Annotated in this window: 99 protein-coding genes, 4 tRNA genes, 12 pseudogenes and 1 riboswitch (1 of these 116 only partly in view); of the genes and pseudogenes, 43 read left to right on the forward strand and 72 right to left on the reverse strand. The window is 71.2% G+C overall.

The features are described 5' to 3' along the window. A protein-coding gene (locus tag KYY02_RS06015; RefSeq protein ID WP_371236544.1) for a M6 family metalloprotease domain-containing protein crosses the window boundary here: on the reverse strand, positions 1–325 show its 5' end (the start). Its footprint begins 1,028 nt before the window's first position; the window shows 325 of its 1,353 coding nt (coding positions 1–325); it begins with the start codon at positions 323–325; its stop codon lies off the left edge, out of view. Between the two features lie 341 nt (positions 326–666). Here KYY02_RS06015 and KYY02_RS06020 point away from each other — a divergent pair, with 341 nt between their 5' ends. Further along, positions 667–2,523 (forward strand): putative bifunctional diguanylate cyclase/phosphodiesterase, encoded by a 1,857-nt coding sequence (locus tag KYY02_RS06020; RefSeq protein WP_371236392.1) that lies wholly within the window; start codon positions 667–669, stop codon positions 2,521–2,523. Here the strand turns inward: KYY02_RS06020 and KYY02_RS06025 are convergent. The 5 genes and pseudogenes from KYY02_RS06025 to KYY02_RS06045 all read right to left on the reverse strand — a co-directional run. Further along, a complete protein-coding gene (locus tag KYY02_RS06025) occupies positions 2,499–3,599 on the reverse strand; it encodes an LLM class flavin-dependent oxidoreductase (protein ID WP_371236394.1) in 1,101 nt (366 codons plus the stop codon). The genes KYY02_RS06020 and KYY02_RS06025 overlap by 25 nt on opposite strands. A 370-nt stretch (positions 3,600–3,969) precedes the next feature. Then, entirely contained in the window at positions 3,970–4,761 is a 792-nt protein-coding gene (locus KYY02_RS06030) for a hypothetical protein (RefSeq protein WP_371236396.1), read from the reverse strand. 101 nt (positions 4,762–4,862) lie between these two features. Then, a complete protein-coding gene (locus tag KYY02_RS06035; RefSeq protein WP_371236546.1) occupies positions 4,863–5,594 on the reverse strand; it encodes a maleate cis-trans isomerase family protein in 732 nt (243 codons plus the stop codon). Next, positions 5,591–6,168: pseudogene (locus KYY02_RS06040) on the reverse strand (aspartate racemase/maleate isomerase family protein); the annotation flags it as partial. The gene KYY02_RS06035 and the pseudogene KYY02_RS06040, both read right to left, overlap by 4 nt. Positions 6,169–6,172: 4 nt before the next feature. Continuing rightward, positions 6,173–6,436, reverse strand: a pseudogene (locus KYY02_RS06045) (DUF3830 family protein); the annotation flags it as partial. An 87-nt stretch (positions 6,437–6,523) separates the two neighbouring features. Between KYY02_RS06045 and ehuB the strand changes: the two are divergent. The 6 genes and pseudogenes from ehuB (at position 6,524) to KYY02_RS06075 (ending at position 10,081) form a co-directional block, all read left to right on the forward strand. Further along, positions 6,524–7,438, forward strand: a complete 915-nt coding sequence (ehuB, locus tag KYY02_RS06050) for an ectoine/hydroxyectoine ABC transporter substrate-binding protein EhuB (RefSeq protein ID WP_371236399.1) — start codon at positions 6,524–6,526, stop codon at positions 7,436–7,438. Continuing rightward, positions 7,435–8,148: an ectoine/hydroxyectoine ABC transporter permease subunit EhuC gene (ehuC, locus tag KYY02_RS06055; protein WP_371236400.1), complete on the forward strand. Its 714-nt coding sequence runs from the start codon at positions 7,435–7,437 to the stop codon at positions 8,146–8,148. Before ehuB ends, ehuC begins: the two co-directional genes overlap by 4 nt. Further along, entirely contained in the window at positions 8,148–8,798 is a 651-nt protein-coding gene (gene ehuD / locus KYY02_RS06060; RefSeq protein WP_371236402.1) for an ectoine/hydroxyectoine ABC transporter permease subunit EhuD, read from the forward strand. The genes ehuC and ehuD overlap by 1 nt, the downstream gene beginning before the upstream one ends. After that, positions 8,788–9,588, forward strand: a complete 801-nt coding sequence (gene ehuA / locus KYY02_RS06065) for an ectoine/hydroxyectoine ABC transporter ATP-binding protein EhuA (RefSeq protein ID WP_371236404.1) — start codon at positions 8,788–8,790, stop codon at positions 9,586–9,588. The genes ehuD and ehuA overlap by 11 nt, the downstream gene beginning before the upstream one ends. A gap of 210 nt (positions 9,589–9,798) precedes the next feature. Then, positions 9,799–9,918 (forward strand): annotated as a pseudogene (locus tag KYY02_RS06070) (IclR family transcriptional regulator); the annotation flags it as partial. An 89-nt stretch (positions 9,919–10,007) separates the two neighbouring features. Continuing rightward, positions 10,008–10,081, forward strand: a tRNA-Lys gene (locus KYY02_RS06075). 73 nt (positions 10,082–10,154) lie between these two features. Here KYY02_RS06075 and KYY02_RS06080 read toward each other — a convergent pair. The 3 genes from KYY02_RS06080 to KYY02_RS06090 form a co-directional block, all read right to left on the reverse strand. After that, positions 10,155–10,760 carry a lytic polysaccharide monooxygenase auxiliary activity family 9 protein gene (locus KYY02_RS06080; RefSeq protein ID WP_371236405.1) on the reverse strand — a complete coding sequence of 202 codons (606 nt, stop codon included), beginning with the start codon at positions 10,758–10,760 and terminating at the stop codon, positions 10,155–10,157. A gap of 126 nt (positions 10,761–10,886) precedes the next feature. Next, positions 10,887–12,062, reverse strand: a complete 1,176-nt coding sequence (locus tag KYY02_RS06085) for an SPFH domain-containing protein (RefSeq protein ID WP_371236406.1) — start codon at positions 12,060–12,062, stop codon at positions 10,887–10,889. A gap of 88 nt (positions 12,063–12,150) precedes the next feature. After that, positions 12,151–13,479 (reverse strand): peptidoglycan-binding protein, encoded by a 1,329-nt coding sequence (locus tag KYY02_RS06090; RefSeq protein ID WP_371236407.1) that lies wholly within the window; start codon positions 13,477–13,479, stop codon positions 12,151–12,153. Between the two features lie 207 nt (positions 13,480–13,686). Between KYY02_RS06090 and KYY02_RS06095 the strand changes: the two genes are divergently transcribed. The 3 genes from KYY02_RS06095 (at position 13,687) to glxA (ending at position 18,159) form a co-directional block, all read left to right on the forward strand. Further along, positions 13,687–13,760 (forward strand) — tRNA-Lys (locus KYY02_RS06095). Between the two features lie 467 nt (positions 13,761–14,227). After that, on the forward strand, positions 14,228–16,222 hold the full coding sequence (locus KYY02_RS06100) for a glycosyltransferase family 2 protein (RefSeq protein ID WP_371236408.1): 1,995 nt from the start codon (positions 14,228–14,230) through the stop codon (positions 16,220–16,222). After that, positions 16,219–18,159, forward strand: a complete 1,941-nt coding sequence (gene glxA / locus KYY02_RS06105) for a radical copper oxidase GlxA (protein WP_371236409.1) — start codon at positions 16,219–16,221, stop codon at positions 18,157–18,159. Before KYY02_RS06100 ends, glxA begins: the two co-directional genes overlap by 4 nt. 114 nt (positions 18,160–18,273) lie before the next feature. On the opposite strand, the gene KYY02_RS06110 is transcribed toward glxA, so the two are convergent. The 4 genes from KYY02_RS06110 to KYY02_RS06125 all read right to left on the reverse strand — a co-directional run bounded on the left by KYY02_RS06110 (position 18,274) and on the right by KYY02_RS06125 (position 22,469). Then, the gene (locus tag KYY02_RS06110; protein WP_371236548.1) at positions 18,274–19,302 is read right to left on the reverse strand and encodes a glycoside hydrolase family 6 protein; all 1,029 of its coding nucleotides are present in this window, start codon (positions 19,300–19,302) and stop codon (positions 18,274–18,276) included. A 228-nt stretch (positions 19,303–19,530) separates the two neighbouring features. Further along, the gene (locus tag KYY02_RS06115; protein WP_371236410.1) at positions 19,531–20,178 is read right to left on the reverse strand and encodes a sortase domain-containing protein; all 648 of its coding nucleotides are present in this window, start codon (positions 20,176–20,178) and stop codon (positions 19,531–19,533) included. A gap of 90 nt (positions 20,179–20,268) precedes the next feature. Then, on the reverse strand, positions 20,269–21,048 hold the full coding sequence (locus KYY02_RS06120) for an HAD-IIA family hydrolase (RefSeq protein WP_371236412.1): 780 nt from the start codon (positions 21,046–21,048) through the stop codon (positions 20,269–20,271). 293 nt (positions 21,049–21,341) lie between these two features. Next, positions 21,342–22,469, reverse strand: a complete 1,128-nt coding sequence (locus KYY02_RS06125; RefSeq protein ID WP_371236414.1) for an ROK family transcriptional regulator — start codon at positions 22,467–22,469, stop codon at positions 21,342–21,344. 56 nt (positions 22,470–22,525) lie between these two features. Between KYY02_RS06125 and KYY02_RS06130 the strand changes: the two genes are divergently transcribed. Continuing rightward, positions 22,526–23,593, forward strand: a complete 1,068-nt coding sequence (locus KYY02_RS06130; protein ID WP_371236415.1) for a Gfo/Idh/MocA family oxidoreductase — start codon at positions 22,526–22,528, stop codon at positions 23,591–23,593. Then, positions 23,590–24,081 carry a heme-degrading domain-containing protein gene (locus tag KYY02_RS06135; RefSeq protein ID WP_371236417.1) on the forward strand — a complete coding sequence of 164 codons (492 nt, stop codon included), beginning with the start codon at positions 23,590–23,592 and terminating at the stop codon, positions 24,079–24,081. Before KYY02_RS06130 ends, KYY02_RS06135 begins: the two co-directional genes overlap by 4 nt. Before the next feature lie 74 nt (positions 24,082–24,155). Here KYY02_RS06135 and KYY02_RS06140 read toward each other — a convergent pair whose 3' ends face one another. From KYY02_RS06140 to KYY02_RS06150, 3 genes are all read right to left on the reverse strand, one after another. Beyond that, positions 24,156–25,013: a fumarylacetoacetate hydrolase family protein gene (locus KYY02_RS06140; protein WP_371236418.1), complete on the reverse strand. Its 858-nt coding sequence runs from the start codon at positions 25,011–25,013 to the stop codon at positions 24,156–24,158. A gap of 265 nt (positions 25,014–25,278) precedes the next feature. Further along, positions 25,279–25,995, reverse strand: a complete 717-nt coding sequence (locus KYY02_RS06145; protein WP_371236420.1) for a YidC/Oxa1 family membrane protein insertase — start codon at positions 25,993–25,995, stop codon at positions 25,279–25,281. 93 nt (positions 25,996–26,088) lie between these two features. After that, entirely contained in the window at positions 26,089–26,412 is a 324-nt protein-coding gene (locus tag KYY02_RS06150; RefSeq protein WP_371236422.1) for a DUF6412 domain-containing protein, read from the reverse strand. Positions 26,413–26,647: 235 nt separating this feature from the next. Between KYY02_RS06150 and KYY02_RS06155 the strand changes: the two genes are divergently transcribed. After that, the gene (locus tag KYY02_RS06155) at positions 26,648–27,661 is read left to right on the forward strand and encodes an SEC-C metal-binding domain-containing protein (RefSeq protein WP_371236423.1); all 1,014 of its coding nucleotides are present in this window, start codon (positions 26,648–26,650) and stop codon (positions 27,659–27,661) included. Between the two features lie 79 nt (positions 27,662–27,740). On the opposite strand, the gene KYY02_RS06160 is transcribed toward KYY02_RS06155, so the two are convergent. Both KYY02_RS06160 and KYY02_RS06165 read right to left on the reverse strand, forming a co-directional pair. Beyond that, positions 27,741–28,574, reverse strand: a complete 834-nt coding sequence (locus KYY02_RS06160) for an alpha/beta fold hydrolase (RefSeq protein ID WP_371236550.1) — start codon at positions 28,572–28,574, stop codon at positions 27,741–27,743. A 383-nt stretch (positions 28,575–28,957) separates the two neighbouring features. Further along, positions 28,958–29,380, reverse strand: a pseudogene (locus KYY02_RS06165) (MBL fold metallo-hydrolase); the annotation flags it as partial. Between the two features lie 291 nt (positions 29,381–29,671). On the opposite strand from KYY02_RS06165, the pseudogene KYY02_RS06170 reads away from it, so the two are divergent. Together KYY02_RS06170 and KYY02_RS06175 are read left to right on the forward strand one after the other, a co-directional pair. Beyond that, positions 29,672–29,803 (forward strand): annotated as a pseudogene (locus tag KYY02_RS06170) (hydrophobic protein); the annotation flags it as partial. 935 nt (positions 29,804–30,738) lie between these two features. After that, complete coding sequence (locus KYY02_RS06175; RefSeq protein ID WP_371236424.1) at positions 30,739–32,553, forward strand: hypothetical protein; 1,815 nt, start codon at positions 30,739–30,741, stop codon at positions 32,551–32,553. 345 nt (positions 32,554–32,898) lie between these two features. Here the strand turns inward: KYY02_RS06175 and KYY02_RS06180 are convergent, their stop codons facing one another. The 4 genes from KYY02_RS06180 to KYY02_RS06195 all read right to left on the reverse strand — a co-directional run bounded on the left by KYY02_RS06180 (position 32,899) and on the right by KYY02_RS06195 (position 35,939). Next, entirely contained in the window at positions 32,899–34,110 is a 1,212-nt protein-coding gene (locus KYY02_RS06180; protein ID WP_371236425.1) for an NAD(P)/FAD-dependent oxidoreductase, read from the reverse strand. Next, on the reverse strand, positions 34,107–34,301 hold the full coding sequence (locus tag KYY02_RS06185) for a ferredoxin (RefSeq protein WP_371236427.1): 195 nt from the start codon (positions 34,299–34,301) through the stop codon (positions 34,107–34,109). The genes KYY02_RS06180 and KYY02_RS06185 overlap by 4 nt, the downstream gene beginning before the upstream one ends. A gap of 10 nt (positions 34,302–34,311) precedes the next feature. After that, positions 34,312–35,295: a pyridoxamine 5'-phosphate oxidase family protein gene (locus KYY02_RS06190; RefSeq protein ID WP_371236428.1), complete on the reverse strand. Its 984-nt coding sequence runs from the start codon at positions 35,293–35,295 to the stop codon at positions 34,312–34,314. 188 nt (positions 35,296–35,483) lie between these two features. Next, positions 35,484–35,939: a VOC family protein gene (locus tag KYY02_RS06195; RefSeq protein ID WP_371236429.1), complete on the reverse strand. Its 456-nt coding sequence runs from the start codon at positions 35,937–35,939 to the stop codon at positions 35,484–35,486. Positions 35,940–36,098: 159 nt separating this feature from the next. Here KYY02_RS06195 and KYY02_RS06200 point away from each other — a divergent pair, with 159 nt between their 5' ends. Beyond that, on the forward strand, positions 36,099–36,671 hold the full coding sequence (locus KYY02_RS06200; RefSeq protein WP_371236430.1) for a CGNR zinc finger domain-containing protein: 573 nt from the start codon (positions 36,099–36,101) through the stop codon (positions 36,669–36,671). Between the two features lie 556 nt (positions 36,672–37,227). Here the strand turns inward: KYY02_RS06200 and KYY02_RS06205 are convergent. Both KYY02_RS06205 and KYY02_RS06210 read right to left on the reverse strand, forming a co-directional pair. Continuing rightward, complete coding sequence (locus KYY02_RS06205; RefSeq protein WP_371236431.1) at positions 37,228–38,064, reverse strand: MBL fold metallo-hydrolase; 837 nt, start codon at positions 38,062–38,064, stop codon at positions 37,228–37,230. Between the two features lie 679 nt (positions 38,065–38,743). After that, positions 38,744–39,025: a hypothetical protein gene (locus KYY02_RS06210; protein WP_371236432.1), complete on the reverse strand. Its 282-nt coding sequence runs from the start codon at positions 39,023–39,025 to the stop codon at positions 38,744–38,746. A 638-nt stretch (positions 39,026–39,663) separates the two neighbouring features. On the opposite strand from KYY02_RS06210, the gene KYY02_RS06215 reads away from it, so the two are divergent. The 4 genes from KYY02_RS06215 to KYY02_RS06230 are packed head-to-tail and all read left to right on the forward strand — an operon-like array spanning position 39,664 to position 45,849. Further along, positions 39,664–41,217, forward strand: coding sequence for an ATP-binding protein (locus KYY02_RS06215; RefSeq protein ID WP_371236433.1), 1,554 nt, complete (start codon positions 39,664–39,666; stop codon positions 41,215–41,217). A gap of 42 nt (positions 41,218–41,259) precedes the next feature. Continuing rightward, positions 41,260–44,238 (forward strand): Z1 domain-containing protein, encoded by a 2,979-nt coding sequence (locus KYY02_RS06220; RefSeq protein ID WP_371236434.1) that lies wholly within the window; start codon positions 41,260–41,262, stop codon positions 44,236–44,238. 14 nt (positions 44,239–44,252) lie between these two features. Continuing rightward, entirely contained in the window at positions 44,253–45,338 is a 1,086-nt protein-coding gene (locus tag KYY02_RS06225) for a NaeI family type II restriction endonuclease (RefSeq protein WP_371236436.1), read from the forward strand. Continuing rightward, positions 45,322–45,849: a very short patch repair endonuclease gene (locus tag KYY02_RS06230; RefSeq protein ID WP_371236437.1), complete on the forward strand. Its 528-nt coding sequence runs from the start codon at positions 45,322–45,324 to the stop codon at positions 45,847–45,849. Before KYY02_RS06225 ends, KYY02_RS06230 begins: the two co-directional genes overlap by 17 nt. Before the next feature lies 1 nt (position 45,850). On the opposite strand, the gene KYY02_RS06235 is transcribed toward KYY02_RS06230, so the two are convergent. Beyond that, on the reverse strand, positions 45,851–47,071 hold the full coding sequence (locus tag KYY02_RS06235) for a DNA cytosine methyltransferase (protein ID WP_371236438.1): 1,221 nt from the start codon (positions 47,069–47,071) through the stop codon (positions 45,851–45,853). 461 nt (positions 47,072–47,532) lie between these two features. Between KYY02_RS06235 and KYY02_RS06240 the strand changes: the two genes are divergently transcribed. Then, positions 47,533–47,982, forward strand: coding sequence for an HNH endonuclease (locus KYY02_RS06240; protein WP_371236552.1), 450 nt, complete (start codon positions 47,533–47,535; stop codon positions 47,980–47,982). Here KYY02_RS06240 and KYY02_RS06245 read toward each other — a convergent pair. Continuing rightward, positions 47,979–48,605: an ATP-binding protein gene (locus KYY02_RS06245; protein ID WP_371236440.1), complete on the reverse strand. Its 627-nt coding sequence runs from the start codon at positions 48,603–48,605 to the stop codon at positions 47,979–47,981. The genes KYY02_RS06240 and KYY02_RS06245 overlap by 4 nt on opposite strands. Before the next feature lie 215 nt (positions 48,606–48,820). Between KYY02_RS06245 and KYY02_RS06250 the strand changes: the two genes are divergently transcribed. Together KYY02_RS06250 and KYY02_RS06255 are read left to right on the forward strand one after the other, a co-directional pair. Next, positions 48,821–49,666, forward strand: a complete 846-nt coding sequence (locus KYY02_RS06250; protein WP_371236442.1) for a helix-turn-helix domain-containing protein — start codon at positions 48,821–48,823, stop codon at positions 49,664–49,666. Then, on the forward strand, positions 49,666–49,884 hold the full coding sequence (locus KYY02_RS06255) for a DUF397 domain-containing protein (RefSeq protein WP_371236443.1): 219 nt from the start codon (positions 49,666–49,668) through the stop codon (positions 49,882–49,884). The genes KYY02_RS06250 and KYY02_RS06255 overlap by 1 nt, the downstream gene beginning before the upstream one ends. Before the next feature lie 116 nt (positions 49,885–50,000). On the opposite strand, the pseudogene KYY02_RS33895 reads toward KYY02_RS06255, so the two are convergent. Beyond that, positions 50,001–50,537, reverse strand: a pseudogene (locus KYY02_RS33895) (DUF7919 family protein); the annotation flags it as partial. Next, positions 50,453–50,806: a hypothetical protein gene (locus tag KYY02_RS06260; protein ID WP_371236444.1), complete on the reverse strand. Its 354-nt coding sequence runs from the start codon at positions 50,804–50,806 to the stop codon at positions 50,453–50,455. The gene KYY02_RS06260 and the pseudogene KYY02_RS33895, both read right to left, overlap by 85 nt. Before the next feature lie 100 nt (positions 50,807–50,906). Between KYY02_RS06260 and KYY02_RS06265 the strand changes: the two genes are divergently transcribed. Then, a complete protein-coding gene (locus KYY02_RS06265) occupies positions 50,907–51,284 on the forward strand; it encodes a nuclear transport factor 2 family protein (protein ID WP_371236446.1) in 378 nt (125 codons plus the stop codon). Positions 51,285–51,490: 206 nt separating this feature from the next. Here KYY02_RS06265 and KYY02_RS06270 read toward each other — a convergent pair whose 3' ends face one another. From KYY02_RS06270 to KYY02_RS06295, 6 genes and pseudogenes are all read right to left on the reverse strand, one after another. Next, the gene (locus tag KYY02_RS06270) at positions 51,491–52,078 is read right to left on the reverse strand and encodes a DinB family protein (RefSeq protein ID WP_371236447.1); all 588 of its coding nucleotides are present in this window, start codon (positions 52,076–52,078) and stop codon (positions 51,491–51,493) included. Positions 52,079–52,385: 307 nt separating this feature from the next. Then, positions 52,386–52,763 carry a hypothetical protein gene (locus KYY02_RS06275; protein WP_371236448.1) on the reverse strand — a complete coding sequence of 126 codons (378 nt, stop codon included), beginning with the start codon at positions 52,761–52,763 and terminating at the stop codon, positions 52,386–52,388. 272 nt (positions 52,764–53,035) lie between these two features. After that, positions 53,036–53,827 (reverse strand): annotated as a pseudogene (locus KYY02_RS06280) (RHS repeat-associated core domain-containing protein); the annotation flags it as partial. 86 nt (positions 53,828–53,913) lie between these two features. Continuing rightward, complete coding sequence (locus KYY02_RS06285; protein WP_371236449.1) at positions 53,914–54,459, reverse strand: TetR/AcrR family transcriptional regulator; 546 nt, start codon at positions 54,457–54,459, stop codon at positions 53,914–53,916. A gap of 177 nt (positions 54,460–54,636) precedes the next feature. Continuing rightward, complete coding sequence (locus KYY02_RS06290; RefSeq protein ID WP_371236450.1) at positions 54,637–55,119, reverse strand: DUF2267 domain-containing protein; 483 nt, start codon at positions 55,117–55,119, stop codon at positions 54,637–54,639. 171 nt (positions 55,120–55,290) lie between these two features. Beyond that, the gene (locus KYY02_RS06295) at positions 55,291–55,719 is read right to left on the reverse strand and encodes an Hsp20/alpha crystallin family protein (RefSeq protein ID WP_371236554.1); all 429 of its coding nucleotides are present in this window, start codon (positions 55,717–55,719) and stop codon (positions 55,291–55,293) included. Between the two features lie 320 nt (positions 55,720–56,039). On the opposite strand from KYY02_RS06295, the gene KYY02_RS06300 reads away from it, so the two are divergent. Further along, entirely contained in the window at positions 56,040–56,342 is a 303-nt protein-coding gene (locus tag KYY02_RS06300; RefSeq protein WP_149548306.1) for a hypothetical protein, read from the forward strand. Positions 56,343–56,369: 27 nt separating this feature from the next. Here the strand turns inward: KYY02_RS06300 and KYY02_RS06305 are convergent. After that, positions 56,370–57,565: pseudogene (locus KYY02_RS06305) on the reverse strand (MFS transporter); the annotation flags it as partial. Between the two features lie 139 nt (positions 57,566–57,704). Continuing rightward, complete coding sequence (locus tag KYY02_RS06310) at positions 57,705–59,069, reverse strand: DUF445 domain-containing protein (RefSeq protein ID WP_371236451.1); 1,365 nt, start codon at positions 59,067–59,069, stop codon at positions 57,705–57,707. 215 nt (positions 59,070–59,284) lie between these two features. Here KYY02_RS06310 and KYY02_RS06315 point away from each other — a divergent pair, with 215 nt between their 5' ends. After that, the gene (locus KYY02_RS06315; protein WP_371236453.1) at positions 59,285–60,652 is read left to right on the forward strand and encodes an SGNH/GDSL hydrolase family protein; all 1,368 of its coding nucleotides are present in this window, start codon (positions 59,285–59,287) and stop codon (positions 60,650–60,652) included. Positions 60,653–60,762: 110 nt separating this feature from the next. Here the strand turns inward: KYY02_RS06315 and KYY02_RS06320 are convergent, their stop codons facing one another. From KYY02_RS06320 to KYY02_RS06335, 4 genes are all read right to left on the reverse strand, one after another. Continuing rightward, entirely contained in the window at positions 60,763–61,482 is a 720-nt protein-coding gene (locus tag KYY02_RS06320; protein ID WP_371236454.1) for a DUF1707 SHOCT-like domain-containing protein, read from the reverse strand. Positions 61,483–61,606: 124 nt separating this feature from the next. Continuing rightward, complete coding sequence (locus tag KYY02_RS06325) at positions 61,607–62,614, reverse strand: ABC transporter ATP-binding protein (RefSeq protein WP_371236456.1); 1,008 nt, start codon at positions 62,612–62,614, stop codon at positions 61,607–61,609. Positions 62,615–62,617: 3 nt separating this feature from the next. After that, a complete protein-coding gene (locus tag KYY02_RS06330) occupies positions 62,618–63,439 on the reverse strand; it encodes an ABC transporter permease (RefSeq protein ID WP_371236457.1) in 822 nt (273 codons plus the stop codon). Next, positions 63,432–64,232 (reverse strand): ABC transporter permease, encoded by an 801-nt coding sequence (locus KYY02_RS06335; RefSeq protein WP_371236458.1) that lies wholly within the window; start codon positions 64,230–64,232, stop codon positions 63,432–63,434. Before KYY02_RS06335 ends, KYY02_RS06330 begins: the two co-directional genes overlap by 8 nt. A gap of 223 nt (positions 64,233–64,455) precedes the next feature. Here KYY02_RS06335 and KYY02_RS06340 point away from each other — a divergent pair, with 223 nt between their 5' ends. Further along, positions 64,456–66,774, forward strand: coding sequence for a transglycosylase domain-containing protein (locus KYY02_RS06340; RefSeq protein ID WP_371236459.1), 2,319 nt, complete (start codon positions 64,456–64,458; stop codon positions 66,772–66,774). 15 nt (positions 66,775–66,789) lie between these two features. Here KYY02_RS06340 and KYY02_RS06345 read toward each other — a convergent pair whose 3' ends face one another. The 3 genes from KYY02_RS06345 to KYY02_RS06355 all read right to left on the reverse strand — a co-directional run bounded on the left by KYY02_RS06345 (position 66,790) and on the right by KYY02_RS06355 (position 68,009). Next, complete coding sequence (locus KYY02_RS06345) at positions 66,790–67,110, reverse strand: DMT family transporter (protein WP_030825380.1); 321 nt, start codon at positions 67,108–67,110, stop codon at positions 66,790–66,792. A 33-nt stretch (positions 67,111–67,143) separates the two neighbouring features. Continuing rightward, a riboswitch (guanidine-III (ykkC-III) riboswitch) is annotated at positions 67,144–67,205 on the reverse strand. A gap of 66 nt (positions 67,206–67,271) precedes the next feature. After that, positions 67,272–67,628, reverse strand: coding sequence for a GroES family chaperonin (locus KYY02_RS06350; RefSeq protein ID WP_371236461.1), 357 nt, complete (start codon positions 67,626–67,628; stop codon positions 67,272–67,274). Between the two features lie 51 nt (positions 67,629–67,679). After that, positions 67,680–68,009 carry a DUF3618 domain-containing protein gene (locus KYY02_RS06355; RefSeq protein WP_371236462.1) on the reverse strand — a complete coding sequence of 110 codons (330 nt, stop codon included), beginning with the start codon at positions 68,007–68,009 and terminating at the stop codon, positions 67,680–67,682. 148 nt (positions 68,010–68,157) lie between these two features. Here KYY02_RS06355 and bcp point away from each other — a divergent pair, with 148 nt between their 5' ends. The 3 genes and pseudogenes from bcp to KYY02_RS06370 all read left to right on the forward strand — a co-directional run bounded on the left by bcp (position 68,158) and on the right by KYY02_RS06370 (position 69,485). Further along, positions 68,158–68,625: a thioredoxin-dependent thiol peroxidase gene (bcp, locus tag KYY02_RS06360; RefSeq protein ID WP_371236463.1), complete on the forward strand. Its 468-nt coding sequence runs from the start codon at positions 68,158–68,160 to the stop codon at positions 68,623–68,625. 137 nt (positions 68,626–68,762) lie between these two features. Next, positions 68,763–69,397 (forward strand): annotated as a pseudogene (locus KYY02_RS06365) (HNH endonuclease signature motif containing protein). Positions 69,398–69,412: 15 nt separating this feature from the next. Further along, positions 69,413–69,485 (forward strand) — tRNA-Leu (locus KYY02_RS06370). A gap of 46 nt (positions 69,486–69,531) precedes the next feature. On the opposite strand, the gene rdgB is transcribed toward KYY02_RS06370, so the two are convergent. The 4 genes from rdgB to KYY02_RS06390 all read right to left on the reverse strand — a co-directional run bounded on the left by rdgB (position 69,532) and on the right by KYY02_RS06390 (position 71,802). Then, positions 69,532–70,134 carry an RdgB/HAM1 family non-canonical purine NTP pyrophosphatase gene (gene rdgB / locus KYY02_RS06375; RefSeq protein ID WP_371236465.1) on the reverse strand — a complete coding sequence of 201 codons (603 nt, stop codon included), beginning with the start codon at positions 70,132–70,134 and terminating at the stop codon, positions 69,532–69,534. A gap of 35 nt (positions 70,135–70,169) precedes the next feature. After that, entirely contained in the window at positions 70,170–70,568 is a 399-nt protein-coding gene (locus KYY02_RS06380) for a hypothetical protein (protein WP_371236467.1), read from the reverse strand. 145 nt (positions 70,569–70,713) lie between these two features. Continuing rightward, a complete protein-coding gene (gene rph / locus KYY02_RS06385) occupies positions 70,714–71,451 on the reverse strand; it encodes a ribonuclease PH (protein ID WP_371236469.1) in 738 nt (245 codons plus the stop codon). A gap of 117 nt (positions 71,452–71,568) precedes the next feature. Next, positions 71,569–71,802, reverse strand: coding sequence for a PTS sugar transporter subunit IIB (locus KYY02_RS06390; RefSeq protein WP_010039992.1), 234 nt, complete (start codon positions 71,800–71,802; stop codon positions 71,569–71,571). Between the two features lie 199 nt (positions 71,803–72,001). Here KYY02_RS06390 and KYY02_RS06395 point away from each other — a divergent pair, with 199 nt between their 5' ends. Together KYY02_RS06395 and KYY02_RS06400 are read left to right on the forward strand one after the other, a co-directional pair. Beyond that, positions 72,002–72,751: a PTS transporter subunit EIIC gene (locus KYY02_RS06395; RefSeq protein WP_371236471.1), complete on the forward strand. Its 750-nt coding sequence runs from the start codon at positions 72,002–72,004 to the stop codon at positions 72,749–72,751. A 279-nt stretch (positions 72,752–73,030) separates the two neighbouring features. Then, entirely contained in the window at positions 73,031–74,293 is a 1,263-nt protein-coding gene (locus tag KYY02_RS06400) for a PTS transporter subunit EIIC (protein ID WP_371236472.1), read from the forward strand. A 117-nt stretch (positions 74,294–74,410) separates the two neighbouring features. Here KYY02_RS06400 and KYY02_RS06405 read toward each other — a convergent pair whose 3' ends face one another. After that, the gene (locus tag KYY02_RS06405) at positions 74,411–75,163 is read right to left on the reverse strand and encodes an MBL fold metallo-hydrolase (protein WP_371236474.1); all 753 of its coding nucleotides are present in this window, start codon (positions 75,161–75,163) and stop codon (positions 74,411–74,413) included. A gap of 202 nt (positions 75,164–75,365) precedes the next feature. Here KYY02_RS06405 and KYY02_RS06410 point away from each other — a divergent pair, with 202 nt between their 5' ends. Then, positions 75,366–75,503 (forward strand): hypothetical protein, encoded by a 138-nt coding sequence (locus KYY02_RS06410; RefSeq protein WP_371236476.1) that lies wholly within the window; start codon positions 75,366–75,368, stop codon positions 75,501–75,503. 45 nt (positions 75,504–75,548) lie between these two features. On the opposite strand, the gene KYY02_RS06415 is transcribed toward KYY02_RS06410, so the two are convergent. The 7 genes and pseudogenes from KYY02_RS06415 to clpS form a co-directional block, all read right to left on the reverse strand. Next, positions 75,549–76,499, reverse strand: coding sequence for a PLP-dependent cysteine synthase family protein (locus KYY02_RS06415; protein ID WP_371236478.1), 951 nt, complete (start codon positions 76,497–76,499; stop codon positions 75,549–75,551). 6 nt (positions 76,500–76,505) lie between these two features. Next, positions 76,506–76,784, reverse strand: coding sequence for a MoaD/ThiS family protein (locus KYY02_RS06420; protein ID WP_371236480.1), 279 nt, complete (start codon positions 76,782–76,784; stop codon positions 76,506–76,508). 102 nt (positions 76,785–76,886) lie between these two features. Next, a complete protein-coding gene (locus tag KYY02_RS06425; protein WP_371236481.1) occupies positions 76,887–76,982 on the reverse strand; it encodes a putative leader peptide in 96 nt (31 codons plus the stop codon). 98 nt (positions 76,983–77,080) lie between these two features. Continuing rightward, the gene (locus KYY02_RS06430) at positions 77,081–77,503 is read right to left on the reverse strand and encodes a M67 family metallopeptidase (protein ID WP_371236482.1); all 423 of its coding nucleotides are present in this window, start codon (positions 77,501–77,503) and stop codon (positions 77,081–77,083) included. Positions 77,504–77,644: 141 nt separating this feature from the next. After that, positions 77,645–77,923 (reverse strand): annotated as a pseudogene (proY, locus tag KYY02_RS06435) (proline-specific permease ProY); the annotation flags it as partial. A 362-nt stretch (positions 77,924–78,285) separates the two neighbouring features. Continuing rightward, positions 78,286–78,888 (reverse strand): DUF2017 domain-containing protein, encoded by a 603-nt coding sequence (locus KYY02_RS06440; RefSeq protein WP_371236484.1) that lies wholly within the window; start codon positions 78,886–78,888, stop codon positions 78,286–78,288. A gap of 56 nt (positions 78,889–78,944) precedes the next feature. After that, positions 78,945–79,262, reverse strand: coding sequence for an ATP-dependent Clp protease adapter ClpS (gene clpS, locus KYY02_RS06445; protein ID WP_371236485.1), 318 nt, complete (start codon positions 79,260–79,262; stop codon positions 78,945–78,947). 97 nt (positions 79,263–79,359) lie between these two features. Here clpS and KYY02_RS06450 point away from each other — a divergent pair, with 97 nt between their 5' ends. Together KYY02_RS06450 and KYY02_RS06455 are read left to right on the forward strand one after the other, a co-directional pair. Next, positions 79,360–80,706: a nicotinate phosphoribosyltransferase gene (locus tag KYY02_RS06450; RefSeq protein ID WP_371236486.1), complete on the forward strand. Its 1,347-nt coding sequence runs from the start codon at positions 79,360–79,362 to the stop codon at positions 80,704–80,706. A gap of 162 nt (positions 80,707–80,868) precedes the next feature. After that, positions 80,869–81,462, forward strand: a complete 594-nt coding sequence (locus tag KYY02_RS06455) for an isochorismatase family protein (protein WP_371236487.1) — start codon at positions 80,869–80,871, stop codon at positions 81,460–81,462. Positions 81,463–81,654: 192 nt separating this feature from the next. Here the strand turns inward: KYY02_RS06455 and KYY02_RS06460 are convergent, their stop codons facing one another. Continuing rightward, complete coding sequence (locus tag KYY02_RS06460) at positions 81,655–81,981, reverse strand: hypothetical protein (RefSeq protein ID WP_371236489.1); 327 nt, start codon at positions 81,979–81,981, stop codon at positions 81,655–81,657. Between the two features lie 121 nt (positions 81,982–82,102). Next, complete coding sequence (locus tag KYY02_RS06465; RefSeq protein WP_371236491.1) at positions 82,103–84,460, reverse strand: immune inhibitor A domain-containing protein; 2,358 nt, start codon at positions 84,458–84,460, stop codon at positions 82,103–82,105. Between the two features lie 390 nt (positions 84,461–84,850). Here KYY02_RS06465 and KYY02_RS06470 point away from each other — a divergent pair, with 390 nt between their 5' ends. Then, positions 84,851–85,150 carry a hypothetical protein gene (locus KYY02_RS06470; protein ID WP_371236492.1) on the forward strand — a complete coding sequence of 100 codons (300 nt, stop codon included), beginning with the start codon at positions 84,851–84,853 and terminating at the stop codon, positions 85,148–85,150. A gap of 13 nt (positions 85,151–85,163) precedes the next feature. On the opposite strand, the gene KYY02_RS06475 is transcribed toward KYY02_RS06470, so the two are convergent. The 3 genes from KYY02_RS06475 to KYY02_RS06485 all read right to left on the reverse strand — a co-directional run bounded on the left by KYY02_RS06475 (position 85,164) and on the right by KYY02_RS06485 (position 89,049). Next, positions 85,164–85,859: an RDD family protein gene (locus KYY02_RS06475; RefSeq protein ID WP_371236493.1), complete on the reverse strand. Its 696-nt coding sequence runs from the start codon at positions 85,857–85,859 to the stop codon at positions 85,164–85,166. Positions 85,860–85,940: 81 nt separating this feature from the next. Beyond that, positions 85,941–87,521, reverse strand: a complete 1,581-nt coding sequence (locus KYY02_RS06480) for an RDD family protein (protein ID WP_371236494.1) — start codon at positions 87,519–87,521, stop codon at positions 85,941–85,943. Between the two features lie 112 nt (positions 87,522–87,633). Further along, positions 87,634–89,049, reverse strand: a complete 1,416-nt coding sequence (locus KYY02_RS06485) for an FAD-binding oxidoreductase (RefSeq protein WP_371236495.1) — start codon at positions 89,047–89,049, stop codon at positions 87,634–87,636. 104 nt (positions 89,050–89,153) lie between these two features. Here KYY02_RS06485 and KYY02_RS06490 point away from each other — a divergent pair, with 104 nt between their 5' ends. Then, entirely contained in the window at positions 89,154–90,566 is a 1,413-nt protein-coding gene (locus tag KYY02_RS06490; RefSeq protein ID WP_371236496.1) for a tetratricopeptide repeat protein, read from the forward strand. Between the two features lie 296 nt (positions 90,567–90,862). On the opposite strand, the gene hppD is transcribed toward KYY02_RS06490, so the two are convergent. After that, positions 90,863–92,008: a 4-hydroxyphenylpyruvate dioxygenase gene (gene hppD / locus KYY02_RS06495; protein WP_371236498.1), complete on the reverse strand. Its 1,146-nt coding sequence runs from the start codon at positions 92,006–92,008 to the stop codon at positions 90,863–90,865. A gap of 122 nt (positions 92,009–92,130) precedes the next feature. Here hppD and KYY02_RS06500 point away from each other — a divergent pair, with 122 nt between their 5' ends. Genes KYY02_RS06500 through KYY02_RS06520 form a run of 5 tightly spaced genes read left to right on the forward strand, consistent with a single transcriptional unit; the run spans position 92,131 to position 96,401 of the window. Beyond that, complete coding sequence (locus KYY02_RS06500; protein WP_371236499.1) at positions 92,131–92,601, forward strand: Lrp/AsnC family transcriptional regulator; 471 nt, start codon at positions 92,131–92,133, stop codon at positions 92,599–92,601. Between the two features lie 30 nt (positions 92,602–92,631). After that, on the forward strand, positions 92,632–93,279 hold the full coding sequence (locus KYY02_RS06505; RefSeq protein ID WP_371236500.1) for an ABC transporter permease: 648 nt from the start codon (positions 92,632–92,634) through the stop codon (positions 93,277–93,279). Then, positions 93,272–94,531: a betaine/proline/choline family ABC transporter ATP-binding protein gene (locus KYY02_RS06510; RefSeq protein WP_371236501.1), complete on the forward strand. Its 1,260-nt coding sequence runs from the start codon at positions 93,272–93,274 to the stop codon at positions 94,529–94,531. The genes KYY02_RS06505 and KYY02_RS06510 overlap by 8 nt, the downstream gene beginning before the upstream one ends. 50 nt (positions 94,532–94,581) lie before the next feature. Next, the gene (locus KYY02_RS06515) at positions 94,582–95,439 is read left to right on the forward strand and encodes an ABC transporter permease (protein ID WP_371236503.1); all 858 of its coding nucleotides are present in this window, start codon (positions 94,582–94,584) and stop codon (positions 95,437–95,439) included. After that, positions 95,436–96,401 (forward strand): glycine betaine ABC transporter substrate-binding protein, encoded by a 966-nt coding sequence (locus KYY02_RS06520; RefSeq protein WP_371236504.1) that lies wholly within the window; start codon positions 95,436–95,438, stop codon positions 96,399–96,401. The genes KYY02_RS06515 and KYY02_RS06520 overlap by 4 nt, the downstream gene beginning before the upstream one ends. On the opposite strand, the gene KYY02_RS06525 is transcribed toward KYY02_RS06520, so the two are convergent. From KYY02_RS06525 to KYY02_RS06540, 4 genes are all read right to left on the reverse strand, one after another. Then, the gene (locus KYY02_RS06525) at positions 96,398–97,189 is read right to left on the reverse strand and encodes a S16 family serine protease (RefSeq protein ID WP_371236505.1); all 792 of its coding nucleotides are present in this window, start codon (positions 97,187–97,189) and stop codon (positions 96,398–96,400) included. The genes KYY02_RS06520 and KYY02_RS06525 overlap by 4 nt on opposite strands. A 243-nt stretch (positions 97,190–97,432) precedes the next feature. Continuing rightward, complete coding sequence (locus KYY02_RS06530; RefSeq protein ID WP_371236506.1) at positions 97,433–98,074, reverse strand: IclR family transcriptional regulator; 642 nt, start codon at positions 98,072–98,074, stop codon at positions 97,433–97,435. 277 nt (positions 98,075–98,351) lie between these two features. Continuing rightward, positions 98,352–100,148 (reverse strand): DEAD/DEAH box helicase, encoded by a 1,797-nt coding sequence (locus tag KYY02_RS06535; protein WP_371236555.1) that lies wholly within the window; start codon positions 100,146–100,148, stop codon positions 98,352–98,354. A 165-nt stretch (positions 100,149–100,313) separates the two neighbouring features. Continuing rightward, a complete protein-coding gene (locus KYY02_RS06540; protein ID WP_371236507.1) occupies positions 100,314–101,762 on the reverse strand; it encodes an MFS transporter in 1,449 nt (482 codons plus the stop codon). Positions 101,763–101,981: 219 nt separating this feature from the next. Between KYY02_RS06540 and KYY02_RS06545 the strand changes: the two genes are divergently transcribed. Continuing rightward, a tRNA-Cys gene (locus KYY02_RS06545) sits at positions 101,982–102,053 on the forward strand. A 161-nt stretch (positions 102,054–102,214) separates the two neighbouring features. Here the strand turns inward: KYY02_RS06545 and KYY02_RS06550 are convergent. From KYY02_RS06550 to KYY02_RS06580, 7 genes and pseudogenes are all read right to left on the reverse strand, one after another. Then, the gene (locus KYY02_RS06550; RefSeq protein WP_371236509.1) at positions 102,215–103,390 is read right to left on the reverse strand and encodes an SUKH-4 family immunity protein; all 1,176 of its coding nucleotides are present in this window, start codon (positions 103,388–103,390) and stop codon (positions 102,215–102,217) included. A gap of 259 nt (positions 103,391–103,649) precedes the next feature. Then, complete coding sequence (locus tag KYY02_RS06555; RefSeq protein WP_371236511.1) at positions 103,650–105,956, reverse strand: xanthine dehydrogenase family protein molybdopterin-binding subunit; 2,307 nt, start codon at positions 105,954–105,956, stop codon at positions 103,650–103,652. Next, positions 105,953–107,887 carry a 2Fe-2S iron-sulfur cluster-binding protein gene (locus KYY02_RS06560; RefSeq protein ID WP_371236512.1) on the reverse strand — a complete coding sequence of 645 codons (1,935 nt, stop codon included), beginning with the start codon at positions 107,885–107,887 and terminating at the stop codon, positions 105,953–105,955. Before KYY02_RS06560 ends, KYY02_RS06555 begins: the two co-directional genes overlap by 4 nt. After that, the gene (locus KYY02_RS06565) at positions 107,884–108,777 is read right to left on the reverse strand and encodes an FAD binding domain-containing protein (RefSeq protein WP_371236513.1); all 894 of its coding nucleotides are present in this window, start codon (positions 108,775–108,777) and stop codon (positions 107,884–107,886) included. The genes KYY02_RS06560 and KYY02_RS06565 overlap by 4 nt, the downstream gene beginning before the upstream one ends. A 313-nt stretch (positions 108,778–109,090) precedes the next feature. Beyond that, positions 109,091–110,734 (reverse strand): beta-N-acetylhexosaminidase, encoded by a 1,644-nt coding sequence (locus KYY02_RS06570; RefSeq protein WP_371236514.1) that lies wholly within the window; start codon positions 110,732–110,734, stop codon positions 109,091–109,093. A gap of 1 nt (position 110,735) precedes the next feature. Next, positions 110,736–111,581 (reverse strand): annotated as a pseudogene (locus tag KYY02_RS06575) (carbohydrate ABC transporter permease). A gap of 29 nt (positions 111,582–111,610) precedes the next feature. Further along, positions 111,611–111,736 (reverse strand): annotated as a pseudogene (locus KYY02_RS06580) (sugar ABC transporter permease); the annotation flags it as partial. Positions 111,737–112,080 lie beyond the last annotated feature (344 nt).

Genomic DNA, 112,080 nt, shown 5'->3' on the forward strand with positions numbered 1-112,080 from the left:
AGGACAGGAACAGCATCACCGCGTCCAGGCTGCGGGTGGGGCGGGGGTAGGCGGTGTTCCAGGTGTCCAGGCCCTCGGAGTGGTGGGCGGCGGTGCGGGTGAGGGCGCAGGGCGCCGCCGAGAACGGTTCGGCGACGGAGGGGACGTTCACCATCGAGGTCGCCGCGAGCGCGGACATCGTGGTGCACATCGCGGCGGTGCTGCGCAGCCGGGTCCGTACACCCGGCACACCCGGCACATCCGGTGCACCCGATCGGCTCAGCCGCCCCGGCCGTCGCCGAAGAGCCTCACGGCCGAGTCCTCTCGGGGTGAGCTGACGCGGCACGGGGACCTCCGGGAGACGCTTCACGGGACATCGCACCCAGAATGTGCCGATTTGTCATACTGCGCCTTGTTCGGCTGCACCGGACGAGTGAGAAACGCGGATATCCGGGCGAGACCGGACGGGACCGACACTCCGCGCACTCACGGAACGTCACAACTGGTCGGGGGTCCGCATAAGCCGTCCCCCTGCGGGCAGAAACGGTCTGGCAGGGATGCGGATCCACCCTGGAGACCGGACAGTGGCTGGAAGGGCCCGCCGCGGGCCTCTATGATCGGCACACTTTCCTGAGACTCAGAGACTTTCTGCACGGACAGCGATCGAGTGCACTGCGGGAGCGAGCGGTGAGCGGAACGTCCGAAGGGCCGGCGCCCGCGACAGAACTCAACCGGCCGAGCGTCACAGAGAGTGAGATCGCTACGTCTCCGCGTGCGGAACCCCCGCCCCCCTCGTCCCCCTCGCCCCCGTCGTACCGCTCCGTCTTCACGGCCGCGCCGCTCGCCATGGCCGTGGTCGACCGCGCGGGCATGGTGACCGGCGCCAACGCGGCCCTCGCCACCCTGCTGGGCCGCGCCCCGGAGTCCCTGGCCGGCGCCGTCGCCGCCGATCTGGTGGACCTGGCCTCCGACGCCCGTACCTGGCACGCCTACCGGAAGCTGCTGCGCGGACAGCGGACCGGGCTGCGCTGCACGCGCCGGCTGAAGCACCCGGAGGGGCACGCGCTGTGGGTGCGGGTGACGGTGTCCCCGCTGCCCGGAGACGACGGGGACGTGCTGCTGTCGGTCGCCGACATCAGCGACCACCACGAGCTCCAGGCGCAGCTGCGGCACGTGCGGTCGCACGATCCGGTGACCCGGCTGCCCAACCGCACCCTGTTCTTCGAACGGCTGACGGCCGCGCTGGACGCGGGGTCGTACGAGGAGGGCGGCACCGGCCGGATCGGGCTGTGCTACCTCGACCTGGACGGGTTCAAGGCCGTCAACGACACCCTGGGCCACCGCGTCGGCGACCAGCTGCTGGCCGCCGTCGCCGAGCGACTGACGCACTGCGCGCAGCAGGCGGGCCGGAGCAGGACCGGCGCCCCGCTGGTCGCCCGGCTCGGCGGGGACGAGTTCGCGCTGCTGGTCGAGGACTCCACCGGCACCGAACAGCTCGCCGACCTCGCCGAGTCGCTGCTCGACACGATCCAGGCCCCCTTCGACCTCTCCGGGCGCCGGCTGTCGGTGTCCGCGTCGATCGGAGTGGTGGAGCGGCACGCCGCCGGGACCACGCCCACCGCGCTGATGCAGGCCGCCGACACCACGCTGTACTGGGCGAAGGCCGACGGCAAGGCCCGCTGGACGCTGTTCGACCCGGAGCGCAACGCCTCCCGCGTGACCCGCCAGGCCCTCGCCTCCACGCTCCGCCCGGCGATCGAGCGGGGCGAGTTCGCGCTGGAGTACCAGCCGCTGGTGGGCATGGAGGACGACCGGGTGCACGGCGTGGAGGCGCTGGTCCGCTGGCGCCACCCGCGGTTCGGCACGCTGACGCCGAATCGGTTCATCTCGCTCGCGGAGGAGGACGGCTCGATCGTGCCGCTCGGCCGCTGGGTACTGCGCACCGCGTGCCGGCAGGCCCGTGTCTGGCAGACGGAGCGTCCGGACGAGCCGCCGATCTTCGTCAGCGTGAACGTGGCGGTCCGCCAGGTGTGGGACTCCGACCTGGTGGCGGACGTCGCCGACACCCTGGAGGAGACGGGCCTCGAACCGAGGCTGCTCCAGCTGGAGCTGACCGAGTCGGCGGTGATGGGCTCGTCCGGCCGGCCGATCCAGGTCCTGAAGGCGCTCAGCGACATGGGTGTGCGCATCGCCATCGACGACTTCGGCACCGGCTACTCGAACCTGGCCTACCTCAGCCGGCTGCCGGTGTCGGTGCTGAAGCTGGACGGCTCCTTCGTCCGGGGCTTCCAATACGAGGAGCACGCCGCCGTCCCACCGAACCCGGCGGACGAGGTCATCGTCGAGGCGATGGTGCAGCTCGCCCACCGGCTCGGCCTGACGGTCACCGCGGAGTGCGTGGAGACCTCGGCGCAGGCGACGAGGCTGCGCCGGATCGGGTGCGACACCGGGCAGGGCTGGCTGTACTCCCGCCCGGTGTCGCCGGACCGCATCTCCGAGCTGCTGGGCACGCCCGGAATTCAGGCGGGCGTGGGCAATCCGTAGGCGTCGGCTATCAGTTCGTAGGAGCGCAGGCGCACGTCGCCGCCGTGGGCGTTGGCGGTGAGCATCAACTCGTCGGCGCCGGTGCGCTTCTGCAGCTCGTCCAGGCCGGTGCGGACCTCGTCGGGAGTGCCGTGGACGACGTTGGCGTTCCAGGAGTCGACGAACTCCCGCTCCGTCGGGCTGAAGTCGTACGCCTCCGCCTCCTCCGGGGTGGGCACGAGGCCGGGGCGGCCGGTGCGCAGCCGGACCATGTTGAGCGCGGCGGCCAGCACCTGGCGGCGGGCCTCCTTCTCGTCGTCCGTGGCGAGCGCGGAGACACCGATGAGGGTGTAGGGCGCGTCGAGGACCTCGCTCGGACGGAAGGACTCGCGGTACAGGTCCAGCGCGGGGACGGTGTTCTGGGCCGAGAAGTGGTGGGCGAAGGCGAAGGGCAGGCCGAGCATGCCGGCCAGCCGGGCGCTGAAGCCGGAGGAGCCGAGCAGCCAGATCGGCGGCCGGTGCGGGGACTGCACGCCGCCGGGCGAGGTCGCCTGCACCGGGCCGGGGACGGCGTGGATGCGGTGGTAGGGGTGCCCGTCGGGGAAGTCGTCGTCGAGGAAGCGGGTGAGTTCGGCGAGCTGCTGGGGGAAGTCGTCGGCGCCCTCGTTCAGCCGGTCGGAGCGGCGCAGGGCCGCCGCCGTGGCCCCGTCGGTGCCGGGGGCGCGGCCGAGCCCGAGGTCGATCCGGCCCGGCGCCATGGCCTCCAGGGTGCCGAACTGCTCGGCGATGACCAGCGGCGCGTGGTTGGGCAGCATCACCCCGCCGGAGCCGAGGCGGATGCGCTCGGTGTGGGCGGCGAGGTGCGCCAGGATCACGGCGGGCGAGGAGGAGGCCACGCCGGGCATGGAGTGGTGCTCGGCGACCCAGTAGCGGTGGAAGCCGCGGGACTCGGCGAGGCGGGCGATGTCCACACCGGTCCGCAGGGCGTCGCTCGCGGTCCGGCCCGCGCCGACGGTCACCAGGTCCAGCACGGAGAGCGGGACGGGTGCGGTGCCGTGGGCGGCGCCCCGGATCTCCTCTGCGGCGTCTGCTGCCATGGTGGGGTGCCTCCTGCTGTGGGGTGTGACGGTTGCTGCGCGGCGTAACAGGAGACGGTCCCCGGTTATTCCCCCGCGGGCCGGCCGCCCCGTGACGCCCGCCGGTGTACACGCTCGACGATCATGCGATACGATCATCTTGCTCGCTGAGGGGGTCGCCCCCCGACAGTGGTCACGCGTTGGTGGTCCAAGGAAAGACGTCCCGCTTCCTGCGGGGAGATGCAGGTGCAAGGCCTGCCCAGCGCTCGAACAGAACCCCGGCACCGCTGGAGCGGTGCCGGGGTTCTTCCGTGTGCGCCTCGCGGCGCCGTCTCCGCGGACCCCGTGGACCGGGAGGGAAGCGTCCGCCCGGTCCACGGCAGGGCACGGATCAGCCGAGCTTGGCCTCCTGGGCCTCGATGACGGCGGTCGGCTGCTCGAACGCCTCGCCCCGGCCGACCGCCGCGACGTTGAAGGACGAGAATCCGGCGAGCGTGACGCCCTGGCGGAAGACGACGACCTTCGTGTCGGCGGGGGTGCCGTCCAGTTCGGTGCCCACCGTCCAGGCGACCGCGCCCTCACCGGCCGCGAGCTTCTCCTCGGTGACCTTGGTGACCTGCTGCTTCTCCCCGTCGACCGACATGGCGAAGCCCCCGGCGCACTGCTTGCCGGCCTCCCGCAGCGCGTCGAGGGCCCGCTTCGTGCCGTCGGCGTCGTAGGACCGGAGGGAGGTCGTCGTCCTGGTGATGTCGAGGGAGTCGAGCATCGCCTCCTCGGCCTCCTTCTCCGTCAGCCCCGTGAGGTCCGGCATGCCCTTCTTCGCCGCCTCGGACTCCCGGGTGACGAGCCGCTGGACGCTCGCCGCCGGCTCGCCCGTCGGCGCGGACGACAACGCCTGGGCGACGGGCTCGCACTCGGCCTGCTCGACGGAGAGGGTGCCGGGGTCGGGGACGTCGTCCTTGCCCGGCTCGGCGACCTTGTGGTCCTCGAGGTCGGCCGGGGCGATCACCAGCTTCTCCAGTTCGGCGGTGGTCAGCGCCTTCGCGGCCGGAGCGCCGGCCGCGGCGTCGCCCTTCGCCGCCTCGTCCCCGCCCTTCTCGTCCCCGCCGCCACAAGCGGCGACCAGAAGGGCGAGGGCGGCCGCGGAGGCGGTCAGCGCGGTACGGCGGGCGGTGGTCCTCATGCTGTTCACTCCCTGGTTCCGACGCGCCGCGCCCGGGTGCGGCGCGGGGCTCACGGGGGGTAGGACCGCCGCGGATCGGTCGAGGTTGCGCCGGGCCGCCCTCAGACCTGGACGATCGGCTCCCGGGTGAACAGGGCGCCGAGTTCGGGGGCGTGCACCCGGCGGTCTGCCAGACGCAGGCACTCCCAGGCCGTGACCTGGTTGGCGGTGAGGACCGGCTTGCCCAGCTCCTTCTCCAGCGCGGGGATGTGGGCGATCGTGTGCAGGGCCGTGCCCGGCAGGAGCAGGGCGTCCGCGTCCGGGGTGTCGGCCGCGCGGGCCAGCGCGAACAGCTCCTCCTCGCCCCAGGTGCCGACCTCCGCCGCCGTGACGACCCCGGAGCTGCGCACCCCGGTCACCTCCACCCCGCCGGCCCGCAGGAACTCGGCGAAGAGCAGGGCCACGTCGTCCGGGTAGGTCGCGCCGACGGCGACCCGCCGCGCCCCGGCCTCCCGCACCGCGTGCACGAAGGCGAACGACGTCGACGACGCCGGCATGCCCGCCGCCAGGGCGAGGCTGCGCACCTGCTCGTGGGCGCCGTCCCAGCCGTGCACGAAGCCGCCGCTGGTACAGGCCCACACCACCGCCTCGGCGCCCGAGAGGCGCAGCTGCTGGAGGCCGGCCGCCAGCCGCTCGGGCGCTCCCATCTGGAGCAGCACGTCCACCCGGTGCGCGTCCTCACCGACGTCGGTGTGCACCAGGTCCACCCGGACGTCGCTGCCCAGCAACTGCTCGATGCGCGGATAGTCGTCCTCTGCGGAGTGGCCCGGATAGAGGAATCCCAGTGCGGTCATGTCCAGCCTTCCTGCTGCTTCTCTTCCGGCACGTGCGGCAGTACGGGACCGGGCACCTGGCCCGGCGGTACGGCCCCGGAGCGCGCCGACACGTCGATCAGCGCCTGATACGGCCCCACCGCTCGGGTACCCCCTCGGCGCAACGCCGCCCACCTGGTCACCTGGTTGGCCGAGATGACCGGTGTGCACACCTCGGCCTCGGACTGCGGGACGACGTCGCAGGCCGGCAGGCGGGTGCGGCAGAGGAACAGCGCGTCCGCCGGGCCGAGCCGACCGCGCGCCGCCGCGCCGTGTCCACCGCCTCGCGGTAGGTGACCTTCCGGATCCGCCGGACCGGACCCGCGTACGCGCATCCGGTGACCGCGACGCCGGCCCGCGCGCCACAGCCCTCCGGCGCCCGGGCGACCGGCACGGTGCACGGCGCGACCAGGACGGCCCGGCGCACGTCCAGCTCCACCAGGGCCCCGAGGAGCGCGCCGGAGGCGGCGATCGGCGGGAGCGCGCCGGTCCGGCTGATCGCCCCGCACATCGCGCGTTCGCCGGCGATCCCGCCGGCGAAGCCGCCCGACGTACACCGGCCCCGCGAAGGAGAAGTGGCACAGGCCGCCCGGGACGGGGGTGACGGCCGGATTCTCCAGGGGCGGTCCCGTCTCCGCGAAGGGTGGGAAGAGGGCGTGGACGTCGTGGCGCGCGCACTCGGCGTGGTGGACGCCGCCGGACATCCGGAGGAATTTCCGGGCGGCCCCGCAGGTGAGCGGCGCCCGGTCGTCGAGCGGGCGGGCCGTGCAGCCGCCCCGCGCGACCAGGGAGATCCCGGGGAATCGGCCCCCCGTGCCCCCCATCGTCCGGCCCGGTCAGGGCTGCCCGGCCGCCGGGCAGGGCCGAAACTGGCCGGAATAACTCGCATCGTTTCGGGTAGCCGCGCCGCCATGGCTCCACCACTGCAACCACTGAGACGATTCCGGGAAGCCTCCGGGCCCCCACGCCGATCGCTGCTCGCGGGGGTCGCGGCGCTCGGCGCACTGGGTGCCGCGGGCTGTTCCCGGGTACCGACGGCGACGGTCGCGGGCGGCGGTGACCTGCTGGAGCGGCTGAGGGCCGCGGGCGTCGTCCGCCTCGGCATAGCCGGCGAGATCCCGTTCGGCTACATCGACAGGAACGGCGAGCTGACCGGCGAGGCGCCGGAGCTGGCCAGGGTCATCTTCAAACGGCTCGGCGTGGAACGGGTACAGCCCGTGCCCACCGAGTTCGGCTCGCTGATACCCGGGCTGAACTCCCAGCAGTTCGATGTCGTGGCCGCCGGGATGTACGTCAACCCCAAGCGCTGCGAGCAGGTCATCTTCTCCGACCCCGACTACCAGATGCTCGACTCGTTCATCGTGCGCAAGGGCAATCCGAAAGGCCTGCACGACTACCGGGACGTCGTGGAGAAGAAGGCGAGGTTCGCCACCGGCACCGGGTACGCGGAGATCGCGTACGCCGTCGAGGCCGGGTACGAGGAGAGCGACATCCTGATCGTCCCCGACCAGGTCGCCGGCCTGAACGCCGTCGAGGCCGGACGCGTCGACGTCTTCGCCGGGACCGCCCTCACCACCCGCGAGGTGGTGAAGAAGTCGAGCAAGGCGGAGGTCACGGAGGCCTTCAAGCCGATCGTCGACGGCAAGCCGCACGTCGACGGCGGCGCGTTCGCCTTCCGGCCGACCGAGACGAAGCTGCGGGACGCCTTCAACGTCGAACTGCACAAGCTCAAGGAGAGCGGCGAACTGCTCCGCATCCTCAGGCCCTTCGGGTTCACCGAGGACGAGATGACGGATCTGACCGCGAAGGAGCTCTGCGGCCGATGACGGCGGGACTCTGGGAACTCGTAATCGACGGCGTCTGGGTGACGGTCCAGCTGCTCGTCCTCAGCGCGCTGCTGGCGGCGGCGGTCTCCTTCGTGGTCGGCGTCGCGCGCACCCACCGGCTGTGGGTCGTCCGCTTCCTGGCCGGCTTGTACACCGAGGTGTTCCGCGGGACCTCGGCGCTGGTGATGATCTTCTGGGTGTTCTTCGTGCTGCCCCCGGCCTTCGGCTGGCAGCTGGTTCCGCTGTGGGCGGGCACCCTGGCACTCGGCCTGACCTACGGGGCGTACGGTTCGGAGATCGTGCGCGGCGCCCTCGCCGCGGTCGACCCGGCCCAGCGCGAGGGCGGTGTCGCGCTCAGCTTCACGCCCTGGCAGCGGATGCGGCTGATCCTGCTGCCGCAGGCGGTGCCGGAGATGATCCCGCCGTTCTCCAACCTGCTGGTCGAGCTGCTCAAGGGCACCGCCCTGGTGTCGATCATGGGTATGGGCGACCTGGCCTTCAGCGGCAACCTGGTGCGCCTGGCGCTTCAGGAGAGCGCGGAGATCTACACGTACATCCTGCTGATCTACTTCGTGATCGCCTTCCTGCTGACCCGTCTGATGCGCGGACTGGAGAAGAGACTGAAGGCGGGGGTCGGCAAGGCTCCGGTCCGCGAGCCGGACCTGGAGCTGAAGCGGCCCGAGACGACCCACGTGGGAGGTGCGGTCTGATGGAGTGGGACTGGAGCGCGGTCTCCGACTTCATGCCGCACTTCTGGGACGGTCTGCTGGTCACCCTGCAGATCCTGGCCCTCGGCTCGCTGATCTCGTTCGCGCTGGGTCTGGTGTGGGCGCTGCTGATGCGGGCGCCGACGCGCTGGGTGACCTGGCCGGTCGGGGCGGTGACGGAGTTCGTCCGCAACACCCCGCTGCTGGTGCAGCTGTTCTTCCTCTTCTACGTGCTCCCCGAGTGGGGCGTGACCTTCTCGGCGCTGACCACCGGCGTCTTCGCCATCGGGCTGCACTACTCGACGTACACGATGCAGGTCTACCGCGCGGGCATCGAGGCCGTGCCGGTGGGCCAGTGGGAGGCGGCGACGGCGCTGAACCTGCCACTGCGCCGGACGTGGACCGCGGTGATCCTGCCGCAGGCCGTGCGCAGGGTGGTGCCCGCGCTCGGCAACTACGTCATCTCGATGCTGAAGGACACGCCGCTGCTGATGGCCATCACCGTGCTGGAGATGCTCGGTGAGGCGCGGCTGTTCTCCCAGCAGAACTTCCAGTTCACCGAGCCCCTGACGGTGATCGGCGTGGCCTTCATCGTCATCTCCTACCTGGCCTCCCTTGTCCTGCGAGCCCTGGAGCGACGCCTTGTCCACTGACACCCACGCCCCGTTCGACAAGAAGCCGGAGCAGCCCGGGAGCCCGCGCGGCACCGGCGAGCTGATCCGCCTGGAGCAGGTCACCAAGCGGTTCGGGGACCACACCGTCCTGGACCACCTGGACTTCTCCGTGGACACCGGCAAGCACGTCACGCTGATCGGTCCGTCCGGTTCCGGCAAGACCACGATCCTGCGGCTGCTGATGACGCTGCTGAAGCCGGACGAGGGCACGATCACCGTCGACGGGGAGCAGCTGTTCCCGGCGTCCGAGAAGCAGGTCCGCGAGGTCCGCAAGAAGATCGGGATGGTGTTCCAGCAGTTCAACCTGTTCCCGAACATGACGGTGCTGCGGAACATCACCGAGGCCCCGGTCACCGTGCTCGGCATGTCCAAGGACGCGGCCGAGGAGCGGGCGCGGGAGCTGCTGGAGATGGTCGGCCTGACCGCCCACCTCGGAAAGCGCCCCGGACAGCTGTCCGGCGGCCAGCAGCAGCGGGTGGCGATCGCGCGGGCCCTGGCGATGCGTCCGCAGGTGCTGCTGCTCGACGAGGTGACCTCGGCGCTCGACCCGGAGCTGGTCGCGGGCGTGCTGGACGTGCTGCGGGACATCGCCCGCTCCACCGACATCACCATGCTCTGCGTCACCCACGAGATGAACTTCGCCCGGGACATCTCCGACCAGGTGCTGATGTTCGACCAGGGTCGGATCATCGAGGCGGGTGCGCCGGAGAAGATCTTCAACGAGCCGGAGCACGACCGGACGCGGGAGTTCCTCAGCGCGGTGCTGTAGCCGCGGACCGTGAGCGGGCCGATGCCCGGGGTCCACGTTGTGGAACATTCCTCTGGCACGTGCCGGAGGGTCGGCACCGCAGATGAGGGGGCCGCAATCTTGTCAGCACCCGCTTTCCGCGCGCCGCTCGACGGCTGTCGTGGAGGGGATTCGCTGACCGGATTGCGGCCCCGTACGCGAGCGCGGGGAAAGCGTGGCGCTGAGGCACGAGCCGACCGCGCCGTGGGCTGTCCGGCGCTGTCCCTGCCGGCCGCGCACGCCCACCGCCTGCGCCGGGCCGCCGACACGCTCAACCGCAGCGCGGCCCCGGTGCTGCTGTCACTGACGATCCAGGCGGGCCGACGCCGGTGCGGACCACCCCCGGGGACCGGGTACTATTTTCCCTGTCGCCGCCCGCGGAAGCGGACGGCGGGAGTCATGCGCCGCTAGCTCAGTTGGTTAGAGCAGCTGACTCTTAATCAGCGGGTCCGGGGTTCGAGTCCCTGGCGGCGCACCGGGAAGGGCCTCTCGCGGGAGCGAGGGGCCCTTTGACGTGTCCGGCAGGGGGCCGGAACGGTCCGGGCCGCTCAGAACGTGACGTCGGAGCAGGCGTAGAACGCGTTGCCCGTGTCATGGACCGTCCACACCGCGAGGATCACATGGTGTCCGCTGAGCCCGGACGGCAGCCGGCCGCTGTGCGACAGCGTCTGCGGCGGGCGCTGACCGTTGTAGGGGACGGTCAGGAAGGGCGTGAGATTGAGGTCGGAGCGGGCCAGGGGGTGGTTCTGGTTCCAGCCCGGCTTGGTGACGTAGTACGTGAAGTCGGTGGTGGCGTGCATCGCCGTGAACTGCCACCGGAAGGTGTAGTTCTGGCCGCCGGACACCCGGGTCGTGGGCCAGGCGCCGCCCGAGGGGGTCTTCGGGCTGTCGAGCTGGGCGAACGGCGCGTTGCCCGCGGAACAGAGCCGCCCGTCGGCGGGACCCGAGGCGGGGAAGCCCTTCGGGCCCTCGACGCTCTGCGGCTCCCACTGGATGGATCCGCAGTTGGTCACCGAGCCGTTCTGGCAGAGCTTCTGCCGGCTGACCGGCAGATCGGTGTAGCCGTGGCCGCTGGCACCACCGGAGGAGAGCACGAGTGCTCCGGTCGTGGCCAGTCCCACCGCGGCCGCGTACATCGGGGTCCTTGCGCGCATGCTGCCGCTCCTGGTGAACGTGGGGGGAGTTTCCTCAAGCCGTGCAGATAGGTCTGGACCAAGTCTGAGATTATGGGCACGGGCTGGGCATGTCCATACCAATCGCAGGGTCCGTTCCCCCGCCGTTCACGGGCCCGTCTCCCCCCGTCCCGCGCAGAACGCCACCGTCAGGTCCTTCACCAGCGCCTTGCGCTCGTAGTCGTCCAGCTCCACCAGCCCCCGCATGGTCAGTCTGGTCACCGTGTCCTCCACCGAGTCCACCACCGAGCCGAGCACGCTCGCCCGGTGCTGGGCGTCCAGCGCGGCGATCCTGCGCCGGTGCATCGCGGCGGCCACCTCGGGCGCGTACTCCACCCGGACCGGCCGCACCGCGAACACCTCCACCCCCACCGGCGCGGTGTCCGCCGCCACCAGCCGGGTCAGCGCGTCCTGCGCCGCCTCCACCGCGCCCCCGCTCGCGCCCGGCGCCGCCACCGGCACCCGCGCCAGCGCCGCCTCGACGCACACGCGCAGGTACGCCTCGTGGTCCTCGACGCTCAGCGTCGCCCGCGCGGTGTCCCGCACCCGCCACACCACCAGCACGGCCACCCGCAGCGCGACCCCGCTGCGGTCGGCCGCCCGCAGCGGCTCACCGCGCCAGTGCCGCAGCCGTACGTCGACCCGGCGGCGCAGCAGCAGCGGGTTGACCCACATCAGCCCGGTCCGCCGGACGGTCCCCCGGTAGCGGCCGAACAGCCCGAGCACCCAGGCGCGTCCGGTCCGCCCGCGGGCCAGCCCGCCGAACCCGAACAGGCCGAGCGCCCCGGCCCCCGCGTACGCCGCCCACTGCGCGGGACCGAGTCCCGCCGCACCGGAGCGCGAAGCCGGCCCCAGCGCCTCCGCCACCGCCGTCGGCAGTACGCCCGCCCACCACGAGGTGGCCACGCAGCCGGCCGCCCCGCACACCCCGGCGACCACCCCCGCGAGGCCGGGCAGCACCCGGGCGGGCCGCTCCGCCAGCTCGGGGTCGATCCGCGGGACGGCGGGCCCGGGCCGCCCGCCGGCCGGACCGCGCGGACGGGGCCGCTCCCCCGGGCCGGGCCCGTCCTCGCCCGTGCGGCGGGTGACGACCGCCGGGCGCAGCCGCACCGGCGCCGGCTCGGGGACGTCGCGGAACAGCAGGTGGACGGGGATCTCGGTGGTGGACTCGGTGTGGATGAGCCGGACCGGCCGGGGGGCCGCCGCGTCACCGTCCACCGGACCGCCGGGCTCGGGGACGTTCTCGGGAACGTTCCCGGAAAGGGGGGATGTCGTCGTGGTCATGCGTGCCTCCAGCCTCCGCGCCAGATGCGTCACACCGGTCACTTCGAGGGACATGGGCGCGGGGGCGGTGCCTCGCGCCCGGGACGGGTCACGAGAGGAACAGCCGCCGCCAGGTCTCCGGGCCCGGACAGCCGTCCGCCGCTCCGCCCCGCCAGCCCTGGGCCCGCTGGAAGGCCTCCACGTTGCGGCGGTCGGCCTCGCTCCAGCGCGGCCCCGGCCCCTTCGTGTAGTACCGGCCGAACCCCCTCCTCACCAGCTGCCTCCCGAGCCGCGTGACATGGTCGTTGACGGCGCCCGGCCGGAACGACGCCCGGCCCGGATAGCCCGGCACCCCGTGCGAGGAGGGGGTGGGCGAGAGCCCGGCAGCAACGGAAGCGGAACCTCCGCTCTGGATGCCCCGGCCCCCGCCGGTCACCAGCAGTTCCCAGGTCAGCGGCCCTGGCAGCCCGTCCGCCGCCGCACCCCGCCACCCCTGGGCCTCCTGGAACGCCCGGGTCGCCCCGCGGTCCGCGTCCGTCCAGCGCGGACCGGGAGGGGCGGGGTAGAAGCGTCCGGCACCGCGGGCGACGAGCATCCGGCCGAGTTCGGCGACGTACTCGTTCTCCGCTCCGGGGCCGAAACAAGCCACTCCGGGGAACGGGGTCCGGCCCGTCGGCGGGGGCGCCCCCGCCCCCGCCGACGGGCCGGTCACCCCCTTGTAGCGGTACGGGACGTAGCGCGCGGAGTTGTTCCAGTAGGCGTACGGGGTGGTCCTCCGGCGGGTGTGCGGAGGGGTCTGCTCGTAGGCGACGTACTGGGAACGGGCGGTGTCCGTCCAGCCGCCGAACAGGACCACGTGGGATCCGCCGTGGGGGGAGGACGAATCATGGAACAGCAGTACGTCGCCCGGCTGGAGTTCGTCCTTGGTAATTCTTTCGGCGTATTTCCCGAGGCTCCCGGTCCATTCGTTCCCGGGCAGCCGCCAGGCCATCGAAATGTAACCCGAACAATCCTGTCGGTAACCGTCGGACCAGTACGAGGCCACGCCGTACGGAACCTTCCGGGTGACCCAGCTCCGGGCCCGCTCGACGATGTCCGCGCGGGTGATCGCGGGCACCCGCGCGGAGCTCACGGGCAGGGCCGCCCGCCCCCTGGGGCCGTGCAGCGGAGCACGCTTCCCCTGGCTGCTGGTGCCGGGCTCGTCGCCTGCGGGAACGTCCGGGCCGGCGGGCCGCTGGGCCGAGGGGGCGGGGGCCGCCGGGACGGCGGACGCGGTGACCGCGGCCGCGGCGGCCACCACGAGAGCGGTCCGGTGCGCCGCCGGATGACCGGGAAAGCGGCCGGTCCGGGAATGCGGCAGTACACGCCGCCAGTGCGCGCAGCCGGGGCAGTCGCAATCGTCCGCCGGATCGATCTCCTCGAACACCGGAGACTCCATGCGATTCCCCTCACACTCCCGGTCGATTTCGTCACGTCCGTGCACGACGGTCAGTTTCGCAACTGTCCTCCGCACGCGCATGTTGACGGTCCGAATGATGTACGGGCAGTGGACCGGGTCCGTACCGGGTGTGGCCTGCGGGTGGCGGCCGGGCGGACGGCGGTCGGAGGCACCCGCCGGGGTCCTGTAGAGTTACGCCGTCAGCGCGCGCCGCTAGCTCAGTTGGTTAGAGCAGCTGACTCTTAATCAGCGGGTCCGGGGTTCGAGTCCCTGGCGGCGCACCGACCCGACGGGCTCCTCGTACAGACGAGGGGCCCGTCGGTTTTTGGCCGGATACCCCCTCGCGGCCGTTGAACGCAACCCACTCGGCGCATGTATGCACCATCGGCCCCCGGGAGCTCCCCCAGCGTTCACAATGGACCCGTATGACCGGTGAACACCGCGTTTCACGTCTTGCGATCATGATGGACACCGTAGACCCTGGGTTCTTCACGTTGCCGCTGGTTCGCGGCGGTTGGGGGGCAAGAAACCGGTTGCTGACGATCCGGGACAAGGGTCCCGTTTCATGAAGCGATGCCGAGGGGGGCATCATGCAACCGGAACAACGCTGTGCCGTGTCTATAAGGTGTGGGTGACGTGGTGACAGCGGTCCACCACTGATACGTCCGTGGCGGTCGAGGGGGACCGGACCGGATGTGAGGAAGCGACGAAAACACGCGGCGACCGTCGTGTGTTGGGGGGATGACTCATGACGTCGACGCCGACGGGCGCCCAGAAGGACGACGACCCGTCCCAGACCACCCAGCTCAGGGTGCCCGGCCATCGGAACTGGAACACGGGCACGTTCCGCCGGATCAAGAAGGCGCTGCCGAGATACGACTACGAGCACTACAGCCGGCTCGCGGGTCCCCTCACCCAGCCCGATCCGAACAGACCGTACAAGGTGCAGTACCGCTCGCTGATCAGCCAGGAGCCGCACCGCATCCGCATCGCGCTGATGCTGGCCGCGGCCCCGATACTGTCGCTGGTGCTGCTGGTGTGGCTGCTGCAGCCCTCGCACTGGACCGAGCGGGACTACGTGGAGTCCGCGTGGCTGCCGGCCCTCGACATCGTCATGCTCGTCTCGATCGGCCTGATCGAGTTCTTCCGCTGCATGAACGTGCTGTCGAACGCGCACGCCACGCTGGTCGCCCGCGACCCGGTCCCGGTGGTGCCCGAGACCGGCACCCGGGTCGCCTTCCTCACCTCCTTCGTGCCCGGCAAGGAGCCGCTGGAGATGGTGACGAAGACCCTGGAGGCGGCCGTCAGGATCCGCCACCGGGGCCTGATGCACGTCTGGCTGCTCGACGAGGGCGACGACCCCGAGGTGAAGGAGGTCTGCGCCCGGCTCGGCGTGCACCACTTCTCCCGCAAGGGCGTCGCGAAGTGGAACCAGGAGAAGGGCGCACACCGCGCCAGGACCAAGCACGGCAACTACAACGCCTGGCTGGACGCGCACGGCGACGACTACGACTTCTTCGCCTCGGTGGACACCGACCACGTGCCGCTGCCGAACTACCTGGAGCGGATGCTCGGCTTCTTCCGCGACCCCGACGTCGGCTTCGTCATCGGCCCGCAGGTCTACGGCAACTACGACAACTTCGTCACCAAGGCCGCCGAGTCCCAGCAGTTCCTCTTCCACGCGCTGATCCAGCGCGCCGGCAACCGCTACGGCTCGCCGATGTTCGTGGGCACCTCCAACGCCGTGCGCATCAAGGCGCTCAAGCAGATCGGCGGTCTGTACGACTCGATCACCGAGGACATGGCGACCGGCTTCGAGATGCACCGCCACAGGAACCCGGCGACGGGCAAGAAGTGGCGCTCGGTGTACACCCCGGACGTGCTCGCGGTCGGTGAGGGCCCCAACGCCTGGACCGACTTCTTCACCCAGCAGATGCGCTGGTCGCGCGGTACGTACGAGACGATCCTCAAGCAGTACTGGAAGGGCTGGTACTCGCTCCCGCCGAGCAAGCTCTTCAACTACACGATGATGATCATCTTCTATCCGATGTCGGCCCTGAACTGGATCCTGGCGGCGCTGAGCTGTGCGCTGTTCCTGGGCCTGGGCGCCTCGGGCGTGAACATCGACCCCACGGTCTGGCTGATGCTCTACGGCAACGCCTCCGCCCTGCAGATCGGCCTGTACGTCTGGAACCGCCGGCACAACGTCTCGCCGCACGAGCCGGAGGGCTCCGGCGGTGTGGCCGGCATGGTGATGTCCGCGCTGTCGGCGCCGCTGTACGCGAAGGCGCTGATCGACTCCGTCCTGCGCAGGAAGAGCAAGTTCGTGGTCACTCCGAAGGGTGATTCGGCCAGCCCGGACACCTGGTTCGGAACCTTCCGGTACCACTGGTACTTCATCCTGATCTTCGCCGGTTCCGTCGCCGCGGGCTTCGTCTACGGACACTCCCACCCGGCGATGGTGATCTGGGCGACCTTCGCCCTGCTGATCACCGCCGCACCGATGTTCGCCTGGCGGCACGGCATGCGGCAGGACCGGAAGAAGCCCGGCGCCCACGCCGGGGGCGGGCGGCCGGGTGCCGCCGAGGCGCCCCGCACGCAGGAGCCGCCGCAGCAGCACGCCCCGCGGGACCGGCCCACCTGGGCCGCCTCGCACGGTGGGCCCGCAGGCGCCGGGGACACCCCCGGAAACGACCAGACCATGCAGATCGCCCTTGGTGGACTTGGGGGACGTAAGGAATGAAGGACCGTGCAGGCCGCCGTCGGGCCCGTCGGATCGCGATAGGCACGGCGGTGGTGCTGGCGCTGGCCGGAATGAACGGGCCGTGGCTGTACCGCTTCGGCACCGGGAAGTACCACCAGTACAGGATCAACCAGCCCGAGTACAAGGCCGCGAACGGCAAGTGGGAGATCGTCGAGTTCCCCGAGGAGTACCGGCAGAACACCATCCACGCGGCGCTGCTGCGCACCGGGAAGGTGCTGCTCATCGCCGGTTCGGGCAACGACCAGGACAACTTCGACGCGAAGAGGTACGACACCCGCGTCTGGGACCCCGTCAAGGGGAGCATCAAGAAGGTGCCGACGCCCACCGACCTGTTCTGCACCGGCCACACCCAGCTCGCCAACGGCAACCTGCTGATCGCGGGCGGCACCAAGCGGTACGAGAAGCTCAAGGGTGACGTGAAGAAGGCCGGCGGCCTGATGCTCGTCCACAACGAGAACCCGGACAAGCCGATCACCCTGCCCGCCGGCACGAAGTTCACCGGCAAGGGGAACGGCAAGACCTTCGTCTCGAAGGACCCGGTGCTCGTCCCGCGCGCCGAGAAGAACTTCGACCCGGGGACCGGCGAGTTCCTGGGCAACACCCCGGGCGTGGGCCGCATCTACGTCGAGGCGCAGAAGGAGGGCGCCACGTACGAGACCGGCACCCAGGACAACTACAAGGTGCAGGGCCTGACCGGCGCCGACGCGCGCAACACGTACGGCATCGCCGAGAAGCTCGCCCTGGACAAGAAGGACTTCCAGGGCATCCGGGGAGCCTTCGAGTTCGACCCGGTCGCCGAGAAGTACATCAAGGTCGACCCGATGAAGGAGGCCCGCTGGTACCCGACGCTCACCACCCTGAGCGACGGCAGGATCCTCAGCGTCTCCGGCCTCGACGACATCGGCCAGCTGGTACCGGGCAAGAACGAGATCTACGACCCGCAGACCAAGGAGTGGGCCTACACCGACAAGGTCCGCCAGTTCCCGACGTACCCGGCGCTGTTCCTGATGCAGAACGGCAAGGTCTTCTACTCGGGTTCGAACGCCGGCTACGGACCGGACGACGTGGGCCGCGACCCGGGCGTCTGGGACGTGGAGACCAACGAGTTCACGAAGGTCCCCGGGCTGAGCGACCCCGACATGCTGGAGACGTCCGGAACGGTGCTGCTGCCGCCCGCGCAGGACGAGAAGTACATGGTGATCGGCGGCGGCGGGGTCGGCGAGTCCCGGCTGGCCAGTGAGAAGACCCGGATCGTCGACCTCAAGGCCGACGACCCGAAGTTCGTCGACGGACCGTCACTGGACAAGGGCACCCGCTACCCGCAGGCGTCGATCCTGCCGAACGACGATGTGCTGGTCACCGGCGGCTCGGAGGACTACCGGGGCCGCAGCGACTCCAACATCCTCGAGGCGCGGATCTACGACACGGAGAAGAACGCGTTCCAGCGGGTCGCCGACCCGCTGGTGGGCCGCAACTACCACTCGGGCTCCATCCTGCTGCCCGACGGCCGTGTGATGGTCTTCGGCTCCGACTCGCTCTACGCCGACAAGGCGAACACCAAGCCGGGCGAGTTCGAGCAGCGCATCGAGATCTACACGCCGCCGTACCTGTACGGCGACGACGAGCAGCCCGACCTGTCGGACGGGCCGAAGACCATCGAGCGCGGCGGGTCCGGCACGTTCACCTCGGCGGACGCGGCGTCGGTCAGGAGCGTGCGGTTGATCCGGCCGAGCGCGTCCACGCACGTCACGGACGTGGACCAGCGGTCGATCGCGCTGGACTTCAAGACCGACGGGGACAAGATCACCGTGACGGTGCCGGAGAACAGGAACCTGGTTCAGTCCGGTTGGTACATGCTGTTCGTGAACGACGGTGACGGGACGCCCAGCAAGGCGCAGTGGGTGCAGGTGCCGTAGCGCTGCGCGGCCCGGCCGCGGGTCCGTCGCGCGTCCGTCGCGGCCGGTCGCGCCCGCGCGGCGGCGGCCGCGCATGTCACAGCCCCGCGCCCCTCGGGCGCGGGGCACTCGCCGTTACCCGGATTCCTCGGCCAGTTTCAGGGCGTACTCGGGCCACCACTCGCCCGCCTTCGGGCCGCCCTTGCACTCGCCGTCCGACTCCCCCGGCCGCTTGACCCACAGGTAGGCGTCGACCAGGGGGTCGGCCGTCCTGGTCGTCGGGGTCTCGCCGAGGGCGCGGCCGGGCGGGTTGCACCAGCGTTCGTCCGCGGCGCCCTCGGTGTAGGGGCCGTTGCCGTTGCGGCTGGTGTCGATGACGAAGGGCTTGCCGCCGATCTTGGCGGAGAGCTGCTTGCCGTAGGCGATGGAGTCCTCGGTGGAGTAGAAGTTGGAGACGTTCACCGAGAAGCCGTCGGCCTGGTCGACGCCCGCCCACTTCAACGGCTCGTGGATCTGGTCGGGGTCGCCCCAGCCGGCGTTGCCCGCGTCCAGGTAGACCTTGGTGTTCCTCAGGTCCTTCAGTGTGGCTATGGCGCCCTTGAGGAGGTCGTAGCGCTCCTCGTGGAACTCGTCCGGGGTGCAGCCGTCCACCAGGTGCAGCACCGCGTCGGGTTCCAGGATCACGGTCGCCGGACGGTCCCCGATGCCCTTGGCGACACCGTCGACGAAGGCGCGGTAGGCGTCGCCGTCGGCGGCGCCGCCCTGCGAGTACTGGCCGCAGTCGCGGTGCGGGATGTTGTAGAGGACCAGCAGTGCGGTGCGGCCCGCCTCGTTCGCGCTCTCGGTGAAGCCGCGGGCCTGTTCCTCGGGGTTCTCCGGGCTGATCCACTCGCCGACGGGCTGCTGGGCGATCTTGCGGATCTGGTCGGCCTGCTCCTTCTTGCCGTCCTCCACCAGCCGGGCGACCTGTCGCGCGGCGTTGCCGTCCGGGTTGACCCAGAACGGGTCGGACTCCTTCGGCTGCTGCGTGATCCCCGCGCCGGCGTCCGGCTCCTCCTTCTTGCCGTCCGAGGACGAACACCCCGTGATCAGCAGCGCCGCCCCCAGCACCGCCGCGGAGGTCCGCCCCCCGACGAACGCCCCGACCCCCCTGCTGCCGTACATCATGCCCCCCTTGGGTGCACTTGTTCCATGTGCTCCGAGCCCCAATCCTGGCACACGCCCCGCGACGCCCACGAGTCCGAACCCGACCTGGTCCGCCGTCTGCTACGGCCCGGTGCCACGGGCGTGCCCGGTCGTGCCGTGCGGCCCGGCGGCGGGGGCCACCTGCGGGAGCACGGACCGCGACCGGTCCGTGGCGTGGTGCCGGTCGCCGGGTCAGGGGCGCGGGATTCAGGCCCCGGCCCCGCTCCCGGCCCCGCTCCCGGTCAGGTACGCCGAGACGATCGCGACGGCCGTGCAGCCGCCGGCGGCCCGGCCGGGGTCCTCGGCGCAGGCGACCAGCAGGAGTCCGGCCCGGTCCGCGGGGCCCGGCTCGGCGGCCCGCCGGGCGTCGAACCGTTCGCGGGGGAGGACCCGGACGTCCTCCACGGTGAACTCGGCGACCCCCGCGTCCGCGCGGGCCACCCGGATCGTCCGGCCGGGTTCGAGCGCGTCGACCGGGCGGAGGGCGGCGGACCCCACCACCAGCGCGGCGCCGGGCTCCCCCGGCGCCACCCCGTCCGCGTACCAGTGGACCGCGTCCGGCCGGCCGTTCCCTCCGGCCACCACCGGTACGCGGACGCCGAGAGCCGGGATGTCGAGGCGCCTCGGTTCCGCGGCGGCCAAGGGGCGGTGCGCGGGCGGCAGTTCGACCCTGGGCGGCCGTCCGGCCGCCGCCATGTCGCCGACGGCGGTCCCGGACGCGCCGACGGGTGCGCCGCTCCGCTCACCGCCCCACAGCCACAGTCCGAGCAGCAACGCCGTCCAGGCCGCGCCGGCGAGCAGCCGTCCGGTGCCGGGCGGGCGTCCCGTACGGAGGGTGTTCAGCGGGGAACCCATCGTGTACCTCCAGACATCTGGAGGGTCCCGCGCGGGTTCCGGTGCCGCATCCCCATGGGGGTGGCGACTGCTCCGTACGGGTGGACGGGGTCAGATCAGGTCGACGAGGTCCGCGATGGAGTCCACGACCTTGGACGGCCGGTACGGCCAGTTCTCCACCTGCTCGGTCCGGGTCAGGCCGGTGAGCACCAGGAACGTCTGCATGCCGGCCTCGATACCCGCCAGGACGTCGGTGTCCATCCGGTCGCCGATCATCGCGCTGCTCTCGGAGTGGGCCCCGATGGTGTTGAGCCCGGTGCGCATCATCAGGGGGTTCGGCTTGCCCGCGAAGTACGGCTGCCTGCCGGTCGCCTTGGTGATGAGCGCGGCCACCGCGCCGGTCGCCGGGAGGGGCCCCTCGGTGGAGGGACCGGTCTCGTCGGGGTTGGTGCAGATGAAGCGGGCACCGTCGTTGATGAGGCGGACCGCCTTCGTCATGGCCTCGAAGGAGTACGTCCGGGTCTCCCCGAGGACCACGTAGTCGGGCTCGTGGTCGGTGAGGACGTAGCCGATGTCGTGCAGCGCGGTGGTCAGTCCGGCCTCGCCGATGACGTACGCCGAGCCGTTCGGGCGCTGGTCGTCCAGGAACTTGGCGGTGGCGAGGGCGGAGGTCCAGATGTTCTCGATCGGCACCTCCAGGCCCATGCGGCGCAGTCGGGCGTGCAGGTCGCGCGGGGTGTAGATCGAGTTGTTGGTGAGGACCAGGAAGGGCCTCCCGGACTCGCGCAGCTTCTTGATGAAGGCGTCGGCGCCGGGGATCGGTACGCCTTCGTGGATCAGCACCCCGTCCATGTCGGTGAGCCACGATTCGATCGGCTTGCGGTCTGCCATGTGCGTGATCTCCTGCCGTACGCGGTCCTGCGTGCGCCCCAGCCTAAACAGCCCCGGATCATGAGGGAACGCCGGATGCGCCTCGGCTCGGCTCGGTTCGGTTCACGGGCGCGGGGTGCGTGCGCTCGCCGGGGCCGGTGGGCGGGTCGGGGCCGCGGGCGGCGTTCCCGCGGGCAGTCGTGCCGCCGGGGCGGCACGGGTGGGCGCGGCGGCACCCCGCGGGCGCCGGGTCGCGCCACCCCCTCCGGCCCGCGCGGACGCGGGCGCCCCGCAAACCCGGTCCCCAGGGCCCCCTACCCGTCCCCCCGCCCGAACACCGGCGCCAGCACCAACTGCGCCGCCCCCTCGGCGACCCCGCCGCCGACCACCCGCACCGGCACCGCCGCGTCCCCCGTCCGCCGGGCCCGCGCGTCCAGTACGGCCCGTACGCCCCGTGCGAACGCCTCCGGGTCCCCCTCGACCGTCCGCCCCCCGAGCAGCACCCGGTCGATGTCCAGCAGCCCCACCAGGTTCCCCGCCCCCACCCCCAGCACCCGCGCCGCCTCCTCCGTCTCCCCCCGTACCACGGCCCCGAGGCACAGCGCCTCCACGCATCCCCGCCCGCCGCACCCGCACCGCGGCCCGTCCAGCTGGATCACCTGGTGCCCGAACTCCCCCGCCCCGGTCCTCGCCCCCCGGTGCACGGTCCCGCCGATCACCAGCCCCGCCCCCAGCCCCGTACCGAGATGCAGGTAGGCGAAGGAACCGCCCTCGCCGCCGACCGCCAGGCCCAGCGCCGCCGCGTTGGTGTCCTTGTCGACGACCACCGGCACGCCGAGCCGCCGGGCCAGCGCGTCCCGGAGCGGGAAGCCGTCCCACTCGGGGAAACCGGTGACCCGGTGCAGCACGCCCCTGGCGTGGTCGAGCGGCCCGGGCAGCGCGACCCCGACGCCGAGCGGAGGCCGGCCCGTCCCGGCCGCACCCGGCGTCCGCAGCGCCTCGACCGCCCCGGCCACCCGTGCCAGGACCGCGTCCGCCCCCGCGCCCAGGGCCAGCGGGGCCCGCCGCCGGTCCACCACCGTCCCGTCGAGGTCGACCAGGACCGCCCGCACCTCGTCCCGGTCCAGGTGGACGCCCACCGCGTGCCCCGCCTCCGGGACCAGCCGCAGCACCGTGCGCGGCTTGCCGCCCGTGGAGGCCCGGCGCCCCGCCTCGGCCGCGAGCCCGTCCGCCCGCAGCCGGGCCGTGATCTTGCTGACCGCCTGCGGGGTGAGTCCGGTCCGCTCGGCGAGTTCCAGCCGGCTGATCCCCTCCGTCCCGGCGGTCCGCAGCAGGTCGAGCACGAGCGCGGTGTTGTGGCTGCGCAGGGCGAGCAGGTTCGCCCCCAGTGGGGCGCCGGGCGCACCGTGTGCCCCGCCGATGCCGTCGTTCGTCCTGTTCACCGGCCCATTCTCTCCCCTGCTTGCACTTTGGCAACAGCGTTGCGAAAGTAGGGGCCATGACTGGCACTCCCCTGCGCGTCGGACTCGTCGGCTACGGCCTCGCGGGCTCCGTGTTCCACGCCCCGCTGATCGCCGCGACCGAGGGCCTCGCGCTCGACACGGTGGTCACCTCGAACCCCGGGCGGCAGCGGCAGGCCCGCGCCGAGTTCCCTGACGTACGCGTCGCCGCGAGCCCGGACGAGCTGTTCGCCCGCGCCGGCGAACTGGACCTGATCGTCGTCGCGTCCCCGAACAGGACGCACGTCCCGCTCGCCAGGACCGCCCTCGGGGCCGGTCTTCCGGTCGTCGTCGACAAGCCGCTCTCCGGCACGGCGGCCGAGGCGCGCGAGCTGGCGGCGCTCGCCGAGGAACGCGGCCTGCTCCTCTCCGTCTTCCAGAACCGCCGCTGGGACAACGACTTCCTCACCCTGCGCAAGCTGATCGACGAGGGCGAGCTCGGCGAGGTGTACCGCTTCGAGTCCCGCTTCGAGCGCTGGCGCCCGCAGCTCAAGGGCGGCTGGCGGGAGTCCGGGGACCCCGCAGAGATCGGAGGTCTGCTCTACGACCTCGGCAGCCACGTCGTCGACCAGGCAGTGGTCCTCTTCGGCCCGGTGACCGCCGTCTACGCCGAGGCGGACATCCGGCGCGACGGCGCGCGGACCGACGACGACACGTTCATCGCGCTGACGCACGCGAACGGCGTCCGCTCCCACCTCCACGTCTCGGCGACCACGGCCCAGCTCGGCCCGCGCTTCCGCGTCCTGGGCTCGAAGTCCGGCTACGTCAAGCACGGCCTCGACCCCCAGGAGGCCGCCCTGCGCGACGGCCTGCGCCCCGGCGCCGGCTGGGGCACGGAACCCGAGGAGCTGTGGGGCCGCATCGGCGCCGGGGAGTCCCCGGTGACCGGCGGCGGACACCCCGTGCCGACCCTCCCGGGCGACTACCCCGCCTACTACGCGGCCGTGGCGAAGTCCCTGCTGGAGGGCGCCCCCAACCCGGTGACCGCGCGGGAGGCGGCCACCGCCCTGGACGTACTGGAGGCCGCCCGCAGGTCGGCCCTGGAGAAGGTGACGGTGACGCTGTGACCACCCCGAAGCAGAGCCCGGAGCAGCCTCCGGGCGTGGAGGAGCTGGAGGCGCAGGAACGCCGCCTGGCGTTCCGGCGGTTCACGCACGACGACGCGTGGGCGCTCGGCTCCCTGCTGGTGGAGATGGCACGCGAGCGCCGGGCTCCCGTCGCCGTCGACATCCACCGCGCGGGCCAGCAGCTCTTCCACGCGGCCCTGCCCGGCTCCGCCCCCGACAACGACGCCTGGATCGCCCGCAAGCGCCGGGTCGTCGAGCGCTACGGCTCCGCCTCCTATCTGGTGGGCGCCCGGCACCGCGCCAAGGGCACGACGTTCGAGGCGTCCTCCCGTCTGGACCCCGACACCTACGCGGCCCACGGCGGCTCCTTCCCCATCACGGTGGAGGGCGTGGGCGTCATCGGCGCGGTGACGGTCTCGGGCCTCCCCCAGCTCCAGGACCACGAGCTGGTGGTGGAGGCCCTGGAGGCCTTCCTGTCCCGCTCGTAGAAGTCTCCGGGGCGGCGGGGACCGCGCCGGCCGGCCGCGGGTGGGCCGTGGCCGGCCGGCGCGGTCCCCGCACCTCAGGCGCTTCTGAACTCCTGCCGCTGCCTGCCGAGCCCGGAGATCTCCAGCTCGACCACGTCCCCGGCCCGCAGGAACGGCTTCGGCTCCGGCTCCCCCAGCGCCACCCCCGCCGGCGTCCCGGTGCTGACGACGTCACCGGGATACAGCGTCATGAACCGGCTGACGTACCGCACGACCTCACCCACCGGGAAGATCTGCTCGGCGGTCGTCCCGTCCTGCTTCAGCTCCCCGTTGACCCACAGCCGCAGCGACAGGTCCTGCGGATCGCCGACCTCGTCGGCGGTCACCAGCCACGGCCCCAGCGGGTTGAACGTCTCGCAGTTCTTCCCCTTGTCCCAGGTCCCGCCCCGTTCGAGCTGGAACTCCCGCTCGGAGACGTCGTGCGCGACGGCGTACCCGGCGACGTGCGCGAGCCCCTCCTCCGCCGACTCCAGGTACCGCGCCGTACGCCCGATGACGACCGCCAGTTCGACCTCCCAGTCGGTCTTCACCGACCCGCGCGGCACCAGCACCGTGTCGTCGGGGCCGACGACCGTGTCCGGCGCCTTGAGGAAGACGACCGGCTCGGCGGGCGGCTCGGCCCCCGTCTCGCGGGCGTGGTCGTGGTAGTTCAGCCCGATGCAGACGATCTTCCCGATCCGCGCCACCGGCGGCCCGATCCGCAGCCCCGTCCCGTCCAGCACGGGCAGCTCGCCGGTGCCGGCGGCGGTCCTGATCCGGCCGAGCGCGGCCTCGTCGGCGAGCAGCGCCCCGTCGATGTCGGGGACGAGACCCGACAGGTCGCGCAGGGTCCCCTCGTCGTCGAGCAGCGCCGGCCGCTCCTGTCCCGCCGTGCCGACTCGCAGCAGCTTCATGTTTCCCGTCTCCCTCGATCGCGGGCCCGCCCGATGGACCCCGGCCCGGATACGGCGGGGCGCAGCCATCGGAGGACTGGTCGATCCTCCGGTCCGATGGTCCACTCCGCAAGACCCGGTTCACGTACTGGACCGCGGGGATCGTGCGCCCGGCCCCGACAGCCTTCGCCCGGCGCCCCGGGGTGGTGCGGGGACCGCACACATCCAGCCCCCGCACCCCCATGACCGTGGGCCAACGGCGCCCCCGACCCGGCCCGCCCCGCGCTCAGCGGTGGAGCACGGCCCGCTCCGCCACGCTCCACGCCGTACTGGTCACCATGTACAGCGCGGCGGCCAGCGGCAGGACGGCGACGGTGACGAGCGTGAGGAAGGACATGAACGGCATCACCCTGGTCACCGCACCCAGCCCCGGCACCTGCTCCCCCTCGCCGGCCGCGGGCATCGCGGGGTTGGCCGCCATCATCCGCCGGGACAGCCGGTAGCCGCACCAGGCGACGACGGCGACGACCGCGAACAGCCCGACGTACACCAGTCCGGGCCCGCCGAACACCCCGCCGTCCCCGAGCGCGTCCGTCCACCTGCCGCCGAGCGGCGCCTCGAACAGCCGGTGTCCGAGCAGCTCGTTGGTCCGTCCGCCGATCGTCTCGCTGGAGAAGAGGTGGTACAGCAGGAAGAAGGCGGGCAGTTGGAGCAGGCTGGGCAGGCACCCGGAGAGCGGCGACACCCTCTCCCGCGCGTGCAGTTCCAGCACGGCCCGCTGCAGCCTCTCGGGGTCGCGGCCGTGCTTGCGGCGCAGCTCGGTGATGCGCGGCTGGAGCGCCGCGCGGGCCTTCTGCCCGCGTGCGGCGGCGCGGGACAGGGGGTGGACGAGGAGTCGTACGAACGCGGTGAACAGGACGATCGCCGCGGCGGCCGCGAAGGCGCCGAACAGCGGCTGGAGCAGGTCGGCCAGGTGCTCGACCAGGCTGGCGAAGACGGACATGGGTGAGCCCTCCGGGGGTCTCGTCGTGCCGGAAGTACGGGAAACGGCGGCATGACGACCCGCAGCGGGGCGTGGTGGACGTACGGAAGTGCCCTACGCGGCGGTCGCCAGGAGGGCGCGTCCGGGCGCTCGGGGTCTGGTGCGCCCCTTGGCGTCGGGGTCGCGCTGGGGCAGGAAGGCCGTACGCCGGTCGCGGTCGCGTATCGCCGTGCGCACCCGGGTGGGCGGCACGGTGGGCGCGCAGCGGGCGGCGACGAGCGCGCAGACGGCGAGCGCGGTACCGGCGGCGGCGGTCGCGGCGAGCGCGACGTCGGCCAGGGAGAGCCCGCCGGCGGCGGGCAGCAGGAGCAGGACGGCCTGGAGCAGCGGCAGGAGCACGGCGAAGGCGGGACGCGCGGTCGCCCGATGACGGATCACTCGCGCCGCCCCTCCCCCGTCTCGTCGAACCTGCCGTACGACCGGTCGTACCGGATCGCCGCTCGTGCCGGACCGGGTTCCGGCCCCCGCACCACACAACGTCCGGCACCGGCCCGACGGTTCCGCCGGCCGGACATCCGTCGTACGGACCACGGGGCACCGCGAGCGGGCCCGGGCGACCCGTCCGCCCCCGCTCCCTCACCTCTCGTCACCTCTCGGCAGTACGGTGTCACCCATGCGCCCCGACACGCCTGCCGAAAACGTCGACCACACCGCCGAAGCCGACCGCCTGGAGCGGATCGCCGACCGGTATCCCGAGGACGCCGAGGCCCTGCTCCTGCGTGCCGCCGCCCACCGGGAGCTCTCCGGCGACCGCCCCGCCGCGACCGCCCTCTACGACCGTCTGCTGGCCTCCTCCCGGGAGCTGGACGACCCGTACCTGGTCCGGGCCCTCAAGGCGTCGAACCTCTGGGAGTACGGCCACGAGGCGGAGGCCCGCGCGATCATCACCGGCATCCGCACGGCGGCCCCGCGCGACCCCGCCCCCTGGGTGATCGTCGCGGAGTCCCTGGAAGCGCACGACGAGCTGGAGCAGGCGCACGAGACGTTCACGCAGGCGGTGCTCCTCCTCCTGACCGGGGTCGAGGAACCCCCGCGCGCCACCCACCCGCTCCTCTTCGGCCGCCACCGCGTGCGCAGGATGCTCGGCGCGGCGCACGACGAGTGGGACGCCCTGGCGGACACCGTCCACACCCTCCCGATCGGCCTGGACGAACTCCACGACCCGAAGCGGGTGTGGACCCTGGGCTCGGAGAACCCGGTGGAACTGGAGGCGGAGATCATCCGTCTGCGCGCCGAACTGGGCGCGTACCGGGAGGCGTTGTCCCGCCCGTTCCCGGTGGCGGTGCTGCACTGGCCGGCCGGCGAACTGGCGGAGCTGAAGGAGGCGTACCCGCCGCTGGCGGAGGAGTACCCCTCCTACGAGGAGCACCTCGCGGCCATGGAGGCGGCCCTGCGGGAGCTGGCGGCCTCGGGCACGCGGAACCTGGGCGTCGTCACGGGCACGGTCCCGTCGTACGAGGCCTTCGCCGCCTCCGAACTCGCCTCCCCCGCCGACCCGGCCCTGCTTCCCCAGTACGCCACGACACTGGCGGCACGCGGCCGGGCGGTGGCGTGGCCCCCGGAGCGGTCGGCGGCGTGCTGGTGCGGCTCGGGGCGGGCGTACGGGGAGTGCCACGGCGCGGACTGACGACCGGCTGTGCGCCCGCACGCCGGGTCACGGCGTACGGGCGCACAGGTGCTCCAGGCCCCGTGGGCGCAGGGTTCGCCTACTTGGCCAGGAAGGCGAGGAGGGCGTCGGTGACCTCCTGGGCGTGGGTCCACAGCAGGCCGTGGGGGGCGCCGTCGATGACGACGTAGTCGGCCTGCGGCAGCGCCCGGTGGAAGGGCTCGCCGGTGGACTCGATGGGCAGGATGCGGTCGGCGGTGCCGTGCAGGATCAGCGCCGGGACGTCGATCCTGCCGACGTCGGCGCGGAAGTCGGTGGTCCAGGTGGCCACGCAGGCCAGGGAGGCGTACCAGGAGGCGCCGGCGGCGGTGTTCCAGCTGTGGCGCAGGGCCTCTTCGCTGATGCGGGTGCCGAGGTTCTCGTCGAGGTTGTAGAAGTCCTGGTAGAAGGCGGTGAAGTAGGCGTAGCGGTCGGCGGTGACGGCCTGCTCGATGCCTTCGAAGACGCCGGCGTCGACGCCGGTGGGGTTGTCGTCGGTCTTGAGCAGGAAGGGTTCCAGGGAGGCGAGGAAGGCCGCCTTGGCGATGCGGGCGGAGCCGTGGGTGCCCAGGTAGCGGCCGACCTCGCCGGTGCCCATGGAGAAGCCGACCAGGACCGCGTCGCGCAGGTCGAGGGTCTCCAGGACGGTGTTCAGGTCGGCGGCGAAGGTGTCGTAGTCGTAGCCGGTGGTGGGCTGCGAGGAGCGGCCGAAGCCGCGCCGGTCGTAGGTGATGACGCGGTAGCCGGCCTTCAGCAGGGCGGCGGACTGCTTCTCCCAGGAGCGGCCGTCGAGCGGGTAGCCGTGGATCAGCACGACCGGCTGCCCGGTGCCGTGGTCCTCGTAGTAGAGCTCGATGTCGGTGGTGTTCTCCTGGCCGACGGTGATGAACGGCATGGTGATCGCTGCCTTCCCTGGTCCGGTGGTGTCGAGCACTGCGAGAAACATAGCGCACAATTAAATTGCACGCAACTAAGTTGCGTGCAATCGAAAGTGGACGACGACATTCCGGTTGCTGGGGCGCCCGGAGAGCGCCACAGGGGACCGCCGCACGACCGCATCCGTCTTCCGTGTCCCACCTCCTGCACGCCGGCGTCCCGGTCGTCCTGCGCCACGCCCCGGGGGCCCGCGCCGGGTGGTGGCCGTCCACACCAGGGACGGACGACCGGGGAAGGTGCCGTACTCGGCGACCGCCGACATCACCCGGGGCGTCCTCTTCGTGCTCTTCGGAGCGGCCACGAGGGTGGCGGCGCTCCCGTCGTGACCGCGGGGCGTGCGGGTCAGGCCGTCGCCCGGTCCCCGACGGTGACCCGCTCACCCGGGGCGCACCGCACCAGCCGTGCACCGTGGCCCCTGCGCCCCGCCTCCGCGAGGAAGTCCCCCAACGGGGAGCGGAAGACCGTGTAGTCGCTGTGATGGACGGGCAGCGCGCGCCGCGGGCGCAACAGGTCGAGCAGGTCGGCGCCCTGCCCGGCGTCCATGGTGACCACCAGACCGCCGGGCAGGGTCGTGCCGCCGAGGTGCAGGACCGCCAGGTGGATGTCCGGGTGGCGCGCCGCGATCTCGCGCAGCCCGTCGTACATCAGGGTGTCGCCGGAGAGGTAGAGGACCAGCCGGATCTCCCCCGAGCGGTCGCCGAACTCCAGCAGGCCGCCCATCACGGGCGGCAGCAGGGCCCGCAGCGGGCCGGGCGCGTGGCGGCCCGAATGCGTCCGCCGGGCCCGGCCAGTCGCCCGTGCTCTTTCCCACCTGCCCCTCGGCGGCCGTCCGGTCGTTTCCGACGGCGCTTCCCAGGGCTTCCTTCATCTTGCCCTTGACCTGCTCGGTCCTTTCCTGGGACTTCTCGTCGGCAGCCATTGAAGAACACCTCCTGACAGTTCCTCCCGCTGTCGCGGTGACCTGTTTCCACCCCGGCCTTTCTTTCGCGAAAAGGCGTCGCGGGGTGAACGGCGAAGGAATTTCCAGGCAGATGAGGATGCAGGAGATCGGTAATCATGGTTCCCCTGGCACTCGTTCTGCTTCTTGCGCTGCTCCTCTCCGGTGTCGGCTTCACCGTCAAGTTCCTCTGGTCGGTCGCCGTCGCCGTCCTGGTGCTGTGGCTTCTCGGTTTCGTCATGCGTTCCACCGCGACGGTCACGAACGCGGTGACACCCGTGGGACCGCAACAGGCGACACCGGAAGGGTCGATTACCAGGGCGGTGCCGGGGACGATCGGGACGCCTTCCAGCGCCTGGGCGAGCTCTCCCCGGTGCGGGAGCCGCGCGCCGATCCGCGCCCCGCTGCGCTGCCCGTGCTGCCGCTGTCCGCCCAGACAGGAAACCCCTCCGCCGAAGGGCCTGCTGGCCGGGTCGACGACTGCCCCGTCGAGCCCTTCGCGGCGGCAGAACTGCCGGCCCGGGCGCGGGCCGACGTGGAACCGTCCCGCCTGCGCGGCCCTCACGCCCGCTGGCGCACCGCACTGGCCGACTCTCCCCGCAGGAGGCGTCCCCCTCTGCGGCAAGGACGGGCCGGCCGATCACCCGGCCTGAGCGGGTGTCGGGACGACCGCACAGTACGCCTCGCCCTCCCGGGCGAGGTGCTCGATGGTATCGGTGCGGCCCGGCCGGCCTGGGGAAACGTACGAGTGGCAGCGCAGAACTCGTTCCTCACGGCGCACCCGGGGCGAGCACGGGGTCCGTCCGAGGACCCGTCGTTCACCGCTGCTGCCGTCCGCCCGGACCGCAGCCCAGGGACCGGTGGGATGTGCCGACGCGGGCGCATCCGTCCGGCCCTGTTCTGCCACTGTCCGAATTTCTCCGAATTCAATCAAAACTGATCGGGAATCGGTTATTCCCTCCTCCATTAATGACCGGGCCCGCGGCGCGAGTTCGTTGTGGTCACAGCCGGGTCACGAGTATTCCCATGGTGCTGGATTTCCTGGACTTCGAGGGTGGGAAAGGGGCCGGGGCCGCGTTAGCGTGTGCTCCTCCGGGATTCCCGAAGGCGCGTTCCGGGTACGGCGCTGCCGTCGTGCCCGGCCGCCGGGGAAACCCCGTGCAGCGGACGCATCAGGAGGGCAGGCATGACCACATCCGAAGAGAGCGTTCCCCCGAGGTTCCTCATACCCAAGGGAGCATGCGTAAGGGGTCCGGACGGACAACTGCGCAAGGTCGTGAACCACGTGAAGACCAGTCGCTGGATGTACCTGCTGGACGGCATCGGGACCCCCGTCGAGCAGAGCGCCGTCACCCGGATCGCACCCGACCCCTACCCGGCCGTCGTGGAGGCCAGGCCGGCGGTGGAGGGCACGAGCACGGCCCACCTGACCACCGAGGGCATGGGAGTCGAACTGTGCACTCCGACCTGGCTGGAGGGGACCTTCGTATTCGACCGGAAACGCCGGTTCCCCACAGCAGCGTCCGAGTGGATCAAACCGGCGGTGACGTACGGGTCGGAGGAGTGGGACGCCTTCGGCCGTCTGTCGCTGGACAATCCCGTCGTGAACGGCGACGGCGTGTCGGTGACCGCCACCATCCGCAGCAACCCCGAGCACTTCGCGGACCCCCACGACATGGTGACGCTCAGACTCGAACGGGACCTCGACAAGACCCTCGACGCGATCGCCGTGGTCACACCCGGCAAGGACCGCACCCGGCAGGACCAGCGCAACGTCGCCCGCGTGGCCGTGACGTACAGCTGGGAGCAGCTGGCGCGGCTCCTCGATGCTCCGGCTGAAGCCAGGGCGGATCCCGCCAGGGCACGCGCCTACGTCGAGGACAAGATGCCCCGCCCGGGACTGCGCGCCGACTGGTACGTCGCCGCGCGGAAGGGCGCCAAGAACACCTACATCCACCGCAGCGGCGGAGCCGACGGCAAGGGGCACACCGGTCTGCTGCGGCTCCGTCCCCTCACCCCGAAGGAGTACGCCGACGCCGCGGTCAACCAGACGCGGACGGAGTGGAACCTCAGCGAGGACCTCACCCCGGACCGCCCCGTCTACGCGGCCCACAGCCAGGTGCTGCAGATCGGCAGGGAAATGGCGACGACGATCGAGGCCGAAGCGGAGTACGTCGTCACCGACGGACAGCTGACCCGGGCGATCGGCGTACTGGAGCTGCTGGTGGGTGCGCCGGCGGAGGCCGCGGAGTACGGCATCCGGGCCGCCACCGCCCACGGAGTGAAGGAGACGCACGACACCTACTACGACACGGCCGAACACGACCTGCTGAAGAAGGGCATCGTCCTACGGCGCCGGCACGTGTCCACCGACCCCGAGGGCACGTTCCTGTTCGCGGTCAAGGGCGGGACCGTCACCTTCCGCAACGAGCCGTTCCGCCTCGCCTCCCAGGTGCACCTGTCCGCCGACCCCGTCACCAGTCCGGAGGTGGCGGAGTTCTGCCTCGGCACCACGCCCGACAACGCCTTCGCCGCCGTCCTGCGCGACGCGCTGGGCCCGCAGTGGGGCGACAAACGGCTGGAGCTCCGGCACGCCCTGACCGTGCACTCCACCCGGGTGAAGTTCAGTCTCCAGCTGGACAACGCCACCACCATCGAATTCAGCGCCGACACCTCCCACGCCACCACGCCGGACGGGCGCGAGAGCTCACAGATCCACTGCCTGGAACTGGGCGTCGGCCACCCCGGCCTCTTCGTCGCGGACGCCGCGGCCGGCGGACCGGGGACCGGCACGACGGTCGCCGCGCAGGAAGCGCCGCTGTTCACGCGGACGTACCACCTCCCGAAGGACCTCGTCCCGGAGCTGTCGGCGAAGGCCGACTTCCGGCAGTTCACCGGGTTGCGCGGGATGCTGGTGCCCGTGCTGCTGGGCCCGGACAAGACCACACCCGGCGGGAACAAGGCCCAGATGCTGGCGAGGGACCTCAAACTGTTCACCTGACGGCACCCGCCCCGTCCCCGGACCCGGCGGGTGCCGCGCGACCGGCCCCGAAAGCGGTGCCCCGCTCGGCCCGGACGGTGGACGTCCCGCCGTTCCCGGCGCCCCGCGGGTCCGCGGAGAAGGCCGGCTCGGCTTCCTGCCCAGGACACGGGCGTAGGCGGTGGCGGCCAGGGCCACGGCGGTGACGGCGGACAGGTGCACCCGGGCGGCGAGGCGGAACGGCTCGTCGCGGTGAGGTCAACGACGACCCGGTCGCGGGAACCGCCGTGTGCACGTGATGGTGGTCCGCGCCCCGTACGGGGACGGCCGGCCGCCGGGGCGTCACGAGGGGCTGCGGCGGTCGCGTCAGGCGGCGGCCGACGGCGTACGGCCGAGCTCGGCCCGGTAGGCGGCGAGTCCGGCCGTACGACCCACGGTCAGCGCGCCGACGAGCCGGCCCGCCCGGTGGTAACTGATCTCCACGCGCCGGGCCCGCACGTCCATCTCGTGGACCCTGACCTCGTCCGCGGTGCCGGGCAGGCCGACCGACCGGATCCTGACACCGTGCAGGTCGGACCAGAAGGACGGCACGTCGTCGAACGTCTGCGAGGCCTCGGTGCCGAGCAGGTTGTGGCCGGCCGTGATCCCCTGGCCGACCGCGTTCGACCAGTGGCCCAGGGAGAACGGTTCACCGTTCGCGAGCGGTTGCGGCACCCGGGCGACGTCACCGGCGGCCAGCACTCCGGGCACGATCGAGCCGTCGGCGTACCGGGCGCGCAGCCGGCCGTCGCAGAGCACACCTCCGTCGAGCGCGAGGCCCGAGCCGCGCAGCCACCCCGTCGCGGGTACGGCTCCGAGGGCGAGCACCGCCACGTCCACGGCGAGGGCGGTGCCGTCGGAGAGCAGCGCGCCGCTCAGCCTGCCGTCGGTACCGGTGCGGAACTCCTCGACGGTGGTGAGCGGCCGGAGATCGATGCCCGCCTCACGGTGGAGTTCCGCGACGAAGGTGCCGGCCTCGGCGCCGACGGCCCGCTCCAGGGGCAGCCGGGCCGCCTCCACCAGGGTGACGGTCATGCGACGGGACCGGCCGGCGGCCGCGATCTCGCCGCCGAGGAAGCCGGCGCCGACGACCAGCAGGCGCCGGCCGGGGGTCAGTTGCGCACGGAGCGCGTGGGCGTCGTCGAGGCTCCTGAGGGTGTACACCCCGGGAGGCGGCGGTGTCCGCCCGGCCGGCCGACCCCGCGCGGCGGCGCCGGTGGTGATGAGCAGCCCGTCGTACGGCAGTACCGTGCCGCCCTCCAGGACGAGTTCGGCGGCGCGCGGGTCGAGGCCCACGGCTCGGCGGCCGAGCAGCCAACGCGCCCGCAGGTCCCCGTCGACGGGGAGCGTGGTGTCCGGCGGGCTGTCCTCGCTGAGGACCTGTTTGGACAACGGGGGCCGGTCGTAAGGGGCGTGGAACTCGTCACCGACCAAAGTCAGCCGTCCGCCGAACCCGCCGGCCCGTAGCGTGCGCGCCGCCCGGATCCCCGCGAGCGAGGCGCCCACGATCACCAGTTCACGGCGGTCGTCGGACTTCACGAGGCAGGGGCGAGCGTGATGGCCCGTACGGGACAGGACATGGCCGCCTTCTCGACCCCACCCCGCACGGCGTCGTCGGGCGCGGAGTCGTACACGAGGTAGTCCTCGTCGTCGAAGGAGAAGACCTCGGGTGCGGCGAAGACGCACTGTCCGTGGCTCTCACAGCGGTCCATGTCCACGGAAATCCGCATGATGTCTCCCTTACGGGGTTCGAGTGGTGGGTGCGGCGCCCGGCTCCGGCACGGGAAGCACGGCCACGGCGGGATTGAAGCGGGAGTATTCGGGGGAGCTCCAACGCAGGCCGGACGCAGCGGTGATCTCCCGTACCGCGGTGACGGAGAACTCGACGAGCCGCTGTGCCCCGGGGACTCCCGCGATCTCCTCGGCGTCCCACACCGTGCGGGCCGTACCGGTGAGGTGCAGGGCGGTACCCGTCTCCCATCCCGGTACGAAGATGCCGGCGGCCGGGTTGAGAAGGAGGTTTCCGAGGGTGAGGAACATGGCGTTGCCCGTGTAGTCCGGCCAGCGCAGGAGGGACGGGGAGAGCACTTGGACGAAGCCCGGATTGCCTCCCCGGTGTGAGGCGTCCGCGTCACCGCGATCGGACGCGGTGGCGACGAAGAACGTGTCGGCGGACCGCAGTGCCTCCTGCTGCGCGGGAGAGAGACGCGTGCCGTCAGTTGCCGTCCGGGCCGCCCCCGGCCGGGTGCGCGCGTCCGGTCCGGGCAGCCGGACGTCCCGTTTCTGGAGGTACTTGGGGCAGTTGGCGACGACCTGGTCGAGATCGACCCGCAGGCCGTCCCCGGACCGGACGGCGCGCCCGTTGACGCGCATCCTGCGCCGGGTGGCCGGCTCGATCGCGATCATCCCGATCCGGACGGGGGCGGTGCCCCGTCCGGCGTCCACGAGGATCCCGTGCAGAGGATCCTCCGGCGAGGGGAGTGCGCCGACGAGGAGGGTGCGGGGGTCGGGGACCCGGAGGAAACCGGGCTCCCCGGTCAGCTGGGTGGCCCAGATGCGGCCCTCGCGGTCCGCTCCGCCCGCGATCAGCATCGGCTGTTCGGACAGGAACGCCGCCGCCGCATCGGGAACGGTGTCGCCGATACCGCCGAGCGAGAACTCCGCCTGCCGGGCGAGGCCCGCCCGCTCCTGCACGGCGCTCTCGCCGCTGTGATACGTGGCCACGGCATCCCTTCCGTTTCTCCGGTACGCGGTCGGTGCTGTCATCGGCGAGGGCCGTCCTCGGGAGCGGTGCCCGGCGCATGCGGTCGTGAAGCGGCGGGGCCCTCGTGGCGGAGCTGCCAGGGCTTTCCGCCGACGCGGCGAACGGGCGCGCCGGGCCACGCGGGAGGGCGGAACCCGCCGGGCGGGGTTCAGAAGAAGCCGCAGGTGGGCGCGCCGGCGGTGGGGGCGTCTGCGGGGTCGGCGCCGGTGGGGGCGTAGATCTCCAGGCGGATGCCGTCGGGATCGTTGAAGAAGATGCCGCCGGACGTGCCGCTCTCGCCGTGCGGCACCACGCCCCGGTAGGTGAACTCGGCGTCCAGGCCGCGCAGGTTCTCTTCGGCAGCGCGGACCTCCTCGATCGTGTCCAGCTGGAACGACAGGTGGTGCAGGCCGGGGAGGTCGGTGGCGAAGGCGCCCTCGCTCTGCTGCCAGAGGGTGATCAGGAGACGGGAACCGCGTCCCAGGAAGGCCCAGCGGCGGCCGTCCTCCTTGCCCTCCGCCATCACCTCGAAGTCGAACACCTCGCAGTAGAAGGCGAGCGAACGGTCCAGGTCGGTGACGTTCAGGCCGATGTGGCCGGTCTGGAGGTTCTGTGCCTTGCTCATCGTCGAACACCTTCACCCCTGTCGGAGTCGCGAGGCGATCTCGCAACCATCAAAAGTGACTTTAAGGGTTAGGTATCGCATCGTCAACCGCTGATATGTGTATGACCGGTTAGCATGGAGGGTGTCATCGCGTCGTCCGCCCGCCGGAAGGAAATCGCCGTGCAGCCGCCCCCCGCGTCCGACCCGCGACCGCTGACCGGTGAGCCGCTCTCGCTCGATCTCCTCAACACCCGCTGGATCGACGCGGACGGCGCCCACGACCTGCTCGACGGAACCGGGGGGCTGGCCGTCTGGCTGGCCGGCTCCCCGGTGCGGGAGACGGTCGGCGCGGAAGCGGTGGCCGACCGCGAGACGCTGGACCGGCTGCTCCGGACCCGGGGCATCCTCGACACCCTGGTCGCCTCCCCGGGCGAACCCGACCCGACGGCCGTGCGGGCGCTCAACGAGGTACTGGCGTACGGGCGGATCCGACGCGAACTGGACCCCGCGGGGCAGCCCACGTCGGTGGTGGAGATCGCGTCGCCCGCCTGGATCCCCTCCTGGCACGCGGCCGAGGACTGGCTGCGCCTGATGGGCGAACGCCCCGACCGGGTGCGCGCCTGCGCCAACGGCGACTGTGTGCTGCACTTCTACGACGTCTCCAAGAACGGTGCGCGCCGCTGGTGCTCGATGGCCGGCTGCGGAAACCGCGCGAAGGCACAACGCCACTACGCCCGGCACCGCACGGCGTGAAACCGGTGCCGGGCCCGTGCGCCCGGGCGATCACCTGTCAGTGAGGCGGGGGACGCCCGGGATCCGCTCGTGGACGGTGAAGCGGTCCGGTGCGTAACCCATGTGCCCCGGTCGTCCCGGCACGCTCCCTGTCCGCCCCGTCGGTCCACCGATGCTCACGAGGGCGATCCGCAGGGTGAGGTCCGCGGTGGTCCCGGCGTACGGGACCCGGGAGCCGTCGCCGTCCGACGCCGCTCACCGACCGGTGGTGTCAGGCATGTCCCGGCCAGGCGCCCGCCAGGCTCTTCGGGCCGTCCGCCGGCACAAGGACCTGACCGGCGGAAAGCCGGCCATCCAACGCCTCCGCTTCGTCACCGGCCCCCACGTCGGCGTCCCGGTCGTCCTGCGCCACGCCCCGGGGGCCCGCGCCGGGTGGTGGCCGTCCACACCAGGGACGGACGACCGGGGAAGGTGCCGTACTCGGCGACCGCCGACATCACCCGGGGCGTCCTCTTCGTGCTCTTCGGAGCGGCCACGAGGGTGGCGGCGCTCCCGTCGTGACCGCGGGGCGTGCGGGTCAGGCCGTCGCCCGGTCCCCGACGGTGACCCGCTCACCCGGGGCGCACCGCACCAGCCGTGCACCGTGGCCCCTGCGCCCCGCCTCCGCGAGGAAGTCCCCCAACGGGGAGCGGAAGACCGTGTAGTCGCTGTGATGGACGGGCAGCGCGCGCCGCGGGCGCAACAGGTCGAGCAGGTCGGCGCCCTGCCCGGCGTCCATGGTGACCACCAGACCGCCGGGCAGGGTCGTGCCGCCGAGGTGCAGGACCGCCAGGTGGATGTCCGGGTGGCGCGCCGCGATCTCGCGCAGCCCGTCGTACATCAGGGTGTCGCCGGAGAGGTAGAGGACCAGCCGGATCTCCCCCGAGCGGTCGCCGAACTCCAGCAGGCCGCCCATCACGGGCGGCAGCAGGGCCCGCAGCGGGCCGGGCGCGTGGCGGCCGGGCAGCGAGGTGACGCGCACGCAGGAGTCCCCGCGCCGCAGGGTGCGGCTCTGCCAGGTGCGCAGGCCGGTCGCGTGCCGGAAGCCGTGCAGGCCCTTCAGCAGGCGGGCGGCGTGCGGGGTGGTGATGAACGGCAGCCCCCGGTCCAGCCCGCGCCGGGCCACCCGGTCGAAGTGGTCGCCGTGCAGGTGCGAGAGCACGACGGCGTCCAGGTCCTCGTGGGGCAGGTCCGCCACGTCCAGGGCGGGCTCGGTCAGCCGGCGCGAGACCAGCCCGTAGCCGAGGTGGGCGAACTGCCCCCGGTGCAGGAAGTTCGGATCGGTCAGCAGCGTCAGCTCCCCGTACCGGATCAGCAGGGTGGCGTTGCCGACGAAAAGGACCTCCGCAGTGCCCTCGGGCGGATTCTGCCGCACGGCCTGCTCCCTCCGTCGTACGCGGGCCCCGTGGGGGCCGAGTGCGCGGTAAGGGCGGATTTACACCCTTGCGCCCGCGCCGGCCGACTACAGCATGCTCCGTCCGGCTCCGAGGGAGGCCGCGTGGACCAGCCATGGCTCATGAGTACGCTCGCCGCGGGACACCCCATATCCCTCGGACCGCTCCACAACACCGGTCGGACCACAGGTACCGGCACCGGTGAGCCCCAGCCGGGAACACCGTCGCCGAGCCCCGGTCCTGCCCCCACACCGCCGGGAGCTCACCGACCGCCATGAACAGGACGACCGCGCAGCCGTTGCTTGTGTGCCTCCTGGCAGTGCTGCTCACCGCATGCGACGCCTTCGACGCCCCGAGCTCCGGGCAGCTCACGCCCATGCCTGACAACGTCCCCGAGACACACGAGTACCGGACGGCGGACGATGTGGTCACGGCGCTGGGACAGGGAGGCGTCGACTGCGGGGTGCTGCGGCGCAGAGCCGGCGGCCTGGACTGCAAGGCCCGGATCGACGGAGCGTGGGTGGAGAACGAGATCCAAGTGCCGGATCCCGAGAAGTTCGGCCGGAACGAGGTCGGGGACTCGAGACAACGCTCCGGCTGCTGCGATGACTTCGATCGGGCCCACGTCCTCGGAATCCCGTGGGCCGACAGCACAGGAACTCAACCTCCGATGTCGTCCAGGGCCGACCGCGCCGCCGCGGTGAACTCGACGACGCGTTCGGAGAGCTGGGCCACTCCGACGGCGTGACGTTCCACGAAGCGGACGTTGCCGTCCGGGGCGATCGCCGACGAGTCATGGAGGGCCAGCAGGGTCGTCTGCGTCGACTTGAGCGTAGTGCAGTAGACGCTCCGGGCGGCCTGCTCCACCGTCTCCGGCCCCGCGACGGCCGGCTTGGCCCAAGCGGCCTGCGCGATCGCCATCCGCCCTTGCGCCTGCTGCATTCTGCGATCGACTTCCTCGGTGTCCCGTTCGCCCACGAACGCACGACCGGTCGGCTTCAGAGCGTGCCGGCACTCGGTCGCCGGAGCGAGGAAGGCGCTGTAAGCATCCCGACGCACCTGCCTGCGCCAGTGCGCATACTCGGCCCTCGCCCGGACCTGCACCTGCTGCCGCGCCGGCCACCCCGTGATCGCCGAGGCCGAGACAACGCCCGCCACGCCAACTGTCGCTCCGAGCAACGCTGCTGACCCCGACTGACGGGAGGCGTGTCTGTCGCACACGTCAGCGGCTGACCGCGGGTACGCATGAACCAGCCTTCCGAGGCCGACACCGACTGCTTAACGGTCGGATCGACACCTCGGACAGTCCCCAGGCAAGGGCCAGGGACGGGAAGGGCCGGAAGCCGAAAGACGGCTTTGTAAGCCTGAACGCCCTCCCGGAAAGTGTTCACGCATGCGTGAAGTACCTGCTCGCAACACGAACCAAAACAGCAGCCAGGAGGAACATTCAGGACCAATCCCCCTGCTTTGCAGCTCCACTGCCTCCATGTCTGACCTTTGCAGTACGGTCACACGAACTGATCGAACCGGAGGGCCGGCGCTCACCGGCAAGGCCCAGACCTGTGTATACGAGGAAGCACATGCCTTACGAGCCCGGCACCGTCTGGCAGTACGAGGTCCCCACCACCGGCAGCACCCGCCTGCCACCGGACGCCGGCTACGCCAAGGCTCTGACGAATCAGGGGTACGGCTTCGAGGTCGCCATCGCCGACCTGGTCGACAACTCGATCGATGCCGGCGCCGACAAGATCGTCGTGCACTTCCTGCGTGACGCCAAGCGCATCCTCACCCTGCTGGTGATCGACAACGGCAAAGGCATGGACGATGCCGGCCTGGACGCCGCGATAACGGTGGGGCGGCGCCGCGACTACGGGGGGAGCGCCCTCGGCATGTACGGCACGGGCCTGAAGGCGGCTTCGCTGTCCCACGCGTCCTCGCTGACCGTGGTCAGCCGCACCAAGCGCAGTCGTGCAGCAGGCCGCCGCCTCACGGCGGAAGGCATCGAGGACGGCTTCCGCTGTGACACGGTCGACCCCCGCTACGCACAGGAACTTGTGGACCGGTACGACGGTGTCATCGAGTGGCACGGCACGATCGTGCGATGGGACCAGGTACGGGTCTTCGAAACCGTGACGACCGGCCAGAGCGACCACTACCTGTCGAAGGCGATCGCCCGCCTGGAGACGCACCTCGGTCTCTACCTGCACCGGTTCCTTCAGAACGGTCTCAAGCTCGACATCGCCGTCTGGGATGTGAGCAGCGGCGAGGGCCGGCTCGGCGAGGAAGTGGACCACATCGCTGTCGAGGCGCTGGACCCCTTCGGCTACAAGGTGCCCGGGAAGGCACGCTACCCCCGAACCTTCACGGCCCCTGTGGAGGGCCTCGGGGACGTCCAGCTGACCGCACACATCTGGCGCGCCAAGTCGAAGCAGGCCGGGTTCCGGCAGATCGGCTCCCTGGCCGACCGCCAGGGCTTCTACTTCTACCGCAATGACCGCCTCGTCCAGGCCGGCGGTTGGAACGGTCTCCGCAGTCCCGAGGGGCACCTGGCCCTGGCCCGTGTGGCCGTAGACCTTCCGGCGCATGAGAACAGCGTCCTGAGCCTCGACGTCAAGAAGGAGAGCGTCACCGTCACGCCCGCCTTCACGCTCGGCGTCGAGCGGGCTGTGGACGCATCCGGGCACACCTTTCACCAGTACCTCAGTGACGCCGAGGCCACGTACCGGGAGGGCGCGAAGCGCACGGAGATCGTGCGCAAGTCGGTCACGCCTCCGGGGAAGGGCATGGACCCGAGGATCAAGCGGGTCATCAAGGAGGAGCTGCCCGAGAAGCCGGGTGAGGAGCCGATCGCCTTCACCTGGGCCACGCTGCCCCAGGACAAGTTCTTCGACCTGGACCGCGAGAACAACGTCGTCCTCCTCAACAAGGCCTTCCGCAACGACTTCAACGACGGAAGGCGCGGCGGGAGCAACGACGCACCGGTCACGAAGGCCCTGCTGTACCTGCTGCTGGAGGACTGCTTCGGCCTCGGACGCTGGGAGCGTAGCCGCCAGGACCGGGTGGACTACTGGAACACCATCCTCCTGGCATCGGCGGGCGTGCACCGTGAGCGCCGTACACAGGCCGCCGACTGACCCCGCACTGCTCTCGCTCCGGCCCCTGACCGAGGACAAGAGATGACCCACACTCAGTCCGGCGTGCTCCTCGACATCCATACCTCCGCGCTGGCGGGGATGGGCAGCATGCCGCGTCACTTCGAACGCTGGGCGGCGCTTGCCGCAGACGACCACCACCCGGACGCAGACCTCAGCGAGGAGCTGTTCCGCTCTCTCCTCGTCGATGGTGACGACGCGCTGGCCGCTCTCTGGAGCCGTCATCTGACCGCCTGGGATTTCGCGGAGGACCCGCAGTGGGGAGCAGGCTCTCAGGCCCGCACCGACGAACGACGTGCCGTGGTGTACGAACGGCTCCGGTTCGGAACCGGACTCCGCAAGGTTCTGGACGAGGTCGTACCCGTGGCGCAGATGCCCGGTGCGACAGTGATCACAAGGGACTTCACCCCGTGGTACACCGCTGAACGTGCGGCCGCCCGGTCCTTCTACTGGACAGCGTACGAGCAGAAGCTTCGTGACAAGGGGTGGCCCGATGCGGCCATCGCCAGCCTTGACCAGGCGAGCCGGGCAGTGGTCGAACGTCTCACCGACCCGGAACAGCCATCAGCCCGTCAGGCGAAGGGGCTGGTCGTCGGCTACGTCCAGTCCGGCAAGACGGCGAACTTCACAGGAGTGGCCGCCAAGGCCATCGATGCCGGATACCGTCTCGTCATCGTGCTGGGAGGCACCCTCAACCTGCTGCGCGCCCAGACCCAGCGGCGTCTGGACATGGAACTGATCGGCCAGGAGAACATCCTGCGGGGTGCCGACGTCATGGACATCGACTCCCTCGTCGGTGTGGACTACGTGGGCGACGACGAGGACTGGCCGGAATTCGTACGCCACGGCGGCCGTCCGTCCACGCTCGGCGCCTTCGACATCGAGCGCCTGACAACGCGCGACAACGACTACAAGAGTCTGTCCCAGGGCATCCGGGCGCTCGAGTTCGAGAAGCGCGTTCCCACCCGCCCACTGCACGATCCGGCGAATCTCCACCACGCCGCGGCGCGGATCCTCGTGGTGAAGAAGAACAAGGCCGTCCTCACGAAGCTCGTCAAGGACCTCAAACAGATCCACGGGATCCTGGGGGAGCTGCCGGCCCTCATCATCGATGACGAGTCGGACCAGGCCTCCGTGAACACCTCGGACCCGAAGAAGTGGGAACGGGGAAGCACCGAGCGTACGGCCATCAACGGCCTGATCTCGAAGCTTCTGGGTCTGCTGCCGCGAGCGCAGTACGTGGGCTACACGGCGACTCCCTTCGCCAACGTCTTCATCGATCCCGGTGACGACATGGACATATTCCCCAGCAATTTCCTGATCTCTTTGCCCCGGCCCGCCGGATATATGGGTGTGCAGGACTTCCACGACCTGGACTCGCCTGTGCCCGTGGAAGAGCGCACGTACGCCAATTCCCAGGAAAAGGCTCACGTACGGGGCATCTATGAATCCACAGGTGACAGACTCCAGGAGGCAATGGACGCCTTTGTCCTGTCTGGTGCCTTAAAGCTCTACCGGGCTGACCACGGCGTTCCCGACGCTGCCTTCCGACATCACACGATGCTCGCCCACGAGTCAGTACGCCAGGATGACCACGCCGATCTGGCGCTACGCATCAACTCCATGTGGCACCAGGCTGGTTACAGTTCTGCTGTGGGGCACGCGCGTCTCGCGGCACTGTGGGAGGCAGACTTCGCACCAGTGAGTTCAGCCCAAGCCAGTGGTCTCCCGTCGCCCCCCTCCTATGATGAGCTGCGGCCATACGTCCATTCCGCACGCCAACGCATCGGCAGCGGAGGCCAGCCCGTCATCGTCGTGAACGGAGACACCGACCGCTACTTCGACCAGCTCGACCTGGATTTCGACAGAACACCGAACGTCTGGAAAATCCTCGTAGGCGGCACGAAGCTTTCCCGCGGATTCACTGTCGAAGGCCTGACCGTCACCTACTACCGCCGCACCACCCAGCAAGCCGACACACTCATGCAGATGGGGCGCTGGTTCGGCTTCCGTCCTGGATACCGGGATCTAGTCCGGTTGTACATCGGTCGCGAGGAACCGTTCGGGCGTGACAAGTTCGTCGACCTCTACGAGGCGTACGAAGCCGTCTGCCGAGACGAGGAGACATTCCGGGAGCAACTGGCCCAGTACGCCGTGCTGGTGGACGGACAACCTCAGGTCGCCCCTGCCCAGATCCCACCTCTAGTGGCGCAGCACCTACCCTGGCTCAAGCCCTCAGCCCGCAATAAGATGTTCAATGCGGAACTCGTCGAGATCCGGTCCCCTGGTCGGCCGATTGAGCCTGCCTCGTATCCGCTGAACAGCGCCGTCACCAAGCGCAACACTGAGCGCTGGAGGCCGTTGCTACATGCCTTGAACACGACCCCCGTGGCGTTCAGCAATCCTCCGGACAACTCAAGCACGCTCACGCGAACCTTCACAGCACTCACCGGAATCGTTACGCACGGTGAACTTTTGAGTGTGTTGTCTCAGCTCGAGTGGGACCGCCCTCGTTATTTTGATCCTCATCTGGCCTATCTCCGCCAGCTTGACGGCACACTTGCACAGGTTGATGACTGGCTGCTCGTTTCGCCCCGGTTGACCTCAGATAAACGCGTCGATGCCAGCGTGCTCGGCTCGGCTCCGCTATCCCTGGTCCGACGGAGCATTCAGGCTGGCAAGAGTTCTTTCGGCCGTATCGCCAGCGTCGAGCACCGTACCGCTGCCCAGCGGCTCATCGACAAGGCTGCTACTGGAGGCAGTACACAAATTGGATCTGGGACAGGGGTGGCGCTGGTCTACCCCGTGGTGGAGGGAAGCAGCTTTGGCAGCGTTCAGTCGGCCGTCCATAACGGCACAGCCGACTCTTCAAAAATCGTGATGGCTTTTACTCTAATCCCGCCGAGGTCAGCCGCCAGCGGAGACCGACGCTTGGTACGTTTTAGAGCCAAAAACTCACGTTTCATGGACGACGCTACGGTTCCGATAACTGCGTCGCCATAAGCACAAAATTATCGGTGCCGAGCAAAGGGATATACCAACGTCCCTATGCACGCCGACTGGCATCACAAGGAAAGAATTTGTTACCATTCGACGAAGACTCCAGCGTCCGAGCAGCCACCTGGATTGCACACAAGGAGTTAGAAGAGCAAGACCTTGAAGTCAAAAAGGTAGCCGATCACATTTACTCACTCGATCCAGAGGGAAAAAGGTTCGCCACTGTCCTCCGCGACACCATCGATCAGCTATTGAACGGCGAGGTCACCGGACGGTATGCATGGAAGCAACTTTTCAAAACAGAGAAGACCCACGCCGGCACCCTCGTCGAAATCAACTTGCAACGCGAATTCAAGTTCGCCGATGGCGGTGACGTAGGCGACTACGACCAACACCCCATGGACTATCGGATTCTCGGAGTAGACGTAGACTGTAAATTTTCCCAGGACTTCGGGGGATGGATGATTCCACCTGAGGCCATGGGTTACCTCTGCCTTCTTGTTTGGGCAGACGATTACAAGAGCCGCTGGAGTGCGGGAATCTTTCGGGTGCGCAAAGAATGGCTTAACGCCGGAAGCAACCGCGACAAAAAACTGACCCTGAAATCGGAGCACCGCGAGGATAAGGTGCACTGGCTCTGGCGTGATGCGCAACTTCCAGAGAATGTACTTCTCCATCTACCTGAAGCCACACGTAATCGCATCCTTATCGAGGGTCCCCGTCAGGGCCAGAAGCGTGTCATCGAATTGTTCCGCAGAGTCCAGAACCGCCGCATCGGGCGAGGCTCTATCCGAACCGCGGCACAGCAACTCGATTACATGGCGCGCCTACGGGAAGGAAAGGGACGAGCTCGAACGGTGCTTCGTGAAGAGGGCATTGTAATAGTCGGCCCCTACAGCAAGCACCAGGAGATCGCCCGGAAGATTGGAGCCGAGGTGCCACAGCGAGGGGAGTTTGTAAGCTTCCGGGTAGCTGAGGCCATGCCCCATCATGGTGACCGTCCGCACGTTGAGCTGGAAGGACGCCACTGGGTCCTCGCGACAGCAAACGATCCAGTGATGACAGCACCCCGTCTACCAAAGGTCACCGGTGAAGAAGAACCCTGATCAACCGGACAGTGACCGGGAAACAGCGGAAGCCAGGACGGTCAGCAAGGAGGTCTGGGAGCCGCCAGTCGGCTCCTGGGCCTCATCAGCCGGCCGCCGACGCAACATGCAGGCTATTCGTAGTCGCGATACCACACCTGAAAGGCTGATCAGGCGATTGGTCCATGCTCAGGGTCTGCGCTACCGGGTAGCAGCCAGGCCCCTGCCCGAGCTTCGCCGGACGGCTGACATGGTCTTCCGCCCGGCGAAGGTGGCTGTCTTCATCGATGGCTGCTACTGGCATGGATGTCCTGAGCACTATGTCCCACCGAGAACCAACCCCGGCTACTGGTCAGACAAGGTCACCCGCAACGTAGCCCGTGACCGGGACACCGACCAGCGTCTAGCAAAGGCTGGCTGGACAGTGCTCCGGTTCTGGGAGCACGAGCCGCCGGAAGATTGTGCTGCACGTATTGCAGATGAGGTCGAAAGGCGCCGTAGCACGATTCAGCAGGCTAAATTTTGCAGGTAGATCAGATTTCGGACTGGTCACGCTCCTGCGCCGCCTTAAGTACATCGATGATCGATTGACCAATAGCCTTGGCTACCGGCGGAGGAAAAGCATTACCCACCTGCCGGTATTGTGCAGTCTTCCCGCCGAAGAAATCCCAGCTCGTCGGGAATCCCTGAACAATGGCAGCTTGCCGCACCGTGAGCATCGGCCCGTCGGGGCCAAATAGGTCACGTTCCTCAGTCTGCTTCACCTTGCATGTGTCGATGTCATTGGCCACGCCCATGCCGGAGATTCCGAGCTGTCGCCAAGCCGCCTTCGCACGGCTCGGGCCAAGGTCTGCACCGCCATGCTTCTTCGAGCCACCTACGAGGGTAGGGGCGACTCCTCCGCCCTTTCCTCGGAGCTCCTCGTCTCGCTCTTTCGCCTTCCTTAGCCACTTCTCATAGGCCGCATGAGCCCGCTGCGAATGGATCCCATCGAAGTACCGCGAATACCGCTCAAGCATCGACTGCTGAAGCTCATCAGCGATACTCACGGGCTCCTCATGCGTAGCCGCAGGCCACTCGTACTTCAGATCCTTGATGATGTCATCGCGGAAGGCCACAAGAATGGCGCGCGGCCTGAGCTGCGGCACTCCAAAGTCACTGGCTTCAAGAACTCCCCAATTCGCGACGGTGTAACCGAGGCCGGACTCCTCGGTCACTTGACCATCATCGCCAAGGTATACACCACCCTGAAGCTTGGCCGTAATCCAGTCACGATAGTCCGAAAACTTTGGGTCCATAATTCCACGGACATTCTCGATCATGACGGCACGCGGATTGAGGATCCCAACTAGCTCCAGCATGCGCGGGAAGAGATCTCGCTCATCATCCTTACCCAGCTGCTTCCCGGCATGGGAGAACGGAGGGCATGGCACGCCGCCGGCCAGTAGGTCTAGGCCTCGCAATTTCAGCAGATCGGCACTTTTTCGCACATCCCGGTAGGGGTCGAACTCCTTGACGTCTGCTGACAGAACGTCACAATGCTCCCTTTCCCACGCCCATACCTCGTGGTCTTCGATATTCAGCTTAAGCGTTTCGACCGCGTGCGCGTCGATCTCGACCAACGCCAGGTGGCCGAAGCCTGCCTGGTGGAGACCGATGGCTTGCCCACCAGCTCCAGCACAGATTTCGATTGATGTGAACTGAGGTTCCATGGGCGTCGTGCTGGTGCCCTGAGTTTCCTGTGTGTGGGTCATGCCCCCTCCTAACATCTGTGCAGTGGCAGACACACCTTGCGATCCACCATCACTGAGGGTGACAGACCCCACTGACAACGAGACCGGACCAAGTGTGCAACACGCTTCACGGTTCCGGGAACGCAGCCTCCGTCACACCGAGCACTCATATGATATTGCTCATGCGGATACCTGCCTGGACCGAGGATGAACTTGTGCTTGCTGGGGCCCTGGTCGTGGGGAACGGCTGGCGCGAGCTGCGCACCAGGGATCCGGAGGTCCAGGAGCTCTCGGAGTTGCTGCGTTCGCTGCCGCTTCATACAGCCGAAGCCCGTGCCCTGCCGGGCTTCAGGTCTCCGGACAGTGTGAGCCGCAAAACCACAGATTTCATGACAAACCACAGCACATACACTGGCAAGGCCACACGATGCGGCAGGCCAACCCTGCTTATGATCCAGGCTTTTACCGAGCGTGAAGTTGAGATGTGCCAGGCAGCTCAAGCCATCACGGAAAGCGTCAGCTCTGGTGAGCTGCATCTCATTCCGCCGCAGCCCGATGAGGTCGACGAGACAGGAGCGACGGCAGTCGAGGGGCGTCTCCTCGTCCGCCGAGCCCTTTTCCGCGAGCGGGACCCCAGTCTTCGCGCCCGAAAGATAGAGCGAGTGCGGCGTCAAGGACTCCCACTGCAGTGTGAGATCTGCGCCTTCGATTTCGTTCGCACTTACGGAGAGCTGGGTAACGATTACATCGAAGTGCACCATGCCACCCCTCTCCACGTTTCCGGAATCAGAGAGACCAGGCTGGACGACCTTGCATGCCTGTGTGCCAACTGCCATCGCATGTGCCACAGGAGCCGTCCCGGAGAATCGTGGCGTACACCGGCTGCTCTTCGGGAGTTGATGCAGAAGCCCATCGAGACGAACGCTCATTAAGCAGCGTCCGCTTCGGCTTCGTAGTGCATCTGTGCCCGGTCCAGCACGTCATCTGGGTCCAGGCCGCGTGCGGACGTCCAGTGCAGCAGGTCGGCGATCAGCTCGACCGCTGACTCCTCCAGGACCGCTTCGCACCGCCCGTGCAGGACGGACCCGCTGCGCTCCCGGTAGCTCTCCAGTGCGCCGATGGCCCGCTCCATACGCAGGCACACGGCGTCCGAGCCCAGCTCGATCTCACACCACACCGCCTTGCCCAGCGCCGTGACGACGGTCCCCCAGTCCACGGCCATGGCGGCGAGCATGTGCAGACCGCGGCCGCACTCCGCCTCGCAGTCGGCGGTGCGCAGTGCGGGCAGCGAGCTGCTCTTGTCGTGCATCTCGATGCGCAGGCGCTCGCGCTTCCGCTCCAGGATCAGGGTCGCCGGCGAGCCCTCACCGACGTGCTTGATGACGTTCGTCGCCAGCTCCGTCACGACGAGCTGCGTCGCATCGTCGGCGGTCGGCACGCCCCACTGGCCGAGCTGCGTGGCGGCGGCTCGCCGCAGCAGACGCACTTCCGCCGGCAGCGCCTCGAAAGGCAGGACACAACGACGCTGACGGTCCTCGATGTCGGTCCCGGGCATAAGCGGTTCTCCCTCCCGTGCCACGCGCATGCTGCGCCTGCCGCATCCGAACGGCTGCATTGCGTAGCTGTCCGTCACAGAGAATGACACAGAGAAGTCTTGCTATGTAACTTCTCACGAACCTCGATCGAGTGAATCGCTTAGTGAGTCGGCTGCCGCGCTACCTAGCCTGTTCACACCCGAGCGCCTGCCCGGGTGAGCGCTTGAGGAGTTCCATGTCCGTACGGACCACCACACGCCGCCGCCAACTCGGCGCGATGATGCGTAAGTTGCGTGCCCGCAAAGGGATGACCCTGGAGGAGGCCGGCGGCCTGGTCGGCGTATCGAAGGCAACGGTCAGCCGGTACGAGACGCAGGCGGGACCGGTGAAGTGGATCGTCGTGGACGCGCTGTGCCGTGAGTACGGGGCCACTGACGCCGAGCGGGAAGCCGTGGTGCGCCTGGCGAAGGACGCCAGACAGCAGGGATGGTGGAGCTCGTTCGCCGACTCCATCCCGGAGAGCATGAACCTCCTGCTCACCCTTGAGGACGAGGCTGTACGCGAGGACCACTTCTCCTGCGTCTACGTCCCCGGCCTCCTGCAGACCCGTGCCTACAGCACCGCTCTGCAGAAGGCCAACGAGATTCCTCTGGAACCGGCCGAGATCGAGCGGCTGGTGGACATCCGCATGAAGCGTCAGGAGATCCTCACCCGTCCGAAGCCGTTCCGGCTGTGGGCCATCCTCGACGAGTCCGTGATCCGCCGGGTCGTGGGCTCGCCGGAGATCATGAGGGAGCAGCTCGGGCGACTCCTCGAAGTCAACGATTCACCGCACGTCACTCTGCAAGTGCTGCCGTTCTCGAACGGAGCCCACGGTGCTGCTCTCGGCAGCTTTGTGATCATCGGTGGTACGGAGTCAGCCCTTGACGTGGTCTACGTGGACTTCCACACCGGCTCCCTCTTCCTGGAGAAGGACCAGGAGTTGGAGCGATACAGACTTGCGTTCGAGTACCTTCGCGCACAAGCGTTGGACATGGAGGCCTCCTTCGCCTTGATCCGTCGTGCACGCAAGGAGCTGTAATGCCCGCCCGTTCTCCCGCCCCTCATGAGCTGGCCTGGTTCAAGTCGTCTTACAGCGGCGCGAACACAACCGAGTGCGTGGAGTGCGCCCATGTCCCGTACGGCGTCCTCATACGCGACTCCAAGAATGCGGACGGTTCTCTCGTCTCCGTCAAAGCCGGTGCATGGCGTTCCTTCGTGGAGGGGTTGAGACGGGAGCAACCGGTCGTGCCCGCCTGACACCGCCCGGCCCGCTGCTCCACCATGCGCTCCGCATCCCCCGGACCCCACGGAAACGGCACGTCGGGCCACCGTGCGGGGGCCCACGCGTCGACGTCGACCGCGAGGACGGCGGCGATGAAGGCCAGGGGCAGGCGGCGGCCATGGGCGGTGACGTAGTGCGTGACGAGGGACGGGGCGGCGTAGACGATGCCGGGCGCGCCCGGGATGCGTAGCCCCCCGTTTCCCTCCGGGGCCGGCTCGTCCTCTGCCGGGCGCAGGTCGCGCTCGTGCACGCCCAGGCAGACGTTCATCCGCTGGACCCGTCGGACGGCCTCCACCTTCTCCACGAACCCAGCGGGGACCGGCCCCGTCGAGTACGGCCTGCCGGCCTCCAGACAGCCGACGTTCAGGCGGGCGTGCGCGGGGCGGTACCGGAGCCCGTGGAAACCCGACTCCGGTTCTGTGAAGGTGTCGTCGTCCAGGTAGCCGCACTCGCTGAAATCTTCGTGGAACACCCGCACGTCCTTGTCGCTCCGAGCCCGAGCCCGGGCTCGGGCTCGGGCTCGGGCTCGGGCCCGGGACGTGGTCACCGTCCCGCGCGTCGGTCCAGGGCGTCCGCCCGTCTTGTGAGGTCCGTCGCGATGTGGTCCCAGTCCGGGCCGTGCAGCCACAGGCTTTCGGCGGCCTCGCGCATCAGGGGCGCGTCGTCGGGGCGTTGCAGCAGCGCCGGCCGGTGGGCGAGGTTGCGGATCCGGACGGGCAGGTGGCCGTCGGCGAGGTGGGAACAGAGGGCGCGCAGCATGGTGAGGACCGCGTCCGCGTCGGCGAAGGTCAACTCCTCGACGAAGTGGTGCTCGTCGTGGTCGAGGTCGCACTCCGGGGCCGGGTGGTACTCGTCGCCGTACAGGCACCGGGCGTGCTCCGTCAGGGTGTTGTGCACGAAACCCGACCCTACGGTTCCCCGACCGGGATGGTCCTCCGTGTCCGGAAGGCGGGTCGTGGGACGGACTTCGCCGCGGACGGGCTGGTATGACTGGCACATGCATGAAGAGACCGCGCAGTCCGCGATCGACACGTTCATCTCCGCGTTCAACGCCTCGGAGGACAACTATGTGACGGGGCTGCTCTCCCAGGCCCTGACCTCGGACGTCGTCTTCTGGGGGCCGTTGGGGCGCAGTGAGGGGATCGAGGCGGTCGAACGGTTCGTGCTGGACATCCGGCGGCATCCGGCGGGGGCCGGCACGATGGTGCGCTGCTCGGCGGTGGACATGCCGGACGAGTGGGCCCGGTACCAGTGGGTCTTCACCACTCCGGACGGAGGACCCCGCCTGGCGGGAACGGACGTCGTCCACCTGCGGCGGAGCCTCATCGACCAGATCATCGTCTTCGCGGGGGAGATCGGGCCCTCCGCCTCCTGAACCGTTCTCCGCTCGCCCTGCACCCGGTTCGGAGCGGGAGAGGCGGAACGTGCTGTGGAAGCGTTGGCCGGCCGGGGCGGTCGCGGCCACCCGGGTCTGCCGTGGAAGTGAGTCCTGATCGTGAGTGGTCACGTTCCGAGGCGACCGAACTGGCCGTGACAACGGGCGAATTGCCGTGAGCGGAGCCTTGCCCCGGGCCCCGGCCGTCAGCTCGTGACGGCCGACGGACGGTCGGCTGCCCGCTGGAGGCGGAGTTGGCCGATTTCCGCAGCGTTCTTCATCAGTTCGGCGTTCACCCAGGCGATCATGTGCGCGACGGTGTGCCGGGGGTCGTTCTGCCACGGGAACGGGGCGGTCGAGTCCAGGTCGGCGCCGGTGAGCCGGTCCAGTGCCTCCAGCCAGTCCGCGCGCAGACCGCGCAGCCACTCGACGGTCGGCTCACCCGCACCCGGCCAGGTGATGTCGTCCCGCTGCCGGGGCTCCCTGCCCCGGGCGTGGTCGATGGTCACGCTCCACCACCAGCCGATGTGCCAGCTCAGCCAGCCGATGGTCGGTACGGGAACCGGGTCGGGCTCGCTCTCCGCGAAGTCCGGCACCCATGTCCCGTCGCCGGCTCGGCGTACCGTCCAGCAGTTGCCGACGGGCTCCCACAGGAAGTCGTCGGGTTCGAGCCTCTCCAGGTGGTACTCGAACAGCGACCACGTCAGGTCGAACTGCCGGCGCAGCAGGTCGAGGGCGTACCGCGAGGCGGGTTCGTTTCGGGAGACGGACACCGACCGACCTTCGCACACCATCGATGCCGCTGGGAATCGAGTAAACGGACCTCGCTGCATGCGCGACGGTGACCGTCGGCCGTCGAGGCCGTGTTCGTCTTCACCAGGACTCCTGGCGGGAAGTGCGGGGCCGAGGTGGGCAGGTCGACGTCGGCCGGGTGGGCGGACATGCGGAAGCTCCTGGCAGGGCGGCTCGGGCTCGACGCCCGCCCTGCCAGGAGCCTCTCTCCGCCTGCGCACTGGCCGTGGCCTCAACGACCCTTCTCAGCCGGAGGGGCGAGAACGTCAAACGCGCTCCAGTGCTGCTGGAGACGGCGCCTCGGTGCGGTCACCAGCAGGGGCTGCCGTCGTCCTCACGCCAGGCGATGTCCGTGACATGCATGGGCATCGTGAAGTAGCTGCCGTGATTGCTGGAGACGCACGCCGTCTCGGGTCCCTGCTCCTCGTGTCCGACGACGACGTACGTCATCGAGACGTCCCGGGACGTCCTGTTGTAGAAGATGTGGCCGAGAGCGCTGCCCGACCATTCGCTCTCGGTCACCAGCGACGGCGGCATGTCCGTGTCGCCGTACCAGTACTCGGGCCAGACGCAGAACGTACCCGTCTGGCAGTTCCCGGGAGACCACGCCGACGCGCTGGGCGCGGCTGCCATGACACCGAGGAAAGCCGCGGGTATCGCCGCGAGGACAAGGGACTTCAGACGCATGAAGCACTCCGATCTCAGGACGTCACCGCATACTCACAAGAAATATGTTGAATCGTCAAGCATCACTTTTCGGCCTTCCTCGGCCGGTTCGAAGCCGACTCGGCGCGATTCCACCGACCGGCACGAGCACCTCCACCTGTGCCCGGCGTTCCCCCGCCGGCTGGACGCCGTCGAGCCGTGGAACCGCTCGATCCCCCCGATCAGTCCGGCCATCGCCCCGGGGCGCGGTCACTGCCCCGCACGGTAGTCCGGGGCGTCCGCCCGTCTCGCTTTCATCCGCCCACCGTGGCGTAGAGGCAGATCCAGAAGCAGGCTTCGCCACCGATGCCGAACGGAAGCAGGCCGTTGGGGTCGATGCGGTTGACGGGGTCGCCTTCGGCGCAGAGGTAGGGGTTCTTCTCCTGGCCGGAGGGGTCGGGGCTGGTGAAGCGGCCGATGTTGGGGTCGTAGTAGCGGGCGGCGAAGTGGTACAGGCCGGTCGGTTCCTGGTAGCCGCCGGCGAACCGGTACGGCTGGGGGCCCTTTTCGGTGGTGGTGCTCCGCTCGACGCCCCGGGGGCTGTAGGCGTAGGTGTTGACCTTGGCGCCGGTCTCGTCGGCGAGCGCGACGACGGAGCCGATCGCGTCGGTGAGGTAGTAGTACGACGTGCCCCCGGTCGTCATGGAGTTCAACGTGCCCCCGGGTTCCCGGTTGAATCCCATGTCCACGCCGGCGGTCGTCTTGGCGGACAGGCCGAGCGGGCCGTTGTGGAAGAAGGTGTCGCCCAGCTTGATGCGCTCGCTCTGGTCGGTCGAGCCGTACTGGCCGGCGTAGGTCTTGCCGCCGACCGTGATCGAGGTCATCTGGCTGTGGTCGGACCAGATTTCACCGGTGCGGGTGCCTTCGGGGGCGGAGGCTCCGGCGGTCTCGTTGCCGATCTGGTCGTAGGACCAGTTGGTGCTGTCGCCGTTCTTGGCGGTGATCTGCTGGGCGTCGTCGACGGTGTAGGTGGTGCCGCGCGGGCAGCCCTGGTCCACGCCCTGGCTGGTGAGGTTGCCGGCCTGGTCGTAGCAGTACGGCCAGGAGCGGCTCGGTCCTCGACGCCTGGTCTGCGCGGTCGGTTCGGCGGTCGTCCGGGACGTGCTGGACTGGGGCCGGCCCGCACCACGGGTCAGGGTCCGGCGGTGATCCGGGCGATCGCCTCGCGGGTCAGTTCGCGGTCGGACGGGGTGTCGTCCAGGGCGCGGTGGAGGGTCAGGCCCCTGACGAGGGCGTCCAGCCGGCGGGCCGTGGGCGGGGGGAAGTGGTGTTCCAGGAGGGTGCGGCTGCGGCGCATCCAGTGAACGCACAGGGCGCGGTACGGCGCGCGGCGGGCCGCCAGGGTGTGGAGCTCCTGGGTGAGGACCAGGTCGCGGCGGGGGGTCTCGGAGAGGGTGTGGACGAGGTCGGTGACCGCCTCGCGGGCCCCGTCGGCGGTGGTGGCGCAGGTGAGGCGGTCCTCGAAGAGGGTCGCCGCGTGGTCGGCGTAGCCGGTGAAGGCCTGGAGCAGCAGGTCGTCGATGCCGGTGAAGTGGTACGTCATCGAGCCCAGGGGGACCCGGGCCCGTGCGGCGATCTTCCGGTGGGAGACACCGGCGACGCCTTCCTCGGCGATCAGGTCGAGCGCCGCCGCGAGGATGCGTGCGCGGCGCTGGGGGTCGTTGTGTCCGGTGGCCATGTGAGGGGGGATCAGATGGTGCGGCTTCCGGCTCGCAGGATGGCGGGTGGGGAGGGGCGCCGTCGACCCATTTGGCGGGCGGTGGCGGGATCCGGACGTGACCCGGCCCCGGACACGGGTCCGGGGCCGGGTCACGTCGGACGGTTCTCGCGTGTGCAGGGGGCGCGGCCCGGCACCTCACGCCAGGGACAGCTCCGCGCGGCCGAAGAGCAGGGCGTAGCCCGGCGGCAGCTGGGCCAGGAGGCGGGTCACCAGGGCGTCGCCGACCAGGTCGGGCAGGACGCTCAGGACCGAGCTGACGTCCCAGCGGGCGGTCGCCGGGGTCGCGCCCTCAATGCGGACCGCCACCGACTCGACGAACTCCGCGGCGGTCAGGCTGCGGGTCACCGGGATCTGCGAGGCGACCACTCTGGCCGCCTCCTCGGGCAGGGCGCGAGCCAGGTCGACGCGCTCGTCGCCGACGATGTGACCACCGAGGGCGGAGAGGACGACACGGGTGACGCTCTCCGCCTCCGACCGCGTCGGGTACTGGCCCGACTCCCGTACCGCGTCGATCAGTCGATGCCAGCTGTCGTTCCGGGTCGCTGCGGCCGGGGCCGGGGCCGGGATGCCTCCGGCCGGCTTCGGGGTCGCGGGCTTCTGCGGTGTCAGCGTGGTCATCCGGTGCTTCTCTCCTTCTCCGGTTCTCCAGTGCCCCGGTCTCCGGTTCTCCAGTGCCCCGGTTCCTCCGGGGCATGTGCCGCCCTGCGGGCCGGATGTGCGCGGGGGCGCGTCCCGCGGGCCGGTCGGGTCCACGGAACGCGCGGGGTGCGCGGGGTGCGCGCGGGGGGGTCAGTTGCCGATCTGCCTGCGGCTGTCGCCGCCGGTGATCTGGATGCGGCGCGGCTTGGCCTGTTCGGCGACCGGGATGCGCAGGGTCAGGACACCGGACTCGTACGACGCGTCAATGCGTTCCGTGTCCAGGGTGTCGCCCAGGAACAGCTGGCGGGTGAAGGTGCCGGTGGGACGCTCGGCGACCACGGTCTCCGCACCCTCGGGCGCCGGGGAGCGGCGCTCGGCGCGCACGTTGAGGACGTTGCGCTCGACGTCGAGCTCGATCGTCTCGGGGTCGATGCCGGGGAGGTCGAAGTGGACGATGAAGTCGTCCCCCGAGCGGTAGGCGTCCATCGGCATCGCCGAGGGACGGCCGTTGGAGGTGGCACCGAAGACCTGCTGCGCGAGTCGGTCGAATTCGCGGAACGGGTCGGTACGCATGAGCATCACGGTCATCTCCTTCCGTGGGTGTCATCTGCGATGCCCTTACGGTCTTGCTTTCTTATATAGCGCGGAGGAGGAAAGTTGACAACCCTGGACTCAGGTTGTGTCGCGCGACCGGACGCGGGCCTGGTCACACGCTTGGGCGCGGGTTTGGGCACGGGCCTGGGCGCGGATACGGCCACGGGCTGGACGCGGCCCCGATCACGGGCCTGGGCGCGGATACGGCCACGGGCTGGACGCGGGGACCGTCCCCCGGAGCGCTAGCCTCGGAGTCCGGACGACCCCGGCCCGCCGGGCCGGCGCAGCGGCAGGAGGCAGCAGGCATGGCGAAGGTTCCCAGTTCGGTGGTGGCCGCGAGCGGACTCGTCGGGGGGTACGGCGTAGCCCGCTGGACCCGGAAGCGGCAGCTGGGCGGGGTCGTGCTGGCCGCCGCCGGGGCCGCCGCCGCGCAGCAGTGGCGGGAGCGGGCCGGCGGCAGGGCGGCGGGGGCGCTGTCGGTGGCGTACGTCGCCGCGTTCGCGGGGTCGCACCCGCTGGCGAAGAAGGTGGGCGCCTGGCCCGCCGTGTTCGGGGTGGCTGGGGCCGTGGCGCTCGCTTCGTGGGCGGTGGCCGACCGGCGGGGCTGAGGACGTCCCGCCGGTCCGCCGCCCGGCTCACGGCGTCGTCGGCCGCGGGCTCCGGTCCGGGCCCGTGCGGGTCCTGTCCTTCGTCCTCGACGTGACGGCCGCGAGGGGCTCGGCGATGTCCTCCAGGGAGCGGCGTTCCGCGTTCACCGCGAGGAAGGCGGCGACCAGGCCCGCCGCGCACATCAGGCCGGCGCCGATCTGGAAGGCGAGGACCGTGTCGCCGACCACGCCCGTCTCCGTGAGCTTCGCGAACAGCAGGGGGCCGCTGATGCCGCCGGCGGCGGTGCCGAGGGCGTAGAAGAAGGCGATGGACATCGCGCGGGTCTCCATGGGGAAGGCCTCGGAGACCGTCAGGTACGCGCTGCTCGCGCCGGCCGAGGCGAAGAACAGGACCGCACACCAGCAGGCGGTGAGGGTCGTCGCACTGAGCGAACCCCGGTCGAACAGCCAGGCGGTGCCGAACAGCAGGATGCCCGAGAGCAGGTACGTGCCGGAGATCATCACCCGGCGGCCCACCGTGTCGAACAGCTTGCCGAGCAGCAGCGGGCCCATGAAGTTGCCGACCGCGATCACGGCGAAGTAGTAGCCGGTGCTGCCGGACGGGACGTCGAAGAACCTGGTCAGGATCGCGCCGAAGCCGAAGGTGATGGCGTTGTAGAGGAACGCCTGGCCGATGAAGAGGGAGAAGCCGAGGACCGAGCGCTTGCGGTACTTGGCGAAGACGGTGCGGGCGATCTCGGTGAACGTGACGTTCTTGCGCTGACGGACGGTCAGCTCGCCCTCGGCGCGGGCAGCGGCTCGCTCCGCTCGGCCTCGACCCGGCGCTCGATGTCGCCGACGATGCGTTCGGCCTCCTCGTCGCGGCCGTGGATCAGCAGCCAGCGCGGGCTCTCGGGGACGTGGCGGCGTACCAGGAGGATGACCAGGGAGAGGACGGCACCGAGGGCGAAGGTCAGGCGCCAGCCGACGTTCGCCGGGAAGATGTCGGTGTTCAGGGCCAGGATCGACAGCAGGGAGCCGCCGACCGCGCCCAGCCAGAAGCTGCCGTTGATCATCAGGTCGACGCGACCCCGGTACTTCGCCGGGATCAGCTCGTCGACCGCGGAGTTGATGACCGCGTACTCGCCGCCGATGCCGAAGCCGGTGAGGAAGCGGAAGAGGAAGAACCACCAGGTGTCGAAGGCGATCGCGGTGAGGGCGGTGGCGCCGAGGTACACCGCGAGGGCACGCGCCGGGGGCGGAGGGGGCCACGGCGGGGTGTCCCCTCAAGGGGCGCGGGGAACTGCGCGCCCGGCCGCGACGCGCCCGTGGCCGTTCGGCCGTCCCGCCGTCCCGCGGCGCGGCGCGGCATGCCGCGCCGCGCTACGCGCCCAGGGCCCGGGAGATCGTGTAGATCAGCAGTCCCGCCAGGGAGCCCACCACCGTGCCGTTGATGCGGATGAACTGGAGGTCCCGGCCGATGTTGGCCTCGATCTTCTTCGTGGTGTGCTCGGCGTCCCAGCTCGCCACCGTGTCCGTGATCAGGGAGGTGATCTCCTTGCGGTAGGTGGTGACCACGTACACCGCGGCGCTCTCCAGCCAGCCGTCGACCTTGCCCTGCATCCTGGGGTCGAGCGACATGCGGGCGCCCAGGGAGAGCAGCGAGGCGCGCACGCGCAGGCGCAGTTCGCTGCGCTCGTCCTCCGCCGCCGAAACGATCATGGACCGTACGGCCGTCCACACGGAGGCGATCAGGTCCTGCACCTCGCTCCGGCCGATGATCTCGCTCTTGAGGCGTTCGACGCGGGCGCGGGTGTCGCTGTCGGTCTGGAGGTCGGAGGCGAAGTCGGTGAGGAAGCGGTCGAGGGCGCCGCGCGCGGGATGGGTGGGCATGTCGCGCATCTCGGTGACGAAGCGCAGCAGCTCCTTGTAGACGCGCTCGCCGACCTTGCGGTCCACGAACTTGGGCGTCCAGCCGGGCGCGCCGCCGTGGACGGCGTCCATCACGGTGTCGTTGTGCAGCACCAGCCAGTCGTGGGCGCGGGCGACGATGACGTCCACGGCCCGTTTGTGGCCGCCGTCGGCGACGATCCTCTCCAGCATCTTGCCCATGCCCGGCGCGACCTCCTGGGCGTCGGCGCGGCGGGTGATGGCCTCGCCGACCACCGCCTGGACGTCGGAGTCGCGCAGCACGGTCAGGGCGCCGCGCAGGGCCGTCGACAGTTCCGCGGTCACCCGGTCGGCGTGTTCGGGGACGGCGAGCCAGGCGCCGAGCCGGCTGCTGATGCCGACGGTGCGCAGCCGCTGCCGTACGACGGCCTCGGAGAGGAAGTTCTCCCCGACGAACTCGCCGAGGGAGACGCCGAGCTGGTCCTTCTTGGTGGGGATGATCGCGGTGTGCGGGATGGGCAGGCCCAGGGGGTGGCGGAAGAGCGCGGTGACGGCGAACCAGTCGGCGAGCGCGCCGACCATGCCGGCCTCGGCCGCGGCGGCGACATAGCCCGCCCAGGAGCCGGCGCCCTGGTGGGAGGCCCATTTGGCGAGGACGTAGACGACGGCGACGAACAGCAGCAGTCCGGTGGCGGTGAGCTTCATCCGGCGCACCCCGCGCCGCTTCTCCTCGTCCGCGGGGCTGAACGTGTTCATGGCGCGGTTGGCGAAGGCGCCGGTGCGGGCGTGCTGCCCCTCGGCCTCCCTGCCGCCGGTTTCCGCCGCTTCCGCCGCTTCTGCCGCTTCGGTCCGTTCCATCCGCTCCGCCCGTCCGGTGATCCCTCACGCATTGTCCCTTCCTGACCGACTACTGGAACATGACAGGAGTTCCCGGCGTCCGTCCGGAGAGGTTCGTCCCGGGGGATCACCCGAGGGTCCCCCTTGTCGGCCTTCCCCTCCCATGGATCATCATGGGTTCATCGGATCGGAGCCTCGGGCTCCCGTCTCCCGTCTTCCGAGGAGAACAGAGCAGCATGACCCGGGGTCGTGACGGAGGCGCGGCGACGCCCCCCGCCCAGCAGCGCACCCTGCTCGCCGCGGTCGTCGCCGCGGTCCTGGCGGTCTCCGCCGCCCTGTACGTCGGTGCCGGGGTCGACGAGGGCACGCGGGAGCGCGGCGCCCTCGTCGGTGACCGTGGCGCAGCGAACGCCCCGGCCGCGCCCGCCTCCACCGGCACCTGGGTCGCCTCCTGGGCCGCCTCCCCGGTCGCGGGCGAGCCCGGCACCGGGACGACGGGGCTCATGGACCGCTCGGTACGCAACGTCGTCCACACCAGCGCCGGCGGTACGAGTGCCCGCGTCACGCTGTCCAACCTCTACGGCCGGTCGCCGCTGACCGTCACGCACGCCTCCATCGCCGTGGCGGCCGGCCCGGACACGGCGGCGGCGCTCCCGGAGACCGTGCGGCCGCTGGCCTTCGCCGGGAACCCGGCGGTCGTCGTCCCGGCGGGCGAGCAGGTGACGAGCGACGCGGTGCGCACCGCCGTCCCGCACGCCGGGGACGTGCTGATCACGACGTACTCCCCCACCCCGTCCGGGCCGGTCACCCACCACCCGCACGCCCGCCAGACCTCGTACGTCGCCGAAGGCGAGCACACCCGGGACGCGACGGGCACGGCGTACACCGCGCGGAGCGGGGCCTGGCGGTACGTGACCGCGCTGGACGTGCTGAGCAACGAGTCGGACGGCACGGTCGTCGTCCTCGGGGACTCGCTGACCGACGGCTTCACCTCGACGACCGGGGCGAACAACCGGTGGCCGGACGTGCTGTCCGACCGGCTGCGGTCGGCGGTCGGGGCCGGGCGGGACGTGCCGCGGTACAGCGTCGTCAACGAGGGGATCAGCGGGAACCAGGTCCTCACCGACGGGCCGGGGCGGCCGGCCGGGAACCCCAGCGGGCTGAACCGGTTCGAACGGGACGTGCTGGGGCGGACGAACGTCAAGGTCGTCGTCGTCGCGCTCGGGGTCAACGACATCCTGCGGCATCCGGGCACCGCCGACCCGGACGCGATCGTGGCGGGGCTGAACGAGCTGGTCGAGCGGGCTCACGGACGAGGGCTGAAGGTCGTGGGGGCGACGCTCATGCCGTTCGGCGGGCACCGTGGGTACACGGAGGCGCGGGAGGCGGTGCGGCAGGCGATCAACTCGGAGGTCCGGGCGGGGCGGGTGTTCGACGCGGTCGTCGACTTCGACAGGGCGCTTCGGGATCCGTACGACCCGCGCCGGCTCCGGTCGGACTACGACTCCGGCGATCACCTTCATCCGAGTGACCGGGGGTACACCCGGATGGCCGAGGAGTTCGACCTGGATGACCTGAAGGGCGGGACTCCGGTGCGGTGGTAGGGGTTCGCGGGCCCTTCTCCGCCCCCCTCCTCCGCCCCTGCCCGCCCCGCGCCTCCGGAGTGCCGCCCCCGGCCCCCGCTCCTCGGATGCCGGAGGGGCCGAAGGCGCGCTCAGCGGTCGTCGGAGCCCTCCAGTTCGCGGCGGCGCTGCTCCTTGCGCTCCAGTTTCTCCCTGCGGCGCTCCTCGCGCAGGCGCTGCTTCTCCGCCCGGGGGAGTTTGCGCTGGACGCCGACGCCGCCCCAGAAGGCGAAGCCCGTGACGATCACGCGCGGGGCGCCCGGGTCGCCCGGTACGCCCTCCTCGCGGTGGTCGAAGCCGCCCATGACGCCGATGCCGCGCACGACGACCTCGACGCCGGGCGGGACGACGACCTCCACCCCGCCCATGATCGCGACCGCGTTGACGACGACCTCGCGGTCCGCGAAGTACGCCTCCCGCAGGTCGACCTCACCGCCGCCCCAGAAGGCGAAGCAGTTGAAACGGCGCGGCGCCGTCCAGCGGCCCCGGCGCTGGAAGCCCGACATCACCGCCACGGCCCACGACGACGTCCCCGCGTCGTCGCCGCCGACGATCCTGTCCCGCCAACCACCGGACGGCTCCGTCTCCTTGATCAGGGACACGGCCGGCACGGCCGTCCCCGGGTCCGGCAGGTCGCGGGTGATCGGCGTCAGTTCCCCGTAGGTGCGCGCCTTGTACGTCGCGTCCAGCCGCTCCTCGAACTCCTCCATGTCGAGGCGGCCCTCCGCCAGGGCGTCCCGCAGGATCTCGGCGACCCGTTCACGGTCGGCGTCGGAGGCTCGAAGGTCCGGCACGGCTGCGTCGTCGGTCATGGCAAGCAGCCTACGAGTTGTCTCCGCCGCCCGGCTACGAGAGGGCCCGCCCGGCCACAAGAACGGAAGAAGGAACCCGCTCCGCCACAAGAGGGCCCGTCCCACCGCGAAAGAGCCCGCCCCGCTACGAGAGGGCCCGACCGGCCCGCTCCTGCGGAGGTCCGGGGGTCTCTCCCGACGAACCCAGCATCCTCGCGATCACCGCCTCGATGTCCGGTTCCCGCACCGACAGGTCCACCAGCGGGTACCGGGCCGCGACCCTCGCCACCAGTTCGGCCGCCGACGCCGACGCCGGGAACGCCAGCCACTGCCGTGGCCCCTCCACCCGCACCACCCGCGCGGGCGCGGGCGCCTCGATCGGCGGCAGCTCCCGTTCCAGGTCCACCACCAGCGTCCGCTCGCTCTCCCCCGCCTCGTGCAGCCCGGCGAGCGGACCGTCGTACACCAGCCGGCCGTGGTCGATCACCATCACCCGCGAGCACAACTGCTCGATGTCCTGCAGGTCGTGCGTGGTCAGCAGCACCGTCGTGGCCCGCTCGGCGTTCAACTGCCGCAGGAAGTCCCGCACCCTGCTCTTGGAGACGACGTCCAGACCGATCGTCGGCTCGTCGAGGTAGAGCACCTCCGGGTCGTGCAGCAGCGCCGCCGCGATGTCCCCGCGCATCCGCTGGCCGAGCGAGAGCTGGCGCACCGGAACGTCCAGCAGCCCGCCCAGGTCGAGGAGTTCGGTCAGCCGCTCCAGGTTCTCCCGGTACCGGGCGTCCGGGATGCGGTACATGCGGTGCATCAGCCGGTACGAGTCGATCAGCGGCAGGTCCCACCACAGCGTCGTCCGCTGCCCGAACACCACCCCGATCCGGTGCGCCAGCCGCGTCCGCTCACGGGACGGGTCGATGCCGGCGACCCGCAGCCGGCCGCCGCTCGGTGTGAGGATCCCGGTCAGCATCTTGATCGTCGTCGACTTCCCCGCGCCGTTCGGGCCGATGTAGCCGACCATCTCGCCCCGCGCCACCGTGAAGGAGAGCGAGTTGACCGCCCGCACCCGGTGCCGCTCCCGTTTCATGAAGCCGGTCTTCCTCCACACGTCGAAGACCTTCTCCACGCCGTCGAGTTCGATGAAAACGTCCCTCACCCTCTAGCTCCCCGTGCTCCGGTACGACCTGAGACCCGTCCGCCACGCCAGACCCGCCAGCGCGCAGCACCCCACCGCCACCAGCGGCGACGCGAACGCGGCCCACCCCGGCAGTCCGATCGGGTACGGCCGCTCCAGCACGTACGCGGCCGGCACCCAGTTGACGAAGGCGAGCGGCAGCATGAACGTCACCCCGCGCACCAGATCCTTCCCGAACACGCTCGGCGGATACTGCAGCAGCGTGTTCCCGCCGTACGTGAACGCGTTCTGCACCTCGGCCGCGTCCTGCGCGAAGACCTGGAACGCCGCGCCCGCCACGAAGACCGCCGAGAAGATCGCCGCGCCGCTGACCACCATCACCGGCACCAGCAGCACCTTCACCGCGCTCCAGTCGACGTCGGCCGCGGCCAGCGCCCAGCCCAGCACCACCGCGCCCTGGGTGACCCGGCCCAGCCGGCGCAGCGCGAAACGGTCCGCGCCGACCTGCGCCAGCACCGGCGCCGGACGCACCAGCAGGACGTCGAACGAGCCGTCCCGTATCCGCCCGCCCAGCGCGTCCATCGAGCCCAGCACCAGGTCGGCGACCCCGAACGACGTCGCCGACAGCCCGTACAGCAGGGCGACCTCCGGCAGCGACCAGCCGCCCAACGAGTCGACCTGCGAGAACATCAGCAGGATCCCCACGAAGTCCAGCCCGGTCACCAGCAGGTTCCCGACCACCGTGAACACGAAGGACGCGCGGTAGGTCATGCCCGACCGCACCCACATCCCCGCGATCAGCCCGTAGGCCCGCGCCCCCTCCGCGAGCACACCGCGCTCACCCACCCTGCACCACCACCCGCCGCGTCGCCGCCGACTGCAGCAGCCGCCCCGCCGCCAGCAGCGCCACCGCCCACGCCGCCTGGAACGCGAACGCCCCCCACACGTCCGTCTCCCCCATCAGCACATCCGCCGGCACCTGCAGCTGCGCCGCCCACGGCAGCACCCGCACGACGTCACCGAGCCCGTCCGGGAAGGCGTTCAACGGCAGCACCATGCCCGAGAAGAACACCCCCGTGATCATCAGCACCTGGCTGATCCCCCTGCCGTCCATCAGCCAGAACACGCTCAACGCCGCCAGATAGCGGATCGCGAAGCTCACCACCGCCGCCAGCAGCAGCGTGACCGCGAACGCCGCCCACGCGGCGGCCTCCGCCGGCAGCGCCATCGGGAAGAACAGCGAACCGAACACGAACGGCACCACCCCCCGCCCCAGCAACTGGAACCCCGCCCGCCCCGCATCACCCGCCAGCCACCACAGCTGCAGATCCGCCGGCCGGTACAGGTCGACCGCGATCTCACCGGTACGGATGCGTTCCATCAGGTCCTTCTCCGCACCACCGCCCTGGATCGCCAGCGTCGCGTAGAGGCACTGCCCCAGCCACACGTACGTGACCGCCTGCGCCTGGTCGTACCCGCCGAGCCCCGGCCGCTCCTCCCACAGCGCCAGATACGTGTACACGAGGATCAGCCCGAACACCGTGTTGGTGAACACCCCGGCCGCCGTCGCCACCCGGTACGACGCGTACCGCCGGAACCCCCCCACCGCCACGGCCAGGTACAACCGCGCCGAGCCCACGCCCCGCCCCCCCTTCCGCCGCCGGCACCGAAGCGCAGGAGCCTAGTGCGCCCGTCGCACCCCCGCCACGCATTTCCGGTGGGGCCATGTGCGTGACAGGCCGCGTGCGCGCGCCACGCGCGGCGTCGGCGGGGGCGCGCCACAGGGTGGGACAGTCTTGAATAAGAGGCGCACACCATGGCGCAGTGGAACGAACCAGGCGAAACAGGAGTCCGTGCACGACATGAGCGACGAGCCGCAGCCACAGCAGCCCCACAAGGGCTGGGCACCGAGAAAACCCCCGGCGGCCGCCGCCCCGAAAGGCCCCGGACACACCGGACGGCGCCGGCTGCTCCCCGTCCGGCGGATGCTCCTCGGCGGCCTCCTCCTCACCGCCGCACTCGTCGGCGGCGGCTTCCTCCTCGGCTACCACCTCGTGGGGATCCCCGCCGCCAACGCCCTCGCCACCCAGCAGGCCAACGTCTACCTCTACACCGACGGCTCCGTCATCGCCCGCGACGGCGAGGTCAACCGGGAGAACGTCACCCTCTCCCAGATCTCGAAGGACGCCCAGCACGCCGTCCTCGCCGCCGAGGACCGCGACTTCTACACCGAGTCCGCCGTCGACCCCCAGGCCATGGTGCGCGCCGCCTGGAACACCGCCACCGGCAAGGGCAAGCAGTCCGGCTCCACCATCACCCAGCAGTACGTGAAGAACTACTACCTCCGCCAGGAACAGACCATCACCCGCAAGGTGAAGGAGTTCTTCATCGCCATCAAACTCGACCGCGAGCAGACCAAGGAGCAGATCCTCGAGGGCTACCTCAACACCAGCTTCTTCGGCCGCGGCGCCTACGGAATCCAGGCCGCCGCCCACGCCTACTACGGCATCGACGCCTCCGACCTCGACGCCGGCCGCGCCGCCTACCTCGCCGCCCTCGTCAACGCCCCCAGCCAGTACGACGTCGTCACCCACCCCGAGAACCGCGACACCGTCGAACGCCGCTGGAACTACGTCCTCGACGGCATGGTCGACGAAGGCTGGCTCAGCGCCTCCGAACGCGCCGCCCTGACCTTCCCCGTGCCCCGGCAGACCACCATCTCCACCAGCATGTCCGGGCAGCGCGGCTACATCGTGAACATCGTCAAGGACCACCTGGTCCGGAACGACATCGTCGACGAGGCCGCCCTCGACACCGGCGGCTACCGCATCACCACCACCCTGCACAAGAACAAGCAGGACGCCTTCGTCGACGCCGTCAACGACAAACTCATGGACCGGCTCGACAAGAAGAACCGCGAGGTGGACACCTACGTCCGCGCCGGCGGCGCCTCCATCGACGTGAGGACCGGCAAGGTCGTCGCCATGTACAACGGCATCGACTACGTCAAGCAGTACACCCCCAACGCCACCCGCCGGGACTTCCAGGTCGGCTCCAGCTTCAAGCCGTTCGTCCTCACCGCCGCCGTCGAGCACGACTCCCGCACCCAGGACGGCCGCCCCATCACCCCCAACACCGTCTACGACGGGACCAGCGAACGCCCCGTCCAGGGCTGGCCCGGAGACCGCTACGCCCCCGAGAACGAGGACCACCGCGACTACGGCGACATCACCGTCCGCGAGGCCACCGACAAATCCGTCAACGCCGTGTACGCGCAGATGGCCGCCGACGTCGGCCCCGACAGGGTCCGCCGGACCGCCGTCGACCTCGGCCTGTCCCCGGACACCCCCAGCCTCGACGACGCCGGACCCTCCATCGCCCTCGGCGTCGCCACCGCCAGCGTCCTCGACATGGCCGAGGCCTACGCCACCCTCGCCAACCACGGCAGACACACCGCCCCCACCCTGGTCGAGAAGATCACCCGGAACGGACGCGACATCCGCCTGCCCGAGCGCCGCACCCGCCAGGCCGTCACCCGCCAGGCGGCCGACACCACCACCTCCGTCCTGCGCGGCGTCGTCGAGAGCGGCACCGCCACCGCCGCCCAGACCGCCGGCCGCCCCGCCGCCGGCAAGACCGGCACCGCCGAGGAGGACACCGCCGCCTGGTTCGCCGGCTACACCCCCGACCTCGCCACCGTCGTCGCCGTCATGGGCCAGGACCCCGTCACCGCCGGCCACAAACCCCTCTACGGAGCCATGGGCCTGCCCCGCGTCAACGGCGGCGGCGCCCCCGCCGAGATCTGGGGCCAGTACACCCGCGAAGCCCTCCGGGGCACACCGGTCGCGGCCTTCACCCTCCGCCTCCAGCCCGGCGCCTGGAGGACCCAGCCGCCCCCCGGCGACTCCGGCACCGGCCCCTCCCCGACCGGCGCCCCCGACGGCAGCGGCGGCGGCGCCAGCCGGACACCCGACAGGACGGAGACGGACGACGAGTCCACCGGCCGGGACGAGCCGGAACCACCCCAGGGACGGACCGGCGGCGGAACCACCGGCGGCGACACCGAGGACGACGGCGCGACGACCACCGACGACACCGGCGACGGCGACGCCAACGGGGACGACTCCCCCGTCCCGGACGGCCTCACCGACGCCCTCACCCGGAACGGCCCACGGGACTGAAGGAACACCCGCCGCTCAGTGCCCGGACGTCGCCTTCAGCCCCACCACGGCCACCAGCAGCAGACAGATGAAGAAGATCCGCGCCGCCGTCACCGGCTCACCCAGCACCAGCATGCCCAGCACCGCCGCCCCGGCCGCGCCGATCCCCACCCACACGCCGTACGCCGTACCGATCGGCAGCGTGCGCGCCGCGTACGACAGCAACAGCATGCTCGTCACGATGCCCGCACCGGTGAGCAGGCTCGGGACCAACCGGGTGAAACCATCGGTGTACTTCATCCCCACCGACCAGCCGACCTCCAGCAGGCCGGCGACGACAAGCAGGACCCAGGCCACGACGGGCACCTCCGGGACACGAACCGAAACGGGGGTGCGTCGTCTTTGCCTTCACCCCGGTACGGCGCGTCTCGTCGGGGCCCTCACGGGTCCCACCACTCTAGCCCGAAAGCAGGAGAAGGGCTGGTGACGACAGTCACCAGCCCTTCTCGACCATCGAACTACAGGTACAAACCGGTCGAATCCTCAGAACCCTCGAAACGGTCCGCGGCCACGGCATGCAGATCGCGCTCCCGCATCAGCACGTACGCCGTCCCCCGCACCTCGACCTCCGCCCGGTCCTCCGGATCGAACAGCACCCGGTCGCCCGGCTCCACGGTCCGCACGTTCTGCCCCACCGCGACCACCTGGGCCCAGGCCAGCCGACGGCCCACGGCCGCCGTCGCGGGAATCAGAATGCCACCCCCCGAACGCCGCTCGCCCTCACCGGTCTCCTGCCGCACCAGCACGCGATCGTGCAGCATCCGGATGGGCAGCTTGTCGTCCTGGGAACCATGCTCGTGTCTCTTGGCGCTCACGCCCTGAAACCTACCTGCAATCGCCGCGAACCGAGACGGGCGGGTACCCGGTCAGCGCCCGCGCCGACGGGACCTCAGGGCCAGCAGCCCCACGACCCCCACCACCAGCACCGCCACCGGAACCACCCGCTCCAGCCGAGGCGCGCCCTCCTCGTCCACGAACTGCGCCTTGACGTCGCTCACCACACCGTTCACCCGGACGTACGCCCGCCCCAACGTGTGGTCCATGTGTGAGACCACCCGGGCCCTGGCGTCCCCCACGACCGTCTTCGGATGCACCCGCACACCGATCTCGTCCAGGGTCTCGGCCAGCACCGCACGACGGCGCTCGATGTCCGCCTCGATCTGCGCCGGGGTCCTGGGGTCCGCCGTGTCCGCCACCGTGCCGCCTCCGAAATCCGCTGATACCCGTGTACCTGTGCCGGACAGTCTGTCAGCTCCACGCCGCCGTGCACGGTCAGGACCCCCGGTTACCCTCGATCCCGGCACCCGATCCACGCAGCGCGCACGTACGAGGAGACCCAGACCGATGAGCGAACGCCTCCAGCCCGGGGACGAGGCCCCCGCCTTCACCCTGCCCGACGCCGACGGCAACGAGGTGTCCCTGGCCGACCACAGGGGCCGCAAGGTCATCGTCTACTTCTACCCGGCCGCCCTCACCCCCGGCTGCACCAAGCAGGCCTGCGACTTCACCGACAACCTGGAGCTGCTGGCCGGCGCGGGCTACGACGTCATCGGCATCTCGCCGGACAAGCCCGAGAAGCTCGCCGCGTTCCGCGAGGCCGAGTCGCTGAGGGTCACCCTCCTCGCCGACCCCGACAAGAAGGTCCTCGACGCGTACGGCGCCTTCGGCGAGAAGAAGAACTACGGCAGGACCTACATGGGCGTCATCCGCTCCACGATCGTCGTGGACGAGGAGGGCAAGGTCGAACGCGCCCTCTACAACGTCCGGGCGACGGGCCACGTGGCCAAGATCATCAAGGACCTGGGCGTCTGAGACGGCCGATCCCGCGGAACGGCTCGCACCGGAACCCCGGTACGAGCCGTTCCGCATTCCGCACGTGACCGTCCGATATCCGGTTCGTTACTCCGTACGAGGCCACGAACGGGTGACCGGGAGACGGAGGGGGTCCGATGGGGGCCAGTGCGTACGGCAGGGAGCGACTGGAGGAGGCGGCCCGGGGGGCGCGGACGCTGTCGGAGGCGTTGGTGCGGTTGGGGGTGGATCCGAGGAGTTCGACGCGGCGGTATGTCCTCGGGCGGATGAGGAAGCTCGGGGTCGACACATCGCACTTCCAGCATGAGGGGGTGAAGTGGACTCCGGAGTTGCTCCAGGAAGCGGTCTCGGCCTCTACGAACATGTGCGAGGTGCTACGACATCTCGGGCTGGAAGTGGTCGGTGGGCATTACACACACATCAGCCGCCGGATCAAGACGTACGGCATCGACACGTCGCACTTCCAGATCCCCACTCGACGCGGCGAACCTCGGCAGCGACGGACCCCCGAGAAACTCCTCGCCGAACAGTCGCCCGGCCGGGCCAGGCGCATCCCGAGCGACCGACTCAAGTGGGCGATGACTGTCTCGGGCGTACCGGAGCGCTGTGCACTGTGCGGCACGGGACCATCATGACTCTGGAGATCGATCACATCAACGGGGACTGGAGCGACGATCGCCGGGAGAATCTGCGGCTACTGTGCCCCAATTGTCACGCCTCCACAGACACCTGGTGCCGAGGAGGCCAGCGACGGCATACTTCCCCCCAGTAAGCTGGACCCGTGCTGGCGCCCGTACGCCAACGGCTGAGCGGCGATCTTTAGGTGGTCGTGTCTGTCGGTTCGAATCCGACCGGGCGTACAGACGATGGAGGTCCTACCTCGACAGGGGTAGGACCTCCATCTTTCTAGCCCAACAGCTCCCGCACCACCGGCACCAGCGCCCGGAACGCCTTGCCGCGGTGGCTGATCGCGTTCTTCTCCTCCGGCGTCAGCTCCGCGCACGTCCTCGTCTCGCCCTCCGGCTGGAGGATCGGGTCGTAGCCGAAGCCGCCGGTGCCTGCCGGGGTGCGGCGGAGGGTGCCCGTCAGACGGCCCTCGACCACGCGCTCCGTGCCGTCCGGCAGCGCCAGCGCCGCCGCGCAGGCGAAGGAGGCGCCCCGGTGTTCGTCGGCGATGTCGGAGAGCTGGGCCAGGAGCAGGTCCAGGTTGGCCTTGTCGTCGCCGTGGCGGCCTGCCCAGCGGGCGGAGAAGATGCCGGGGGCGCCGTTGAGGACGTCGACGCAGAGGCCGGAGTCGTCGGCGACGGCGGGGAGGCCGGTGGCCCGGGCGAGGGCGTGGGCCTTGAGGAGCGCGTTCTCGGCGAAGGTGACGCCGGTCTCCTTGACGTCGGGGACGTCGGGGTAGGCGTCGGCGCCGACGAGGTAGTGGGGCAGTCCCTCGTCGGCGAGGATCGCGCGCAGTTCGGTGATCTTTCCGGCGTTGCGGGTGGCGAGGATCAGGCGGGTCATGGGGTCCAGTATCCCGGCTCCCGCCGGCCGCCGGCTTACGGCGTGCAGACCTTGGTGAGTTCGCCGGCCGCGTCGGTGACGGGGCTGATGTCGGGGGTCCCGTCGCCGTTCCGGAGGGAGGTGCGGACGTTCTCCACGGCCTTCTCGAGGTCGTCGACGGCCTTGCCGACGTCGGCGTTGTCGGTCTTGTCGCCGAGCTGGTCGAGGTTGCTGTCTACGGATTCGAGGGATTCCTCGAGCTGGGTGACGTCGTTGCCGGCGTTCTCGACGGCCTGCTGCATGTCGGTGACGCTGTCGGCGACGGCGTCGGCGGTCTGGACGCAGTCCAGTGCCTTGTCGACGGCGGCGCAGCCGGTGGTGAGTCCGGCGGTCAGCGCGACGGCCGCCAGGGTGGCGGCGACGGCTGCGGTGCGGCGTCGGCGGCTCGCGGCCATGGAACGGTCCCTCCCCTTCGTCGGGCCGGTGGGCGGCCCTGGTCGCTGGCCGGGCGCCCGGGGTTGAGCCGTGCGCCCGTACCCCCTCAGACGCGGTGGCGGCCGGCGCGGTTGCCCGCGTCGGCCACGTTCCTTGGTGGGTCCTTTACCTTTCGAGGACGGTAGCGAGTGCGGCGCGCTGGGCGGCGGCGAGTTCGGTGCAGCCGGCGACGGCGAGGTCGAGGAGGGCGTCGAGTTCGTCGCGGGCGAAGGGTTCGGCTTCGGCGGTGCCCTGGACCTCGACGAAGCGGCCGTCGCCGGTGCAGACGACGTTCATGTCGGTGTCGGCCTTGACGTCTTCCTCGTAGCGGAGGTCGAGGAGGGGGACGCCGGCGACGATGCCGACGGAGACGGCGCTGACGGTGCCGGTGAGGGGTTCGCGGCCGGGCTTGACGAGCTTCCTGCCCCGGGCCCAGGCGACGGCGTCGGCGAGGGCGACGTAGGAGCCGGTGATGGCGGCGGTGCGGGTGCCGCCGTCGGCCTGGAGGACGTCGCAGTCGAGGACGATGGTGTTCTCGCCGAGGGCCTTGTAGTCGATGACGGCGCGCAGGGAGCGTCCGATGAGGCGGCTGATCTCGTGGGTGCGGCCGCCGATGCGGCCGCGGACGGATTCGCGGTCGCCGCGGGTGTTGGTGGCGCGGGGCAGCATCGCGTATTCGGCGGTGACCCAGCCCTCGCCGCTGCCTTTGCGCCAGCGGGGGACGCCTTCGGTGACGGAGGCGGTGCAGAGGACCTTGGTGTCGCCGAAGGAGACGAGGACGGAGCCTTCGGCGTGCTTGCTCCAGCCGCGTTCGATGGTGACCGGGCGGAGTTGTTCGGGGGTGCGGCCGTCGATTCGAGACATGGCGTCGAGCCTAGCGTCAGCCGTGTGTGCGGAGGCGCCGCACGGGGAAGGGGCCCCCTCCGCGCGGGGATGGGGCCCCCTCCGCGCGGGGATGGGGCCCCGGGGTGTGGCCGTGGCTCACATCATGTCTTCGATTTCGGCGGCGATGGGGTCGGCGTCGGTGCCGATGACGACCTGGATGGCGCTGCCCATCTTGACGACGCCGTGGGCGCCGGCGGCCTTGAGCGCGGTTTCGTCGACCTTGGCGGGGTCGACGACTTCGGTGCGGAGGCGGGTGATGCAGCCTTCGACCTCTTCGATGTTGTCGATGCCGCCGAGCCCGGCAACGATCTTCTCAGCCTTGGTGGCCATGTTCGTTCTCCCTGATCCGAACCGCTTTGTCGCAGTAACCCACAGTTGGCCCATCTTTGCGAGCGGTCCTGCCGTGGGCGCCCGATGATGGCGTCACGACAGTGGAACCGTCCTGCCCGACTGGTCTACACCACCGGGTGGACTGCCGCCAAACCCGCTGTCTCCGCGCTGCAGACCGCTCTCCAGGGAGAGGGACCGGATGAGTGCCGGGAGTGCCGCCGGGGCCGGGAGTGCGGTCTCTCCCGCGCGTGCACGCTGGAACCGTTTGTTCCAGGGTCTGCAGAAGATGGGGCGGAGCCTGCAACTGCCGATCGCGGTGCTGCCGGCGGCGGGCGTCCTGAACCGGCTGGGGCAGCCGGACGTGTTCGGGGACGAGGGTCTGGGCTGGACGAACGTCTCCGGGGTGATGACGGGCGCGGGTGGTGCGCTGCCGGACGGCACGGTGGTGCACGGCGACATCAACATGTTCCTGGCGGGTGACCCGACCGCGGGGCAGTTCACCACCGGTTTCTTCCCGGTCATGATGTTCGCGTCGCCGGCCGCCGCGCTGGCGATCACGCACTGCGCGAAGCCGCACCGGCGCAAGGAGGTGGGCGGGCTGATGCTGTCGGTGGGGCTGACGTCGTTCGTGACCGGCATCACCGAGCCGCTGGAGTACTCCTTCCTGTTCGTCGCGCCGGCGCTGTACGTGGTCCACCCGGTGCTGACGGGTGTGTCGATGGCGGTGACGTGGGGTCTGGGGGTGAAGGACGGGTTCAGCTTCTCGGCCGGGCCCATCGACTACGTGATCAACTGGAACCCGGCCACCAGGCCGTGGCTGATCGTCCCGGTCGGGCTGTGCTTCGCGGCGGTGTACTACGTGGTCTTCCGGTTCGCGATCACGCGGTTCGGTCTGAGGACTCCGGGGCGGGAGCCGGAGGAGGAGATGGAGGACGCGGCGAAGGAGTGACCTCTTAGGGTGGAGGCGGCCGTTCGAGCCCTCGGGCCGGGCGGGCCGGGGGCTTTCCGGTGGGCCCGTCGGGGGATTTCGTCCACGGGTCCGGGCGGACACGGTGTGTGGCCCGGCGGTAGCGGGAATCGCGGGTTCCTTATGCGACCTTCATCGTGCTACAACAGGTCTACACCACTGAGTGGTGTAGACCATGCGCGCGGGCCACCCGCCGCGCGTTCGGGACGCCGCCGTCCTCATTGTGTCCCCTGGCGGCGCCTTGCCCACTGGAGGAAGACGATGACCACGGCGAGCACGGCAACCGCCGACAAGAAGAAGGGCGCCGGCGCGATGGCCGTCCTGCAGCGCATCGGCCGCAGCCTCATGCTGCCGGTCGCGGTGCTGCCCGCGGCAGCGCTGCTGGTGCGCCTCGGCAACTCGGACATGCTGGGACGCGACTCGTTCCCCGCCTTCATCACCAAGATCGCCGGCTTCATGGCGGCCGGCGGCAACGCGATCCTCGACAACATGGCGCTGCTGTTCGCCGTGGGCATCGCGATCGGCTTCGCGAAGAAGTCGGACGGTTCGACCGCTCTGGCGGCGGTCGTCGGCTACCTGGTCTTCAAGAACGTCCTGGCCACCTTCACCGACGAGAACCTTCCCCAGGTGGCCACGGTCGTCGACGGCAAGGTCGTGATGGCGGACGCGCCGGTGGACGCCAAGGTCCTCGGCGGTGTGGTGATGGGCATCGTGGTGGCGCTGCTCTACCAGCGCTTCTACCGCACGAAACTCCCGGACTGGGCCGGTTTCTTCGGCGGTCGCCGCCTGGTGCCGATCCTGTCGGCCTTCGCCGGTCTGGTGATCGGCATCGTCTTCGGTTACATATGGCCTGTTCTCGGCACACTCCTGCACAACTTCGGTGAGTGGCTGGTGGGCTCGGGCGCCGTCGGCGCCGGTATCTTCGGTGTGGCCAACCGCGCCCTCATCCCGATCGGCATGCACCACCTGCTGAACTCCTTCCCGTGGTTCCAGGCGGGCGAGTACGAGGGCAAGAGCGGTGACATCGCGCGCTTCCTGGCCGGTGACCCGACCGCCGGTCAGTTCATGACCGGCTTCTTCCCGATCATGATGTTCGCCCTGCCGGCAGCCTGTCTGGCCATCGTGCACTGCGCCCGGCCCGAGCGCCGCAAGGTCGTCGGCGGCATGATGTTCTCCCTCGCGCTCACCTCGTTCGTGACCGGCGTCACCGAGCCGATCGAGTTCACCTTCATGTTCATCGCGCCGGTGCTCTACGCCATCCACGCGGTGCTGACCGGTGTGTCCATGGCACTGACGTGGGCCCTGGGCATGAAGGACGGCTTCGGCTTCTCCGCCGGCGCGGTCGACTACTTCCTCAACCTCGGTATCGCCAGCAACCCGTGGGGGCTGGCCCTGGTGGGCCTGTGCTTCGCGGCGGTCTACTACGTGGTCTTCCGCTTCGCCATCACCAAGTTCAACCTGCCGACACCCGGCCGGGAGTCGGACGAGGAACTGGCGGAACTGCAGAAGGCAGAGGCGAAGTAACCCGCTGACCCGTGCGAGGCCCGGCCGGATCGGCCGGGCCTTCGCGCTGTCCGCACCCCGTCGCGCACGCGCCGTGCGGACGTGCCGGGGCAGCCGGACCGGGCCGGCTGCCCCGCCTCAGACCTCGTACGTCGCCCCGGGCGCCGCCAGTCCCACCGGGCCGTCGTACACCGTGCGGGCGTCGGCGAGGTTGATCTGCGGGTCGGTCCACGGAGGGATGTGAGTGAGGATCAGACGGCGGGCGCCGGCCCGGGCCGCCGTCTCACCCGCCTCGCGGCCGTTGAGGTGCAGGTCGGGGATGTTCTCCTTGCCGTGCGTGAAGGCGGCCTCGCACAGGAAGAGGTCGGCGTCGCGGGCGAGGTCGTCGAGCGCGGGGCTCACGCCCGTGTCGCCGGAGTACGTCAGTGTCCTGCCACCGTGTTCGATGCGGATGCCGTACGCCTCGACCGGGTGCGCGACGCGCTCGGTGTGGACGAGGAACGGGCCGATCTCGAAGGTGGACGGCTTGACCGTGTGGAAGTCGAAGACCTCGCTCATGGAGGAGGCCGAGGGCGTGTCGGCGTAGGCGGTGGTGAGCCGGTGCTCGGTGCCCTCGGGTCCGTAAACCGGCAGGGGGGCGCAGCGGCCGCCGTCGTGCCGGTAGTAGCGCGCCACGAAGTAGGCGCACATGTCGATGCAGTGGTCGGCGTGCAGGTGGCTGAGGAAGATCGCGTCGAGGTCGTAGAGACCGCAGTGGCGCTGCAGCTCGCCCAGGGCGCCGTTGCCCATGTCGAGGAGCAGCCGGAAGCCGTCGGCCTCGACGAGGTAGCTCGAGCAGGCCGATTCCGCGGACGGGAACGACCCCGAGCAGCCGACGACGGTGAGCTTCATGAAGCAGAAACCTCCGCTGGCGGGTGTGGAGAGACGGGGGTCGTGCGGTTCGTCGAGCGTAAGACGCAAAACCTGTGGTCGCTCCTCCGCCAGAGGCCGTTGTGGGCGAACTCACCTGTGCTGTCACCGGTTCGGCTGGAAGGGGCGCGCGCCGTGGCCGGGAGGGGCGCACGGCGGTGGCGTGCGCCGGTACGGTCGGGGCATGAACACGGCCTGGTGGCTCGCGCTCGCCGCGGTGGTACTGCTCGCGCTCGTCGCCGCCCTCGTCGACGGGTGGGGGCGGGGGCACCGGTCCCGGAGGCGGCGGGGCGGTGGGAGGAACGGTTCCGGGAAGGCGTGAGGGGCCGGAGACGCTGCTCTCCGGCCCCTCGTCGTACGCGGGGTGTCACGCCCAGAGCTGGCCCTGGAGGGTCTCGATGGCCTCTTCCGTCGTCGCGGCGGTGTAGACGCCGGTCGACAGGTACTTCCAGCCGCCGTCGGCGACGACGAAGACGACGTCGGCGCTCTCGCCGGCCTTGAGCGCCTTGTTCGCCACGCCGATCGCCGCGTGCAGGGCGGCGCCGGTGGAGACGCCGGCGAAGATGCCCTCCTGCTGGAGGAGCTCGCGGGTGCGGGTGACGGCGTCGGCGGAGCCGACGGAGAAGCGGGTGGTGAGCACGGAGGCGTCGTACAGCTCGGGGACGAAGCCCTCGTCGAGGTTGCGCAGCCCGTAGACGAGGTCGTCGTAGCGCGGTTCGGCGGCGACGATCCTGACCTCGGGCTTGTTCTCGCGCAGGTAGCGTCCGACGCCCATGAGGGTGCCGGTGGTGCCGAGGCCGGCCACGAAGTGGGTGATGGACGGCAGGTCGGCGAGGATCTCGGGGCCGGTGCCGGCGTAGTGGGCGCCGGCGTTGTCCGGGTTGCCGTACTGGTAGAGCATCACCCAGTCGGGGTGCTCGGCGGAGAGTTCCTTGGCGACGCGCACGGCGGTGTTGGAGCCGCCGGCGGCCGGGGAGGAGATGATCTCCGCGCCCCACATGCCGAGCAGGTCGCGGCGTTCCTGCGAGGTGTTCTCGGGCATCACGCACACCATGCGGTAGCCCTTGAGCCTGGCGGCCATGGCGAGCGAGATGCCGGTGTTGCCGCTGGTCGGCTCGAGGATGGTGCAGCCCGGGGTGAGACGGCCGTCCTTCTCCGCCTGCTCGATCATGAACAGGGCGGGGCGATCCTTGATCGAACCGGTGGGGTTGCGGTCCTCGAGCTTCGCCCAGATCCGGACGTCGGCGGACGGCGACAGCCGCGGCAGGCGCACCAGGGGGGTGTTGCCCACCGCGGCCAGCGGGGAGTCGTAACGCATCGCCGGTCAGGCCATGCCGCCGGCGACGGCCGGCAGGATCGTGACGTTGTCGCCGTCGGACAGCTTGGTGTTGATGCCGTCCAGGAAGCGCACGTCCTCGTCGTTGAGGTAGACGTTGACGAAGCGGCGCAGCTGCTCGCCGTCCACGATGCGGGCCTGGATGCCCGCGTGCCGGGTCTCGAGGTCGTTGAAGAGTTCGGCGAGGGTGTCCCCGGTGCCCTCCACCGCCTTCTGACCGTCGGTGTAGGCGCGGAGGATGGTCGGGATGCGGACCTCGATGGCCATGGCTGAGGGCTCCTGTCGGAAGTGTCTGTCGTGGGTTCGAGAGGGCGCGCAAAGGCGCACGGCAGTCCGCCGCGGCGCACGGCCCACGGCGGCAGCGGAAGATCAACAGATGGCGCTGTTCAGCCTGCACAGGTCGACGTGCAGCCGCGCCACGAGCAGCGTGCCCGGCGCTTCTTCGCTCACGTCGTGGAGAACCATGGGGGCATCGTATCGATTCCCGGACCGGTCCCCGGAGTGTGATCTCACGCTTCGGACACCTTTCTTCCGCGATACGAGATCAAGGTCCGTCCGCCGGGTCAGTACGCCTCCACGACCTTCACCTCCTCCTCGGCGACCTCGCCCTCCAGGATGCGGAAGGAGCGGAACTGGAACTCGCCGGCGCCGTCGGTGTCGGCGGTGGAGACCAGGACGTAGTGGGCGCCGGGCTCGTTGGCGTAGGAGATGTCGGTGCGGGAGGGGTAGGCCTCGGTGGCGGTGTGGGAGTGGTAGATGATTACCGGCTCCTCGTCCCGGTCGTCCATCTCCCGGTAGAGCTTCAGCAGGTCCTGGGAGTCGAACTCGTAGAAGGTGGGCGAGCGTGCCGCGTTCAGCATGGGGATGAAGCGCTCGGGGCGGCCGGCGCCCACCGGGCCCGCCACCACGCCGCACGCCTCGTCGGGGTGGTCCTCGCGGGCGTGGGCGACGATCTGGTCGTACAGGGCCTGGGTGATGGTCAGCATGGGGCTCAGGATAAGCAGACGGGCCGTTCCGTACCGAGGGGTGGTACGGAACGGCCCGCATGCCGGACGCCTTGAGCGGAGGGGCGCAGGGGACGCCACGAGTGCACCCGGCGTCCCGGCGTCCCGGCGTCCCGGGAAGGGTCAGCCCACCTTCTCGAACCGGTCCTCGTCGCGCCGGGTGACCTGCGGGTTGCGGCGCCTGAGGAGGAACCAGCCGACCCCGAGGGCGACGGCCCAGCCGGTCATCACGTACAGGCAGATCCGGGCGTCCGCGTCGATCGCGATCAGCCCGGTGACGAAGAGCAGGAACGCGATGGCGATGCAGGAGCAGACCGATCCGCCGGGCGCCGGAAAGGAGGAGGCGGGCAGCCGGCCCGCGACGCCCCGGCGGCGGCAGAAAACGTGGCTGACCAGGATCATCGCCGCCCCGGGCCGCCGTCGGCCTCGGACCGGGTCTCGATCCCCCCGGACCGATGGAGTGGGGCGGGCTCCGGAAGGCCGCCCGTGCCTGGTCGGCGGTCGTCTGCTCGGTGGCGCACCCGGCGGGACATACGGGTGGTGTTCGCCGGGCGGCCGTGAGGACCTACCACGGCCGCCGTACCGGTCACAGGGACGGTTCGTGGCGCGCTCCACGGAGGGAAGCGGACAAAAGGCGCCTGGAAATCCCGTAGGAGGCGGGCTTCTCGACGCGATCATTACCCGGATCCGGGCGTCCCCTGAGCCGGCACGTCAGTGGACTCTCCGGACTTCGGGCGCGGGTCCACGGCATGCGCGTCAGGGACTCACGGCATGAGTGTGGTGACCAGGGTCTCCTGGAGCCCGCCGAGCCACAGGTACGCCATCACCATCGGCTTGCGCGGGTCCTCGGCGGGGAGGTGGTAGAGGAGGTCGCCGTCGTCCTCGTCGCCGATCTCCAGCCGGGAGCCGATCGCCAGGCGCAGGTCGTTGAGGGTGCCGAGCCACTGGCGGGACTCCTCCGGCGACAGTTCCAGCACCGCGCCGCCCTTGCCGGCGGAGGAGAGCCCGTCCAGGGAACGGATCACCGCGAGGGCGTTGTCGCGTTTGCCGGCCCGCAGGTCGTTCTCGGTGTAGCGGCGGAACTCGGCGGAGCGGGTCCGCTGTTTCTCGGCCTCCTCGGCCCGCGGGGCGCCCTCGGGATCCACGTAGGCGTCCGGGAAGAGACGGCGCAGCACGGGGTCGGAGGGGGGCTCGCTCGGTCCTTCGTCGAAGAGTCCGGCGAACGGGTCGGCGGAGGCGTCCTCGGCGGGTCCGGGGCCGATGAGCTCCATCAGCTGCACGGCCAGCGACCGGATGATGGAGATCTCGACGTCGTCGAGGGCGACGGCCGCGCCGCCGCCGGGGAGCGGTTCGAAGGTTCCTGGCATGGCGGCGATTCGCTGCTTCCGGTCCTGCGGGCGGGGGCGGGTCATGTCCGGCTCGGTCACTTCCGGTCGTGCTGGAGGGTGGCCCACAGTCCGTAGCCGTGCATGGCCTGGACGTCGCGCTCCATCTCCTCACGGGTGCCGCTGGAGACGACCGCCCGGCCTTTACGGTGGACGTCGAGCATGAGCTTGGTGGCCTTGGCCTTGCTGTAGCCGAAGTACGTCTGGAAGACGTACGCCACGTAGCTCATGAGGTTGACCGGGTCGTTGTGGACGATGGTGACCCACGGGACGTCGGACTCGGGTACGGCGAAGACCTCCTCCGCCGACTCGGTGCGTTCGATCTCCAGGGGTGCGGGTGACGTCACACAGCCCATGCTGCCACCGCAGGGGGGTGGTCGCACAAACCGGCCCGCGGTTCCGCCGCACGGACCGAAATCGTCAAACTGACGAAATGGGGGTAGCATCCTCGGTATGAACACAGCGGACCTTGGGCTACCGGTGGATGTTCCGTCGACGGCGCTCTTCACCGACCAGTACGAGCTGACGATGGTGCGGGCCGCGCTGAAGGCCGGCACGGCCGGGCGGCGCAGCGTGTTCGAGGTCTTCACCCGGCGGCTGCCCGACGGCCGCCGCTACGGTGTGGTGGCCGGCACCGGGCGGGTGCTGGACGCGGTGGAGAACTTCCGTTTCGACCCGGGTGTCCTGCGGTTCCTGCGCGAGAAGGGCATCGTCGACGAGGAGACCCTGGACTGGCTGGCCGACTACCGCTTCTCCGGTGACATCTGGGGCTATCCCGAGGGCGAGGTGTACTTCCCGGGCTCACCGGTCATGCGGGTGGAGGGCAGCTTCGCGGAGTGCGTGCTGCTCGAGACGGTGGTCCTGTCGATCCTCAACCACGACTCGGCGATCGCCGCCGCGGCCTCCCGGATGTCGTCCGCCGCCGGGGACCGGCCGCTGATCGAGATGGGCGCCCGGCGCACCCACGAGCTGTCGGCGGTGGCCGCCGCCCGGGCCGCGTACATCGGCGGCTTCGCCACCACCTCCGACCTGGCGGCCGGCTTCCGCTACAACATCCCCACCGTGGGCACCTCCGCCCACGCCTTCTCCCTGCTCCACGACAGCGAGCGGGACGCCTTCCGGGCCCAGGTGGACTCCCTCGGCAGCGGCACCACGCTGCTGGTGGACACCTACGACGTGACCGAGGCGGTCCGTACGGCCGTGGAGGTCGCAGGGCCGCAGCTGGGCGCCGTGCGGATCGACTCCGGGGACCTGCTGCTGGTGGCGCACCGGGTGCGGCAGCAGCTGGACGAGCTGGGCGCCACCGGCACGAAGATCGTCGTGACCTCGGACCTGGACGAGTACGCCATCGCCTCGCTGGCGGCGGCGCCCGTGGACGCGTACGGGGTGGGCACCCAGCTGGTGACCGGCTCGGGGCACCCGACGGCCTCCATGGTGTACAAGCTGGTCGCCCGCGCGGAGTCCGCCGACCCGAGGGCGCCGCTGGTGCCGGTGGCGAAGAAGTCCGCCGGCGGCAAGACCTCCGTCGGCGGCCGCAAGTGGGCCGCACGCCGGCTGGACGAGCACGGCGTCGCCGAGGCCGAGGTGATCGGCACCGGCGAGGTGCCGGGCGACCTGGCCGACCGGCAGCTCCTGGTGAAGCTGGTCGAGGGCGGCGAGGTGATCGCCCGGGAGCCGCTGGACGTGGTCCGCGACCGGCACGCGGCGGCCCGCGCGGGTCTGCCGCTGTCCGCCACCCAGCTCTCCCGGGGGGAACCCGTCCTTCCGACGGAGTACGCGCACGGGCCGTCGGGTAGCTGAGAACGTGCCCCTCGTACGCGGGCGAGGGCTCCCGGTGCGCGGGCGGGGCCTCCCGCCCGCCCCGCCGTGCCCCTGTCCGCGTCGTCCGTCGCTCCATAGGCTCGGAGGTTCACCCGGCCGGGCCCGCCCCCATCCATCCCCCCTAGTCGAAGGACACCGACCATGCGCCGCGCACTGATCGTCGTTGACGTGCAGAACGACTTCTGCGAGGGGGGCAGCCTCGCCGTGGCCGGTGGTGCGGACGTGGCCGCCGCCATCACCGAGCTGATCGGCCAGGCCGCCTCGGCCGGCGGCTACCGGCACGTGGTGGCCACCCGCGACCACCACATCGCTCCCGGCGGGCACTTCGCCGACGACCCCGACTACGTGCGGTCCTGGCCCGCGCACTGCGTCGCCGGGACGGAGGGGGTCGGGTTCCACCCGAACTTCGCCCCCGCGGTGGCGTCGGGCGCGATCGACGCCGTGTTCGACAAGGGGGCGTACTCGGCGGCCTACAGCGGGTTCGAGGGGGCCGACGAGAACGGGACGCCGCTGGCGGAGTGGTTGCGGGAGCGGGAGGTCGAGGAGGTGGACGTGGTGGGGATCGCCACGGACCACTGCGTGCGGGCGACCGCGCTGGACGCGGCGCGGGAGGGGTTCCGCACTCAGGTGCTGCTCGATCTCACCGCGGGGGTGGCGGCGGAGACCACCGAGCGTGCGCTGGAGGAGCTGCGCTCGGCGGGGGTGGAGCTGTCGGGGAAGCCCGTCGTGCAGTGAGCCCGGTGCGGTGGCGGGCGGGCGGGGTCTCGGCCCGCCGCGCCGAACCGGTGCCACGACGCCCGCCCTCCCCCGCTCCCGGCTCGGTTCGGCTCGGGCAGGAGGTGTCCCATCGCCCTGGAGGCGCCCCCGGGCCCTTGAGGCACCGGGGAGGCACGGCCACCCGTGGCCGCGGCGGCGCGCCGCTCGCGATCACGCCTTCGCCGGGGGACTGAGGAGGGCTCTTATGGGGTGCCAGAGCTCCACCGTCAGGGCGGTGGTGTCGGGGTTGGTGCGCCATATGAGGCCGTCGGGGTGGTGGAGGACCGCCGTGATCTCGTCGGGGGTGGGCGGGGCGGCGTTGCCCCGGAGGTAGATCGCCCGCAGGCCCAGGTTGCGGAGCCTGGTCAGGGCTCGTGCGCGGTTCCGGGCGTGGACGAGGACGCGGACTCCGGCCGGTGCGTCGGCGGCGGGGCTGGGCAGGTTCAGTGCCACCACCACCGTGCCGTTCGGCAGCTTGCAGAAACCTCCTGCGGCCATGCGGTCATACCCCCGTGTCAGCCGGTGTCAATAAGCGAGTCACAGGGGCACCTAAACACGGATCGGCGGCGACCCGCCAGGGGGTCACCGCCGATCATGCTCTGACCTGCGAAGATGCTATTTACCTGCCCGCAGGACCGACCTCGAGCTCGATCGTCGAGCCGTTCCTGGCCTCCTTGAGGATCTTGATCTTCGTGTTGGTGTCAGTGACCTCGACGCCGGCGGTCGGGTTCGACTCGTCGTAGTAGGTGTTGGTGCGGTCGTTGAAGACCGACACGCCCTTCGACGACGGGATCCAGGTCGCCACGTCCGCCTTGTGCAGCGTCATGCCGTCGGTGCGGTACTTGCTGAACGGCGCGTCGTAGCTCTGGATGCGGTTGCGCATCAGCGTGCCGTCGGACCACTTCAGCGCGGTCGGGTGGGAGTCGATCGGGAGGATCAGACCGGTGCCCGGGTGCCGGCTGGTGTTGTTGTCCGCCTGGGAGGTGTCCCACTTCCAGATCAGCAGGCCGTTCTGGTACGCGTAGTGCTCCACCCAGTCCGGGCGGGCCGTGAAGCCGAAGTTGTACGGACCGACCTCGAGGGTCTTGTCGTACGACACGTACTGGCGGTTCTCGGCGATGTAGTACTGCGCGTAGTCCTTGGTGAAGGACGCGCCGATGCGGGAGAAGCCGGTGGCCTTCCAGGCGGCGTCGGCGGTCTCGGCGTCGTCCGAGAAGACCGGGCTGCCGTCCGCCGTCACCGCGATCGCGTCGGCCGTGAAGCCCTTCTGGGCCACGCCGCCGTCGGTCTGGTAGCGGAAGCGCAGGTCGATCTTCTGGCCGGCGTAGGCGTCCAGGGAGTACGCGAACTTCCTGTAGCCGTCGAGCGTGCCGTGCAGGGCGGGCTTGTCGCTGCCGTCGCGCGGGACCGGCCGGCCGTCGACCGTGCCGTCGACGGCGGTCCAGTTGGCGCCGCCGTCGGTGGACACCTCGGTGTAGAGGTAGTCGTAGTTGGCCTCGATGTCGTACCAGCCGTCGAAGGTGAGGGCGGCGGACGACTTGCCGGTCAGGTCGACCGAACGGGACAGCGTGTTCCTGAGGTCGTCACCGCTGCCGCTCCACCACTGGGTCCGGCCCTCGGACGGCTGGATCACCTCGGTGGTCACGGCCTTCTTCGGCAGCGTGACGACCAGCGCCTGCTTGTTCTTGGTGTTGTACTCGGCGACGCCCAGCTTGTGCCAGGAGTTGACGCCCGCCTTGGCGGTGTCGTAGTTCAGCCAGCCGAGCTGGAGCTTGTCCCAGGCGGTCATGTCGCCGGGCAGGTCGCCGATCTCCTGCTTCCCGGTGCCGAGCCAGGAACCGGAGGACATCAGCGACCAGAAGCCGGTGGAGTTCTCGCCGCCCGCGGTGTCGTAGAGGTCCGGCAGACCGAGGTCGTGACCGTACTCGTGGGCGAAGACGCCGAGTCCGCCGTTCTCCGGCTGGATGGTGTAGTCGCCGACCCAGATGCCGGTGTCGCCGACCTGGGCGCCGCCGAGCCTGTTCTGCTCGGGGCCGGTGGCGCCGGCGTCGGTGCCGAAGGCGTACCAGCGGTGGGCCCAGATCGCGTCGGTGCCCTGGGCGCCACCGCCCGCGGACTCGTCCTCACCGGCGTGCACGATCTGGAAGTGGTCGATGTAGCCGTCGGGCTCGTTGAAGTCGCCGTCGCCGTCGAAGTCGTAGCGGTCCCACTCGTCGAACCGGGCGATGTCCGCCTTGATCTGGGCGTCGGTACGGCCGGCCGCCTTCTGCTGGGCGACGTAGGCGTCCAGGCCGTCGCTGACGACGTTCCAGACGCTGGGGCAGTTGGTGTCGCCGCAGGCGTTGTTACCGTAACGGGCCTCGTTGTAGGGGACCTTGACCCAGTCGGAGACCTCGCCCTCGACCGAGTAGCGACCGGAGGACTGCTTCTCGTAGTAGGTCTTGACCGAGTGGACGCCCTTGCCGGACCCGAAGTACAGGTCCTCGAAGTGCTGCTGGTCGTAGTCCTCCTGCCAGGCCGTGGAGTTGTCCTTCTTGCGGTCCGGCTTGGCTATCTGGTTGTGCAGCGGGCCGGCCTCGCCGCCGTAGCGGCTGTCGATCTTGTCGCCGAACTCGACCAGGATCGTGAAGATCTTGTCGGTCTTCTCGCGGCCGAGCTCTACGTACTTGCTGTCGCCCTTCTTGCTCTTGAGCTGGACGACCTTCGAACCCTCACGGTTTTTGACCGATGCCTTACCGGATATGACCTGGTTGAGGGCTTCCTCGCGCTGGGCCTCCTGCGTCTTGGAGAGCGGCCCCTCGAGGTCGTGCTCGGCGTGGTCGTGGGCCGCCGGGTCGTGCCGGTCCACGGCGCCGACACGGTCGGCCTTGTCAGCCGAGTCGGCCTGGGCCACGGTGAACGCGGAGCAGGTGGCGGTGACCGCCGCGAGCGCCACGCCTATCGCGGCCGCTCTGGACGTCCAGGTTCTACTGGTCACTTGAGATCCCCTCCTGCGTGCGCGCGTGCGGCCGAAGGAGGTTCCGTCTGTGGAAGGCCCCGCACGCACGTGATCAACGCGTGTAGTCAAGTGACGACATTTGACTAGAGGTTCGTCGGAAAAAACAGACCTTGACTTGGACAGATCAATTGCATTATGCGGAGCCGGGGTTCGCTCACCGGACACATTCGTGCGAAAATCCTGCGGGCGCGTACAGCCGTCCACTGGGTGGACGCCATGAATCCGTGCGCCCCCTGTGCACCGGCCCTGTCGGTCAGGTCACGCTTACTGCCCGTTCCCCCCGGGCACGCTCGCGGTGAGAGTCGTCTGGCGGAACCGCCTCGAACCGGTGGGAAACCAGGCGGACAGCCCCCGACTCCCGAGGACACGATGGCCATGCCCCGTCCGACTGTCGCTCAGCTCGCTTACGGTTCATGCACCGTGGTCTTGTCGACGTTCGTCATGCTGCTGCTGTCCGGGGCGAGTTCGTCCGTGGGCGTCGCGCTCGTCGCCGTCTCGGCACTCGCCCTCGGACTGCTGGTGGCCATGACGGTGCCGCGCCCCGGGGCCCGGCGTCCCGTCGCGGCGGGACGGCCCACCGGGGCGGAGCGGTCCGCGGCCCCGCAGCCGGTGCGGGCCACCGTCGCCCCTCCGGCCCGCGAGCCGGTGCGGGAGCGCGCGGCGTCCTGAGCGGGCGACGCCCTCATCCGGTGCTGACCACCACGGTCTTGGCCGCCTTGTCGTGCAGGCCCTGCTTGTAGGGCCGGTCGAAGAAGCTCCAGCCGCCCGCGATCACGGTCCACACGCAGGCGCAGCAGAACGCGAACGGCAGCCACAGCACGAGGGCGCGGATGAACGCGGTCCGCACGGAGGGGTCGGAGCCGTCGGCGAGGTCGGCCACCCGCATGCGCAGCCACTTCTTGCCCAGGGTCTGCCCGTTCCGGGCGGTCATGAAGGTGTCGTAGGCGACGTAGAGGACCGCTGCGACAAGGGACTGTCCGAAGGAGTTGCCGACGTTGATGCGGCCGCCGTCGACGTCGTACTCACTGACCCCGAACGGCCAGGTGAGCAGCCAGACCACGATGCCGACGAGGATCATGTCGATGATGCGGGCGAGCGTGCGCCTGCCGCTGTCGGCGAGCGGGGGCATGCCGGCGAGGGGGTCGGAGGGGCCACCGCCTCCGTAGGGGCCACCGCCGTAGGGGCCACCGCCGTAAGGGCCGCCGCCCCCGCCGCCGTAGGGTCCGCCACCGCCTTCGGGAGGCGGTGGCGGGCCGCCGGGGGTGTCGTACGGGGAGCCCGGCCCCGGGTTCTCGGGGCCGCCCGGCGGGGGATGCTTCTTGAACGGGTCGTCGTCCGGCGGCTGTCGGCCGGGGCCGGGGGGCGGTTCGGTGGTCATGCCCCGAGTCGATCGTGAACCCTCCGGCCCCGCATCCGGCGAGCGTCCGTCCGGAGTAGCTGCGGTACGGGGGAAGCGGACTCAGCCGGCGGCGACGAACGTGTGCGCGGCCTTGTCGTGCCAGCACTGGTGCCAGGGCTTGTCGAACAGGCACCACAGGACGCCGACGACCCCGACGACGAGCAGTCCGGGCACGCTGTAGACCAGCCAGCGGCGCAGGGCCGCGCCGAAGGAGGGCGCCTCGTGCCCCTCGATGTCCCGCACCTCGATGCCCAGCAGCTTCTTGCCCAGGGTGCGGCCCCACTTGGCGGTCGGCAGCACCTCGAGGAGGACACCGGCGAGGAGGAGGACGGCGAGGACGATGCCGAGGTGGACGGAGGTGGTGCCGTCGAGCAGCCAGACGGTGACGGTCTCGCCGGACAGTTTGGCCGCCTCGATCTTCGCGTCGATGTGGTCCACGGCCTTGGCGCCGAGCGGTACGGCGGCCACGGCGGTGACGGCGCCGAGGACGACGGTGTCCAGCAGCCGGGCGGCCAGCCGCCTGCCGAGCGCGGCGGGACGGGCCGCGGCCTGACGCCGGGCGGCGGCCTGGAACACGTCCTCGACCGGCGGCTTCCAGCGTGCGACGGGCGGCTCCTCACCGTCGGCCGGCCGGTGCGCCTGCTGCGCCCAGGAGGACTGGCCCCCGCCGGCGCCGCTCGCCAGGGGCGCGGAGGCGGCAGCGGCGGGCTGGGGGACCGCGCCCGCCGCATGGCCCGTTCCGGGTGTGCCCGCGGCCCACGGGGGCCCGGACGGGGCGGCGGCCTGCGGAGGTCCGGACGGGACAACGGCCCGCGGAGGCCCGGACGGGGCAGCAGCCCGCGGAGGCCCGGACGGAACCACGGCCCGCGGAGGTTCAGACGGGGCAGCAGCCCGCGAGGGCCCGGACGGAACCACGGCCTGCGGAGGTTCAGACGGGACGACGGCGGCGGCACGGTCGGCCGTGTCCTTTCCGACCCCGGACCCGGGCCGTCCGGGGGCGACGGCGCGGAACGTCATCGTGCCCTCGTCCGCGGGCTCTCCGTCGGGGTTCCCGGTCCCCTGCCGCGGCTCCGGCGCCGGCCCGCGGAGGACGAAGGTGCCGCCCGAGCCGGCCGCGGCCTGCCCGTCCGGGGCGTCCGCGCCCGCGACCCCGGCCTCCGGCGCGGCGGGTCCGGAGGGTACAACGGGCCCGGAGGACACGGCGGGCGCGGAGGACACGGCGGGCGCGGAGGACACGGACGGCGAGGCGGGCGAGGCGGGCGCGGCCGTGTGCGGCGTCCTCGGGTCGGCGCCCCAGAACACCTTGCGGTCCTGGTCGCCGCCGAAGCCCGCCTGGTGCGAGCGGTCGGCGCCCCACGCCGAGGCGGGCTCGGGCCGGCTGCCGTGCCGGGACCCGGCCGGGAACGGCTCCTCGACCGGGTCCTCGTCGAAGAAGTGCGGTCCGGTCTCCTCGACGGAGGGCCCCGCCGGGCCCGCGCCGGACGGTGGCGCGGGCGGCTCGCCGTCCTGGGGCGCCGGACGGCTCGTGCCCGGCACCCAGGAGGCGCCGTTCCAGTACCGGACGTATCCGGGAATGGACGGGTCCGGGTAGTACCCTTCGCGGGGCCTGTCGTCGCCGGGGGCCGGGGTTGGGGCACTCATTCCGTCGTCCCGTATCTGCTCGATGGGTGGGTCGGGGAAACCACATCTATCAGACGCGTGGGGGCCTGACCGCCCGTCCGGCCGGACCCCACCCCTTCGGGCTCCTTCTCGTTCAGAAGATCTTGCCCGGGTTGAGGATGCCCAGTGGGTCGAAGACCTGCTTGACGGCCCGCTGCATCTCCAGTCCCACAGGGCCGATCTCGCGCGCCAGCCACTCCTTCTTCAGCACGCCGACCCCGTGTTCGCCGGTGATGGTGCCGCCGAGTTCCAGGCCGAGTGCCATGATCTCGTCGAAGGACTCGCGGGCCCGCCGCGACTCCTCGGGGTCCGTGGCGTCGAAGCAGACCGTCGGGTGGGTGTTGCCGTCGCCTGCGTGGGAGACGACGCCGATGGTGAGCCGGTGCTTCTCGGAGATCCGTTCGACGCCGTCGATGAACTCGCCGAGCTTCGAGCGGGGCACGCACACGTCGTCGATCATCGTCGTGCCCCTGGCCGCTTCGAGGGCGACCAGGGACATCCGCCGTGCCTGGAGCAGCAGTTCGGACTCGGCGGCGTCCTCGGCCGGAACGACCCGGGTGGCGCCGGCGGCCTCGCACAGCGCGCCGACGGCGGCGAGGTCGGCGGCCGGGGCGGTGGTGTCGAAGGCGGCCAGCAGCAGGGCCTCGGTGGACTCCGGGAGGCCCATGCGGGTCAGATCGTTGACGGCCTCGACCGTCGTGCGGTCCATGAGTTCGAGGAGCGAGGGGACGTGGCCGCCGGCCATGACGCGGCACACGGCGTCGCAGGCGGCGGCGCCGGAGGAGAACTCGGCGGCCAGCACCAGCTGCTCGGGCGGCTTGGGCCGCAGGGCGAGGACCGCGCGGACGACGATGCCGAGGGAGCCCTCGGAGCCGACGAACAGGCGGGTCAGGTCGTATCCGGCGACGCCCTTGGCGGTGCGGCGGCCGGTGGACATCAGGCGGCCGTCGGCGAGGACGACGTCGAGGCCGAGGACGTACTCGGCCGTCACCCCGTACTTCACGCAGCACAGCCCGCCCGACGCGGTGCCGATGTTGCCGCCGATGGTGCACGTCTCCCAGCTGGAGGGGTCGGGCGGGTAGTACAGGCCGTGCTCGCCGACCGCGCGGGAGAGCGCGGCGTTGACGACGCCGGGTTCGACGACGGCGATCCGGTCGACCGGACTGATCTCCAGGATGCGGTCCATCTTCGTCAGGGAGAGCACGACGCAGCCGTCGGTGGCGTTGGCGGCGCCGGACAGGCCGGTGCGGGCGCCCTGCGGAACGACGGGGACGCGCAGTCCGGTGGCGGTGCGCATGACGTGCTGGACCTGTTCGACCGTGCGCGGCAGGACCACCGCCGCGGGGCGGCCGGCCGGACAGAAGCTCGCCATGTCATGGGCGTAGGAGGCCGTGACGTCGGGGTCGATGAGGACGGCCTCGGGGGGCAGGCCGTCGAGCAGCCGGTCGACGAGGGGGCCGGCCGCCACCGTGTCTTCATCGCGTCGCGCTTCGATACGGCTCACGACCACAGCGTGACACCGGGGGCCATCGGTGTGAACCCTGTGTACGGCAACCGCGTCACGCCGGAGTGTGATCATCGTATGGACATGGGGTGGGGCGCACTGTGTGCGCCATGACTGTGTGCGCCACGGACGACAAACCCCAAGCGCCCCGGCGACGGGTCCGCCGCCGGCTGCTGCTCGCCTCGGTCGCCGGGTGTGCCGTGCTGGGCGGGGCGCCGGTGCTGTTGCTCTGGGGGCATCGGGCGCCGCCCGCTCCGGATTCGGGGGCGCGGGCGCTGGCGGCGGTCACCAGCGGGGCGCCGGCCGCGCTGCCCGACCTGGAGGCGCTGGTCGAGGAGCGCGAGCGGCGGGTGCGCGGGCATCCGGGGGACGCGGAGGCCTGGGCGGTGCTCGGGGCTGCCCGGGTGGAGCAGGGACTGCGGCGGGCGGACCCGGCGTACTGGCCGCGGGCCGAGAAGGCGCTGCGCACCTCGCTGAGGGTGCGGGCGAAGGGGAACGCCCCGGCGCTGCGGGGGCTGGCCGCGCTGGCGAACGCGCGGCGGGACTTCGCCGGGGCACGGAAGTGGGGCGAGGCGGCACGGAGGCTGGAGCCGCAGCGGTGGACGACGTATCCGCTGCTGATCGAGGCGTCCGCCGGGCTCGGTGACGACGAGGAGACGGGCAGACTGCTGGAGAAGCTGACGGACCTGCGTTCCGGCCCCGCCGTGATGGCGCGTGCTGCGGCCGTGTACCGGGACCGGGGCTGGCGGGAGGACGCGGCGGCCGAGCTGGCGGACGCGGCGGCGGCCGCCGGGGAGCCGGCCGAGCGGGCGGCGTACCTGGAGCGGGCCGGGCAGCTCGCCTGGGAGCGCGGCGACCGTCAGGACGCGCTGCGGCACTTCCGGGAGGCGGTGCGGATCGACCCCGATCAGCGGGCGGCGCAGGCCGGGCAGGGCAGGGCGCTGGCGGCGCTGGGGCGGACGGCGGAGGCGCTGAGCGCGTACCGGACGGCGCTGGCGAGGCAGCCCCGGCCGGAGTACGCACTGGAGCTGGGGGAGCTGTACGAGTCGCTGGGGCTGAAGCGGGCCGCGGAGGTGCAGTACGGGGTGGTGCGGGAACGGGTCCGGCTGGCCGCGGCGCACGGGGGCGACGAGGGACTGGTGCTGGGACGGTTCGAGGCGGACCACGGGGACGCGGCCGGTGCCGTGCGGCGGCTCCGGGGACTGTGGGAGCGACAGCCGTCCACCGCGGTGGCGGATGCGCTGGGGTGGGCGCTGCACCGGGCGGGAGAGCACGAGGAGGCTCTGCCCTTCGCCGTGCGGGCGACCGAGGGGACGGAGGGGGGCGGGGTGCGCAGCGCGCTGTACGCGTTCCACCGGGGGATGATCGAGCGGTCGCTGGAGCGGTACGGGGCCGCTCGGCGGCACTTGAAGGAGGCCCTTCAGATCAACCCGTGGTTCTCGCCGGTGCGGGTGCCGCAGGCGAGAGCGGCGCTGGCCCGCCTGGGCGAACCTTCCGTCCGGGCGGTGCCCGAGTTCTCCTGAACGGCGCTCCCCGCGGGCGGTCGCGCCTCCCCCGGGTGCCTTGAACGCCTGGAAGGCGCCCCCGGGGCGGTGGGGGGCGCCTCCCGCCCGAGCGGGGCCGGGAGGGGGGAGGCGCCCCGCAGCGCCGGGCTGCGCGAACACCCCCGACGCGGCGTGACTGCCCGCAGTCGGCGCCTTCGCGCCGTGCCCCGCGTCGGTGTCGGCCGGAAGTGGGTGGCGCAGCCCGGCGGTCGCGGGGTGCCGTCGCGCCCACCCGTGCCGCCCTGTGGCACGACTGCCCGCGGGAGCGGGACCGTCTACAGGTTGCCGCGCTTGGCCTGTTCGCGTTCGATGGCTTCGAAGAGGGCCTTGAAGTTGCCCTTGCCGAAGCCCATGGAGCCGTGGCGTTCGATGAGTTCGAAGAAGACCGTCGGACGGTCCTGGACCGGCTTGGTGAAGATCTGCAGCAGGTAGCCGTCCTCGTCGCGGTCGACGAGGATCTTCAGCTCGCGCAGCGTCTCCACCGGCACCCGCGTCTCCCCGGCCCATTCGCCGAGGGTGTCGTAGTACGAGTCGGGGGTGTCCAGGAACTGCACGCCGGACGCGCGCATCCGGCGGACCGTCTGCACGATGTCGTTGGTGTTCAGCGCGATGTGCTGCACGCCCGCACCGCCGTAGAACTCCAGGTACTCGTCGATCTGGGACTTCTTCTTGGCCACGGCGGGCTCGTTGATCGGGAACTTGACCTTGAGCGTGCCGTCGGCGACCACCTTCGACATCAGCGCGCTGTACTCGGTGGCGATGTCGTCGCCCACGAACTCCTTCATGTTCGTGAAGCCCATGACCTTGTTGTAGAACTCCACCCACTCGTTCATCCGGCCGAGCTCGACGTTGCCGACGCAGTGGTCGACGGCCTGGAAGAAGCGCTGGGCCGGCGGCTCGACGATCGGGTCGGCGGCGACGTACCCGGGCAGGTAGGGGCCGTCGTAGCCGGTGCGCTCGACCAGGGTGTGGCGGGTCCTGCCGTACGTGGCGATCGCGGCCAGGACGACGGTGCCGTGCTCGTCCTTCAGCTCGTACGGCTCGGCGACCGGGCGGGCGCCGTGCCCGACGGCGTAGGCGTACGCGGCGCGCGCGTCCGGGACCTCGATGGCGAGGTCGACGACGCCGTCGCCGTGCGCGGCCACGTGGTCGGCGAGGAAGGCGCCCCACTCGGTGGACTGCTTGATCACCGAGGTGAACACGAAGCGGGCCGAGCCGCTCTCGAGGACGTAGGCGGCGGTCTCGCGGCTGCCGTTCTCCGGTCCGGAGTAGGCGACCAGCTTCATGCCGAAGGCGGTGGAGTAGTAGTGCGCCGCCTGCTTGGCGTTGCCCACGGCGAAGACGACCGCGTCCATTCCCTTGACCGGGAAGGGGTCGGCCTGCCGGGCGGTGTCGGGAGCGTGGTGTGTGGTCTGCGTCATAGGGGCAGGGTGGTGCAGCCCTGCAAGGTGCGCAATAGTTCGCCCGTTCACTGGTCAATGTGTTCAGTCGTACGCCCGTGTCGCCGGGCTTTCTGTACAGGATGACCACCGGGGAGGCCGGTATGGCGATCGATCATCTGGACGGACGGCTCATCCTGCTGCTGGCGCGGGAGCCGCGGATCGGGGTGCTGGAGATGTCGCGGCGGCTCGGGGTGGCGCGCGGCACCGTGCAGGCCCGGCTGGACCGGCTTCAGTCGAACGGAGTCATCCGCGGATTCGGCCCCGAGGTGGATCCGGCGGCCCTCGGCTACCCGGTCACGGCGTTCGCCATGCTGCAGATCCGGCAGGGTCAAGGAGCCGACGTACGGGCCCACTTGGCGACGGTGCCGGAGGTGCTGGAACTGCACACCACGACCGGTACCGGGGACATGATGTGCCGGCTGGTGGCGCGTTCCAACGCCGATCTCCAGCGGGTGATCGACCGCGTCGTCGGTTTTGATGGCATCGTCCGGGCGTCCACGGCGATCGTCATGGAGAACCCCGTTCCGCTGCGGATCATCCCGCTGGTGGAACAGGCCGCGCTCGGCGAGTGACCCGACCTGGTCTAGCTGGGGTGAGCGAATGTGAACTTCTGGGAGTACCTGGTCAACCGCCATCAGCAAGTGCTCACCGACGCCTACCAGCACGCCAGTGTCGTCTTCCAGTGCATGGTGGTGGCGACCCTGCTCGGTGTGCTGATCGGGGTGGTCGCCTACCGCAGCGAGTGGGCGGGCAACCTGGCCACGACCGCCACCTCCACCCTGCTGACCGTCCCGGCACTGGCCATGATCGGTCTGCTGATCCCGGTCGTGGGGCTCGGGGTGCCGCCGACGGTGATCGCGCTGACGCTGTACGGGCTGCTGCCGATCGTGCGGAACGCGATCGTGGGGCTGCGCGGGGTCGATCCGTCGCTGGTGGACGCGGCCAAGGGGATCGGCATGTCGCGCGCGGCCCGGCTGGCGCGGGTGGAGCTGCCGCTGGCCTGGCCGCCGATCCTGACCGGGATCCGGGTCTCCACGCAGATGCTGATGGGCATCGCGGCCATCGCCGCGTACGCCTCCGGTCCCGGCCTCGGCAACCTGATCTTCCGCGGGATCGCCTCGCTGGGCAGCAGTAACGCGATGAACCAGGTGCTCGCGGGCACCCTCGGGATCATCGTCCTCGCCCTGCTGTTCGACGCCGCGTACGTGTGGGTCGGGCGGCTGACCGTTTCCAGGGGGATCCGTGCCTGACGCCGAGGCATCCGGGACGAGGTCCGGGTCGGCCGGGGCGGCCATCGAGCTGGAGGGCCTGACCAAGCGGTACCCGGGCAGCGCCCTGCCGGCGGTCGACAACGTCAGCATGGACATCCGGGCGGGCGAGACGGTGATCCTCGTCGGTCCGTCGGGGTGCGGGAAGTCCACCACCCTGAAGATGATCAACCGGCTGATCGAGCCCACGGGCGGCCGGATCCGCATCGGCGGCGAGGACGTCACCGACATGGACCCGGTGCGGCTGCGCCGCACGATCGGGTACGCGATCCAGGCGAGCGGGCTGTTCCCGCACATGACGGTGGCGCAGAACATCGCGTTGGTGCCGAGGATGCTGCGCTGGCCGACGGCCCGGGTGCGGGCACGGGTGGAGGAGATGCTGGACCTGGTCGGTCTGGACCCCGGCGAGTTCCACGGCCGCTATCCGCGCCAGCTGTCCGGCGGTCAGCAGCAGCGGGTGGGGGTGGCGCGGGCGCTGGCGGCGGATCCGCCGGTGCTGCTGATGGACGAGCCGTTCGGCGCGGTCGACCCGATCACCCGGGACCACCTCCAGGACGAGCTGATCAGGCTCCAGCGGGAGCTGCACAAGACGATCGTCTTCGTGACCCACGACTTCGACGAGGCGATCAAGATCGGTGACCGGATCGCGGTGCTGCGCGAACGCTCCCACATCGCCCAGTTCGACACCCCGGAGGCGATCCTCACCAACCCCGCCGACGACTTCGTGTCGGGTTTCGTGGGCGCCGGGGCCGCGCTGAAGCGGCTCAACCTCACCCGGGTGCGGGACGTGGGGATCACCGACTGTCCCACGGTGAGCGTCGACGATCCGCTCCAGGAGATCTTCACCAAGCTCCGTTCCGGCGGCACCAACGAGGTGCTGGTGCTCGACAAGCGGGGCCGCCCCTACAAGTGGCTGCGGCGTGGCGACATGATGCGCGCCAAGGGGTCGCTGGCCCGCGCGGGCGCGCTGGTGCACGACACGGTGACCCAGGACGCGACCCTGCGGGACGCGTTGGAGGCGGTCCTCACCGACAACACCGGCCGGGTTCCCGTCACCGGGCGACGCGGCGCGTACGAGGGTGTCGTGGACGTGGAGACGCTGATGAACTCCGTGCACGAACTGCTGGAGGCGGACCGGCTGGAGGCGATGGACGCCCAGCACGAGCTCCAGGAGCAGCGGTCCGGGCAGACGCACGCGGAGCAGGAGGGCTTCGGCGGGGAGGCGAAGGCATGAGGGCCTCCGGCTCCGGGTCCTCCGGGTCCTCCGGGTCCTCCGGTTCTCCCATGCCTTCCGGGCGGCGGCCGGAGGGCGAGCGCGGGGTGAAGGGGCTCGCGTTCCGGGGCGAGGGCGGCGGGCCGTCGGACGAGGCGGAGGCCGTTCCCCCGTCCCCGGCCGTGAAGCCGCCCCGGGTGACCTGGCAGAAGCTGACGTTCCTGCCGGCGGCGCTGATCGCCCTGCTGCTGGCGACCTGGCTGTGGTTCGAGCAGGCGGACCTCGACGCACTCACCCGGAACGCGCTGTCGAACGGGCAGGTGTCCAAGGTGCTGTGGCAGCACATCGAGCTCACCGTCATCTCGACGTTCTTCGTGCTGATCATCGCGATCCCCCTGGGCGTCCTGCTGACCCGCCGCATGTTCCGCAGGGCCACCCCGGTGGCGATGGCGCTGGCCAACATGGGCCAGGCCACCCCGGCGATCGGCCTGCTGGCACTGCTGGTGATCTGGCTGGGCATCGGCCGCAGGGCGGCCCTGATCGGCATCATCGCCTACGCCGTGCTGCCGGTGCTCTCCAACACCATCGCGGGCCTGAGGGCCAACGACCCGGCGCTGCTGGAGGCGGCGCGCGGCATCGGCATGTCCCCGCTGGGCGTGCTCACGCGGGTGGAGCTGCCGCTGGCCGTCCCCCTCGTCCTCGCCGGTGTGCGGACGGCGCTCGTCCTGAACATCGGCACGGCGACGCTGGCGACCTTCGGCGGCGGCGGGGGGCTGGGCGTGCTGATCACCACCGGGATCACCAGCCAGCGGATGCCGGTGCTGGTGGTGGGCTCGGTCCTCACCGTCGCCCTCGCGCTGCTGGTGGACTGGCTGGCCTCACTGGCGGAGCTGCTGCTGCGGCCGCGGGGCCTGGAGGCGGGCTCATGAGGCGGGTCCGCCTGTTCCTGGCCGGGGCGCTGCTGGCGGCGGCCGCGGGCTGCGGGCTGACCAGCGGCTCCCCCATGGTCGACGACGTGGAGCCCGGCTCGATCGGCAGGGGGAAACCGCTGGAGGGCGCGAACCTCACCGTCACGTCGAAGGCGTTCACCGAGCAGCTGATCCTCGGCGCGATCATGGGCATCGCCTTCCAGGCGGCCGGCGCGGAGGTCGTCGACCGGACCGGCATCCAGGGCGCGGTCGGCTCCCGGGAGGCGGTCGTCAACGGCGAGGCGGACGCCGGGTTCGAGTACACGGGCACGGCGTGGATCACGTACCTGGGCAACAGCACGCCGATCCCCGACGCGCGCGAGCAGTGGGAGGCGGTGCGGGACGCGGACGCGCGGAACGGGGTGGTCTGGCTGGAGCCGTCGGAGCTGAACAACACCTACGCCCTCGCCATGAACCGGGCGAACCACGAGAAGTACCGCACCCGGACCCTCTCCGGGGTGGCGGAGCTGGCGGAGTCCGACCCGGGGGCGGTGACGCTGTGCGTGGAGGGCGAGTTCGCCAACCGCGCGGACGGACTGCCGGGCTTGGAGAAGGCGTACGGCATGGACGTCCCGGCGCGCAACGTCACGCAGATGGACACCGGGATCATCTACACCCAGACGGCCGAGGGCGCCTGTACGTACGGCGAGGTCTTCACCACCGACGGGCGCATCAAGTCCATGAACCTGGTGGTGATGGAGGACGACAGGAAGTTCTTCCCGAACTACACCGCGGCGCCGACCGTCAACTCCGACACCCTCGAGAAGTGGCCGGCCGTCGCGGAGGTGCTCGCCCCGGTGACGGCGAAGCTGGACAACACCGTGGCGCAGGACCTCAACGCGAAGGTGGACGTCGACGGGGAGGACCCGCACCAGGTGGCGCTGGACTGGATGGTGGCGGAAGGGTTCGTCGAGGAGGGCTAGCAGCCGGGGACCTTCCCGGTGCCCTTCTCCAGGGCGACCAGCGCGTCGACGGCGCCCCCGAGCGTGGTGACCGGGATCAGGCGCAGGCCCTCGGGAAGTTCGGCCCGGGCCTCGGAGCACTCGTCCTTCGGCACCAGGAAGACGGTGGCGCCGTCCCGCTTGGCCGCCTGCGTCTTCAGGGGCACGCCGCCGACCGGGCCGACGGTGCCGTCCGCGTCGATCGTGCCCGTGCCGGCGACGACCCGGCCGCCGGTGAGATCTCCGCCGCTGCCGTCGCCGTTCAGCTTGTCGACGATGCCGAGGGAGAAGAGCAGGCCGGCACTGGGGCCGCCGACGTCGGCGAGTTCGAGGGTGACCTCGATGTCGTCGCCCTCACGGCCGAGGTAGCCCAGGGCGGCCTGGACGGCCTCGTCCTGGGACTCCTCCATCTGCGCGCGGTTGTACCGCTCGATCTCCTCGACGCTGTCCCCGCTGGGGTAGACGGAGTCACGGGGCATGACCGCCCGGTCCGTGTCGAACCAGTTGCCGATGACGTCCGGGAGGCCGACGCGGGTGTCCGGGGAGGTCGCCTCGATGGTGGTCATCCGCAACTGCCCGCTGGTCTCGCGGACCGGTGCGCCGGTGATCGTGATGACCTGGGCGCCCTTCTCCTCGCCGAGGACGTTCGCGGTCATGCCGGGCTGCGCGACGGAGAAGGGGAGCGGGGCGGCCACGGCCGTGGCGAGCAGCGCGACGACGGGGGCGGCCAGAACGGCGAGGACCTGGGGACGCGTGAGGCGGGAGAGCACGGAGTCAATCTAACCTGCCGCCGCTGCGGGCGGTCCTGCCGCTGGGGCGAGGGGCCCCGTTCGAGCGGGGCCGGGGAGGACGGGCGCGGCGGCGCCCGGCCGACGCCGGCGGAGCGACCCGTCCCCGGGAGCACAACGGTGCCGGTGCTCACCGGGAGGAGGTCGCGCGGACCGGCCCTACGGGGTGCCGTCCCGCGCCCGCCCGTGCCGCGGAACGGCACGGGTGGGCGCGGGGCGGGCGGCTCAGCGCAACGCCTCCGCCACCTCGCGGGCCGCGTCCATCACCCTCGTCCCCACCCGCTCGGGCACGACCTCCGCCAGCATGACCACACCCACGCTGCCCTCGACCCCGGTCACCCCGAGCAGCGGCGCGGCCGCCCCGCACGCGCCCGCCTCCAACTCCCCGTGCGTCAGCGTGTACCCGGGGTCCCCCGCCCGCTGCTGCCGGGCCGACAGGATCGCCTTCCCGGCGGCCCCCCGCTCCAGCGGATGCCGGAACCCCGCGCGGTACGCCACGTGGTAGTCCGTCCACGACGGCTCCACCACGGCCACCGCCAGCGCCTCCGCCCCGTCCACCAGCGTCAGGTGCGCGGTCGCGCCGATGTCCTCCGCCAGCGACCGCAGCGCCGGCATCGCCGCCTCCCGCACCAGCGGGTGCACCTGCCGGCCCAGCCTCAGCACGCCCAGCCCGACCCGGGCCCGTCCGCCCAGATCACGGCGTACCAGAGCGTGCTGCTCCAGTGTGGCGAGCAACCGGTAGACAACGGTCCGGTTCACGCCCAGTCTGTGGGAAAGCTCGGTGACGGTCAGCCCGTGGTCCGTATCGGCCAGCAGCTTGAGGACACGCAGTCCCCTGTCGAGCGTCTGGGAGGTCTCCGCGGTCACGACGCCCACTCCTTAGTGGTGAGGTCGGCGGCCCCCTCGCGGCGGATGCGTCACCGAGTCCCGTCGGCCACGCGCTCGAGAGGCCGCCGATCGGCCGGCGGCCCGGTCCTGACCCGGGCACAGTCGCTTCACGGCTGCGCTCCGCGGCGGCGCTGCCACGGGGCGTGTGCGTTGCGGGGACAGTAGCGAGCCGGTTCGGTCAGCGGAAGGCTCCGTCCAGAATCCGGGCACTCCCCCGGGGGAGTCGCTCCGTTTGTCCCCATACGCACACACAGCGTCACCGCATGCGCGTGGCCCACTCCTGCACCTTTTCGATCCGCTGGCGCAGCTGCCCCGCGGTGGCCTCGGCCGAGGGCGGACCGCCGCAGACGCGGCGCAGCTCGGTGTGGATGACGCCGTGCGGCTTGCCGCTCTGGTGGACGTACGCGCCGACGAGGTTGTTGAGCTTCTTGCGCAGCTCCATCATCTCCTTGTGGGAGACCACGGGGCGCCGCTCGGCGGGCAGTTCCAGCAGGTCGGCCTCGGTGTCCGGCTTCCTGCGGCTGTGCGCGATCTGCCGGGCCTGGCGCTTCTGCAGCAGCAGCTGCACCTGGTCGGGTTCGAGGAGGCCGGGGATGCCGAGGTAGTCCTGCTCCTCCTCGCTGCCGGGGTGGGCCTGCATGCCGAACTCGGCGCCGTTGTACATCACCCGGTCGAAGACGGCGTCGGACTCCAACGCCTCGAAGGGCAGCATGTCCTGCTCGCCGGTGTCCTCGTCCTGCTCCCGGTTCGCCTCCTCCATCTCCTTCTCGGACTCGGCGTACGGGTCCTCCTCGCCCTCCTTCTTGGGCTTGTCCAGGACGTGGTCGCGTTCGCGCTCCATCTCGTTGGCGAAGCCGAGCAGGTCCGGGATGGTCGGCAGGAAGACGGACGCGGTCTCGCCGCGCCGCCGGGACCGCACGAAACGGCCCACCGCCTGGGCGAAGAACAGCGGGGTGGAGATGGTGGTGGCGTACACCCCGACCGCGAGGCGCGGGACGTCGACGCCCTCGGAGACCATGCGGACGGCGACCATCCAGCGGTCGGTGCTCCCGCTGAACTCGTCGATGTTCTTCGACGCTCCGGTGTCGTCGGACAGCACGAGGGTGGCCCGGTGGCCGGTGATCTCGCGGATCAGCTTGGCGTACGCCCGCGCGGACTCCTGGTCGGCGGCGATGACGAGGGCGCCGGCGTCCGGGATGGCCTTGCGGACCTCGGTGAGGCGCTGGTCGGCGGCGCGCAGCACGGCCGGCATCCACTCACCGCGCGGGTCCAGCGCGGTGCGCCATGCCTGGCTGACGGCGTCCTTGGTCATGGGCTCGCCGAGACGGGCCTCGATCTCGTCGCCGGCCTTGGTGCGCCAGCGCATGTTGCCGCTGTACGACATGAAGATGACGGGCCGCACGACACCGTCGGCGAGGGCGGAGCCGTACCCGTACGTGTAGTCGGCGGACGACCGCCGGATCCCGTCGTCGCCCTCCTCGTACACCACGAAGGGGATGGGGTTGGTGTCGGAGCGGAACGGCGTGCCGGTGAGCGCGAGCCGCCGCGTGGCCGGCTCGAACGCCTCCAGGCAGGCCTCGCCCCAGGACTTGGAGTCGCCGGCGTGGTGGATCTCGTCGAGGATGACGAGGGTCTTGCGCTGCTCGACGCGGTTGCGGTGCAGCATGGGACGCACGCCGACGCCGGCGTACGTCACGGCGACGCCGTCGTACTCCTTGCCGAGCGGTCCCGCGCTGTACTCGGGGTCGAGCTTGATGCCTATCCGTGCGGCGGCCTCCGCCCACTGCTTCTTCAGGTGCTCGGTGGGCGCGACGACGGTCACCTGCTGCACGACGTGGTGGTGCAGCAGCCAGGACGCCAGCGTCAGCGCGAACGTCGTCTTGCCGGCGCCGGGCGTGGCCACCGCCAGGAAGTCCCGGGGCTGCGTCTGGATGTACTTCTCCATCGCCCCCTGCTGCCAGGCGCGCAGCTTGCCGGCGGTGCCCCAGGGGGCACGTCCGGGAAAGGCCGGGGACAGATGGTGCGAGGCGGAGCTGGCGGTGGTAGTCACGATCTCCGATGGGGGGTCGGGCGGCACGTCTGCGTGGGACAACCGGGCCACCCTACCGATGCGCCGGCGGCACGGACGCCGCTACACGGCCGCACCGCCTCAGGGTGGGACCCACATCACAGCCGTCCCGGCCGCTCCGCGATCACCCGATGACGACCGGTCCACGGGTCACCGTTCCCGCACCCGCGCCGCCACCCACGCCCCCGCCAGCGCCACCGCCGCCATCGGCAGGAACACCGCGACGAAGGCGGCCGGGTGGGAGCCGGTGGTCTGTGCCGCCGCGTGACCGGCCGTGCCGCCGCCCAGGGCCGCGAAGGCGGCGCCGCCCACGGCGAGGAGGAGGACGTTGGAGAGACCGTCGGAGATCTGCAGGGCGGCGGAGTTGGTGCCGGCCTCCTCGGGGGCGGAGAGCTGGAGCAGCAGCACGCTGGTGGAGGAGATCACCAGACCCATGCCGAAGCAGCCGAAGCCCCAGGCGACCGCCACCGTCCAGGCGGGCACGGCGTCGATCAGCACGGACGGGGCCGCCGCGATAGCCGCCGCGACCAGGACCATGCCGAGGACCATCAGGCGCTCCCGGTGCGGCTCCAGACGGGGCCGGGACTGGAACCAGGAACCCAGCGCCCAGGTGCCGCCGCCCGCCGCGAGGGAGAAGCCGGCGAGGGTCGGGCTGAGGCCGCGCTGGGTGACCAGCATCAGCGGGACGAAGGACTCCGCCGCGATGAAGGAGCCGGCGGCGACTCCGCGCAGGAGGACGACCGAGGGCAGTCCGCGCACCGCGCGGTAGGTGCCGCGCGGGAGCAGGCCGAGCACGGCCGGGATCAGCAGGGCGACCCCCAGCGCGCCCGGCAGCAGGGAGACCCAGCGCAGGTCCTGGGCGGCGTACTGGAGCAGGCCCGCGCCGAAGGAGATCGCCAGGGCCAGGCGGATGCGGCGGGCGTCGAAGGAGGCGGGCGCGCCCCCGTTCACCGGGCCGGAGGCCAGGCGCCGTATCCGGGGCAGCGCGAGCGCCAGCGGGAACACCACGAGCACCGGTATGCCGAGGAACACCCAGCGCCAGCCGATGTGCTCCGTCACCGCGCCGGAGGCCAGCGGGCCGACGATCGACGGCACCACCCAGCTCGCCGCGAACGCCGCCATGATCGCCGGCCGCAGCCGCTCGGGGTAGGCCCGCCCGACGATGACGTACAGCGCGACGATCACCAGGCCGCCGCCGAGTCCCTGCACGGCCCGCCCCAGGATGAACAGCCACATCGCCCCGGCCGTCCCGGCGAGCAGCAGCCCGGCCGCGAAGGAGGCGATGCCCCAGGCCAGCGGCGCGAGCGGGCCCCGCCGGTCGGACCACTGGCCGGACAGCACCATGCCGAACAGGCTGGTCGTGAAGTACCCCGAGAACGCGAACGCGTACAGCGGCACCCCGTCCAGCTCCCGCGCCGCCACCGGCATCGCCGTCCCGACCGCCGTCGCCTCGAAGGCGATCAGCAGCACCACGGAGACGATGCCGACGCTCAGCGCCCGGTAGGGGCGGCTCAGTACGGTCTCGTCGGGGGCGGCGGCCGGGGCGGGGGTGTCGGCGGGCTGGGCGACATCGGTGTCACGCGGGTTCGGGGCGGTCATGGTCGCCAGAGTAAGGGCCATGGCACGGTGTGACCCCTGTCGGAGGTCGGGACCGGCGTCGGGACCTTGGTCGTAGGACCGGGGACGCCGCTCATGAACGGCGTGCGGCAGTCGTATTGCGGTACCTGCCGTGTCCTTGAGCGCTGTCCGCAGCCCGCCGTACGGCCATCACACCGGTGCAAAACGGCGGGGCGCCGCACGGCACCCCGCCCCCGGCACGGCCGTGTGCCCGAGTGGTCCAGGGGTTCGACTGCACATCGAACCACGCGGGTTCGATCCCCGCCACGGCCTCCGCGCGGGCGGGGTGCGCCCCGGAGCACCCCGCCCGCCCCGGTGGCGCCACCGAGGGGCGCGGGGCCGTATCGATACGCGCCTCCGCCGCGTGGGCGCGACCCGCCGCAACGGCGCCGCGGACGGCCGACGGCACGACACCGCCCCCTGAAACGGAGCGCTCAGGGGACCCCGCCCGCCTCGTCCTGGAAGAGCTCCGTCCAGTAGTGCCAGTCGGTGTCGGCGGTGGTGTCCGTCGGGTCGACGGCGGACAGGGCCCGGATCATCGTCAGCGCCAGCCGGTCATAGGTGTCGCTGGTCAGCGCGTGGCCCGACGCCCCGTCGAGGGTGTGCTCGCGGTGGAGCAGCCAGAGGGTGAAGGCGAGGGCGGAGAGGTCCGTGTTCAGCGGGCGGAGGGCACCGTCCGGTTCGCTCCAGCTGAGCACCGCGCCCGTGGCGCCGTCGACGACCAGGCTGTTGTCCTCGACCAGGCACCCCAGGCGTATCAGGTGGCCGGCGCGGGCGGGGAGGAGGGCGTCGGGGAGCTCGCGTTCGTCGGCGCAGTACTCCGCGAGGGTGCGCGGCGGCAGGTCGGCGTCGAGCCGGAAGAGGAAGCCGTCCTCCGGCAGGCCCGTCTCGCGCAGGAAGCGGCGGGTCGGCCCGTGCGTCAGCGTGGCGGGGAAGTCGACCTCCTCGAAGCGGACCACGCCGCCCCGGCCGAACTCGTCGTCCAGCAGGCGGGCGGGGATGTCCAGGGCGAGGCCCGAGGCCGTACCGGGGCCCGCCCCCAGGGCCAGCGGCCTGATCAGCGCGGCCATCTTCCAGGACGGCGCCGGCTCGCCGTCCGCGCCCTCCTCGAGGAACGCCAGCAACTGCCGGGAGGCCTCCGCGACCGCCTTGGTGCCGTACCGGCCCGCGTGCGCGGCCAACTGGGTGCGCAGTCCCGCCAGTTCGTCCGTCGCCGCCGCGAACCGCACCAAAGTCGGCAGGGACGGGTCGAGCGGGCGCCGGTCCATCGGGTCGGGGCGGTCGTGGAAGAAGAACGTCGTGGACACCTCACCGGTCGCCCCGTCGGACAACACCGGCTCCACCGCCGGACCGGCCGGGTCCAGCAGCCCGCCGATGACCGGCTGGTGCCGCAGCTCCGCGGGGAGCCGGCCGCCGGGGCCGCCCGTCACGCCGCCCACCGTGCGCGGGCCGCCCTGCCGCGCCGGCTCCACGCAGCCGAACGGGCCCCTGCCGTCGGGCAGTCCGGGACCGGTCAGCCAGCCGCACGTGGACGCGTGCGTGACGCGGGGAACGAGATCGGCGTCGGTCAGTGTGATCGCCGCTGCAACAACGGTGTCGGTCGTGCTCATGATTCCCCCGCGATACGTGTGCTCGGCCCCGGGTTCGCGAACGCCCCGCCCGGGCAGGACGGGCCGGGCCCTCCCGGATCCGGCAGCCGTCCCCCACTGCTCGGAACACTACGCGGCACCACTGACAACGCCCCCGGACCGGGGACGGCGAACCGAAGCGCCCACCACCCAAGACGCTCCGGCGGCCCCGTTCGTTGCCTCCCCGCGGGAGTCGACCGGCCGCCGTTGCCTCCCCGCGGGAGTCGACCGGCCGCGGGTTTCAGCCCCCGGTCACCACCGCGGCCTGCGGACGGATCGGCAGGCGGTTCACCGGGCGGCCCGTGGCGGCCCGTACTGCGGAGGCGATCGCCGCCGGCGAGGTCACCACCGGCACCGCGCTGACCGCCTTCGCACCGAACGGCGCGACCACGTCCCGCTCCTCGACCAGCTTCACGATGTGGATGTCCGGAGCGTCCAGCGCCGTCGGGAGGGCGTACCCGGTCAGGTCGGGGTGGCGGACCAGCCCGCGCGGCGTGCGCAGGTTCTCGGTGAGCGCGGCGCCCAGGCCCTGGGTCACGCCCGCCTCGATCCGGGCGGCCAGCTGCGCCGGGTTCAGCACCCGGCCCACGTCCTGGGCGACCGCCAGCTCCACGACCCGCACCGAGCCGAGCTCGATGTCGACGTCGACCACCGCGCGGACCGCGCAGAAGGCCATGCCGACGAAGGCGTCGCCCTGGCCGGACCCGTCCAGCGGCTCCGTCGGATGCGGACGGCACTGGGCGGTGGCCCACAGCTCCTTGCCGTCCAGTTCCTCGGTGACGGTCGTGGACAGCACACCGTCGTACGAGGTGATCCTGCCGTCGGTGATCTGGAGCAGTTCGGTGGACATGCCGAACTTGTGCGCGAGGGGCTGGAGGAGCTGGGTGCGGACCATCTTCGCCGCGCGCTCCACCGCACCGCCCGACACCCATGTGTGCCGGCTCCGGCAGCCCGCGCCGGCCGAGGGCTGGTCGGTGTCGACGGGCACCACGTGCACCTCGTCGACGCCGAGGACCTCCTGGACGATCTGCCGGGCCAGGGTGGAGAAGCCCTGGCCGCTCTCCACGGCCGCGCACAGCACGGTCGCCACGCCGTCCTGGACCCGCACGGTGGCCGTGGACACCTCGTCCGCGCCCTCCGCGCCGAGCACGTGCACCATGCCGAGCCCGTAGCCCACACCGCGGCGCACCGCGCCCGGCTCGCCCGCGCCCTCGGGGCCGCCGGGCAGCAGCCACTCGTCCTCGGGGGTGTCCTTGGGCAGCGGCGGCAGCCGGAAGTCCCGCACCGCCTCCAGGAGTTCCGCGACCGGGGCCGGACAGGTCACCGTCTGGCCGGTGGGCAGCACGTCGCCGGTGGCCATCACGTTGCGCAGGCGCAGCTCCGCCGGGTCGACGCCGAGCTTCTTGGCCAGTTTGTCCATCTGCGCCTCGTAGGCGGCGCAGACCTGCATCGCGCCCTCGCCGCGCACATGGCCGGAGGGCGGGTTGTTGGTGCGCACGGCCCAGCCCTCGATGAAGGCGTTGGGGACGACGTACGGGCCGCAGGCGAAGGCGACGGCGGCGGCCAGGGCGTCGGAGGAGGTGTCGGCGTAGGCGCCCGAGTCGAGCAGGATCTGCGCCTCGACCTTCACCAGCCTGCCCTCGGCGTCGGCGTGGTGGCGGTAGCGCAGCAGGGTGGGGTGGCGGTGGGTGTGGCCGAGGAAGGACTCCTCGCGCGTGGCGGCGAGCTTCACCGGGCAGCCGGTCCGCAGCGCCAGCAGGCCGAGCGGGAGCTGGAAGCTGCGGTCCTCGCGGTCGGCGGTGGCGCCGGGCACGCCGGTGACGACGACCTTCACCCGTTCGGGTGTCAGGCCGAGGACGGCGGCGACGGTGTCCCGGTCGCCGTGCGGGTCGGTGGAGGCCAGGTACAGCTCGACCCCGCCGTCCGGGCGGGGCACGGCGAGGCCGGCCTCGGCGCCGACCGGGGCGGAGTCCTGGCGGCCGATGCGGTACAGGCCCTCGACGACGACGTCGCCGGCCGCGTCCGGGTCGCCGTGGCGCAGCGGGATGTGCCGGATCAGGTTGCCGTCGGGGTGCAGCGGTTCGGCCTCGAACGCCTGCTCGGGGTCGGTCACCGGGTCGAGCACCTCGTACTCGACGATGACGGTGGCGGCGGCCAACCGCGCGGTGTCCGGGTGGTCGGCGGCGACGGCCGCGATGGGCTCGCCGTGGTGACGTACGACCTCGGAGGCGAAGACCGGGCGGTCGGCCGTGCCGCGGCCGTGCACCGGGTCGCCGGGGACGTCCTCGTGCGTGACCACCGCGCGGACGCCGGGCATCTCACGCGCGTGCGTGGTGTCGATGGACACGATGCGCGCGTGCGGGTGCGGCGAGCGCAGCACGGCCGCCCACAGCAGGCCCTCGGCCCACAGGTCGGCGGCGTACGGGAAGGTGCCCTCGGTCTTGGCGCGGGCGTCGGCGACCGGGAGGGAGACGCCGAGTCCGTGCGGGAGCGGTTCCGCCTCGAGGACGGCCTCCACGGCCTGCGCGATGGCTGCTTCGTTGGTCACGCCTGGCCTCCGTCCGGGCCGTGGGGCTGGTCATGGGGCTGCTGGTCGGACTCGGGAGCGCCGAACGCCGAGGGGTTGACGCCGCCGGCGCCGGGGCCCGCCTGGTGCGGGATGCGGGGCGGGTCCGCCTCGCCGTCGGAGTCGTCCTCGGCGGACGCGGCGTGCGCCCCGCGTTCGGCGACGACCTCCTTGACGGCGTTCACCACACCCCGGTAGCCGGAGCAGCGGCAGAGGTTGCCGCACAGGGCCTGTCGGGTCTCCAGTTCGGTGGGCGCGGGGTTGCCCTCCAGGAGGTCGTGCACGGTCATCGCCATGCCCGGCACGCAGAAGCCGCACTGCACGGCGCCGCACCGCGCGAGCGCCCGCTGCACGTCGGAGGGCCGGCCGTCCTGCGCCAGTCCCTCGACGGTACGGACCTCGCTGCCGGCCGCGGTGACGGCCGGGACCAGGCAGGACGCCACCAGCCGGCCGTCGACCTGCACGTTGCAGGCCCCGCACTCGCCCTGGGAACAGCCGTCCTTGGCGCCGGCGAGGCCGAGCCGCTCGCGCAGCACGTACAGCAGCGACTCACCGATCCAGGCGTCGGTGACGGGCCGGTCGGTGCCGTTGACACGGAGCACGTAGGAGGCGAGGGGGTGGTCGTCGTGCGGTGGCGGCGGGTCGTCCGCCCCGTGCGCCGCGTCCGGCCCACCCGGTTCGTCCGGGACGCCCTGGGTGTCCGGAGCGTCGGGCACCGGGTCGGCGTCCGGGTGACCGGCGTCGGCGGGTCCCGTCTCCGGTTCCGCGTCCGGGGCCGGCTCGGCGGGGGCCGCGGAGGGCTCCGGCGGGCCCTCGGGGGCCTCGGGGGTCTCGGGAGACCCATCGGCGTCCACCGGGGCCTCGGAGTCCTCGACGGTCCCGGGAACGGGCTCCGGGGCGTCCTGGCCGCCGGTGTGCGGGTGCTCCCGGAGTCCGGCCGGAACGTCCTCGCCGGCCTCCGCCTCCGACTGCCACTGCGACTCCGCACGCCCCTCAGCAGCCTCCGCCTCCGACTGCCACTGCGACTCCGCACGCCCCTCAGCGGCGAACGGCTGGGGCACACCGGCCGACCGGGGCCCGGCGTGCCCGGACTGTCCGTCGTACCCGTCCGCGTCGAACCGCCGCTCGGACACGGGACCGGCGTCCCGGCTGTCGGGCTCGGCGTACGGCAGTGGTTCGGCGGCGGACAGGGGCTGTCCGCCGTACGCGTCCGCGCCGGGCGGCTGCTGGGGGGCGGGGCCGTCGGTACGGGGCCGGGGGCCGGGCTCCTGCCGGTCCTGCACGGGGCCGTGTTCGCCGCCCCGCGGCTCCTGGCCCTCGTCCTGCGGGACCCCGGGCACGCCGGGCCCCCACGGGCGGCCGATCTCCTCAGGAGGCGCCCAGGGGGCAAAAGCGCCGCCCGGGAGGGTGGCCGGCGGAGTGCCGCCCCACTGCCCGGCCAGGGAGGACGCGGTGAACTCGCCCGACTCGTCCGGCAGGTCGCCGTCGGCCACGGGGATCGACCACTGACCGGTGACGTCGTGCCCCGGCGGCGCCGGGTTCCCCGCTGCGCCCTCCCCGTAGGCCCACTGCCCGGTCGTGCCGGGGTCGTACGTGAACCGGTCCCCCGGCGCCGCGCCCGCCTCGGGGTCGTGCCACTGGGCGCCGTCGACGGGCACGCCGGGCACGCCCCAGGAGCCGGTGACCGCCGGGTCGGCGCCCGCGCCGGCCGCCGGGTCGACCGTGATCTGCGGTGGCACGTAGCCGTGGCCGGGCGCGGCGAGCGGGCTCTGCATGGAGTCCAGCAGGGCGTCGATGCCGCCCTCGGGGAGGTTCACGAAGGCCGTGGCGCCGTCGTCGTAGTCGCCCTGGGGCAGCGGGTCCCAGCGGCTGCCGCCCGGGGGCGTGCCCTGTCCGTGCTGGTCGTCGGTCACGACAGCGCCCTCCCCAGTGCTCGTCGGGCCAGCGCGGCGACGGTGCGCCGCAGGTGCAGTACAGCGGGCGGGAGCGGTGGCACGGCGCCGTCCTCGCCGGGGGCGGCGTCGGGGACGCAGGCCGCGGCGACGTACTCCCCGAACGCGTTCAGCGCCTCGGGCACGATCGAGCGGTCGTTGTCCCAGTCGATGAGCTGCGCGACCCACTGCTCGGCCTGCAGGGGCCGCAGCGGCATCGGCGCGATGGCGCCCACCGCGCAGCGCACCCCGCGGCGGGCCGGGTCGAGCACCAGGGCGACGGAGGCGACCGCGCGGCCGGGGCCGGTGCGGCCGGTCGCCTTCAGGAAGACCTGGGGGGCGTGCAGCAGCGGCACGCGCACGTAGCCGATGAGCTCGCCGGGGCGCAACAGGTCCATCCCGGCCAGCAGGTGCGACACCGGAAGCTCGCGGCGGACTCCGCCCGGACCCGCGATGATCAGCGTCGCCTCCAGCGCGGCCAGCACCGGCAGCGCGTCCCCGGTGGGGGCGGCGGAGGCGATGTTGCCGCCCAGGGTGCCCGCGTTGCGGATGTGCGGCGGTCCGGCGGCACGCGCGGAGGCGGCGAGCGCCGGGATGAGGGCGGCGAAGTCGGGGCGGCCGATGCGCGCGTGGGTGAGACCGGCGCCGAGCAGCGCGTGCCCGTCCAGGTACTGCCAGCCGCGGATCTCGCTGATCCTGCCGAGACCGACCAGCGCGGCGGGCCTGAGCTGCCCGGAGTTGACGGCGGCCATCAGGTCGGTGCCGCCCGCGACGGGCACGGCGGCGGGCATCGCCGTGAGCGCCGCCACGGCTTCGTCGAGTGTCGTGGGCAGCGTCACGGCCTGCGCCGCCTGCGGTGCGTGCGTGCTCAAGTCCGGCTGCCCCTTCCCGCTGCCCCACCTGGTCCCACCTGTGCTGCCGTACGGTACGTGCTGACAGGCCGGACGTGGCAACTCTGGCACATCTTGGCAGGTGCCGAGGACGGGGGTCCGCCAGGAGGCGTTCGCCCCCTTCACCCCGGACACGGCCGGTTACGCCCCACATCACCGGTGCGTTGGGGGTCGGCGCCCTTCGGAGGCCTTCGTACCCGTTTCGCACGACCCGTTCGACGCGGCGCGAACAGGTGCGCGCGCCCCGTTCGGGGGCCCGGCGCGGGCCGCCCGCGCCGGGCCCCCGGGGCGGAGGCTACTGGTGCGGCGGCGGGCCGTCGATCGGGCGCCCCAGGACGCCCGGGCGCTTCTGCCAGGGCAGTGGCCCGGTGGGCGGCCGGTAGGCGACCCCGAGGGCGTCCAGCCGCCGGTAGTGGGCGGTCATCCGGCGTTCGAAGTCGGCGAAGTCCCGGTCGGCGGGGGCGGGCAGGTCGCTCCAGGCGACCTCGGCGAGCGCGGCGAGCCGGGGGTACGTCTGGTAGTCGACGCGCCCCTGGTCCTCCATCACCTCGGTCCACACGTTGGCCTGGGCGCCCAGCACCCGCGCGGCCTCCTCGCCCGTCAGCTCCGACGGCACGGGCTCGAACCGGTAGACGTCCTCCAGGGTGCGCACGTACCCGATCGGCACCGGCTCGTCGGGGCCCGCGTCCTGACGGTAGTCCAGGTACACGTACTGCTGGGGGCACATGACCACGTCGTGCCCCGCGCGGGCGGCGGTGACCCCGCCGGAGTAACCGCGCCAGGACGAGACGGCGGCGCCGGGGGCCAGGCCGCCCTCCAGGATCTCGTCCCAGCCGATCAGCCGGCGGCCCCGTGCGGCCAGCCACCTGTCGAAGTGCCCGACGAACCAGGACTGGAGCGCGTCCTCGTCGGCCAGACCGAGGCTGCCGATCCGCTTCTGCGCGATGTCCGAATCCCGCCACTGGTCCTTGAGGCATTCGTCGCCGCCGATGTGCACGAACGACGAGAAGGGGCCGGCGTCCGCGGGGAAGAGTTCCAGTACCTCCTCGAGCACCCCTTCGTAGAAACGCAGGGTGTTGTCGGTGGGGGCCAGTACGTTCGGATTGATCCCCCAGGTGTCCCAGACGGTCAGGGAGGCGGTGTCGACGACATCGGAGTTGCCGAGTTCCGGATACGCGGCGATGGCGGCCTGGGAGTGCCCGGGGACGTCGATCTCCGGGACGACGCCGATATGCCGCTCGGCGGCGTAGGCGACGATCTCGCGGATGTCGTCCTGGGTGTAGTGACCGCCGTGCGGCCTGTCGTCCCACAGCGGTGACGCACGGTGGCCGATTTTCGTCCGGGCACGCCAGGAGCCGATCTCGGTGAGCCTCGGATACCGCTGGATCTCGATGCGCCAGCCCTGGTCGTCCGTCAGGTGGAAGTGGAGGACGTTGAGTTTGTGCGCCGCCATCAGATCGAGTTGGCGCAGCACGCCTTCCTTGGGGGTGAAGTGCCGGGCGACGTCGAGCATCATCCCGCGCCAGCGGAAGCGGGGGGAGTCCTCGATCGTGACGTACGGCACCGCCCAGATCCGGTCGCGGCGGACCGGGGCCCTGCGGAACGCCTCGGGGCCGAGCAGCTGCCGCAGCGTCTGGGCGCCCCGGAAGACACCGGCCGCGCTGCCGCCCTCGAGGAGGACCCCGTCCCCGTCGCTGACGAGGCGGTACTCCTCCGGGCCCAGCCCGGGACCGAGCCGGAGCCCGATGCCGTCCCCGCCCGTGTCGTCGGGTTCGCACCCTTCGCGCAGCGGCAGTCCGGTGGCCTGCCGCAGGACGGTGCGCAGCCAATGGCCGACGCCCTCCGTCCCGTGACCGGCGTGGATCCGGGAGTGTGCCGTCAGCCGCATCTCGCCGGAGCCGGCGACGACACTGCGGGGCGCTGGAATCAGTTCAGTCACGTCAGTCCTTCACCGCGCCGCCCGGTCCGGAGACCAGACGCCGCTGTACGAGTACGAAGAAGACCGGTACCGGAATCGTCATCACCGTGGACGCCGCCATGACCCCGCCCCGGTCCGGCTCGTCAAGTTCGCGGAGGACCAGCAGTGCCATCGGCAGGGTCGACTGCGAGATGTCGCCGATGACGGGGGACTTGGCGAACGGGGAGTCGTTCCAGGTGGGGACGGAGGAGAACACGCTGGTGGCGACCGGGCCCGGCAGGACGAGCGGGAAAAGGATCTGCCGGAAGAAAGCGCGCGGCTCGCCCCGTCGGTGCAGGCGGCCTCCTCCAGCGCCTCCAGAACGGCCTTCACGGACCCCCGGAGCGTCCAGATCGTGAACGGCAGGGAGAACGCGATGCGCGGCAGGACCGGCGACCACAGCGTGTCCGACTGGCCGAAGTCCCGCATGACGAGGAACAACGGGATGGTCAGCGCTTCCACGGGCGCCGTCCGGGCCACCGGAAACACGATCAGCGAGGTGGTCCGCAGCCGGAACCGGAATCGCGTCACGGCGGTCGCGGCGGGAAAGGCGATCAGCGCGGAGGCGACCACCACGGCGAGGGCGACGACGACGCTGTCGAGGAAGCACCGGCCGAATTCCTGTTGTCCGAACACCCGCCGGAAGGAATCCGGCATGGGCTCCAGGGCCCAGGGACGCGGCTCGGCCGACTCGGTCTCGCCGGCCGGGCTCGCAGGCGCCCGGCACCATCCAGTACAGCGGGAAGGCCACCACCGCGGCGATCAGCAGCGCCGCCGACTCGGCCGCCGGCCGCCCCGGACGCCGCACGAACCGGCGCGCAGGGTTCACCCGGGGTTTCCCGCCCCGGCTCACAAGGCTCACCGTTCCTCCCCCTGACGGTGCAAGATTCGCAGGCACACCAGCGTCACGGCGAGCAGGATCGGCACACCGATCGCCGCACCGATCACCGCGCCGAGGCTGTACTGCGAGGACGCGAACGCCTGCCCGCAGGAGCAGGGGAGGAGCACGCCTCGATGCCCTCACGGGAGTCGGCACTGTCGGTGGCGGAGACGTGCGAGTCGTCCTCGCCGGTGGCGGGTTCACCGCCGCGGGCCCGGACGAAGGACATCGTGCCGTAGGTGCAGGCGCCGCCGGCCGCGGTGCCGTACATCCCGGGTCTCGCGGCGTGGACCTCCTTCGCCGTGGAGACCGGCTCGGCCTGGTTCCTCGGGACGTCGGGGCCGGGCTCGCCGAAGACGTCGGTGCGGCAGCAGAGCGCGCGGACGCCGACGGAGTACGAGGGCTCCGTGGACGCTGCCGTCGACGGTGACCGACTGCCCGGCGGCCG

It is taken from the genome of Streptomyces pimonensis (assembly GCF_041380215.1).
In the GTDB taxonomy this organism is placed as follows: domain Bacteria; phylum Actinomycetota; class Actinomycetes; order Streptomycetales; family Streptomycetaceae; genus Streptomyces; species Streptomyces pimonensis.

Coding starts and splice junctions, on each gene's coding strand:
- KYY02_RS06115 (WP_371236410.1), bottom strand. CDS start 20,178: ATGGGTTCCCCGCTGAACACCCTCCGTACGGGACGCCCGCCCGGCACC.
- KYY02_RS06520 (WP_371236504.1), top strand. CDS start 95,436: ATGAGGCGGGTCCGCCTGTTCCTGGCCGGGGCGCTGCTGGCGGCGGCC.
- KYY02_RS06340 (WP_371236459.1), top strand. CDS start 64,456: ATGAGCGACGAGCCGCAGCCACAGCAGCCCCACAAGGGCTGGGCACCG.
- rph (WP_371236469.1), bottom strand. CDS start 71,451: ATGTCTCGAATCGACGGCCGCACCCCCGAACAACTCCGCCCGGTCACC.
- KYY02_RS06100 (WP_371236408.1), top strand. CDS start 14,228: ATGACGTCGACGCCGACGGGCGCCCAGAAGGACGACGACCCGTCCCAG.
- bcp (WP_371236463.1), top strand. CDS start 68,158: ATGAGCGAACGCCTCCAGCCCGGGGACGAGGCCCCCGCCTTCACCCTG.
- KYY02_RS06440 (WP_371236484.1), bottom strand. CDS start 78,888: ATGCCAGGAACCTTCGAACCGCTCCCCGGCGGCGGCGCGGCCGTCGCC.
- KYY02_RS06270 (WP_371236447.1), bottom strand. CDS start 52,078: ATGGTGTGCGAAGGTCGGTCGGTGTCCGTCTCCCGAAACGAACCCGCC.
- glxA (WP_371236409.1), top strand. CDS start 16,219: ATGAAGGACCGTGCAGGCCGCCGTCGGGCCCGTCGGATCGCGATAGGC.
- KYY02_RS06475 (WP_371236493.1), bottom strand. CDS start 85,859: ATGACCACCGAACCGCCCCCCGGCCCCGGCCGACAGCCGCCGGACGAC.
- KYY02_RS06120 (WP_371236412.1), bottom strand. CDS start 21,048: ATGGCAGACCGCAAGCCGATCGAATCGTGGCTCACCGACATGGACGGG.
- KYY02_RS06310 (WP_371236451.1), bottom strand. CDS start 59,069: ATGGAACGGACCGAAGCGGCAGAAGCGGCGGAAGCGGCGGAAACCGGC.
- ehuB (WP_371236399.1), top strand. CDS start 6,524: ATGGCTCCACCACTGCAACCACTGAGACGATTCCGGGAAGCCTCCGGG.
- KYY02_RS06300 (WP_149548306.1), top strand. CDS start 56,040: ATGGCGAAGGTTCCCAGTTCGGTGGTGGCCGCGAGCGGACTCGTCGGG.
- KYY02_RS06160 (WP_371236550.1), bottom strand. CDS start 28,574: ATGCCGTTCATCACCGTCGGCCAGGAGAACACCACCGACATCGAGCTC.
- KYY02_RS06295 (WP_371236554.1), bottom strand. CDS start 55,719: ATGCTCATGCGTACCGACCCGTTCCGCGAATTCGACCGACTCGCGCAG.
- KYY02_RS06470 (WP_371236492.1), top strand. CDS start 84,851: ATGGCCATGCCCCGTCCGACTGTCGCTCAGCTCGCTTACGGTTCATGC.
- KYY02_RS06540 (WP_371236507.1), bottom strand. CDS start 101,762: ATGACCGCCCCGAACCCGCGTGACACCGATGTCGCCCAGCCCGCCGAC.
- KYY02_RS06480 (WP_371236494.1), bottom strand. CDS start 87,521: ATGAGTGCCCCAACCCCGGCCCCCGGCGACGACAGGCCCCGCGAAGGG.
- KYY02_RS06210 (WP_371236432.1), bottom strand. CDS start 39,025: ATGCAGCAGGCGCAAGGGCGGATGGCGATCGCGCAGGCCGCTTGGGCC.
- rdgB (WP_371236465.1), bottom strand. CDS start 70,134: ATGACCCGCCTGATCCTCGCCACCCGCAACGCCGGAAAGATCACCGAA.
- KYY02_RS06455 (WP_371236487.1), top strand. CDS start 80,869: ATGCGCCGCGCACTGATCGTCGTTGACGTGCAGAACGACTTCTGCGAG.
- KYY02_RS06130 (WP_371236415.1), top strand. CDS start 22,526: ATGACTGGCACTCCCCTGCGCGTCGGACTCGTCGGCTACGGCCTCGCG.
- KYY02_RS06410 (WP_371236476.1), top strand. CDS start 75,366: ATGAACACGGCCTGGTGGCTCGCGCTCGCCGCGGTGGTACTGCTCGCG.
- KYY02_RS06265 (WP_371236446.1), top strand. CDS start 50,907: ATGCATGAAGAGACCGCGCAGTCCGCGATCGACACGTTCATCTCCGCG.
- KYY02_RS06400 (WP_371236472.1), top strand. CDS start 73,031: ATGACCACGGCGAGCACGGCAACCGCCGACAAGAAGAAGGGCGCCGGC.
- KYY02_RS06550 (WP_371236509.1), bottom strand. CDS start 103,390: ATGAGCACGACCGACACCGTTGTTGCAGCGGCGATCACACTGACCGAC.
- KYY02_RS06420 (WP_371236480.1), bottom strand. CDS start 76,784: ATGGCCATCGAGGTCCGCATCCCGACCATCCTCCGCGCCTACACCGAC.
- KYY02_RS06140 (WP_371236418.1), bottom strand. CDS start 25,013: ATGAAGCTGCTGCGAGTCGGCACGGCGGGACAGGAGCGGCCGGCGCTG.
- KYY02_RS06285 (WP_371236449.1), bottom strand. CDS start 54,459: ATGGCCACCGGACACAACGACCCCCAGCGCCGCGCACGCATCCTCGCG.
- KYY02_RS06250 (WP_371236442.1), top strand. CDS start 48,821: ATGTCCGTACGGACCACCACACGCCGCCGCCAACTCGGCGCGATGATG.
- KYY02_RS06460 (WP_371236489.1), bottom strand. CDS start 81,981: ATGGCCGCAGGAGGTTTCTGCAAGCTGCCGAACGGCACGGTGGTGGTG.
- KYY02_RS06255 (WP_371236443.1), top strand. CDS start 49,666: ATGCCCGCCCGTTCTCCCGCCCCTCATGAGCTGGCCTGGTTCAAGTCG.
- KYY02_RS06145 (WP_371236420.1), bottom strand. CDS start 25,995: ATGTCCGTCTTCGCCAGCCTGGTCGAGCACCTGGCCGACCTGCTCCAG.
- KYY02_RS06085 (WP_371236406.1), bottom strand. CDS start 12,062: ATGACCACGACGACATCCCCCCTTTCCGGGAACGTTCCCGAGAACGTC.
- KYY02_RS06380 (WP_371236467.1), bottom strand. CDS start 70,568: ATGGCCGCGAGCCGCCGACGCCGCACCGCAGCCGTCGCCGCCACCCTG.
- KYY02_RS06110 (WP_371236548.1), bottom strand. CDS start 19,302: ATGTACGGCAGCAGGGGGGTCGGGGCGTTCGTCGGGGGGCGGACCTCC.
- KYY02_RS06450 (WP_371236486.1), top strand. CDS start 79,360: ATGAACACAGCGGACCTTGGGCTACCGGTGGATGTTCCGTCGACGGCG.
- KYY02_RS06035 (WP_371236546.1), bottom strand. CDS start 5,594: ATGACCGCACTGGGATTCCTCTATCCGGGCCACTCCGCAGAGGACGAC.
- hppD (WP_371236498.1), bottom strand. CDS start 92,008: ATGACGCAGACCACACACCACGCTCCCGACACCGCCCGGCAGGCCGAC.
- KYY02_RS06240 (WP_371236552.1), top strand. CDS start 47,533: ATGTGCCAGGCAGCTCAAGCCATCACGGAAAGCGTCAGCTCTGGTGAG.
- KYY02_RS06175 (WP_371236424.1), top strand. CDS start 30,739: ATGACCACATCCGAAGAGAGCGTTCCCCCGAGGTTCCTCATACCCAAG.
- KYY02_RS06405 (WP_371236474.1), bottom strand. CDS start 75,163: ATGAAGCTCACCGTCGTCGGCTGCTCGGGGTCGTTCCCGTCCGCGGAA.
- KYY02_RS06315 (WP_371236453.1), top strand. CDS start 59,285: ATGACCCGGGGTCGTGACGGAGGCGCGGCGACGCCCCCCGCCCAGCAG.
- KYY02_RS06275 (WP_371236448.1), bottom strand. CDS start 52,763: ATGCGTCTGAAGTCCCTTGTCCTCGCGGCGATACCCGCGGCTTTCCTC.
- ehuC (WP_371236400.1), top strand. CDS start 7,435: ATGACGGCGGGACTCTGGGAACTCGTAATCGACGGCGTCTGGGTGACG.
- KYY02_RS06390 (WP_010039992.1), bottom strand. CDS start 71,802: ATGGCCACCAAGGCTGAGAAGATCGTTGCCGGGCTCGGCGGCATCGAC.
- KYY02_RS06425 (WP_371236481.1), bottom strand. CDS start 76,982: ATGGTTCTCCACGACGTGAGCGAAGAAGCGCCGGGCACGCTGCTCGTG.
- KYY02_RS06080 (WP_371236405.1), bottom strand. CDS start 10,760: ATGCGCGCAAGGACCCCGATGTACGCGGCCGCGGTGGGACTGGCCACG.
- KYY02_RS06320 (WP_371236454.1), bottom strand. CDS start 61,482: ATGACCGACGACGCAGCCGTGCCGGACCTTCGAGCCTCCGACGCCGAC.
- clpS (WP_371236485.1), bottom strand. CDS start 79,262: ATGGGCTGTGTGACGTCACCCGCACCCCTGGAGATCGAACGCACCGAG.
- KYY02_RS06030 (WP_371236396.1), bottom strand. CDS start 4,761: ATGAGGACCACCGCCCGCCGTACCGCGCTGACCGCCTCCGCGGCCGCC.
- KYY02_RS06415 (WP_371236478.1), bottom strand. CDS start 76,499: ATGCGTTACGACTCCCCGCTGGCCGCGGTGGGCAACACCCCCCTGGTG.
- ehuD (WP_371236402.1), top strand. CDS start 8,148: ATGGAGTGGGACTGGAGCGCGGTCTCCGACTTCATGCCGCACTTCTGG.
- KYY02_RS06090 (WP_371236407.1), bottom strand. CDS start 13,479: ATGGAGTCTCCGGTGTTCGAGGAGATCGATCCGGCGGACGATTGCGAC.
- KYY02_RS06195 (WP_371236429.1), bottom strand. CDS start 35,939: ATGAGCAAGGCACAGAACCTCCAGACCGGCCACATCGGCCTGAACGTC.
- KYY02_RS06515 (WP_371236503.1), top strand. CDS start 94,582: ATGCCTTCCGGGCGGCGGCCGGAGGGCGAGCGCGGGGTGAAGGGGCTC.
- KYY02_RS06245 (WP_371236440.1), bottom strand. CDS start 48,605: ATGCCCGGGACCGACATCGAGGACCGTCAGCGTCGTTGTGTCCTGCCT.
- KYY02_RS06155 (WP_371236423.1), top strand. CDS start 26,648: ATGCGCCCCGACACGCCTGCCGAAAACGTCGACCACACCGCCGAAGCC.
- KYY02_RS06025 (WP_371236394.1), bottom strand. CDS start 3,599: ATGGCAGCAGACGCCGCAGAGGAGATCCGGGGCGCCGCCCACGGCACC.
- KYY02_RS06430 (WP_371236482.1), bottom strand. CDS start 77,503: ATGCTGACCATCACCCAGGCCCTGTACGACCAGATCGTCGCCCACGCC.
- KYY02_RS06215 (WP_371236433.1), top strand. CDS start 39,664: ATGCCTTACGAGCCCGGCACCGTCTGGCAGTACGAGGTCCCCACCACC.
- KYY02_RS06290 (WP_371236450.1), bottom strand. CDS start 55,119: ATGACCACGCTGACACCGCAGAAGCCCGCGACCCCGAAGCCGGCCGGA.
- KYY02_RS06220 (WP_371236434.1), top strand. CDS start 41,260: ATGACCCACACTCAGTCCGGCGTGCTCCTCGACATCCATACCTCCGCG.
- KYY02_RS06395 (WP_371236471.1), top strand. CDS start 72,002: ATGAGTGCCGGGAGTGCCGCCGGGGCCGGGAGTGCGGTCTCTCCCGCG.
- KYY02_RS06500 (WP_371236499.1), top strand. CDS start 92,131: ATGGCGATCGATCATCTGGACGGACGGCTCATCCTGCTGCTGGCGCGG.
- KYY02_RS06185 (WP_371236427.1), bottom strand. CDS start 34,301: ATGCGGATTTCCGTGGACATGGACCGCTGTGAGAGCCACGGACAGTGC.
- KYY02_RS06490 (WP_371236496.1), top strand. CDS start 89,154: ATGACTGTGTGCGCCACGGACGACAAACCCCAAGCGCCCCGGCGACGG.
- KYY02_RS06235 (WP_371236438.1), bottom strand. CDS start 47,071: ATGACCCACACACAGGAAACTCAGGGCACCAGCACGACGCCCATGGAA.